General features: G+C 37.7%; 78 protein-coding genes, 1 other RNA gene, 8 pseudogenes and 2 riboswitches. Of the genes and pseudogenes, 24 read left to right on the plus strand and 63 right to left on the minus strand.

The genetic code is table 11. The annotated features are described in order from the left end of the window. Positions 1–126 precede the first annotated feature (126 nt). Positions 127–684 (minus strand): annotated as a pseudogene (locus tag EDD72_RS06990) (hypothetical protein); the annotation flags it as partial. Positions 685–868: 184 nt separating this feature from the next. On the opposite strand from EDD72_RS06990, the gene EDD72_RS06995 reads away from it, so the two are divergent. Both EDD72_RS06995 and EDD72_RS07000 read left to right on the plus strand, forming a co-directional pair. After that, entirely contained in the window at positions 869–1,210 is a 342-nt protein-coding gene (locus EDD72_RS06995; protein WP_132768712.1) for a hypothetical protein, read from the plus strand. 15 nt (positions 1,211–1,225) lie between these two features. Next, positions 1,226–2,368 carry a S8 family peptidase gene (locus EDD72_RS07000; RefSeq protein ID WP_132768715.1) on the plus strand — a complete coding sequence of 381 codons (1,143 nt, stop codon included), beginning with the start codon at positions 1,226–1,228 and terminating at the stop codon, positions 2,366–2,368. A 111-nt stretch (positions 2,369–2,479) separates the two neighbouring features. Here the strand turns inward: EDD72_RS07000 and EDD72_RS07005 are convergent, their stop codons facing one another. After that, entirely contained in the window at positions 2,480–3,661 is a 1,182-nt protein-coding gene (locus tag EDD72_RS07005) for an MFS transporter (RefSeq protein WP_132768718.1), read from the minus strand. Positions 3,662–3,947: 286 nt separating this feature from the next. Between EDD72_RS07005 and EDD72_RS12525 the strand changes: the two genes are divergently transcribed. Next, the gene (locus tag EDD72_RS12525) at positions 3,948–4,118 is read left to right on the plus strand and encodes a hypothetical protein (RefSeq protein WP_165895000.1); all 171 of its coding nucleotides are present in this window, start codon (positions 3,948–3,950) and stop codon (positions 4,116–4,118) included. An 87-nt stretch (positions 4,119–4,205) separates the two neighbouring features. Here the strand turns inward: EDD72_RS12525 and EDD72_RS07010 are convergent, their stop codons facing one another. From EDD72_RS07010 to EDD72_RS07055, 10 genes are all read right to left on the minus strand, one after another. Then, complete coding sequence (locus EDD72_RS07010) at positions 4,206–4,970, minus strand: SDR family NAD(P)-dependent oxidoreductase (protein ID WP_132768720.1); 765 nt, start codon at positions 4,968–4,970, stop codon at positions 4,206–4,208. Between the two features lie 134 nt (positions 4,971–5,104). Further along, positions 5,105–5,899 (minus strand): ABC transporter ATP-binding protein, encoded by a 795-nt coding sequence (locus EDD72_RS07015; protein WP_132768723.1) that lies wholly within the window; start codon positions 5,897–5,899, stop codon positions 5,105–5,107. A gap of 22 nt (positions 5,900–5,921) precedes the next feature. Then, positions 5,922–6,896: an ABC transporter permease gene (locus tag EDD72_RS07020; RefSeq protein ID WP_132768726.1), complete on the minus strand. Its 975-nt coding sequence runs from the start codon at positions 6,894–6,896 to the stop codon at positions 5,922–5,924. 30 nt (positions 6,897–6,926) lie between these two features. Further along, the gene (locus EDD72_RS07025) at positions 6,927–7,937 is read right to left on the minus strand and encodes an ABC transporter substrate-binding protein (RefSeq protein WP_132768728.1); all 1,011 of its coding nucleotides are present in this window, start codon (positions 7,935–7,937) and stop codon (positions 6,927–6,929) included. 251 nt (positions 7,938–8,188) lie between these two features. After that, positions 8,189–8,395, minus strand: a complete 207-nt coding sequence (locus EDD72_RS07030) for a YqgQ family protein (RefSeq protein WP_132768730.1) — start codon at positions 8,393–8,395, stop codon at positions 8,189–8,191. Continuing rightward, positions 8,395–8,571 (minus strand): twin-arginine translocase TatA/TatE family subunit, encoded by a 177-nt coding sequence (locus EDD72_RS07035; protein WP_132768732.1) that lies wholly within the window; start codon positions 8,569–8,571, stop codon positions 8,395–8,397. Before EDD72_RS07035 ends, EDD72_RS07030 begins: the two co-directional genes overlap by 1 nt. 186 nt (positions 8,572–8,757) lie before the next feature. Further along, on the minus strand, positions 8,758–10,125 hold the full coding sequence (locus tag EDD72_RS07040) for a sigma-54-dependent transcriptional regulator (RefSeq protein ID WP_132768734.1): 1,368 nt from the start codon (positions 10,123–10,125) through the stop codon (positions 8,758–8,760). A 21-nt stretch (positions 10,126–10,146) separates the two neighbouring features. Further along, positions 10,147–12,342 (minus strand): ATP-binding protein, encoded by a 2,196-nt coding sequence (locus EDD72_RS07045; RefSeq protein ID WP_132768736.1) that lies wholly within the window; start codon positions 12,340–12,342, stop codon positions 10,147–10,149. Then, entirely contained in the window at positions 12,342–13,349 is a 1,008-nt protein-coding gene (locus tag EDD72_RS07050) for an ABC transporter substrate-binding protein (RefSeq protein WP_132768739.1), read from the minus strand. Before EDD72_RS07050 ends, EDD72_RS07045 begins: the two co-directional genes overlap by 1 nt. A 221-nt stretch (positions 13,350–13,570) precedes the next feature. Next, on the minus strand, positions 13,571–14,893 hold the full coding sequence (locus EDD72_RS07055; protein ID WP_132768858.1) for an alkaline phosphatase: 1,323 nt from the start codon (positions 14,891–14,893) through the stop codon (positions 13,571–13,573). A 429-nt stretch (positions 14,894–15,322) separates the two neighbouring features. On the opposite strand from EDD72_RS07055, the gene EDD72_RS07060 reads away from it, so the two are divergent. Further along, positions 15,323–15,865: a ferritin-like domain-containing protein gene (locus EDD72_RS07060; RefSeq protein WP_132768741.1), complete on the plus strand. Its 543-nt coding sequence runs from the start codon at positions 15,323–15,325 to the stop codon at positions 15,863–15,865. An 80-nt stretch (positions 15,866–15,945) separates the two neighbouring features. Here EDD72_RS07060 and EDD72_RS07065 read toward each other — a convergent pair whose 3' ends face one another. The 6 genes from EDD72_RS07065 to EDD72_RS07090 form a co-directional block, all read right to left on the minus strand. Continuing rightward, positions 15,946–17,646, minus strand: coding sequence for a methyl-accepting chemotaxis protein (locus tag EDD72_RS07065; protein WP_132768744.1), 1,701 nt, complete (start codon positions 17,644–17,646; stop codon positions 15,946–15,948). A 203-nt stretch (positions 17,647–17,849) separates the two neighbouring features. Beyond that, a complete protein-coding gene (locus EDD72_RS07070; protein ID WP_132768746.1) occupies positions 17,850–18,824 on the minus strand; it encodes a 4Fe-4S binding protein in 975 nt (324 codons plus the stop codon). A 74-nt stretch (positions 18,825–18,898) separates the two neighbouring features. After that, on the minus strand, positions 18,899–20,119 hold the full coding sequence (nrfD, locus tag EDD72_RS07075) for an NrfD/PsrC family molybdoenzyme membrane anchor subunit (RefSeq protein WP_132768748.1): 1,221 nt from the start codon (positions 20,117–20,119) through the stop codon (positions 18,899–18,901). A 1-nt stretch (position 20,120) separates the two neighbouring features. Further along, positions 20,121–20,741 (minus strand): sulfate reduction electron transfer complex DsrMKJOP subunit DsrO, encoded by a 621-nt coding sequence (dsrO, locus tag EDD72_RS07080; RefSeq protein WP_132768750.1) that lies wholly within the window; start codon positions 20,739–20,741, stop codon positions 20,121–20,123. After that, entirely contained in the window at positions 20,731–21,396 is a 666-nt protein-coding gene (locus EDD72_RS07085; RefSeq protein ID WP_165895001.1) for a TorD/DmsD family molecular chaperone, read from the minus strand. The genes dsrO and EDD72_RS07085 overlap by 11 nt, the downstream gene beginning before the upstream one ends. A gap of 18 nt (positions 21,397–21,414) precedes the next feature. Continuing rightward, a complete protein-coding gene (locus tag EDD72_RS07090; protein ID WP_207893662.1) occupies positions 21,415–24,480 on the minus strand; it encodes a molybdopterin dinucleotide binding domain-containing protein in 3,066 nt (1,021 codons plus the stop codon). A gap of 333 nt (positions 24,481–24,813) precedes the next feature. Between EDD72_RS07090 and EDD72_RS07095 the strand changes: the two genes are divergently transcribed. The 6 genes and pseudogenes from EDD72_RS07095 to EDD72_RS13095 form a co-directional block, all read left to right on the plus strand. Further along, positions 24,814–25,974, plus strand: coding sequence for an HlyD family secretion protein (locus EDD72_RS07095; protein ID WP_132768754.1), 1,161 nt, complete (start codon positions 24,814–24,816; stop codon positions 25,972–25,974). Then, positions 25,971–26,741, plus strand: coding sequence for an ABC transporter ATP-binding protein (locus tag EDD72_RS07100; RefSeq protein ID WP_132768756.1), 771 nt, complete (start codon positions 25,971–25,973; stop codon positions 26,739–26,741). Before EDD72_RS07095 ends, EDD72_RS07100 begins: the two co-directional genes overlap by 4 nt. After that, positions 26,716–27,867, plus strand: coding sequence for an ABC transporter permease (locus EDD72_RS07105; RefSeq protein WP_132768758.1), 1,152 nt, complete (start codon positions 26,716–26,718; stop codon positions 27,865–27,867). The genes EDD72_RS07100 and EDD72_RS07105 overlap by 26 nt, the downstream gene beginning before the upstream one ends. A gap of 16 nt (positions 27,868–27,883) precedes the next feature. Next, complete coding sequence (locus EDD72_RS07110; RefSeq protein WP_165895002.1) at positions 27,884–28,540, plus strand: TetR/AcrR family transcriptional regulator; 657 nt, start codon at positions 27,884–27,886, stop codon at positions 28,538–28,540. Positions 28,541–28,650: 110 nt separating this feature from the next. Further along, complete coding sequence (locus EDD72_RS07115; protein ID WP_132768763.1) at positions 28,651–28,788, plus strand: transposase; 138 nt, start codon at positions 28,651–28,653, stop codon at positions 28,786–28,788. A 138-nt stretch (positions 28,789–28,926) separates the two neighbouring features. Beyond that, a pseudogene (locus EDD72_RS13095) lies at positions 28,927–29,560 on the plus strand (helix-turn-helix domain-containing protein); the annotation flags it as partial. Positions 29,561–29,736: 176 nt separating this feature from the next. Here EDD72_RS13095 and EDD72_RS07130 read toward each other — a convergent pair. The 7 genes and pseudogenes from EDD72_RS07130 to EDD72_RS12850 form a co-directional block, all read right to left on the minus strand. Continuing rightward, positions 29,737–30,297 carry an imm11 family protein gene (locus tag EDD72_RS07130; RefSeq protein WP_132768768.1) on the minus strand — a complete coding sequence of 187 codons (561 nt, stop codon included), beginning with the start codon at positions 30,295–30,297 and terminating at the stop codon, positions 29,737–29,739. Then, complete coding sequence (locus tag EDD72_RS07135) at positions 30,297–30,758, minus strand: AHH domain-containing protein (protein WP_243643795.1); 462 nt, start codon at positions 30,756–30,758, stop codon at positions 30,297–30,299. The genes EDD72_RS07130 and EDD72_RS07135 overlap by 1 nt, the downstream gene beginning before the upstream one ends. After that, a pseudogene (locus EDD72_RS13100) lies at positions 30,759–30,866 on the minus strand (pre-toxin TG domain-containing protein); the annotation flags it as partial. Positions 30,867–30,875: 9 nt separating this feature from the next. Next, on the minus strand, positions 30,876–31,406 hold the full coding sequence (locus EDD72_RS07140) for a peptidoglycan-binding domain-containing protein (protein ID WP_279388095.1): 531 nt from the start codon (positions 31,404–31,406) through the stop codon (positions 30,876–30,878). Continuing rightward, positions 31,404–31,547 (minus strand): annotated as a pseudogene (locus EDD72_RS12955) (RHS repeat-associated core domain-containing protein); the annotation flags it as partial. The gene EDD72_RS07140 and the pseudogene EDD72_RS12955, both read right to left, overlap by 3 nt. Positions 31,548–31,858: 311 nt before the next feature. Continuing rightward, a complete protein-coding gene (locus tag EDD72_RS07145; protein WP_132768772.1) occupies positions 31,859–32,479 on the minus strand; it encodes a hypothetical protein in 621 nt (206 codons plus the stop codon). A 10-nt stretch (positions 32,480–32,489) separates the two neighbouring features. After that, positions 32,490–33,572, minus strand: coding sequence for a peptidoglycan-binding protein (locus tag EDD72_RS12850; protein WP_279388096.1), 1,083 nt, complete (start codon positions 33,570–33,572; stop codon positions 32,490–32,492). Between EDD72_RS12850 and tnpC the strand changes: the two are divergent. Both tnpC and EDD72_RS13105 read left to right on the plus strand, forming a co-directional pair. Next, positions 33,543–34,368: pseudogene (tnpC, locus tag EDD72_RS07165) on the plus strand (IS66 family transposase); the annotation flags it as partial. The gene EDD72_RS12850 and the pseudogene tnpC overlap by 30 nt on opposite strands. Before the next feature lie 15 nt (positions 34,369–34,383). Next, a pseudogene (locus EDD72_RS13105) lies at positions 34,384–34,537 on the plus strand (IS3 family transposase); the annotation flags it as partial. Positions 34,538–34,801: 264 nt separating this feature from the next. On the opposite strand, the gene EDD72_RS07170 reads toward EDD72_RS13105, so the two are convergent. Both EDD72_RS07170 and EDD72_RS07175 read right to left on the minus strand, forming a co-directional pair. Continuing rightward, positions 34,802–35,164, minus strand: coding sequence for a hypothetical protein (locus EDD72_RS07170; protein WP_132768774.1), 363 nt, complete (start codon positions 35,162–35,164; stop codon positions 34,802–34,804). Positions 35,165–35,183: 19 nt separating this feature from the next. Further along, positions 35,184–42,239, minus strand: coding sequence for an RHS repeat-associated core domain-containing protein (locus tag EDD72_RS07175; protein WP_207893664.1), 7,056 nt, complete (start codon positions 42,237–42,239; stop codon positions 35,184–35,186). A gap of 128 nt (positions 42,240–42,367) precedes the next feature. Then, positions 42,368–42,454, minus strand: a riboswitch (cyclic di-GMP riboswitch). Positions 42,455–42,677: 223 nt separating this feature from the next. After that, positions 42,678–42,829: riboswitch (cyclic di-AMP (ydaO/yuaA leader) on the plus strand. 92 nt (positions 42,830–42,921) lie between these two features. Here EDD72_RS07175 and EDD72_RS07180 point away from each other — a divergent pair. Then, complete coding sequence (locus tag EDD72_RS07180) at positions 42,922–44,193, plus strand: dicarboxylate/amino acid:cation symporter (RefSeq protein ID WP_132768778.1); 1,272 nt, start codon at positions 42,922–42,924, stop codon at positions 44,191–44,193. Positions 44,194–44,255: 62 nt separating this feature from the next. Here the strand turns inward: EDD72_RS07180 and EDD72_RS07185 are convergent, their stop codons facing one another. The 10 genes from EDD72_RS07185 to EDD72_RS07225 form a co-directional block, all read right to left on the minus strand. Further along, on the minus strand, positions 44,256–44,444 hold the full coding sequence (locus EDD72_RS07185) for a FeoB-associated Cys-rich membrane protein (RefSeq protein WP_132768780.1): 189 nt from the start codon (positions 44,442–44,444) through the stop codon (positions 44,256–44,258). Then, positions 44,441–44,584 carry a hypothetical protein gene (locus EDD72_RS12535; RefSeq protein WP_165895003.1) on the minus strand — a complete coding sequence of 48 codons (144 nt, stop codon included), beginning with the start codon at positions 44,582–44,584 and terminating at the stop codon, positions 44,441–44,443. The genes EDD72_RS07185 and EDD72_RS12535 overlap by 4 nt, the downstream gene beginning before the upstream one ends. Before the next feature lie 14 nt (positions 44,585–44,598). Beyond that, positions 44,599–46,596, minus strand: a complete 1,998-nt coding sequence (feoB, locus tag EDD72_RS07190) for a ferrous iron transport protein B (RefSeq protein WP_132768782.1) — start codon at positions 46,594–46,596, stop codon at positions 44,599–44,601. 15 nt (positions 46,597–46,611) lie between these two features. Continuing rightward, on the minus strand, positions 46,612–46,845 hold the full coding sequence (locus EDD72_RS07195) for a FeoA family protein (RefSeq protein ID WP_132768784.1): 234 nt from the start codon (positions 46,843–46,845) through the stop codon (positions 46,612–46,614). Between the two features lie 350 nt (positions 46,846–47,195). Continuing rightward, complete coding sequence (locus EDD72_RS07200) at positions 47,196–48,347, minus strand: iron-containing alcohol dehydrogenase (RefSeq protein ID WP_132768786.1); 1,152 nt, start codon at positions 48,345–48,347, stop codon at positions 47,196–47,198. 270 nt (positions 48,348–48,617) lie between these two features. Beyond that, positions 48,618–50,000 (minus strand): ATP-binding protein, encoded by a 1,383-nt coding sequence (locus tag EDD72_RS07205; RefSeq protein ID WP_132768788.1) that lies wholly within the window; start codon positions 49,998–50,000, stop codon positions 48,618–48,620. Further along, a complete protein-coding gene (locus EDD72_RS07210) occupies positions 49,997–50,692 on the minus strand; it encodes a response regulator transcription factor (RefSeq protein ID WP_132768790.1) in 696 nt (231 codons plus the stop codon). The genes EDD72_RS07205 and EDD72_RS07210 overlap by 4 nt, the downstream gene beginning before the upstream one ends. Positions 50,693–50,850: 158 nt before the next feature. Then, complete coding sequence (locus EDD72_RS07215; RefSeq protein ID WP_132768792.1) at positions 50,851–51,399, minus strand: hypothetical protein; 549 nt, start codon at positions 51,397–51,399, stop codon at positions 50,851–50,853. A 122-nt stretch (positions 51,400–51,521) separates the two neighbouring features. Next, positions 51,522–52,295: an enoyl-ACP reductase FabI gene (gene fabI, locus EDD72_RS07220; RefSeq protein ID WP_132768794.1), complete on the minus strand. Its 774-nt coding sequence runs from the start codon at positions 52,293–52,295 to the stop codon at positions 51,522–51,524. Positions 52,296–52,406: 111 nt separating this feature from the next. Then, complete coding sequence (locus EDD72_RS07225) at positions 52,407–52,556, minus strand: Spo0E family sporulation regulatory protein-aspartic acid phosphatase (protein WP_132768796.1); 150 nt, start codon at positions 52,554–52,556, stop codon at positions 52,407–52,409. 140 nt (positions 52,557–52,696) lie between these two features. On the opposite strand from EDD72_RS07225, the gene EDD72_RS07230 reads away from it, so the two are divergent. Beyond that, the gene (locus tag EDD72_RS07230; protein WP_132768798.1) at positions 52,697–53,086 is read left to right on the plus strand and encodes a helix-turn-helix domain-containing protein; all 390 of its coding nucleotides are present in this window, start codon (positions 52,697–52,699) and stop codon (positions 53,084–53,086) included. Between the two features lie 68 nt (positions 53,087–53,154). On the opposite strand, the pseudogene EDD72_RS07235 reads toward EDD72_RS07230, so the two are convergent. Beyond that, positions 53,155–53,297: pseudogene (locus tag EDD72_RS07235) on the minus strand (isocitrate/isopropylmalate family dehydrogenase); the annotation flags it as partial. 71 nt (positions 53,298–53,368) lie between these two features. After that, a complete protein-coding gene (locus EDD72_RS07240; protein WP_132768800.1) occupies positions 53,369–53,995 on the minus strand; it encodes an FMN-dependent NADH-azoreductase in 627 nt (208 codons plus the stop codon). A gap of 188 nt (positions 53,996–54,183) precedes the next feature. On the opposite strand from EDD72_RS07240, the gene EDD72_RS07245 reads away from it, so the two are divergent. Beyond that, entirely contained in the window at positions 54,184–54,582 is a 399-nt protein-coding gene (locus EDD72_RS07245) for a thioesterase family protein (protein WP_132768802.1), read from the plus strand. 105 nt (positions 54,583–54,687) lie between these two features. Here EDD72_RS07245 and EDD72_RS07250 read toward each other — a convergent pair whose 3' ends face one another. The 5 genes from EDD72_RS07250 to EDD72_RS07270 all read right to left on the minus strand — a co-directional run bounded on the left by EDD72_RS07250 (position 54,688) and on the right by EDD72_RS07270 (position 58,737). Continuing rightward, positions 54,688–55,440, minus strand: a complete 753-nt coding sequence (locus EDD72_RS07250) for an ABC transporter permease (protein ID WP_132768804.1) — start codon at positions 55,438–55,440, stop codon at positions 54,688–54,690. After that, complete coding sequence (locus tag EDD72_RS07255) at positions 55,437–56,180, minus strand: ABC transporter ATP-binding protein (RefSeq protein ID WP_165895004.1); 744 nt, start codon at positions 56,178–56,180, stop codon at positions 55,437–55,439. The genes EDD72_RS07250 and EDD72_RS07255 overlap by 4 nt, the downstream gene beginning before the upstream one ends. Positions 56,181–56,221: 41 nt before the next feature. After that, entirely contained in the window at positions 56,222–56,692 is a 471-nt protein-coding gene (locus EDD72_RS07260; protein ID WP_132768808.1) for an HAD family hydrolase, read from the minus strand. A 134-nt stretch (positions 56,693–56,826) separates the two neighbouring features. Further along, positions 56,827–58,176, minus strand: coding sequence for a CoA-disulfide reductase (locus EDD72_RS07265; protein WP_279388094.1), 1,350 nt, complete (start codon positions 58,174–58,176; stop codon positions 56,827–56,829). Positions 58,177–58,344: 168 nt separating this feature from the next. Beyond that, entirely contained in the window at positions 58,345–58,737 is a 393-nt protein-coding gene (locus tag EDD72_RS07270) for a phosphate-starvation-inducible PsiE family protein (protein ID WP_132768810.1), read from the minus strand. A gap of 289 nt (positions 58,738–59,026) precedes the next feature. Between EDD72_RS07270 and EDD72_RS07275 the strand changes: the two genes are divergently transcribed. Both EDD72_RS07275 and EDD72_RS07280 read left to right on the plus strand, forming a co-directional pair. Then, positions 59,027–59,701, plus strand: coding sequence for a Crp/Fnr family transcriptional regulator (locus tag EDD72_RS07275; RefSeq protein WP_165895005.1), 675 nt, complete (start codon positions 59,027–59,029; stop codon positions 59,699–59,701). Between the two features lie 69 nt (positions 59,702–59,770). Beyond that, the gene (locus tag EDD72_RS07280) at positions 59,771–59,953 is read left to right on the plus strand and encodes a YgaP family membrane protein (RefSeq protein WP_132768814.1); all 183 of its coding nucleotides are present in this window, start codon (positions 59,771–59,773) and stop codon (positions 59,951–59,953) included. Positions 59,954–60,027: 74 nt separating this feature from the next. Here EDD72_RS07280 and EDD72_RS07285 read toward each other — a convergent pair whose 3' ends face one another. Continuing rightward, the gene (locus EDD72_RS07285) at positions 60,028–61,224 is read right to left on the minus strand and encodes an MFS transporter (protein WP_165895006.1); all 1,197 of its coding nucleotides are present in this window, start codon (positions 61,222–61,224) and stop codon (positions 60,028–60,030) included. A 173-nt stretch (positions 61,225–61,397) separates the two neighbouring features. Here EDD72_RS07285 and EDD72_RS07290 point away from each other — a divergent pair, with 173 nt between their 5' ends. Further along, positions 61,398–62,525, plus strand: coding sequence for an FG-GAP-like repeat-containing protein (locus EDD72_RS07290; RefSeq protein ID WP_132768818.1), 1,128 nt, complete (start codon positions 61,398–61,400; stop codon positions 62,523–62,525). Positions 62,526–62,664: 139 nt separating this feature from the next. Then, positions 62,665–63,435, plus strand: a complete 771-nt coding sequence (locus EDD72_RS07295; RefSeq protein WP_132768820.1) for an SDR family oxidoreductase — start codon at positions 62,665–62,667, stop codon at positions 63,433–63,435. Here the strand turns inward: EDD72_RS07295 and EDD72_RS07300 are convergent, their stop codons facing one another. Both EDD72_RS07300 and EDD72_RS07305 read right to left on the minus strand, forming a co-directional pair. After that, positions 63,436–63,921: a hemerythrin domain-containing protein gene (locus EDD72_RS07300; protein WP_132768822.1), complete on the minus strand. Its 486-nt coding sequence runs from the start codon at positions 63,919–63,921 to the stop codon at positions 63,436–63,438. 73 nt (positions 63,922–63,994) lie between these two features. Beyond that, complete coding sequence (locus EDD72_RS07305) at positions 63,995–64,948, minus strand: 4-hydroxy-3-methylbut-2-enyl diphosphate reductase (RefSeq protein ID WP_132768824.1); 954 nt, start codon at positions 64,946–64,948, stop codon at positions 63,995–63,997. A gap of 293 nt (positions 64,949–65,241) precedes the next feature. Between EDD72_RS07305 and pckA the strand changes: the two genes are divergently transcribed. Continuing rightward, a complete protein-coding gene (gene pckA, locus EDD72_RS07310; protein ID WP_132768826.1) occupies positions 65,242–66,816 on the plus strand; it encodes a phosphoenolpyruvate carboxykinase (ATP) in 1,575 nt (524 codons plus the stop codon). A 428-nt stretch (positions 66,817–67,244) separates the two neighbouring features. Next, complete coding sequence (locus tag EDD72_RS07315) at positions 67,245–68,447, plus strand: MFS transporter (RefSeq protein ID WP_132768828.1); 1,203 nt, start codon at positions 67,245–67,247, stop codon at positions 68,445–68,447. A gap of 214 nt (positions 68,448–68,661) precedes the next feature. Here the strand turns inward: EDD72_RS07315 and EDD72_RS07320 are convergent, their stop codons facing one another. The 16 genes and pseudogenes from EDD72_RS07320 to acnA form a co-directional block, all read right to left on the minus strand. Further along, positions 68,662–69,567, minus strand: a complete 906-nt coding sequence (locus EDD72_RS07320; RefSeq protein WP_132768830.1) for a DMT family transporter — start codon at positions 69,565–69,567, stop codon at positions 68,662–68,664. 119 nt (positions 69,568–69,686) lie between these two features. Then, the gene (locus tag EDD72_RS07325; protein WP_132768832.1) at positions 69,687–70,034 is read right to left on the minus strand and encodes a hypothetical protein; all 348 of its coding nucleotides are present in this window, start codon (positions 70,032–70,034) and stop codon (positions 69,687–69,689) included. 203 nt (positions 70,035–70,237) lie between these two features. Continuing rightward, complete coding sequence (locus EDD72_RS07330) at positions 70,238–71,350, minus strand: RNA-guided endonuclease TnpB family protein (RefSeq protein ID WP_132768834.1); 1,113 nt, start codon at positions 71,348–71,350, stop codon at positions 70,238–70,240. 106 nt (positions 71,351–71,456) lie between these two features. After that, entirely contained in the window at positions 71,457–72,476 is a 1,020-nt protein-coding gene (locus EDD72_RS07335) for a phosphotransferase (RefSeq protein ID WP_132768836.1), read from the minus strand. Positions 72,477–72,659: 183 nt separating this feature from the next. After that, positions 72,660–72,773, minus strand: a pseudogene (locus EDD72_RS07340) (zinc ribbon domain-containing protein); the annotation flags it as partial. 111 nt (positions 72,774–72,884) lie between these two features. Continuing rightward, positions 72,885–73,247: a transfer-messenger RNA gene (gene ssrA, locus EDD72_RS07345) on the minus strand. Positions 73,248–73,358: 111 nt separating this feature from the next. Beyond that, a complete protein-coding gene (gene smpB, locus EDD72_RS07350; RefSeq protein ID WP_132768838.1) occupies positions 73,359–73,826 on the minus strand; it encodes an SsrA-binding protein SmpB in 468 nt (155 codons plus the stop codon). A gap of 133 nt (positions 73,827–73,959) precedes the next feature. Beyond that, entirely contained in the window at positions 73,960–76,245 is a 2,286-nt protein-coding gene (rnr, locus tag EDD72_RS07355) for a ribonuclease R (RefSeq protein ID WP_132768840.1), read from the minus strand. Positions 76,246–76,260: 15 nt separating this feature from the next. Continuing rightward, positions 76,261–77,025, minus strand: a complete 765-nt coding sequence (locus EDD72_RS07360) for an alpha/beta hydrolase (RefSeq protein WP_243643797.1) — start codon at positions 77,023–77,025, stop codon at positions 76,261–76,263. Between the two features lie 11 nt (positions 77,026–77,036). After that, positions 77,037–77,174 (minus strand): hypothetical protein, encoded by a 138-nt coding sequence (locus EDD72_RS12695; protein ID WP_207893665.1) that lies wholly within the window; start codon positions 77,172–77,174, stop codon positions 77,037–77,039. Positions 77,175–77,419: 245 nt separating this feature from the next. Then, on the minus strand, positions 77,420–77,656 hold the full coding sequence (secG, locus tag EDD72_RS07365) for a preprotein translocase subunit SecG (RefSeq protein ID WP_132768844.1): 237 nt from the start codon (positions 77,654–77,656) through the stop codon (positions 77,420–77,422). A 52-nt stretch (positions 77,657–77,708) separates the two neighbouring features. Next, positions 77,709–78,797: a YkvI family membrane protein gene (locus EDD72_RS07370; protein WP_132768846.1), complete on the minus strand. Its 1,089-nt coding sequence runs from the start codon at positions 78,795–78,797 to the stop codon at positions 77,709–77,711. Positions 78,798–78,882: 85 nt separating this feature from the next. After that, positions 78,883–79,992, minus strand: coding sequence for an o-succinylbenzoate synthase (gene menC / locus EDD72_RS07375; protein WP_132768848.1), 1,110 nt, complete (start codon positions 79,990–79,992; stop codon positions 78,883–78,885). Then, positions 79,982–80,848 carry a GNAT family N-acetyltransferase gene (locus EDD72_RS07380; RefSeq protein ID WP_243643798.1) on the minus strand — a complete coding sequence of 289 codons (867 nt, stop codon included), beginning with the start codon at positions 80,846–80,848 and terminating at the stop codon, positions 79,982–79,984. Before EDD72_RS07380 ends, menC begins: the two co-directional genes overlap by 11 nt. Further along, positions 80,841–81,992, minus strand: coding sequence for a M20 peptidase aminoacylase family protein (locus tag EDD72_RS07385; protein ID WP_132768868.1), 1,152 nt, complete (start codon positions 81,990–81,992; stop codon positions 80,841–80,843). The genes EDD72_RS07380 and EDD72_RS07385 overlap by 8 nt, the downstream gene beginning before the upstream one ends. A 345-nt stretch (positions 81,993–82,337) precedes the next feature. Next, on the minus strand, positions 82,338–85,043 hold the full coding sequence (gene acnA / locus EDD72_RS07390) for an aconitate hydratase AcnA (protein WP_132768852.1): 2,706 nt from the start codon (positions 85,041–85,043) through the stop codon (positions 82,338–82,340). Positions 85,044–85,265: 222 nt separating this feature from the next. Between acnA and EDD72_RS07395 the strand changes: the two genes are divergently transcribed. The 3 genes from EDD72_RS07395 (at position 85,266) to tlp (ending at position 86,583) form a co-directional block, all read left to right on the plus strand. Further along, positions 85,266–86,024 carry an IclR family transcriptional regulator gene (locus EDD72_RS07395; RefSeq protein WP_132768854.1) on the plus strand — a complete coding sequence of 253 codons (759 nt, stop codon included), beginning with the start codon at positions 85,266–85,268 and terminating at the stop codon, positions 86,022–86,024. Positions 86,025–86,139: 115 nt separating this feature from the next. Beyond that, positions 86,140–86,313, plus strand: a complete 174-nt coding sequence (locus tag EDD72_RS12540; protein ID WP_165894997.1) for a hypothetical protein — start codon at positions 86,140–86,142, stop codon at positions 86,311–86,313. Positions 86,314–86,361: 48 nt separating this feature from the next. Continuing rightward, the gene (tlp, locus tag EDD72_RS07400; RefSeq protein ID WP_132768856.1) at positions 86,362–86,583 is read left to right on the plus strand and encodes a small acid-soluble spore protein Tlp; all 222 of its coding nucleotides are present in this window, start codon (positions 86,362–86,364) and stop codon (positions 86,581–86,583) included. Positions 86,584–86,710: the final 127 nt, after the last annotated feature.

The following is an 86,710-nucleotide window of genomic DNA, read 5'->3' on the forward strand; positions in this document are numbered from 1 at the left end:
CCTAAATTTCCCCCGTTAACCAAGAATTCTATCCCTATTATACAAAAAAACCTGTAGATTTGGCCACTAGTTAGGGACTTTGTCTACAAGCTGAGAAAGCCAGAATTGTCTGGCTTTCTTTTCTTTTTATTTCTTTTTATTGTTTAGGAACAATTTAGATACTATCTCCTTAAATGCAGGATTATTCATAATCTCGAAGATATTAATGTTTTCTTGAGGAGAACCTTTTTCTTCCTTTAACTGATCAACTTTTTCTTCTTCATATTCATCGTTTCTTTGAAAGAATGATAAAGGTGGAGGAGGTAGAGCCCTCTTTCTTGATTTTGGTTCTTCGACTCCCTGTTCACCATTTGTGCCAATTGATGCTAATGATTTAACAACTTCTCTTAGTACCCCATTGTCTTTAAATGCCATTGCTACAGTATAAGCAACTCCCATCCACATCTCTAATTGCCTGGCCATAATCGATAATTCCTTTGTTAAACTTCTCATATCATCAATTTTCCCAACTAAGTCAAAATTTTTGAAGCTAAATGATTCAGGTATAATCGCTGGAAATTGTCTTTCTTCTTGTTCTTCTACAACAAAAGAACGTGGCGTCCGTTTCTTTTGGGTACTTTTGCTATTCACATAAACTGAGGATGATTTTCTTTTATGGGAACCCACGCTATGAATCCCTCCTTCAAGCTTCCCTGATTTGCCATTTCAATATATGCTATGACCTAAAAATCCTGGCGTTCGCCCATTTCTATTCCCTTCTTATATTTTTTTGCTGCCCAATTTTCAATTTTTTGTGATTTCTAGGCATTATCCCATCACAGATTTTTCCCTTTCCTAGTAATTTATATTGTAAAAGGAGGAATGTTTTGTGACTGACCAAAAACCGACTAAAAAGGATTTTGTAGACTTGATCAATTCTGTAATGGGCCGAGAAGTGATGAATGAAGATCAACTTTCTCGCTTTTTAGAAGAGGCAAAGAAAGTCAAAGATACAAAAGGCACAGAAGGATTACTTGAATATGTGCAAAGAGTTACGAACGCACCTACGAGTAAAGACCAACTTCGAAGAATGGCAGACCATATCCAAAAAACAGGAAGTGTTGGATCTGCGTTAGATTTTCTAAAAAATGAAAAATTACTATCTGATTCTCAAGCCCAACAATTGCAAAATGCTATTCAAAAAACAGCAAAAAAGAAGAGAAAAAAATAGAAAGGAGTTTTTTCAATGACTCCTTATCCTTGGCAAAAACCGCCTTTTTACCCTTTACCTTTCTTTCGACACAAACCTATAAGAAACACACAATATGTCAAAAAAATTGTTTTTCTTAGGCCTGATGTTTCTCCACAGGAATCTTACTATGATTTAAAAATGTGTGGTACGAGAGGGTTAAAATATTTAAAGGGGCTTCACGCCTTTATCGGAAATTTCCCTGTTAACTCGAGAACAGACTTCCGAACGCATCCTGATATTTTTTACGTTGAGGAAGACATTGAAGTCAAAATTCATGTTCCGTTCAAAGGGAAAATCCTAACAAAACCTCAAGTTATTCCTTGGGGAATTAAACGAATACATGCCGATCAAGCTTGGCCTGTTACACAAGGAAAAGGAGTTCGTGTTGCCATTCTTGATACGGGTATCGCCTTTGATCATCCGGACCTAAGACCGAATGTAAAAGGTGGAGTTAATTTACTTAGCCGTTTTCTACCACCTTATGATCACAACGGCCATGGTACACATGTAGCCGGGATTGTTGGTGCAGTCAATAACCGTATTGGCGTGGTTGGTGCAGCGCCACAAGTCGATCTTTATGCAGTAAAAGCCTTCAATAAAGATGGTACAGCAAAATTATCTGATATTATTAAAGGAATTGATTGGTGTATCAGTAACAAAATACAGATCATCAATATGAGTTTTGGCTTTAATGAACCAAGTTCTACCTTCCAAGAAACGATTCGAAGAGCACATGAAGCTGGTATTGTCATGATCGCTGCATCAGGAAATAAAGGAACTCGAGGACGTTTAGAATATCCAGCTCAATTTGCTGAAACCATCGCTGTTACATCGATCAATCAGGAGGATCAAATCTCTAAATTTAGTACGATCGGACCTAGAGTTGATTTAGCTGCTCCCGGTGAGAAAATTATTTCCACTTGGACGAATAACTCCTATCGCGAACTGAGTGGGACATCGATGGCTGTAGCCCATGTGACGGGAGTTGCAGCATTAATGTTAAGTAAATATCGCTTATCATCCGAAGAATTAAGACAGTTTTTACGCCAATCTGCCGTTCCGATCCAAGCATCTTCTTATGCCCAGGGTGCTGGTGTTGTGAATGCTTCGGTATTAGCAAGAGCAGCTGTTGAGTAATTTCAACAGCTGCTTTTTTAAAAGTATATGATGAAGCAATGGCTTTCCTTTCTAACATGAAATGGCTTGTACATAGGTTTGTATATTCCAACGCATGGAATATATAAACTCCTATTTTCTTTTATTCTTAATTAATCGCCCAATACATGCAAATATAGCAAAAGAAATCACAACAAACGCAATTAAATAGAATAGACTATCAGCAGAAATATTTGATAGAACGGCTCCACCAAGATAAGGTCCGATAATACTACCTATTCCGAAGTGAATCGTCGCAATAATATTGGCTGTTGGTAATAAAGAAATTGGGATCAAATCGGATACATACGCAAGCCCTAAAGAATATAATGAGCCAACAAGTCCACCAGCAAGAATAAAAATGGAAAACAATCCATAATTCGAATTCGTAAAAGGGACAAGCCCAAATAGGATTCCCCCAATCAATGTCACAAGAGTAAGAACTTTTTTTCTACCAAACTTATCACTAACGATACCAAGTGGAAGCTGGAAAATCAGGCTGCCAATTACAAATGAAGATAATAAAGTGGACACAACTGTTTCTCGTATTCCAGTTCGGATTCCGTAGATTGGAAAACTAGAATTGAGTGTTGCTTCTAAGAAACCATAGATAAACATCGGCATTAAACCGATTCCAGCTAAGGAATAAACCTGCAAATATCGTTTTTCCGTATGGGTTTCTTGTGACTGTTCAGGCATTTCATTTTTTAAAAGAAGAATAGTCATGAATATAAGGATGAATAAGAATACAGCTACGATAAAAGGTACCCAATGTCCATATCGTAAAAGTATCAATCCAAGCGGTCCGATTCCAAAGCCGATTCCATAAGATAGACCATATAACGAAATCGTCCTTCCCCTTTTCTCAGGGAGGACGGTCGATGTAATCCATACCTGAGTCGCAAAATGAAGGGCATTATCCCCAATCCCGACAATGAACCGAAGAAAAATCCAGAAATAAAAGTTCATCCATAAAGGAAATAGGATCATCGATCCAACGACCAATCCCATTCCTGTAATGATCATCGGTTTAAAGCCAAATCTCCGCACAGGTTTCTCCATAAAAGGAGAGGCAAGTAACATCCCAATATATAAAGCAGCAGAACTTAATCCATTAAAGGTTGCAGAGATCCCTTGTTGTTCAAGTAATACGGATAACAAAGGAAGCAATAATCCTTGGCTAAATCCCGATACAACTATAGTAACCACTAAGATATAAAACCGTTTTTGGTCCCAACGGGTTGATTGGTTTAATACTAATGTTGCTTCATTCATGAGCAGAACTCCTTATATAATTTCTCAATCATATCAACGAAGGTTATATACTTTAAATGGATTATATGTTCTAACGCACTCCGACTCCTCGCGGTTTTCATTGAATAAATAGTAGGGAAGAAAACTCGCTCGTAAAAGTCGTGCTTATAGAACATATAATCACATCTTAATCGACTGAAAGAGAATTGACAATGATTTTCCCATCTTTCTATGTTAATATTAGAGTAAAACATGAATGACTAAGTTCTATAAGTATTTTAATAGTATTCGGAGAGGGGGCCATCCTTTGAATAAAGACGCGGCTTTTTTTTCAAGTATGGTTGTTGCTTTTCTCGCATTGATCTCTACATTTGAGGTATATAGATGGGTCGGTATTAAAGGAACAATTCTCACGATAGGGGCATCTATTGCATGGATTGCACTTGGATTCTATTTCAAAAAATCAAAGTCAGTCTAAAATTATAAGTTTCCTTTCTTATCCCATGAAAAAGGCATTCTCAGTTGCTTCTGAGCAATGCCTTTTTTCTAATATAATCGAGTTCATTTAAAATCCATAAATACTCATACCACCATCAACAAAAATCGTATGACCAGTCACATAACTAGAGGCATCTGATGCTAAGAACACGGCTGGACCTACTAATTCCTTGACATCTCCAACGCGACGTAAGGGCGTGCGACTGATTACCTCATCATAATACTCTTTGTTTGTTAATAATTTCTCTGTTAACGGCGTCTTAAAATACCAAGGGGCAATCGCATTGACGCGAACATTATATTTTCCCCATTCCAGTGCTAAGGTTTTCGTCATTTGGATAATACCTGCTTTTGTCGCAGCATAGGCCACCCCTGTTCTTAAAGCAACATGTCCAGCGACGGAACTAATATTAATAATCGAACCGTGTTTTTGTTCTACCATATGTTTTCCTACTGCTTGACTAGCGAGAAAAACAGATTTCATATTGGTTTGAATAATAAGTTCCCATTCTTCTTCAGAGACTTCTAGTGCAGGAGTACGAATATTCATCCCCGCGTTATTGATAAGAATATCGATTTTTCCAAAAGTATGCAGAGTTTGTTCGACCATTCTTTCAATTTCTTCTTTTTTCTTTACATCAGTAGATATGCCAATTGCTTTTCTCCCTTTTTGTTCAATCTCTAAAACGGTCTGGTCAATATCCGATTGAGTTCTGGCTACAACGACAACATCGGCACCAGCATCTGCTAATCCTAAGGCTATTGCCTTACCAATTCCTTTTCCCGATCCTGTGATCACTGCCACTTTTCCTTCTAGATTAAATAAGTCCATTTCATCCATCTCCTATTTCATCTTTACCTACCATTTTAGAAAAATATAGGATGTCCCTCAACAGAAAGTTTAAAGAACCCAATAAAAAAGACTTAAACAAGCAATCTGCTTAAGTCCTTTTAGATCATTTTCATTTATCCTAATGCAATTCGATCGTCTACGAACTTCTCACCTTTTAACTCTTCAAACGCATGAATTAAATCGGCTGGAGTCATTTTCGCTTTTTGCAACTCGTTTAGCTCGAGTACGATTTCCCCTTGGTGCATCATAATTAAACGATTTCCTAATTTTAAAGCCTGATCCATGTTATGAGTAATCATTAGTGTTGTAAGATGGTCTTGTTTCACAATCTTTTCCGTAAGATGAGTGATTAATCTTGCTCTTTTCGGATCAAGGGCGGCTGTATGTTCATCTAGCAGTAAAATTTTGGGCTGTGTAAAAGTTGCCATTAATAAGCTTAGTGCTTGACGTTCTCCCCCTGAGAGCAAGCCCACTTTCGTTTCCAAGCGATTTTCTAGGTTTAGTTCCAATGACTCAAGAGAAGTTCGGAAAAAATCGCGAAGATTCTTATTCAAAGCAAGTCGTAATCCTCTTTTCTTTCCCCTTTTATATGCCATCGCTAGATTTTCTTCAATTGTCATTGTAGGGGCTGTTCCCGCCATTGGGTCCTGAAATACACGACCAATGTATTTGGCTCGTTGACTTTCATTTAAGCGGGTAACATCTTCACCATCGATAGCAATGGATCCACGATCTACTTGATAAACGCCAGCAATCGCATTCATTAATGTGGACTTACCTGCGCCATTACTACCGATGACCGTAACAAAGTCACCCTTATATAAATGAAGGTCAATACTGATTAGCGCTTGTTTTTCATTTACGGTTCCTTGGTTGAATGTTTTCGATATCTGATTGACTCTTAACATCACTTGTTCCCCTCTCTTTGCTTCAACCTTCTTTTGTTACTTTTTTCAGCGAATAATCGATTGATTGAATCGGATTCCCTACCACAGCTTTTTTTTTATTCTTTAATGAAAAGCGAGGGAGTGTAAGAGATACGATGACAAGTAACGCTGTGATTAATTTCATGTCTGTAGGACTAAAACCAGGAAGGTACAAAGCTAAAGCAATAACCAGTCGATAGATAACGGCTCCACACACGACCGAGAATGTTGCTCTTCGGATCGAACGATTACCAAAGATCGCTTCACCGATAATAACCGATGCCAACCCAACTACAATCATTCCGACACCCATTTGAATATCGGCGTAACCTTGGTATTGGGCCATTATCCCTCCTGCTAAGCCTACTAATGCATTAGATAAAACCAATCCAATAATTGTGGAATAGTCGGTATTGACACCCACACTTCGAATCATCGAAGGATTATCACCTGTTGCTCGGATTGCTAAACCTAATTCCGTCTGCAAGAACCAATCGATCAACTTCTTTATTACGATAACAAAAATAAATAATACGATTGTAAATAACCAAGCATTGATCGATTGAGAGATCAATGAATCTCCTAAGGTTTGCTGTATCGTTTCTTTTAAATTCTCAAATGGTGTGAAAATCGTATCAAAACGAAAAAGTGAAAGATTAGCAGTCCCCATGATTTTCAAATTAATGGAATATAGGGCCGTCATGGTTAGGATCCCTGCTAAAAGTCCATTCACTTTTCCCTTAGTATGCAATATTCCTGTGATGAAACCTGCAATTCCACCTGCAAGTAATGCGAAAAATAAAGCAAAAAAAGGATTTAAACCTTTTGTGATCAATAAGGTAGAAAGGGCAGCTCCCATTGGGAAGCTACCATCTACCGTTAAATCAGGATAATCTAATATTCGAAAAGCTAAATAGACACCTATTGCCATTAAGGAATAGATCAATCCTTGTTCGAATGAACCAATCAGTACATTCATAATGCTCCTCCTCTAGTTGTAAAATCTCACTTACTCGATTACCTCATCCGCTTTCTTTAACAACTCCTCAGAAAGTTCAACTCCCATACTTTTCGCTGCTTTCTTATTAATGATCAGCTTCATATCTTTTTGTGTTTCAATTGGCATGTCTTGTGGTTTGGCTTCACCTTTTAGGATTTTCACAGCCATTTCCCCTGTTTGATAACCTAATTTATAGTAATCTAGGCCATAAGTGATTAAGCCGCCTTTTTTCACTGAATCTCCTTCACCAACGACTACAGGAATCTTTGTTTGTTCTGCTACTTTAAGAACAGAATCGAGAGCGGATACCACAGTATTATCTGTTGGAACATAAATCGCATCTACTTTAGCTGCAAGAGCATCTGCTGCTTGCTTTACTTCGGAACTATTGGTAATCCCTATTAACTCTAGATTAAGTCCTAACTCTGGTGCAACTTCTTTTGCAATCTTGATTTGAACTTCTGAATTGGCTTCCCCTGTATTGTAAATAATCCCTACTTTTTTGGCAGAAGGTTTTACTTCTTTTACTAAAGCTAATTGATCCTTCACCGGATTCATATCTGTGGTTCCTGTTACATTTGTACCTGGTTTATCCATCGACTTCACAACACCGGCAGTTACTGGATCCGTTACAGCTGTGATCAAAATTGGAATATCTTTCGTTTGTTGAGCTGCTGCTTGGGCAGAAGGAGTAGCAATCGCAAAGATCAAATCCACCTTATCATTAACGAATTTTTGCGAAATGGTAGTTAAGTTTTGTACTTGTCCTTGAGCATTTTGATAGTCCAATTTTATTTGTTTTCCGTCCTCATACCCGTTTGCTTTTAGCGCATCAATAAATCCTTGTCTCGAGGCATCTAAGGATGGATGTTCTACAATTTGGACGATTCCAATTGTTTTTTGCTTTTCAGTTGAAGTCTTTGAATCTTTCGTATCTGTACTTGATGTTGAACAAGCAACTAAAGATAAAATACTAATCATAAGTGCAAGAATCAAAGTTCCTCGAATCCACTTTTTCATATCATTCTCTCCCTACTTTTCGATATGTATTTCCATTCTACTTTATTACTTATATACTTAAACGTATATGCGCTTTAACGCGTATACGTAATAAAGTTTATTAAATTAATGATAACAAGTTTTCTGCATTTTTACAATTCATTTTTCATTTAACTGAAAATTCAGTCAAATAATAAACTCTTTAATCCAACTACAATGAAAACTTTGTAGTAATTTGACAATAACAAAAAAAGATGACACTCCTGTGCCATCTACTTTTGCTTCTCTAATTCTCTTTTTGCCTTAGAAAGAATCAATTTGGTTTTCATATAATCTTCGTCCGAGACCATCTTGTATTCATATAAATCTTGCAGTTCAAGCTCCATCAACACAAGATCATCTAATTGATTTCCTGTATAAATGAATGTACCAAACTGTTTTAAAAGATCTCGAACAAACATTACGTCATTCCCTGACATTAGCTTTCTTTCTTTTCGTTTTCGTTTTCATCTAAAATATCTTTCGTTGCATTTTTAAACTCTTTAATGGTTCGTCCAAACGCGCGTCCCACTTCAGGTAGTTTACTAGGTCCAAAAATGACCAATGCAATGACTAAAATCAGAATTAATCCAGGAATACCAATATTATTTAACATCGAAAACACCTCCATAAAATGATAAACCAGAAATGATAAAGAAAGGTTTCAATAATATTTATGCCTCTTTCTTTATTTTTATCTTAATGCAAAAAAAGTGCCAAATCACAAACCTCAACTTTATCCATTTTCCCAAAACAACTTACTTTGACAAACTGTCATAGTATGCGATATTGTCATTATGATTTACTTCGGTTCAAGCTGGTAGCTTTCAATTTTTCGATAAAGGTTTCGTAAACTAATCCCTAAAATTTGTGCGGCTTTCGTCTTATTCCAATCACACTCCTTTAAAACCCTCTCAATATGTTGCCGTTCTAATTCTTCTAATGAAATCATCGTGTGAGTGGCCACCTCCTCCTTTCTCTCTTTCTTTTCCTCGACTGAGTTTAGACTGTGTGGGAAAATATCAGAGGATTGAATCATCTTGCCCATTGACAAGAGGACACCTCGTTCAATTAAATGAGATAATTCTCGAATATTCCCCGGAAAATGATAATGGGATAAAGCTTGTAATGCTTCATTACTCAATTGTTTCTCCCCATAAAGACTCTGATACTTCGTTAGAAAATATTGTGCTAACAAGGGAATATCCGATTTTCGTTCTCGAAGTGGGGGGACAACCAGTTTCATTACGTTTAAACGGAAATATAGATCTTCGCGAAAATTCCCCATCTCGATCTCCTTTTCTAAATTGCGATTCGTTGCCGCTACAAGTCGAACATCTACTTTACGCAATTGATTATCTCCAACCCGACGAAATTCCCCACTTTCTAGAAAACGCAATAATTTCACTTGTAATGACAAAGGCATCTCGCCAATCTCATCCAGAAACAATGTCCCTTTATGGGCCATTTCTACCAAACCTTTTTTTTCAGTGACTGCACCTGTAAAAGCTCCTTTCGCATGACCAAATAGTTCACTTTCTAACAGGTTTTCCATTAGTGCACCTGAATTGATCGCGATAAACGGTTGGTTCGCCCGATCACTCCAAGCATGAAGTGCTCTAGCAATTAACTCTTTTCCAGTTCCACTTTCACCCTCGATTAATACTGGAACATGGCTTTTAGACACTCGTTTTGTCATTTCCAACAACATTTTCAGTTTCGGATGTTCGCCGACGATTTCAAATTGCGAACCTTCTGATTGCAAAACTTCTTTTAAACGCTGATTTTCTTCAAAAAGTTGTTTCTTTTCAATCGCTTTTTGAATGATGACATCCAGTTCTGAAAGATTATAGGGTTTGGTCAAATAGTCATAGGCACCTGATTTCATCGCTTCAATCGCTGTTTCAACCGTTCCATGGCCTGTAAGCATGATCACTTCAATATCAGGCACTAGTTTTTTTGCTACTTTTAACAGCTCAATACCATCCATTCCAGGCATCTTAATATCAAAAATTCCGACATCATAGGCTTTCTCTTTCATCATTTTTAATGATTTTTCTCCAGATAATGCCCCATCCACCTTATAACCTTTTCTCTTTAATCGTTGTACTAACAATTGCAAAAGATCCTCTTCATCATCCACTACAAGGATTTGGATCATATGTTCCATTTCGACCACCTCCTATTATGCTTATGCAGTGGGAAAGATGATTCGTACCACTGTCCCTTTTCCTTGTTGGCTTTCAATCTGTATATCCCCATTCATTTTCTTCATGATTTGATAAGAAATATAGAGTCCAAGACCTGTTCCTTTGCCAACAGGTTTTGTGGTATAGAAGGGGTCAAAGACTTTCTGTAATTGATCACTTGTCATCCCCTGTCCATTATCCTGAATTTGAATCTCAACCTGATTTAGTGATTTATGTGTCGATAACGTTAATTGCCCACCTTCATCCATCGCATCAATGGCATTTTGGATAATGTTAATCAATACCTGCTGAATTTGCAAGCTATCACCATGAACCAAAGGAAGATCCGTTTGAAATAGCTTATCAATTTGAATTTGTTTTTTCTTTAAAACATGTTGCATCAATATTAAGCTATCCTCAATCAATTTAGACAGATCAATATCTTGAGTAACAAATGAAGTCTTTCTCGTAAAATTAAGCAAACTTCCAGTAATCCCTTTACAACGATCGACATTATTCCGAATAATGTCCAGATAGCGATCGATTTCTCCCGCTTGTACTAATTCCTCAATCGGTTCCTCTTTTATTCTTTCTTTGAGATCCTCAGCATAAGCACTAATGGAAGCTAAGGGATTATTCACCTCATGTGCAAATCCAGAAGCAAGAATACCTAATGCGGAAAGTTTATCAGCCTGAATCACCATTTCTTCAAGTTGTCGTTGTTCTGTAACATCTTCCACAACGACTAAATATTTTGGATCACCTTCTCTCACTTTTTCAAGAGGATACATTCGGTGGCTATACATTTTTTTCTGACCATTATTTTGAACCGTAGTGACGATTTCATTTTGACATTGCATAGGGTCTTTTAACGTAATCGGACAATTTTGACAAGGTTCAGATAAACGTCCTAATAAAGAATAACAAGAAAATTGTTGGCGATCATCAGCCAACCATTGTCGTAACCGATCATTCATCCATTCGACTGAATAATCGTCATGAATTAAAGCAAAGCCTGACCCACTTCCATTCACAATCGTATCGAGGTGTTCTTTTTCCCTTGCCAAATGATCTGTTTTTAGCTGAAGTTCATCTGTCATATGGTTAAAAGCAGCAGCTAATTGACCAAATTCATCTTTGGATTGATAATTGATTTTTGCATCCAGTTTTCCTTTTGTCACCTTTTGTACTGCTTTTTCCATCAACTCAATCGGTTTGGTAAACCAAATGCCAAATACAACACTAAGCAGGACAACTATTCCACTCACAAGTCCCATCATGATCAATAAACGTTGAATCAGAAATTGAATGGACGCAAATGCTTGTGCAATTGGCTGTTCAATAATTACTCCCCAATTTGCCGAAGCAATCGGGGCATATGCACCAATGACCTTTTCTCCTGTATAACTGCGATACTGTGTTGGTTCTGACATCCTACCCTTATGGTCGATCATTTTTTGTAATTCAGGAGCTTGTATGACATTTTTGCCTAATATGACTTGACCAAAATCGGTATGAGCAATCAATCGGCTTTTGTCATCAATCAAATAAATGTAGCCATTTTTACCGGAATGAATCGCAGAGATATTTTGAAATGTACCTTTTAAATTCACATCAACAACGAAATGCCCTTGATAAGAATGATCTTCTGGTGAATAGACTGTTCGTACCATTCGAATCGATGGCGTACCATCTGCTTTAAACTGAACCGAACTCATCCAATCTTGTTTGTTTGTTGTATTTTGTAATACCAACTCATGGAGTGAATTAGCCATTTGTTGTAGCTTATCCTTACTCATCCATCGAGATACTCCAGTAATAACTTGTCCCTGTTGGTCAAGAAGAAATGCGTTCTCAATTTCCGGATCCTGCTTAAGAAATCCGTACAGACTCTGTTCCCATCGTTGTTTTGCTTGGGAATTGTTAGTAATTACATCATTGGCATCAATCGTGAGTTGCATCTTGCTATCAATCGTAGAGAGTAGGTGATCTACCTCTGTCGCGGCTCGTTGGACAATGTAAAGTTGTTTTTCTTTTACACCTTCCTCTAAGGTATTTTTAGAGGTTTGAATATTATAACCGCCAACAATTGCAATCGGTAAAATGGACATTGTAATACCAAAGAATAAAAGTTTAAATTTAATTCGATTCCAAAAAGAGAGTGAATAGCGTTTGTTCTTACCAAGATGTCGATTCATTATTCAATCTCCCTTTCCGTTACAGGAATCCGTTGGATAAACGCACTACCGCTTTTTGAAAAATGAATGTTCAATTTTTTTTCGGTTAACGAATTAGCCAATAACCGCACTGTATTTGGTTTTTCTACCGGAATATCTCTTGGAACTTGACCCTGTAGAATGCGGCTAACCATACTTGCACATTGGTAACCCTGATCATAATATGAAACACCGTAAGATAAAAGGAAACCATTTTTCACATCATTGATATTTACCCCAAAAATAGGGACTTTTTTCTGTAATCCGATTTGACTTAATTGTGGACTGATTTCTTCAAGATAGAAACTTGGAAGAACTAGTATTCCTTCATCTTTTTTTAGAGGGATTTTTTTAAACGTCTCTAATTGTTGTGTATCTGAGATTGAAAGTGGAGTGATCTGTATTCCTTCTTCTTTTGCTATCTTTTTTACTTGTTCTAAACTAAGCAGACTTGCATCAACTTGTCCATCATAAATCACAATGACATTTTGAATAGACGGAATGAGCATGGAAAACAATTCTAATCGTTTTGCGGATAGCTCAATATGGCCATTTTCAACTCCAGTCATTCTCCCCTCTGGTTTTTTATAGTTTTCAACTAAATGAAGTTGTCCAGCATTTGCTACTCCTAGAAAAATAACCGGTGTTTTTCCTCCCTTATTTTCTTTAAAAAATTTTGCCTCAATGGCACCACCAGCTACAATCACATCAAGATTCATTCGATCAAGTTCAGAAGCATAGCGTTCCATTAGCTTCACATTATTTTTTGCATCTTTGATGGTATAAGTGACGTTCATTCCTTCGATATAGCCTAAGTTTTGCAAACCATCTTTCAGTCCTTTCACTTTTTCCAATCGTTCAGGACCACTTAGTAGAATTCCTATTCGAAATTGTTCTTTTGCTTCACTTTGATTTTTCCACTGTTGAAAACCTAAAAAGGAGAAAAACAAAACGCTAACGATGACGGTCACCCAAGCGAATCTTTTCATGATGTCCTCCAATCTACAAATATCTATCTATATTTATTGTACCATAGGACTAAGCGGAAAGATTGTTACAAATTTATTTCCTACTGCCAATCCTGTAGCACCGCCAAGTTGTCGCCCTTACCGGGCGCAACACAAAAAATCCCTATTCGCAAAGGAATAGGGATATAAATAAATAATTAAGGGGGGGGGGAATTGTACATTACTTAACGTTTTTTAACGAATTAATGTTGTTCTTTGTTTCCACCTGATTTTAAAATGTTAAAGATGTTTTTTGCTATGTCGGTATTGTCAATTAACCCGGAAAACCTTTCTTTTGTAGGGCCATAAGCGTAGACTGGAACATCTTCTCCCGTATGACCACCTGTTGTCCATCCTGTAAAGGAACGCACATTAAAAATTGCTTCAATCGCATTATCAATTTTTGTTTGGTCTTTTGTAGCAGCGGCTTCTTTTACTGATTGAATTTCCTGTGAAGTTAATTGTAAATTAATATATTGTTTTAATGTATCTTCTACAATGGCGCCTTTTGCAATCAAATTGGAAATATAGTCTGGTGTCCGTTTTGCCGCTTGGATAGGAGCTGCATTAAAATTATAAATTCCGTTGGCTCCTATAGATAATCCACCGGTTGAATGGTCAGCCGTTGCCACGACTAAGGTATGTCCATCTTTCTTGGCAAAATCAATGGCTGCTTTAAACGCATCCTCGAAATCTTTCACTTCGCTCATAGCGGCGACAATATCATGGTCATGACCTGCCCAGTCAATTTGACTACCTTCCACCATTAAGAAGAAACCTTTTTTATTCTTACTTAAACGTTGAATGGCTGCTTGAGTCATCTCTTGTAAAGATGGAGTTTGATCGTCACGGTCAATCATTTTATCTAAACCGCCAGGTGCGAACAATCCAAGAATCTGCTTATTATTGTCTTCTATTAATTCTTCACGAGTTGTGACATAACTGTAACCGTCTTTTTTAAACTCGCTTACAAGGTTACGATCTTTACGAACGAAGTTCTTTAATCCTCCACCAAGCATGACATCTACTTTATGTTTTCCATTAATCATTTCATCATAATAATCGTCGGCAATCGCATCCATATTTTTACGACTAATTTCATGGGCACCAAAGGCGGCAGGAGTTGCATGAGTGATTTCGGATGTGGCCACTAATCCTGTTGACTTTCCTTCTTCTTTTGCTTGTTCTAGTAAAGTTTTTACATTGGTAAAGTCATTATCGACAGCAATTGCTGCATTATACGTTTTGACTCCTGCCGACAAAGCAGTGGCAGCAGCTGCTGAATCTGTGATATTCTCATGTTCATCTTCTGGATAGGTGGTTTGTAGTCCTACTAGGTATTTATCAAATTCAGTTTTCTCCATTTCCGGCGTGTTTGGATTATCCTTCATGTAACGATATGCCGTTGTATAAGATGTTCCCATTCCATCCCCGATTAACAAAATGACATTCTTAATCTTTGCTTCATCCTCTTTCTTTGCATCAACAAACGATGGGATGACACCAGACATTGTTGTAATGACCATCGATGATAGAAATGCAATAAGTAAAACTCTTTTACTAAATTTCTTTTTCAATTTCCTTCTCCTCCTTCAAGCTTTGTTTTTTCTCACATGAATAACTATAGCCTGTAAATGTTAGGAGAATATTTGTCAATTGTAAATCCTTATTAATGAATTGTTATAGTTATATTAACACCAAATTTGGATCTATTCGCTTAAGGGACAATTCCCTTAACGCATTCTATACAGATAGATTGAAAACAGAATAGACAGGGTCGAAAAAACTTGAAAACGATCACAGACAGAAATGATCAGCCTTATTTGATGAGTACAAACAAAATTCAGATAAAAATAAGCTTAATGTAATATGTACAGGTCTATAAATAAACTAAGTGTCATAGTTCAAGCTGGGCTACGCATATAAGTAGTAGTGAAATGAATGGGGGGACAAAAATGTGTCCAAAAGAGAATGACCATTTAAGCGGACGTTTCCGTAAATATGCAGCACCAGAGCCATACCCTGAAATAAATGTGCTAAAGCCAAACCGAGCCTACGCAGAAATTCTAATGGACGACTACGCAGGTGTAATAAGTGAATTTACTGCGATCAATCAATATCTATATCATCATTATTTTTTTGATATTATTGACAATCAATTAGCTGATTTATTAGAAGGTGTTGCTGTCATTGAAATGTACCATTTGGAAATCCTTGCTGAATTGATTATTTTGTTGGGAGGAGATCCACGAATACGAGGTGGCGAAAGTACAAAAGGAAAATATTGGAATAGTAGTTTTATTGGTTATGGTAAAACCTTGTGCGAACAGCTTGATTTGGATATTCGTGCAGAGGTTGAAGCAATTAAAAATTATGAGATCCACATTCAGCAAATTGCCGATCCCCATATACAAGCCATATTACGACGAATTATTAAAGACGAGGAGCATCATATTGTATTGTTTGAAGAACAAAAAAGACGATTTAAGTGTAGGTAGGTTTGATAAATGAAAAGAAAGCATTGCTTTCTTTAGGAGCATCGCTACTACTTTAAAAAGTAGTCAGCGATGCTCCTTTCTTAAAGTTTGAAAATTGAGACCACACTTTTCAATTCCTCAGCCATCTTTGCAAGTTCCTCTGATGAAGCGGCAATTTCCTCCATTGAAGCGGTTTGTTCTTCAGTCGATGCTGCAATAGTTTCCATATTTTTTGCTGAACCTTCAATGGTCTCGTTAATTCCTTTGATTAGACCTACCATTCCATTGATTCCAGATGTCACTTGTTGCACAGCTGCCGATACTTCCTGCATCTGATTGGATACCTGATCCACTGCGAGTTGAATATCAGAAAACGAAGTTTTGGCTTGATAGATCATGGTCATTCCTTCGTTCACTAAATCTTCTTCTCGATTCATTTCATGCACGGCTTCTGTAATTTCGTTTTGTATATCAAGGATGAGATCATTGACATCCTTTGCAGCGTTTCCTGATTGTTCGGCTAACTTACGAACTTCATCCGCAACTACGGCAAATCCCTTTCCATGTTCTCCAGCCCTTGCTGCTTCAATCGCTGCATTTAAGGCTAATAAATTGGTCTGTTCTGCGATTTCCGTAATCATCTGAACAATTTGTCCGATCTGGTTTGATTTACTATTCAGTCGGTGAACAACTTCTGCGAAATCTCCTACCTTTGTATGAATGAATTCCATTTGTTGAATCGCCTTTTCCATCACTTGGTTTCCATTCTCCGCTGTCTTTGATGCTTCAATGGATGCATTGGCTGTTGTCTTTGTATAAAGCCCTATTTGTTCCATGTTATTCGATATTTCCGTTACCGTTCGATCCGTTTGCTGTGTTTGGATCACGATATCTTCTGTTCCACTCGTAATCTCTTGAATCGAAACCGTAATCTGTTCGGTCGCTTTACTCGTTTGCTCAGAACTAGCGGTAAGTTCTTCAGAGAATGCCGCTAATTGTACCGATGTTTCCTCTACCTGTTTGAGAATCGTTGATAATTGATCGACCATCCGATTTGTCGAAAGAGCAAGTTGTCCCAGTTCGTCTTTCGATGTTTTTGATGTCAAAGGAATGCGCTTTGTAAAATCACCCTTGGCTAGTTGATCCATCGTATTGGCTACTTGTAAAATGGGTTTTGAAATTCGATCTCCCATAAACAGTCCTATTGCTCCGCCTATGATAATGGCAATGAGGCTAAACCATAACATAGACTTTTCCGTTTTTGTGCCATTACTTACAATGCTTTGTAAATGGTGTTGAATTTCTTTCTCTTTTTGCTTCGCTAGGTCTTGGCTTAAGAGTACTAATTTTGTTGACTGATCACCGACTAAAGGTTTTGCAATTTCTAATGCTCTTTGCTTCTCCCCTTTTTGCCATAAGGGAATGACCTGTTTTTCAATTGCATTTGTCCAATCTGTAAATCCTTGCTCGAATTCTAGCAGATTGAGTGGGACGTTTCCGGTTTTCTTTATCTTTTCAATACTATTTTCTAATTGAGTCGTAATGTCTTCATAATTTTTAATCATCTTTGCTTCATTAAACAATAAATAACCGCGAATGGCAGCATTTGCCCGTACCATGTTGAATCCCATATTCTCATAATTGAGTAATTCATTTTGTTTTGTTTCAATATCATTGACTCTTTTATTCACTTGTTGGATATTCACGACGGCTAGTATAGAAATACCTAGCAAAATTACGATAATGACTGAGATACCGAATAAAACTTTACTACGAATACCGGTTCCTTTTCTTACATTCATTATTCATTCCTCCTAAAATTTGAGATATTTTTCTATTTTATATTCATTTCGACATTTTTTCGTCTCCAATTCTACTCTTTTTACATAATTTCAGTCTGATTACCTATTATTCTTAGTTCTTTAGTACTAGATAAACTTTTGAAAAAGAAAGAGCATAGCCCTTTTGACTACGCTCATAGCAGTTATATTTTTTAAAAGAAGGGTTAAAGAAATGTAATTGCATTACGAAAACATACATCCTCGCATAGATTGCAGCTAATACATTGTTCTTGTTCAAAAAATAGCTGTTGATCTTCTTGTTGAATTTTAATAGCATTTGTTGGACACACTTTTTCGCAAATCCCACAAAGGGTACATTGGTCCTTATCAAACTGAAACGGCTTTTCCTGCAATGGATAAACGAGTTCCAGGTTCGGTTTAATCCACTTTTGGTGCACTTGTAAACGAATCGATTGTTGAGTAGTTAATTCACCATTTTTCCACGGGGAATTTTCCTTTTCCTTAAAGAGTGATTTTACAATGGTTTGTTTCGCTTCATTACCAAACACTTTAAAAAACTCTCGTCGATTGATTTGGCCCGAATCTTGAAGATTAACGTCCCTATTATTTCCCATTTTGACAAAAGCACGATAAGTTGCACGTGTCGTCGTAATCCATTCCATCTCAGGATAACGCTTCTTCCATTGATGAAGACGATTTTGAAACAGATTTTTACCTTTTGATAAAGTACATGGTTCACAAACATCTGTCAAAAACCAAAATTGATTGATACCATTTGCGATTGATAATTGAATCGTGATTTCATCAATCATCGCCAAACAGGGTAGTATCAATTGATTTTCTAATGGGGCGATTTCTTTGGCTTGATGACAATGAAAAAATATTTTTTCATTGCCTTCTGTCTTTTTCTTAACTTCTGTATAAAATTCTTTATTTGGTTTTTTCCTTAATTCTAATGCTTCAGTAGGGCAGATGGAGGTGCATAGGCCACACCCATTACATGACCAATCAATCGTTAAGCTAGGTTGTAAGTGAATAGATTGATTCGGGCAAATCTCTATACACGCATCGCAAGAGGATGATTTATGTCGAGTATGGGTGCATTTTTCAGGATGGACTTGAATTGGTTTTTGCCGTTCTGCCCATTCCATACCAAGCTTTAGTAAATTCCTAAGCACACCTACGACCTCCAATCTAAACCTCAAGTAAAGATTTTATGTTTCTATGAGCACGACTTTTGTTAAACGATTCCTTATTCTTGAATCGAAATGGTTTTCGTTGAACGTTTTACCTTTATATTGGCCTTCGATTCACTATCAACATAACGATCCTTTTCATCAGTAATTGGCAGAACATAGAATAATACCGCCAACAAGATGATTTCTAATGCAGCAAAAGTAAAAATAAAGGCTAGATGAGTTGGATTAGGAATATATTCATTCCATCCATTTCCATCCAATTGAAGTTGTTGGCCACCGACAACAAAGTTCATCCTCATTGCCATTACTCCAAAAAGTGTCATGAGTGATGCAACCGTAATTCCCGTGTAAGACTTACGTATCTTAGGAATGGCAAACATAATAAATGGAATCAGTAAGCCAATTGTGACTTCATAAAGCAAGAACGATACTTGATGTTCACCATGAAGCATCTGCCAAGCCGTTTCATAAGCATTGGTTCCCGCGTAGAATAGAACGATAAAATCAACAATTAATAAAACTGCATCAATTAAAATAAACCAAACCATCATTTTGGCAATATCAAAGATCAACTCTTTTCTTTCTTCCGTAATTCGTTTTTCACGACTTAAAAACCGCTCTGCAAGCATAGTTAAGATTAAAAGCAATCCTGTTCCAGATACGACTGCCGACATTAAGAAAATAAATGGCATTAACGCGGTATTCCAAATCCCTCTTGCCTGAACATTGGCTAAAATAAATCCTGTATAACCATGAACGAGCAGCGCTAATGGGACATTGATCATACCAAGTAACTTTACGCGTTGTTGATCTTTTTGAAAGGATTCTTCACTAGTATCTAACTTGCCAAAGGATAAAAAGCGGTATAATTTTCCTCTCCAGTTCGATAATTGTTTTGCACCGATTGCGAAATCCTTGCGAAACATAAACCAACCATAAATCGCTGTCATAATGGGATATGCGGTTAAGAGAAAAGAACCATAACTAATCGGCGATGTAGGATTAAAATAGACGAACAAATGCCAAAATCTTGCGGGTTGTTCTAGATCCACAATTAAATGTAATGGTGCAATAACCAGTAAAGAAAGAGCCATTACAGTTCCAATTTTGGCAATCGGTTTATATTTCTTAATCCCTAATACCGAACTTAAACTAGATAATAGGAATGATCCAGCACTAAGTCCTGTATAGAAAAAGTATACGGAGATCAAATAACCAAGTGGAATCTCATGATGTACATTGTATAAATAGTTGAGATTTACAAACTCTCCCATGTTATTTCTCCCCTTTCTTTAAGGCAGAATAATCAGAACTCATTAATGTACCGTCTGCATCAATATAGTATACTTGTGGCTTTGTTCCCATTTCCGGCTTTAATACTTGTGTATTCTTTGTTGCCACTAATTGATGAACCAAACTATCCGGATCATTCAAATCGCCAAACACCCTTGCTCCACCCACACAAGTTGCGACACAAGCCGGCTCTAAACCTTCTTCCACACGATGATAACAGAAAGTACATTTATCTACGGTATTGGTAATCGGATTCACATAACGGGCTTCATAAGGACACGCAGCCATACAATATTTACACCCAATACAACGGTCATAATCGATGAGGATTGTACCGTCTTCTGCTCTCCATGTCGCCTCAACAGGGCAAACCTTTTGGCAGGGGGCATCTTCACAGTGGTTACATAACCGTGGTAATTTTGCTCGTTTTACATCTGGGAAAGTTCCTACTTCGATCTCTTTTACCCAGGTACGGAAATTACCTTCGGGTACATTATTTTCAATCGTACAAGCTACTGTACAGGCATCACAGCCACTACACTTTCCGATATCAATCACCATGGCATAGCGTTTTGTTCTTTGTTGAACTTGTTCATTCGCCATAACAGTTCACCTCACTAGTTAGAATCATTTGACGATCAGTTTCTAGAAATTTTTCTAAAAGTTGAACGAATAATCCATAAAAGGTTCCTGAAGCAATGGGAATAAAAGTTTCCGCATATCGTTTGACGAAGGGGATCAGGTGATCTTCCAACATTTCAATCTCTTCCCCTTGAATTTGTTGTCTAATTTCCATCCTTGAATGCGTCTCCATATTACATAGGTAAGCCATATATCCAAGTTCATAGCCAAGATGGTCTGACATTCTCAATTGTCTGATTGATGGAAATATATCAAGTTGTTCAGGAATAAATTTCGTCTGTTCGTATCGTTTTGCTAACTCGACTTCCGTTTCTCCCCATAGTTTGTTATAAAGTACGATCGACTCAACAGCAGGAAGATATCGTCCTGAAGTGGGTACAAAAAATAAATCATAAAAATCCTGTTGTATCTCTTCAATCTTTAAACTTCCTTTAAGATAATGATCAATGAGTTGATCCCATTCTTGAAAAGAAATTTCGTCAGCAAACAATTCTTTTAAGTATGGGGTTATTACGATTAAGCCTTCAAGCCATTCCCTTGAAGGCTCTTTTAAAAACAAGGAGGCAAAAAATTGATAGAGTTGTTCCCTTGCCGTAATCTCGCTAATGGATAGCATCGAATTTTCTCCTCCCATTTATAATTTCATCAGTTTTGCTCGTGTATCATTTCGAGAAATCGCACCACTCACTGGATCATTAACCATGTTTCCGTTTTTCTCACGATGAGCAATGGGATTGAGAGCAACTCCGGCAGCAATTTTTTCATTTCCAGATACTTTTTTCCCACCAACTTGATAGGTTCTACTTCCGTATTCCCAATGTCCGTATCCAAAAGCGATCGCAATTGTTCCTGGCATTAATCCATCACGTATTTTTGCCTGACCAACAGCCTCGCCAGTAGAAGTTACAATCTTAACCTGATCCCCATCACGGATTCCAAGCTTAAGAGCAGCTTCTCGCGGAATCTGAATTTGGTTCGATTCTTTAATATTGCGCAATTTACTAATGTTGGCTAATGTCGATGTACTTCTAAACCTTGATTTATAGGAGATGAGATTAAATGGCCATTCCGATTCTGGATAAACTTCTTTGATCGCTTTCCCATCGCTAAATGCAGGTTCGATATAGGCAGCCGTTCCTTCGAAATACTCACCCGTTAATGAGTTTTTGCTAGAACCGACAAACTCGTTATAAATATTTAGTACTCTTGGGTATTTGTACTTAAGATCGTCACCTTCGTAAGCATTTTCTCTCGCTTCAAATCTGCCGCCACGTACAAGGACATAGAGGACTTTCTTCCATTCCTCGGGTTTGAGTATGTCTTCAAAACCTTTTAATGCTTCATCGATTTCCACAAGTTTCACTTCTTCCGGTTTCACATCTTTTACCGGCTTCTTTCCATCATAGGCAATATTGGCAATTGCTCTTAAATAGAAGTCTTCTTGACGGTGTAATGGATAAAGTTTGCCATCTGTACCTGGAATCGCCTGATCACCAAAGCCAGGTAAACCTAGCATTTTTGCAATATCAATGAGATAGGTTTCCATGTTGATATGACGGCCATCTGCTAGCTTTGGTGTCTTGGGAGTGACAACAGGTAGGCGGGTGGCGGATACCTTATTCACCATACCATTCCATACGCTTGGTAAACCCCAGCTTTCATAGAAGACCGTATCAGGGACGATATAATCGGCATAAGCCGTTGTTTCTCCCATCACGACATCAATCGAAATAATCAATGGAATATTTTTCGGGTCCTTTAACCCTTCAATGATATCCTTTTGATAAAGTCCAGGAACGGTATATAAAGGATTCATTTGATGGTTTAAAAGAATTTTTGGACGATATGGATATCCTTTAATTGCCGAAGGAATAATCTCTTGCATCATTTCTTGAGCAAATGGGTAGTATGGCTCTTTTGCAGGATAAGGATTTTCTCCTTTTGCTACTTTTTCTTTATATTCTGTCGTATTTTCATAAGCAAACTTCTCTCTAGAGAGTTTGACACCTTTTGGCTTTTGCGCACCAGGAATGTTCAGTAAATCATATTTTGGGCCTTCATCAAAGGTTTTGAATCCCCCTGCGCTTTTACTCATTCCACCTTTTTTGTTCACACTACCGACCAAAGCGTTAAGAAGAATAATTGCTAAGCTTGAATAAAAACCATTCGGATGCATCGATGGACCACCATGATGATCCGTTCCTACTTTTGCACCCCGTTTGGAAAATTCATCAGCCAACCAAGTGATTTTTTCTACAGGTACTCCAGATTGCTGACTATATTCTTTTAATGTATATTTCTCTGCATTTTCTTTTAGTGCCATTAAGGAAGTCTTCACTGGAATCTTGCTGCCATCTTTTCCTTGCACTTCCCCTTTGAAAAGAATCTGCCCAAACTTACTCTTCTTGTTCGTGGAAACTTGTAATGTATCTCGATCAATCACTACATATTCATCTTCTGCACCAATCCCTAAATCTGCCGCACGTAAAAATTTCCGGTAATTCGGATGTTTGGGATCATCAATGATGAGATAAGCCGCATTGGTCCAACTTGGATAGCCAATTTGTTTCGCTGATTCTTCATTTACAGCAGATAGATATTTCTCGTTATACCGACTGTTTTCCAAAATCCAGCGAATCATTCCCATGGCTAACGCACCATCTTGGCCAGGTTTAATCGGAATCCATTTTCCTTTGGTTCCTGTTAGATTAGGTAGGATTGGATCAATAACTACGAATTGTAGATTACCTTCTGAAGCTGCGTTCGCTGTTTTCCTTGCAATGGGTTGATATGGATTCCCTGCTTGTCCCGGAGCTGTACCAAAGAAGATGATGAAGTTTGATTCATCAAAATCGGGTTTCATATGTGGACTTTTTTTCCACTCATCAGTAAATGCCTGAAAAGCAACACGTCGCGCTCCTCCACAAATTCCTGTATGACCATAAGAGTTCACAGTGCCATATGCTTGTACAAATCTTTTCGTAAATTCTGTTCTTCCATCATATCGTCCACCAAGGAACACCATTTGGTTCACTTTTGCTCCTAATTCTTTACGATTTGGATCAATCAATGTTTTCAAATCGTGAACTTGTTTAAAACCTTCGATTTCACGATCTTCCCCAATTTCTTGAAACAATTTTCCACCATTCACTGTTTCGTTTAGTAATTCCTCATAAGAGATCGGTTTCCACTTCCCTGATCCCCTTTCTCCATTCCGCTTTAATGGAACCAAAATCCGCTGTGGATCATATGTCGTCTCGAACGCACTATTTCCCCTCGGACAAACGGTCGCTCGGTTGATAATCCCTTTTTCCTCATAACGACTAGCACTTAGGTATGCCTCAAGAAGTGGTGCATCATACTTTAATGGGTTTTGTGCTGAATTCGGATGATAAGGGTTACCGAAAACTTTCACGATTTGTCCTGTTTTCTTGTCAATCTTTAAGCGATTTCCGCAAACACTAAAACAACCTAAACAAACGCTATTCCTCATAACGTAATTAGGATTAAGCTCAACTTTCCCCGTTTTTAGATCGACTTTGATTTCCGGTTCTTGCCCTGTCTTGGTTGAGCTTTTTTTCCGACTAGAAGTTGGTCGAAAGTTCTCATCGGCTGCTACTTTTCCTAGACCAATTCCGAAAATGCTTAAAGATCCAATAAATGCGGAAGCTTTTAAAAAGTCTCTTCGGTTCAATTTCATATCAACATCACCTCAGTACTTGGAATCATCACTAATTTTGTCGAATATTGTTTTATGCAAAAGTAATGCCAAGATTGGAGGTAAAGGTGGTAAATGGGAAGTAGAAAAGGAAAAATGCTTTGAAATAAAGGGGCTTTTCGAAATCTAAAAACAGATTTTTTCTATGGGAATGTTGTTTGAACGCAATTGATACCTTTGAGTTTTAAGTCTTATACCATGAAATAATGTCGTCATTCTTTGACAAATTGGCATACTTAAATGTGGAAACGATTATTGTTAAATTCGTTTCACAACCTATACTAATAATCAAAGAAGAAAAATGGGAGGGAAATTATGAAACGAATCGTCATGATCTTTTTCTTACTATCCTTACTTTTGATTGGTTGTTCCAACCAAGAAGACCTTTACTCTGGTACTTTAGAAGGTGAAGAAATTCCCATTCTGTCAGAGGTGGGTGGAACCATCATCGATCTATCTGTCGAAGAAGGTTCACAGGTGAAGAAAGGAGATATTTTAGCCAAGGTCGATGATCGGATCTTACAAGCTCAATTAAACGAAGCAAAATCTGCCGCAGAAGTAGCAAAAGCCAATTTAGATGAAGCGAAGGCTGGAACGAGGAACCAAGAGATCAAAAAAACTTTATCCTCTTTAGAACAGATCAATGCTGAAAAAAACCAATTACTCGTCCAAGATAAGAAAGCTGATGAAAATATTTCATTGAGAAAAGCACAATATGATCAAATTGCGAGTTTACTCGCATCCGCCAGAAAAACTCTCGATTATCAAAAAGAAAAATTAAAAGAATTAGAAGATAGTAATGCTCCTGAATCTCAATTAAAGGCGCAGCAAGAAGCCATTAATCAAGCTGAAGGTCAAGTGAATTCCTTATCCGCCCAATTACGACAAATGGAAGTCCAATACCAAATGGCGAAACAGGACAAAGAATCGATTCAAGCACAAATTAATGAGGTAAATGCTCAAAAAAAAGCTCAAGAGGCACAATTAGACCTGTTAAAAGAAGGGGCAACTCCTTATACCATCTCTCGTCTTTATCATCAATGGGCACAAGCGTTAGCCCATCAAGAACAGGCAAAGATACAACTTGAAAAAGCAACGATTACTGCTCCAATTGACGGAATCGTTCTCAGAAAAAATATCTCCATCCATGAAACAGTAAAACCCAACTATCAACTATTCACCCTGCTCAATCCGAAGAAGTTAAATGTAAAAGTATACATTCCCGAGAATAAGCTGAATCAAGTTAAAATTGGTAATCCTGCGCTGCTACGAGTCGATGCCTATCCAAACAAAACATTTAAGGGAAAAATTACTTTTATTTCCGATCAAGCAGAATATACTCCCCAAAATGTACAGACACCCGATGAGCGTACAAAACTAGTGTTTGAAGTTGTGGTTGAACCAACTGATGGATGGAATGAATTAAAGCCAGGAATGCCAGTTGACCTCACTTTTGATGAGGGGGATCATCAATGAATGCCGCGATTTCCTGCAAAGATTTGACAAAAAAATTCGGTTCATTTACCGCAGTCAATCAGATTAGTATGGAGATTCCCAAAGGTTCTATTTACGGTTTTCTGGGGCCAAACGGCTCAGGCAAATCAACAACAATCCGAATGTTATGCGGACTTATTACACCCACTTCTGGAACAGGAACGGTTCTTGGTTATGATATTGTAAAGGATGCAGAAAAAATCAAACAGCGGATCGGCTATATGTCACAGAAGTTTAGTTTGTATGAAGAACTCACCGTAGACGAAAACCTAGATTTTTATGCGGGGATCTATGGACTGAAAGGAAATACAGCTAAAGAGCGAAAAAAAGAATTAATTGAAATGGCTGGTTTAACAGGAAGGGAAAAACAACGTGCAGGTACTCTTTCTGGAGGTTGGAAACAACGGTTAGCCTTAGCTTGTGCCTTGCTTCATCAACCTGAAGTCTTAATCTTAGATGAACCAACAGCAGGTGTTGATCCTGTTTCAAGAAGAATCTTTTGGAACGTGATCCGCGACTTAGCCAAACAAGGTATGACTGTTTTAGTGAGTACCCATTATATGGATGAAGCCGAAACATGTGATTTTGTCACCTTTATTTATAATGGGAAATTATTAGCCAAAGGGACACCAGAGGAATTAAAACAACAAGCTGAACAACAAAGTCTGGAAGACCTCTTTATTTTATACGTCAATGCTCAAAATGGGAAAGGGGAAACCAATAATGCAATTGACAAAACCGTCATTTAACTGGTTAAGATTTACTTCTATTATTAAAAAAGAGATCCTCCAGATACGTAGAGATCCCCCTAGTTTGGCGATTGCCCTCATTATGCCGATTTTCATGCTTCTTTTATTTGGATATGCTGTAAACTCAGATATCGAACACTTGTCTACAGGTGTTTGGGATCAAGATAAGAGTGCGGAAAGTCGAGAATTTATTCAAAATCTAGTGAATACAAAGTCGTTTCAAGTTCTCTATTATGCAAATAGTTATGACCAAATCCAAGAATTAATCGACCAAGGAAAAATTAAAATTGGGATTATTATACCACCTGATTATAGCCATCTTCTGGATAAAGGAGAGAGTGCTTCAGTACAAATGCTTGTGGATGGAACAGAACCCAATGCTGCAAAAACAGCTCTCACTCATGCCGAATTAACGGTTCAACATCAAGCATTGGATCGACAACAACAGCTTTTAGCAAAACAAGGTGTAGGTAGCTTTGAACCGTCAATCTCTATCGTACCAAGAATTCTCTATAACCCAAATATGAAAAGTTTAGTCTTTAATATTCCTGCATTGATTGGCTTAATCATGCAGAACGTAACGGCAATTCTTACGGCATTTGCTTTAGTTCGTGAAAAAGAAAGAGGAACAATGGAACAGTTGGTCGTCACTCCAGTTCGCCCAATCGAATTAATTCTTGGAAAATTGGTTCCCTATGTTGGAATTGGGCTCTTTTCTTTTAGTATTGTTCTCCTAACTGGGGTTTACTGGTTTGGCGTACCTGTAAAAGGAAGTATTCCATTACTCATGCTCTTAAGTTTATTATTTTTAATCACCACGTTAGCGATTGGGATCTTGATTTCAACAGTAGCCAAAACGCAGTTACAAGCCATGCAAATCTCGTTTGCTTTTATCTTACCTAGTGTGCTGCTATCTGGATTTATCTTTCCAAGAGAGACGATGCCAACCATCATTCAATGGTTTGGCGGATTGATTCCCCTCACCTATTTCTTAGAAATTCTTCGTGGTATCTTTTTAAAAGGAATAGGACTGGAATATCTTTGGCGGGAAACTTTGATTTTATCTGTTTTTGCACTTATCATTTGTACCATTGCAATCGTTAAATTTCATAAACGAATAGAATAAACAGGATGTGAAAATATTGGAATATCCAAAGGCAATCAAACAAACGGCGTGGAGATTATTTTCGGAAAATGGAATCAAAAACACTTCAATTGAAATGATTTGTAAGGAATTGCAAATCTCAAAAAAGACCTTCTATAAATACTTTGACAATAAAAAAGAATTAATTCGGTCGATCGTTCATGATAATTTTTCTGTCTTTCAAGACCTTTTTAATACTTCGATGATTGAACAGTTATCTCCTATTACTACCTTTTTACGTTTTATTCAACAATTACGTCGCATGACCCATGGGGAATATTCGTCTAATGAGCAAGACACGAAGTTCTTTTACCCGATGTATCCAAATATCATGATAGAATTGCCACTTCTTTATCCCCATATTTGGGAAGAAATTGATCAGTTTCGCCATTCTTTATTAGAGAGAATCGCTTATCTTTTAGAGAATGAGAAAGAGGATTTTATCAAGGAAACAATCCATGTGAAAGTAATCTCAAGAATTCTTTTTGCGATGATTGAGACGGTGATCCACCCACTATTTTTACAACAAAACAATATTTCTTTTGATCAAGCCTTTCATTCTGCAATGACCATTCTTTTCACAGGAATTATCAAAGAGGAAAAACAAACTGAGATCATGGAACGAATCTATACTTCAGGAGAAGCACAAGATTGACTTTTATGTAAACTATTGTTAAGATAAAGTCTAATTGAATAGTGATATGCTCCCCCTAAGGTAGACAGGTTAAAAAATAAAAATTTTGTTTATCTTAGGGGAAGTTTTTTATGGGGAAACAATCGTACTCAACTCCATTCAAGCAGGAAGTGGTGCTTGCTTATCATAGTGGAAATTACACCCTGAAAGAAATTTGTTCTGAATATCAAGTCACTAAATATTCCGTATTAGAATGGGTAAAAGTTTGAGTGATATGGAATAGAAGGATTAGAAAAATCAACATCATGGAAGTCTTATCCTAAAGAAATCAAAGAAGCAGCTGTGAGAGATTATTTGTCGGGTCAATATTCTCAATATGAGATTGTTAGAATGTATGACATCTCTAGTCGATCCTCCAACGGTGGGTGGAGCGTTATAATCGTCATAGGGAATTAAAGGATACGTCTGAAACATATAAAATTTCCTACCAACAAGTTTATCAATGGGTAAAGAAATATGAAGATGGTGGAGAAGAAGCACTGAGAGATAGACGAGGAAGGAAAAAAGAAGAACAAGAGCTCACACCAGAAGAAAAGATCAAATTAGAAATGAAGAAGCTTGAACGAGAGAATGAACGGTTACGAGCAGAAAACGCATTCTTAAAAAAGTTAGAGGAACTCGAAAGGAGGCGGGATTAAGCCAGGTACGATTTCCCGATACATATATAGCTATTCAAGAGTTACATGAGGAAGAAGGCTTTTCTATTACTCTACTTTGTGCAATCGCTGGGATCGCGCGGTCTACTTACTACAAATGGTTAAATCGAACCACCTCTAGAGAACAACCTTTCATTCATAGTGATCGTGGATTTCAATATACTTCGCTTGGATTTAAGAGGAGAATTGATGAGGCAAAGATGACTCATAGTATGTCACGTGTTGGTAGGTGTATTGATAATGCACCAATGGAATCTTTGATGAACGACTTCAAAAACGACTAAACGGCCTCAGCCCTATGGAATATAGGCCCCAAGCCGCTTAGCTGATTTTAATTCCACTGTCTACTTGACAGGGGGCAGTTCAAAACAAAGGTCAGTCCCCCTCCATAAAAAAATATATACGTAACTAAGTGAAATGTCTATATATTATATTTTTTGTTCGTTCGAGGGAGATAGACCCTTATGAGTCAGAGCCTTATTCCCGTAAAAATACCTATATTTAGATTACTTTAACTTCTAAAAAGTCACATCCTGTTATATTATTTTTCTCTATTAATTCTCTAAGTTCTTCTGATATGAATATTGGAATTTCATCACCCTTGAGTTTAATAATATGCTTTGATTGTATCGCCTCCTTACATAAAGCATATTTTTTTATACTATATATACTTTCACCATCAAGTTCAAACACACTATAATCTGAATTTTCTAAGTTTAATGCATCAACAACATTCAAAATGTTAGCTACCGAAAAACCTTTTAAAATTTTGTTTTCACCTTTATTCACTACATTTATAGGCAGATATTGTATACCATCATCTACTTCCTCTAAAATCGCTTTAAATCTTTCAGAAACTATAAACCACCCTAAATTGTTTGCTAAATAATCTGTTAATCTTTCTCCTTCTTTAGGGTCAAAGTAAAAGGTGATTTCGCTATTCCAATTATGAATATACTTACCTTCCGATAATTCATATTGTTCAAATCCCTTTGTATCTATACAGTATGCTACTACATCTCTATCATCACTATCATCCATTAGCAACTTATAAAATCTCATTATTTCTTCCTCCAATAATCTTTATAAAGCATCTCCGGGTTCTTTCTAATTTCCTGTTTTAATTGTTCGAATAATCTTAAAAATTTCCTTTTATCCCCCTTAGCTATTTTATCAAAAGTTCTAATATTGCTTAACACATACTCGTGATAAGCATTTGGATGTCTTCCCTGATGAGGTAGTAATTCTATATTCCAAACGTCATCCAAATCTAGTCCATATTTTTTCGTTATAGCCTCTATTTGTGGAGTATATTTTTTACTTTTATTTGTAGCATAATGATGTTTTTGTAAAGGTTTACCCGTACCCTTAGAAGCAAAGAACTGTAAGTCTAATTTTAATAGACCCGCATTACCCTTTCTACTAATCCCTAACTTTGGTGTCTTGGCAAATTTATATCCAAATTTTAATCCTTTTAAGGCTGTTTTTCCTGCTCCGCCGGTAAACATCCCTACTCCCGCCATCAACCGATCGGTGACGGATAGCTTCCGTCCTGTTACTAAATCTCGACCGGTGATGGCCTCTATTCCACTTTTAATATTGCCGACAACAGGGATGAAGTCAAGGGCCATGGAACCCGCTTATGCCATGAACTTCGAGGATGGCAGTCGGAACTTTTTCCATTTCGGCAGTTTCTTCAAAGAGTAGCCTGCTTTAAAGTCAAATCCATACCTTGATGGCGTTGATTGATGATAAACATACCGGCTTTGGACGGTTACGTTATTTTGAACATCATATGGCTGTCTTACACCGGCTACCGATCGAAAATAGCTGCTTCTCATGGCGATGATTTCTTCTTTTGTCGGAGGGGGTGGCGTCACTTCTTGACGACCACTTTCGCCTCCTGTACTTCCTCCAAGGCCCCCATATTTTACTAATGCCCTATAGGTTTGCGGTCCTGCGATGCCATCCACCGTGATATGGGCATATCTTTGAAAGTCGATGACTGCCCCTTCGGTTAACGGACCAAAGTTTCCGTCAATGGGGCCTGGAGAAAATCCAACGTTCTTCAACATGGTTTGTAGGTCCGAAACAAACGGTCCTTCATCACCACGTTTTAATATTTGTCCTGTCCAATTGCTTGATTCTGCTTGTCGGCCTGTCGGGTCAATGAATGCAAGTGGATTATTATTAACATACACATATCGGTTTAAGCTTTGCGGGTGATCTATCCATCCTGCCAATGTATCCTTTGATACAAAGCGCCCTTCATTCGGACTGTACCATCTTGCCGCAAAATCAATGAGTCCTGCTTTTGCGTCAAATGTTTATATTCTTTTCTCGCCACGAGAAAGCTTTCTCTCGTGTTTTAAAGTGTACTCGAAGGGTATTAATGGTGTTAATCGCTTTACCATGCGTTGCAGCCAAACTCATTGTAGGTGAACCATTATGAGCTCTGAATTAAAATGTTGGTAAAAAACATACTTAAATTCTCTAATTCTCTCGTAAACACACTTTATTATTTGATATAGCTGTTAGATTTAAAATAGAAAAACCTTGAAAGGCATATAGCCAATCAAGGTTCTCTTTGTTTTATTTTTGTGCTCGGGATAGGCATCTATACTTACTTAACGCCGTTAGAATAATTTAAGAAAAGAGTATTAGCAATTTCTTGTGGAAGTTGTTGATTTACAAAATTGAGCCCTACCCACGATAAAACTGTTTCATCAATAGAGCGCCAATTTTTTAAAATCGGCAATAAATCTGCACTATTGTTTACATCTTGAAGCCCTAAAACACAAACCCCATAACTTCTTTCTCCCCATATTGCCCATTTCATTGAAGGAGGTAGCCAAATAACGGTATAAGAATTGTACAGCACTGCATCCGCTGGACTTTCCTCAGGTCCTAATTCAAGAACATCTAAATATTCATCGGGTGATAAATTGACAGGGAGTTTCATCCAATTATAATAATTAAACTCTTTATAAAAATATTCTACTGGATTAGGATCTAACACTGCGGTAAGGACATAATCATCTTTTGTTTCTTTAGATAATTGCTGGATTATGCTCCAAAAATCTTTGTCCATTGCCCAGTCAAACTCTTCAAACAAAAAATAATTGAATTGTTCTCGGAATACCTGTTTAGGCAATCTATTTTCTATATAAAACGTATCACTAGCTATTCCTATTAATTTATTAAACTCTTTTTTTTCCCTAACAAATAAAGTTTCTAAATTCATTGGACTCCCCCTATTTTAACCTAATTTTTAAAGTCATTCTTTTGCTCCCTTTTGGATAAAAGTCTGCAGTTGAACCACCTGTGGATTTAGCACCGTCGCGAAGAACATATTTTGCACCATCTTTTGTCAGTATTATTGTTTTTCCGTCTTTAGATATTGATTTTTTCCATCCATCTCTAAGTAGATTTTTTTCGAACTGTGCTTTAGATACATCAGTCGCTCTGTTAGCATAACGACTACCAGATTTAGTCACATCTACATATTTAGAAGCTTTGCCTGTACCCTTAGTTCCACCTTTACCACTCGCAAAAAATTGTAAGTCTACTCTCAGTAGGTTCCCCGCATCTGCAGATTCATTCAGCCGGTTACTGTACCTGAGAGAGTTTGCCGCAAATCCAAAACCTTTTTGGGCTGCTTTTAAGAGTGCTTTTCCTCCACCGCCGGTAAAAATCCCTACTCCCGCCATCAGCCGATCGGTTACCGATAGCTTCCGTTCTGTTACTAAGTCCCGGCCAATAATCGCCTCTATTCCACTTTTAATATTGCCGACAACAGGGATGAAGTCAAGGGCCATCGATCCTGCTTGACGTTTAAAGGATGATGATGGCAATCGGAACTTTTTCCATTTCGGCAGTTTCTTCAATGAGTATCCTGCTTTAAAGTCAAATCCATACCTTGATGGCGTTGATTGATGATAAATATACCGACTTTGGACGGTTACGTTATTTTGAACATCATATGGCTGTCTTACACCGGCTACCGATCGAAAATAGCTGCTTCTCATGGCGATGATTTCTTCTTTTGTCGGAGGGGGTGGCGTCACTTCTTGACGACCACTTTCGCCTCCTGTACTCCCTCCAAGGCCCCCATATTTTACTAATGCCCTATAGGTTTGCGGTCCTGCGATGCCATCCACCGTGATATGGACATATCTTTGAAAGTCGATGACTGCCCCTTCGGTTAGCGGACCAAAGTTTCCGTCAATGGGGCCTGGAGAAAATCCAACGTTCTTCAACATGGTTTGTAGGTCCGAAACAAACGGTCCTTCATCACCACGTTTTAACCTGGGAGACCAGCTACTTCTACATCCTATTTATGGCAGTATCAGACAGGAATAGAAGGACCGCCTATCATCCTTTATGATTATCAGGAAACGAGAGCTGGGGAAAACCCGCAGAAATTCCTAAACGGTTTTCAAGGCTATTTGCAGGTGGATGGATACGCAGGATACCATAAAGTGCCAAACGTAACCTTGGTTGGTTGTTGGGCTCATGCGCGTAGAGGATTTACAGACGCCCTAAGATCCATGCCCGCCAATAGCGTGAAACCAGTGACAGCAACAGAAGGCCTGAATTTCTGTAATCAACTGTTTGCGGTGGAACGCAAATTAAAAAAATTAGATCCCAAAGATCGGTATGAAGAACGTCTAAAGCAAAGTAAACCCATCCTAGACGCTTTTTTGTCATGGCTTCAAAAGCAAGAACAGCAAGTGTTGCCAAAGAGCGCACTAGGAAAAGCCATTGCATACTGTCTGAACCAATGGGACAAAATTAATAGCCTTTTTAGAGGATGGGCGACTGGAGATCGATCATAATCGCAGCGAACGCTCCATCAAATCGGTGGTCATAGGAAGGAAAAATTGGCTTTTCGCCAATACACCACAAGGTGCACGAGCAAGTGCCATCATCTACAGCATTGTGGAGACAGCCAAAGAGAATCAATTAAATCCATATTACTACCTTCGCTATCTTTTTGAGCAGCTTCCCAATATGGATTTGTCAGACAAGAATGCATTGGATCAAATGCTTCCTTGGTCAACCACACTCCCTGTTACATGTATTGCTTTTAATCAGCTAACTAAAGCCTTCAAAAAGGTGGGGGCTATTTGACGTTTACCCAGAGAACAACCTTTCATTCATAGTGATCGTGGATTTCAATATACTTCACTTGGATTTAAGTGGAGAATTGATGAGGCAAAGATGACTCATAGTATGTCACGTGTTGGTAGGTGTATTGATAATGCACCAATGGAACTTTGATGAACGACTTCAAAAATGACTAAACGGCCTCAGCCCTATGGAATATAGGGCCCAAGCCGCTTAGCTGATTTTAATTCCACTGTCTACTTTACAGGGGGCAGTTCAGTCGTTTTACCGACCTTTTGGGACAGCCTCGCCTGTAACTTAAAGTTTAAATTAATTCTATTCTAGAGCCATCTAGTTCCTCTTCTGTTTCTTTAAATAGCTCTAGTAATCACTTAAATCTCTTAAAAATTCTTGTCTCATACTACAATCTCACCATTCAATTAATATAAGAAGTATATTATTTAACTTCCATATATATCCCATAGATTGTTAATTCTGTATTTTCATAGTCTACATCACATATTTCAGCTGGAAAAAAATCTTTGTGATTTATACAGGCGTTAAATCTAACGATACAAAAATCAATAATGTCTTTATCTAATTCAAGTGTTAATATTTCAGAATTGTAATACATCTCCGAAGGTTGACCGCAATTGGTAATCTTAATCTCTTTAACTTTTTTCATTGAATCTAATGAACTATTATGAACGCGAATGCAACTGTGGCCATTAATTAATGCTTCTTGAAACTTTGTTTTAAGTTCTATAGCACCGTCATGATCGAACTCCATGTGTAGTGCATATTCATCATCTCTAAACATTCGTATCATTTTATCACCTTCACCTTAACCTAATATGAACATTCTTTATAACTTCCATATTACCATTTAAAAATTCAAAGTGTACATGGGGACCAATATTTCCGTGCCTTCCGTGGATATCATTAGGTTTAGCTCTAAATTGCCGTGAACCATCTCGACTTCTCCACTTACCAGGAGACACTTCAATATAATCTTTACCGAGAAATTTCCTTTTTTCAACTTCTAAATTTGATTTCCTAATAACTCTACGATATTCAGTGATTTGTTTTGTATTGCTGGTAACCTTCTCTTTTTGGTAAAGCTTTCTATTAACTTTACCCTTACCCTTAGAAGCAAAGAACTGTAAGTCTAATTTTAATAGACCCGCATTACCCTTTCTACTAATCCCTAACTTTGGTGTCTTGGCAAATTTAAATCCAAATTTTAAACCTTTAAAGGCTGTTTTTCCTCCACCGCCGGTAAAAATCCCTACTCCCGCCATCAGCCGATCGGTGACGGATAGCTTCCGTCCTGTTACTAAGTCCCGGCCAATAATCGCCTCTATTCCACTTTTAATATTGCCGACTACAGGGATGAAGTCAAGGGCCATCGATCCTGCTTGCCGTTTAAAGGATGATGATGGCAGTCGGAACTTTTTCCATTTCGGCAGTTTTTTCAAAAAGTATCCTGCTTTAAGGTCAAATCCATACCTTGATGGCGTTGATTGATGATAAATATACCGGCTTTGGACGGTAACGTTATTTTGAACATCATATGGCTGTCTTACACCGGCTACCGATCGAAAATAGCTGCTTCTCATGGCGATGATTTCTTCTTTTGTCGGAGGGGGTGGCGTCACTTCTTGACGACCACTTTCGCCTCCTGTACTCCCTCCAAGGCCCCCATATTTTACTAATTCCCCATAGGTTTGAGGTCCTGCGATGCCATCCACCGTGATATGGACATATCTTTGAAAGTCGATGACTGCCCCTTCGGTTAGCGGACCAAAGTTTCCGTCAATGGGGCCTGGAGAAAATCCAACGTTCTTCAACATGGTTTGTAGGTCCGAAACAAACGGTCCTTCATCACCACGTTTTAATATTTGTCCTGTCCAATTGCTTGATTCTGCTTGTCGCCCTGTCGGGTCAATGAATGCAAGTGGATTATTATTAACATACACATATCGGTTTAAGCTTTGCGGGATATCCATCCAACCTGTAAATGTATCCTCTGATACAAAGCGCCCTTCATTTGGACTGTACCATCTTGCCGCAAAGTCAATGAGTCCTGCTTTTGCGTCATAGGATTTGCCTGTAAATCCAACTACATTGTATGGGGCTGCCATCTGTGTAAACAGGTTGCCGAAGGCATCATAGCGATATTTCATGATCGGTTCGCCAATGCGGTCGGTGACATCCATGATATTCCCTAACGCGTCTTCATGGTAATATAACAACCCACCCCGTGTACGTATGTTGCCTTCGTAGCCTTCTTGTTTGCGACCGTGGAATCCGAACATTTTCCGGGCGATCACTTGATCGGCCCCAATGTAATATTGGGCTAATGGCTGGCCGTTTTCGCCGTATTCTTTAAAGACATTGACACCATCGTATAAATATTGGGTCGTTTCTTGATAAAGGGCTTTGCCGAGCTTTTTCTTGAGACCGTTCTTTTCTCCTTTGCCGCGATTTATGGCATTTTCCAGTCCCTTTCCTCGGCCGTTGCCGATGAGGGAAGCATCATAATATTCTTGATCCCTTACGGCTTTTCTTCGTAAAGCATCATACTCGTATTCCACTTGGGAACCGTCTGGATAATATACTCCTTTTAGACGGTTATCTGTCGTATATTCATATTTGATAGTACCTTCTTTTGTTTCTTTTTCAATAAGGTTGCCATTCGCATCATAATAATAGTATTCGTCTCCTGCTTGAACAAGTTCATTCAGTTCATTATAGCGATATTTCGTTACTTTTCCGTCTTCTGACTGTTCAATCCGGTTGCCGACTTCGTCGTATTTGTATGTTACCGTGCGGACGGGCTTTTTGACGTAGTCTGGCGTTTCGTCGAAGGTGGTTGGGCCCTCTTCATAAAATTGATTCCAATCCTTTGGTCCTTTGCCAACTCCGTGATAACGCTCCGCTTGTTTTTCTTTCTTCTCTTTTTCGTTATTATTCGGTTTGTTCGACGTGTTCGCTTCTTGCTTCGTTGATTCCTCTTGATTCTGTCTTGCTTCGTCTGGTTTTCCGTTGTTACGGTTATGTTCATCTGAAACCTCTTTCGCTTCTGCGATGGTGTTAAAGAAGCTTACGATTTCTTTCCAAATTTCTTTAAAGAAATTGATCACCTTCGTAAGGACGGCTTTTGCTTTTTCTACGATTTTACCGAAGAACGTTTTTTCTTCTTCTTTTGATGTAGTTTTGTCTTCGCTCTTTGCTTTTCTCTCTTTTGGAACGTTAGTTTCTTGATCCGCTTCTTTTTCTTCTTGTCCTTTTATTGTTTCTGTCGCCTTTTGGCTATTTTCTCCAAAGATATAGCTGACAAAATTGGCGACAAATGAAGATTCTTCGGAGTCTTCCTCTTCACCGTCTTTTGATTGATCTTTCTTTGTCCCTTTTTTCTCGTTAGGCGGTGTATAAACGGTATTTCGAATTGCTTCGATTTTTTCTTTCGGGTAGGTTACTTCCGTTAAACGATTCAGCGCGTCATATTTGTATACGGTCTTCGCTCCGTCCTCTTCTACCTGAGTGAGACGGTTGCCAACTTTATCATACGTGTAATGAAACGATGTAAGGAATGTTTTTCCTTGATGTTTGACAGATGTTAGTTGACTGTTTTCGTCGTATTGATAGGTTGTCTTGATGCCATTGGCACGGGAGATGGTGGCGATTTGTCCCGCACCGTTATAAGTAAACGATGTCTCATTCTCGTCTGGATCAATGAGCTTGGTGATTTCATTGCGACCATTATATTCATATCGAATGATTCGATCTTCCGGATCTTGGATTTGTGTGCGGTTGCCAGCGGCATCATATGTAAATCTTGTTGTTTTATTCAACTTCGTATTCGTCAATGCGGTTAAGCGATTTAACGCATCATATTCATAGATTTCCGTCGTAGCCGGGCTTGATGCTTTGATCATATTCCCAGCCGCATCATATGAATAAGTTAGTTTCTCGTCGCCTAAATCGATACTGGTCAACTCTTGGCGCTTGTTGTATGCATATTGAATCGTCTGTCCTTTCGGATCGATTTCTTGCACGAGGTTTCCAACTTTGTCATACACGTATTGGTGCACTTCGCCAAGGGCATTGATTTCCTTAATGACTTGACCAATGGCATCATAAACCCATTCCGTTTGATTCCCTTTGGCATCGATCATTTTTGTCATTTGTCCAAGTTGGTCATATAAATAAGTGGTTTGATTTCCTAAAGCATCTTTGACTTTTGTCAAGTTCCCAACCGAATCATACTCATAGCTTGTAATACGGCCTTCCGCATCCTTAATGCTCTTAACATTCCCTACTTCGTCATACGTATAGGTAGTTGTATCCCCTTTTGGATTGATTTCTTGGATTAAACGGTTCATTTTGTCATAAACAAATGTTGACGTATGATTTTGTTGATTGGTCATTTTAATCATGTTTCCGGCTTTGTCATAGCCATAAGAAACGGTATATCCTAATGGATCCGTTACTTTTACCAATCTCCCCGCTTCATCATAGTGAAACTTTGTCACAAAGCCTCGTTCGTCCTTAAAAGAATCAACGTTTCCGACCTTGTTATAGGTAAAGCTGATCTTTTGTTGATGCGGATTGATTATCTCACGTAATTGGTTATTTAAATCATACTTGTAGTTCCATGTATGGCCGCGAGCATCCATCAGTGCCGTCATGTTGCCGACAGCGTCATAGGACATCTTTGTCACAAACCCCTCGGGGTCGATGATTTCACGAATATTTCCAACCTCATCGTACGAGATTTTAGTGATATGGCCAAGCGGATCCGTTATCTTCGTCAGCCTTTGCAGCGCATCATATTGATAGCTCGTTATCTCCCCAAGCGCATTTTTCACAGATTTCAATAAGCCATTTGCTGTGTAGGAATATTCCGTTTTCCCTTTTAGAGGATCAATTTCCTTTATTAACTCCCCTGCTAGGTTATATTGGAATTCTGTTTTAGCCCCGTTTGGCTCTATGATCGACGCAACATTTCCGGCGGCATCATAGCCATATTGGACTTTTTGTCCTTTCGGATCGACGATTTCAACCATCCGGTCAAGTGCATCATACGTATATTGTGTGATAAATCCTTCCGCATCCTTGACAGAAGTCATTCTTCCCAGCTCATCATAGGTCCAAGAGGTGATGTGTCCTTTTGGATCGATCGCCGACTCAAGTAAAAACCTTTCGTTAAATCGGTAAACAGAAGTTGCCCCACCAGGCTCTATCACCTTAACGCTTCGATCAGATAAGTTGTATTCATACTTGGTTTCATGTCCTTCTTCATTCACATACTTCGTCATCCGGCCTAAAGCATCGTAAGAAAATGTGGATGCATTTCCTAGCGCATCCGTCACTTTCAGGAGATTTCCCACTTCATCATAAGCAAATGAATAGGCGGCTTTTAACGGATTGACGATCGCCGTAACGAGTCCAAGTGAATTATACGTATAGGTGATTGAATGACCTTGTGGATCCGTTTCTTTAATAAGCTGGCCTATCTTATCGTATTGATAAGACGTTTCTTGACCAAGGGGATCGATTACCTTGGTCACTTGACCTAGCGCATCGTAAGAGAAAGTGGTCGTGTTACCTTCTGGATCTGTCATTTTTGTCAGTTGCTGTAGTTCGTTATACTCATAACGGGTTACTCTTCCAAGTGGGTCTTTTATTTCGATGACATTTCCAAAATCATCGTACTGATAGCTTGTTTCAGCCCCTTTCGGATCACGAATACTCAATAAGTGGCCCATCTTGTCGTAAGAATACGTATAGGTTTCTCCTTTAGCATTCGTAACGTTCTTCGGAAATCCATTGGCATCATACGTGTAAGCCGTATAAAGCTTTCCGTTTAAGAACCGTTTTTCAAGCTTGTCCTTGCTATTGTATTGATATGTCCATGTTCCAAATGGCGTCACATGTTTGACAAGACGATCCAATGCATCGTATTCAAATGTTTCATCGTTCATGAATGAGCCCGATTGACTTTTCAACCTTCCTAACGGATCATACGTATAGGAAACGGTTGCTCCCAACGGCCCTTGAATGTCTGTTAGTTGACCTTTGACATTGTAAGTGTAGGAGGTCGTTGCGCCATTCGGCTCCTTCTTGCGAATGACTTGCCCTTTCGAATTATATCGATACTCATAAACCGCTCCATTCGGCAGCTTGGCCTTTACCAGCCTGCCGTTTGCATCATATTCATAACGAATCGATTGGTTTTTGGCGTCTGTTATCGAAACAAGACGGTCACCGTTATCATACGTATAAGTCGTAACGGAGCCGTTTGGCATCGTCACACTTTTTAAGCGGCCGACTTGGTCATAGGTGTATGAAATCGTTTGGCCTAATGGGTTAGTGACCGTTTTGAGCTGTCCATATGCATCATACGAATAGCGTGTGATTTTGTTGTTCAAGTCTTTAGACTCCGTCACAAGTCCTCGCGAATCATATCTGAATTCTTCTTTTTGCCCTAACGGATATTCAACAGATATTAAATTTCCTTTCGCATCGTATGTCCGCTTCCATACCCGTCCTTCTCCGTCTTTAATGATCATAGGCAATTGAAGATTGGAGTCATAGGTAATATTCGATTCTTCTCCTAACGATGACTTTTCCACTGTAATATGATGAAACTCGTTATATTGAATGGATATCGTTTCAAGCGGTCCCGAAACATTGGTCAAGCGCTTTTGTTCGTCAAATGAATATGTGTATATGTTTCCAAGAGCATCTACTTTTTTCGTTATATTGTAGTCTTCGTTGTAAAAATAAGCCGTTGAATGTCCTAATCCGTCGTAAACCGTTACTTGATGATCTCCGTACTCATATCTGTATAGTAAATCGCCCTCATGTGTCACTTTGGACACGCGATCTCCTGTATAAGAAAACTGCTTAGTGCCAGTTTGAGAATCTGTCACTGACAGAAGGCGATGCTCGTTGTCATATGAATACGATTCCGTCGTTCCATCAGGATGCGTGACTTTTCGCAGTTCATTGTTTTCATAGGTATACGTTGTTACACGGCCAAGTGGATCGGTCATAGATGTGATGAGCTGACCGGCATATTCGAATGTAACGGTACGTCCATCGGGACTTTTTATTTCAACCAATCGGCCTTGGGAATCGTAGCTCAAGTTCACGCGATTTCCATTGCGGTCCTCAACGGCGATTAATTTTCCGGCTACAGGGTCTGCGTTGGTTCGCCAAGGTGCATAATACCCTTTAAAAACATAAGTGGTTCCATGGGGTTGTGTTACGCGATATTCATCTTTCGAAATTCGTTTTAGGGATGACTTGGTGGATCCTTCCGCAGTGTAATAGCCTTTATCAAGCGGATAATAAATCGCCGGATCGCCATCATACTCATCCACTAATAAACTTTCGTCTTCTTTGTGATACGTATAATTCACCTTTGTTCCATCTGATTTAAATTCCGTGATATGAAACTCATCAAACATTTGTATGTAGTGATTATAAGGAAATGTCCAGCCATAACCGAAAGGTGACAAGCGATTCTTTTGGCTCGAATGATATAATCGCTGGATTGTCACTGGAAACCCATAAGAAGGGAGTATAAAGTCATCTCTTTGAACAAATGCATTCCCTTTTGGAATCTCTACAGGTTCCTCCAATACAGGTGGTTCCGGTGATTGGGCAAAGTGACTGTCGTTTAATAAACTTGGGATAGCTGAGTTGCCATCTGTAGATTGGTTATTAAATAACGAAGCAAATCCTTGGGAATACCCCGGCGGCTGTCCAGGCTGCGGAAGCCATTCTTCTAGAAAAGGATTTAAAAATGCTTCAGGCGTAGCCGCTTCAGCTTTTTTGGTCATTCCAGGCAAAACAGAATTTGTGATGAGCAGAATAACCATGAAATAAATAATAGATTTGTAGAGAACTCGTTTCTTCAAAACAAAAACAACTCCTTTCCATCTACGATTTCCCATCAGTCTAAACACAAGGAACACCGTCGATGAAAAGAGTTTTAACGCAGGAACCGTTCGGTAACCCAGCCATCCTAGCATTCACTTGCCTTAGACCTGTGGCTTTGCGTCCCCGGCTTTCGCCGGGTTTGCCTTTATCGCTGTTCAATTGTTCAAGTGATTTAACCTATATCAATTTCTATATCGGATCATTTTATAAAAATTTTACATTTTAGATAAAATTTAATAACTTTATTTTGTTAAAGACGATGTTTTAAATAGTTGTTTAATAGTTAAACAAACAGAGATCATGGAACGAATCTATACTTCAGGAGAAGCGCAAGATTGACTTTTATGTAAACTATTGTTAAGATAAAGTTAAATTGAATAGTCCGCACGCTGAATCATTTTTATATATGAGCGGAGGAACCAAGATTGTGGCATTGCCACTTGGGGTGAATTCTTAATGTACATTAAGGTAGGGCGACTCTCACGTCCGAACCCGACAGCTAACTTCGTAAGCGTCTCGAGGGGTAGGATCTCGTTTATTACGAGTCTTATTTTGGCGTATTTTAAGCCATAGAAGACTTTGCCCTTCTATGGCTTTATTTTATCTTCAAGGAGGTATGCTATGAAATTAACAGGAAAAATTTTATTGGCATTAGGATTAGGTGCATTGTTTGGTTTAGGATTAAATCTTTTTGCACCACATGTATTCCCATCAGTTGATCAATATCTTCTTACCCCACTAGGCAAAATCTTTCTTAATCTCATTAATATGTTAGTGGTACCCATCGTCTTTTTCTCTATTACCCTTGGAACAGCTGGAATTGGTGATCCTAAAAAATTAGGAAGAATTGGAAGTAAAACATTAATTTACTTTATCTCCACAACAGCAATTGCGATCATCATTGGTTTAGCTTTAGCACTTACCATTCAACCTGGAGCAGGCTGGCAATTTTCTGCTGAACAAGCTAATTTTAAACCAAAAGAAGCCCCACCTATTATGGAAACGTTGCTCAATATCATCCCAAAAAACCCCATTCAATCCATGGCAAATGGAGATATGTTACCTTTAATTTTCTTCTCAGTTTTCATTGGTATCGGAATCGCAGCCCTAGGAAAAAAAGCGCGAACTTTCCACGCTTTTGTTGAACAAGGAAATGAAATTATGATGTATTTAGTTACTCTCATGATGAAGTTTGCCCCATATGGTACGTTTGGTTTAATTGCCTCGGCAATTGGTAAACAAGGGTTTACTGCGATCCGTGCAATGGGATTGTACATGTCGGTTGTGATTCTTGCTTTATTCATCCATACGATTGCAACCTATGGTTCCATGATCTTATTCATTGCAAAAAGAAATCCGATCGACTTTTTCAAAGGATTCTTTCCAGCAATGGCCGTTGCTTTTAGTACATCAAGTAGTGGTGCAACACTACCGGTATCAATGAAAACAGCACAAGAAAATTTAAAGGTACCTGAACCCATTAGCAGTTTCGTTCAACCACTGGGTGCCACCATTAACATGGATGGTACTGCAATTATGCAAGGTGTGGCTACTGTCTTTATCGCCCAAGTTTACGGTGTTGATTTAACCTTTAGTCAAATCATCACTGTTGTTTTAACGGCGACACTTGCAAGTATTGGAACAGCTTCCGTTCCAGGTGTAGGCTTGGTTATGTTAACGATGGTGTTAAAATCGGTTGGTTTACCTGTTGAAGGAATTGGCTTAATCCTAGGTGTTGATCGACTCCTTGATATGCTTCGTACAGCAGTGAATGCAACTGGTGATGCGGCTTGTGCTGTGGTAATCACAAAGACAGAAGAAAAATATCATCCTGAATGGAATCAAGAGGAAGAATCGGTACCATATAGAGAAACTGAAGAACTCATAGGATAAGAAAAAAAATATGGGCTATTCTCTCTAAAAAATAGCCCACCATTTATATTCAGACACTATGATCATGAGTTTTGATCCAATATTAACGCTGCTTGATTTGCCTTTAACTGTTGTACAGGGCATGCCCCTTTTAAAGAACATCCTGTACAGTTGTCGCAACTTTTCCCTGCTTTTAGGTTACGAAAGGATCGATACAATGTCCATCCACTGTAACTGACCATTAAACCTAAAATGAGATAGGAAAGAATCATGATCTCTCCTCTTCTCCCTTCTTCATTTCATTCGTTTGATGAAAGCAACATTCCCCTTTTAATCGTTTTCGCATCACTTTTATCAAGACAAAACCACTATAAATCACAATCACAGCCGCCAACAAATATGAGATCATCATGTCATCGCCCCCATTTATATTAGTAAATGTCCGATTTGATTGACAATGAAAGCCAACATCCAAGCGATCGTGAAACTATATCCGATTGAAAATAATGGCCATTTCCATGAACCCGTTTCTTTTTTCATCACCACTAACGTTGCCATACATGGTGTATATAAAAGAACGAATACCATAAAGGCATAAGCAGTAACTGGTGTAAAAATACTCTGAATCACTCCAGATAAATCGCTGATGGTTCCCCCTGTTCCATAAACGATTGACATGGTGGATACAACAATTTCTTTCGCCATAAAACCGCTAATTAATGCAACAGCAGATTGCCATGTTCCAAATCCTAAAGGAGCAAAAATCGGTGCTAGAACCTTACCAAACAACGCTAAAAAACTATCACTCATATTTTCAACCATTCCTTGGAAGGAAAAGTTTGCTAATAACCATAAAACGACAGCCATGCTAAAAATCACAGTTCCAGCTTTTTTAATGAAGTTTTTTCCTTTATCCCAAGTATTTAAAAGCAAGCTTCTAACCATTGGAACACGGTAAGGTGGTAATTCAAGCACAAATAAACTTTCTTCTTGTTTCAATAAAAATCGTTTAAAAATGAGTCCTAATAAGATCGCTAAAATAATTCCCAACACATATAAAGAGAAAACAACGATGCTTTGATACTGTCTAAAGAAGATCGAAGTAAATAATGCATAAACGGCTAACCGAGCAGAGCAAGACATAAATGGACTTAATAAGATCGTAATTAATCGTTCCTTTTCTTGTTCCATTGTCCTTGCGGCCATAATTCCTGGAACATTACAACCAAAACCAATGATCATCGGAATGAAAGCTTTCCCATTTAAGCCGATTTTCGCCATCGCTTTATCCATCACAAAAGCAGCTCTCGCCATATAACCCGAGTCTTCTAAGAAAGAAATAATGAAAAATAGGACAAAGATTTGCGGGACGAAAACTAATACTCCACCAACACCTGCAATAATTCCATCTACGATGAAACGAATTAACCACTCTTCCGCATGAATAGAGATGAGTAATTGTTTTACTGTATGGGAGAATGGCCCATTAATAAAACCATCCAATAGATCTTGTAGCGGTGTCCCGATCCAAGAAAACGTAGCCTGGAACGTTAAAAACATAAATAAGAAAAATAACGGAATGCCTAAATATTTATGGGTTACAACGGCATCAATTCTTTCTGTCCATGTAATCTGCTTATTCTCATCAATCGTCATCACATCTTGTAACATTTGGTTAATCCAAAGGAAACGCTTTTCCCGGATCACTTGGGCCACAGAAGTATTTAATTTTGCAGCAAGATTTTCACGAATTGCTAAAATATGATCCCATACCTTTTTATCTTCAATATATCCTTCTACTACAGAGTTTTCTTCAAGGAGTTGTAAGGCAATCCAACGAAGATTGTGATATCGAAATTGTGGTAAGTCGTGTATCAACTGTTCAATGGTATGAATTCCCCATTCAATCTCTGCTCCATAATCCAATTGAAAATTAGGCGGATCCTCTGCTTGATCAAATGCTTGAATTAATTCATCATAACCTTTTCCTTTTCTTGCCATCATGGGGACAACTGGGATTCCTAATCGTTCTTCTAGTAATTTCACATCGATTTGAATCCCATATGTTTTGGCCACATCAATCATGTTTAATGACATGACCATAGGTTTGCCTAGCTCTAATAGTTGCAAAGTAAAATAAAGATTCCGTTCTAAATTAGAAGCATCCACAATATTAATTAATTTATCGATGTCTTCTTCCATCAAAAATTGACTCGCTACTTTTTCTTCAATGGAAAAGGGAGAAATACTATAAATACCAGGTAAATCAACGATTTGAATCGATTCGTCGTATTTTGCTACACCTACTTTTTTTTCAACGGTAACTCCTGGCCAATTCCCAACATGCTGTCTTGTTCCTGTTAATAAATTAAACAGAGATGTCTTCCCTGCATTCGGGTTACCAACTAATGCATAAACCGCCATGATAACCTCCCCCTCCTATTTCACAAACTCAACGATAATCCCTTCTGCCTCTTGTTTACGAAAACTCATTTGGAATCCCCTTAATTTGACTGCTAGAGGATCACCAAAAGGAGCAAATCTGGTAATTTCTAATGTAGTTCCAGGTAATAATCCCATGTCCATCAATCGTTTTTGTTTGCGTTCACTCATTCTCAAAGATTTGACACGAACTTTTTCTCCAACTCGACATTGAGCAAGAGTAACCTTCATACCGATCACCCTTTATTTAATATTGAGAATCATTCTCATTAATATTATATAAAAAGGTTCCTAGAATGTACACTAGGACATTATGACGAAAATGTGAACATTTTGTGAACATTTTAGTTATTATCTTTCTATTATCACTATGTTTATATTATAATTCTTTTTTTATCATTTTACTGTGATATTTATCACAGTGAATATAGTTTACAAGGTAAACTTTATTCAGAGGTTAGATGTGGGAGGTTAGACTTGATGAATTGACGAGGTGGCAAATTCTATTGTGCAGTGCCGCTATACAAAAAAGTGGAGGTGAAACACCTCCATCCTATACTTATTTTCTTTCATTATATGAATTACATTGCATTTTTAAAGATTTGTACGATTTCCTCTAAGGTTGCTTTTCTTGGGTTGGTAAGGTGTGTAGCATCCTTTTGCGCATTGGCTGCCATAATCTCGAAATCTTCTTCTTTTACACCTAATTCTGCTAACCCTGATGGAATTCCAATCGATGCAGATAGTTTCTTAATTGCTTCAATCGCCTTTTGAGCTGCTTCATTGACAGAAAGTCCATCGATATTTTCGCCCATTGCCACGGCTATATCGCGGAAACGTTCAGGGGCTGCAATGAGGTTAAATTGCTCGACATGAGGGAGTAAAATCGCATTACATACACCATGAGGTAGATTATAAAATCCACCTAATTGATGAGCCATCGCATGAACATAGCCTAAGCTTGCATTATTAAATGCCATCCCTGCTAAGAATTGAGCATATGCCATTTTTTCACGGGCTTCCATATTGGAACCATTCGCAACTGCTTTTGGAAGATATTCTGAAATGAGTTCAATCGCCATTAACGCTGCAGAATCTGTTAATGGGTTCGCATCTGTAGATACATATGCCTCAATTGCATGAGTTAACGCATCCATTCCTGTTGCAGCTGTTAGTGATGGTGGCATTCCTACCATTAATTCCGGATCATTAATTGATACAGCAGGAGTAACTCTCCAATCCACAATCGCCATTTTTACTTTACGGCTTGTGTCAGTGATAATACAGAAACGTGTCATTTCAGATGCAGTACCAGCGGTCGTGTTCACTGCTACAAATGGTACAAATGGATTACTAGATTTATCTATTCCCTCATAATCGTGAATTCTTCCTCCATTTGCTGCGACAAGCCCAATGCCTTTCGCACAATCATGTGATGATCCACCACCTAATGATACAAGCGAGTCACATCCATTTTCTTGCCATACTTTAAGGCCATCTTCTACATTACGGTCGGTTGGATTAGGTTCTGCGCCATCAAAGATCACAGCTTCTAATCCTGCTTCTTCAATCAATCCTTTTACTTGATCAGCCATTCCGACTTTTGCTAAAAAAGCATCCGTAACGATTAAAACCTTTTTCCCCCCTAAGGTTTTAATCCGCTCCCCAACTTCTTTTACACTTCCTGCTCCAAATAAATTAACTGTTGGAATAAAATAACCGCTTACTCTCATTTTTCAGCACTCTCCATTTTTATATTTTGGTTCTTAAAAAGGAACCACTACTAATAAAAAATTGTAAATAACTTGTAAAAATATTGAATTACCTTTTATTTATTATAATCCTCCATACAAGAAAGTATAAGTAACATTTCCATAAATTCATCATTTAGACAAATGTGTTATAAAAGTATGAAAATTTTTATACAAATTCTTAAATAAAAATAGGTTTGTATATTCCAACGGCTCCGTTGTCCGTGTATTTCTTACTGGAGTAGGTTTCGTTCATAATGGAAGTTGAATAAGAAATGTAGTCCCTTCCCCTTTTTTGCTCTCAACATTTATTCTACCACCATGAGCTTCAACAAATCCTTTGGCAATGGATAGTCCTAATCCAGTTCCCCCTTGATCTCGCGACCTTGAAGAATCGGTTCGATAAAAGCGTTCAAAGATATAAGGGAGATATTCTTCATCAATTCCTGGACCAGAATCCTTCAGTGAAATCATCACTCGCTGAGGTTGTTCTTCTTTCTTTATCTCAATAGTCACTTTTCCATGATTGGGGGTGTGGCGCAACGCATTCCCTAATAAATTGACAATGACCTGTGTGAAGCGATCAGGATCAACTTCGATCATTATCTCTTCATCCCCGATTAATTGTAATTGGATCTCTTTCTCCTCAGCTAACCATTCAAAATGGAACATAATCTTTTGAATCATTTGCTTGATATTGACCCTCTTTTTATTTAAAACTAATTGGCCTGCCTCTGCTAAACTTAACTGTTGCAAATCATTCACGAGTCGTGTCAAACGCAAAACTTCATCATTCAGTTGCAAAATCACTTCTGGCGTCGGTTGAATGGCCCCTTCCTGAATAGATTCAAGTTGACCTCTAAGGATGGATAAAGGAGTTCGAAGTTCATGAGCGACATCAGCAACAAGTTGCTTTCGCACCTCTTCATTGTGTTCCAATTTTGCCGACATTTCATTAAATGCTTTCGATAATTGATGAAACTCATCCTTGGTATTCACCGTTACCCGATAGGAAGTATCACCTTTTGCTAAATGACGAATCCCAATCATTAAACTTTCTAATGGCTTTGTTAATTTGTTTGCAAAGACAATGCCAAATAACACAGCGACCACAACTGCAATCGCAGTTCCAAATAAAAGGGAATTATTCATCGAATTTAAAAATTGTTGTTCCAAGCTTAAAATTCCGATACTCTTATCCCTTTCAATGATCAGTTCACCGATTTTCTGCCCATTTAGGAGTAAATCTTCATGAATACCCGATATCTCTTTACTGTTATGCCCAATCCATTCTTCGTCCGAATCGCCAATGACTTTTCCGTTTTTATCTGCAACAATTAATTGAAGTTCAGCCATTCGCGGGATCGTCTGATTATTTTTCCACATTGGTCCTTTACGATTTTGAACTAAATTTTTATTATTGACTAAAACTTGTTGTATATCATCCCATTTGCCGTAAAATTGGTAATATTCCGTTAATATCTCTTTCCATGTCTCAATTCTTTCACTTTCATTTTGTCTGACATAATTTTCGAAAACATTTTGAATCCGGTTTTGAAAAAAAATAGATTGCAATAAAGCCATAATCACAACGATGCTGCTAAAAGCGATAATCAGCTTAGTTTGAAGTTTCATACTTCTCCTCCAAAACGGTAGCCAATTCCATATACAGTATGAATGTATTTTGGATTCGCTGGATCTTCCTCAACTTTTTTTCTCAGATTGCTGACATGAGTGTCAATAGAGCGTTCGTAATTGGCATAGGCTTCACCCATTGCAATATTCATTAACTGTAGACGACTGAATACCCTTCCTGGCTTTTGCGCTAAGGCAACCAATATTTTAAATTCAGTAGGCGTTAATCCTACTTTTCTCCCTGAAACATAAACTTCATATTTAGAAAGGTTTATTGAAATATCCCCTCTTATAATCATTTCTTCATCAAGTGTTTCACCATCTGAACTAGTACGTCTTAATACCGCCTTCATTCTAGCTAATAATTCTCGTAAACTAAAAGGTTTGGTAATATAATCATCTGCACCCATTTCAAGTCCTAGTAGTTTGTCTACCTCATCTGATTTTGCCGTTAATAAAATGACAGGTATTTTTTTGTTCATTTGTCGAACTTCACGCAAAGTTTGATAACCATCTATACCTGGCATCATAATATCAAGCAAAATTAGATCAATTTCATTTTGTTTTATTTGATCAATTACTTCATAGCCATTACTTGCCTCGATTGTTACGTATCCCTCATTGATTAAATAAGAACTGACCATATCCCGGATTTTCGATTCATCATCAACCACTAAAATCTTTTTTTTCATGCCCATACTCCCCCTAAATATATTACATTCATTATATCAAATAACTGGGAAATTTTAGAATAAAAATTGTTTTATAGACTTTGTTTAGAAATTAGAGATCAGTTCTTCATACTAGAACAAAAGACCCTGAAGGGAACTTCAGGGCCTCACTCAAATTATTAATTATTATTGTTGGAAGACCAACGAGGACCTCCACCAAATCCTTTACCATACCCTTGACCATAGGATCCACCCATTCTACCTCTACCTATTCCTTGATTTTTAATGGCTGCTTGGGTATTGGTCTCCATTCGCTCTAATATAAATTGTTTTTGTTCTTCTGTAATCTTCTTATCTTTCACTAATTGATCTAATTGAGCCTTTTTATTTTCAATTAACATTTTAGCAATTTCATCCGAACTTTTACCTTTTTCTTTGGCAATTTGTTCTAATGATTTACCTGCTAATCGTTGGTTATAAAGCTCTTCATCAGAAATTCCTAAATATTTGGCAATTTCATCATGCATGACACCTGCAAAATATTGCCCCATTCTTAATCCCATTCCACCCCAACCAGAATTCGTCGTGTTTTGTTGTTGAATTTGTACAGGTGGTTTTGGTGGAACAAGATCGGTAGTATTTGCTGAACTAATGGCTGGCCCAATCATTGCACCAATTCCCATTGCTCCAGCAATCGCTCCTGCAAACATGAAGTGTTTTAATTTCATCTGAATAACCCCTTTCAAAAATAATTGATTTTGCTTACAGCATTATCATAACCAAAGGGTTTTCAGAACTTATCTTGCAAATTTAAAGAAAATGTTAAGATTCATATTTTTGATGTATCTTTTTAAGCCATTCCTAGAATGTGATACCCACTGTCGACATGAATCACTTCACCAGTGATACCACGAGATAAATGACTCATTAAAAATAGAGCCGTATCTCCCACTTCCGAAGCATCGGTCGCCCGACGAAGAGGGGCCTTTTCTTGAATTTCATGGAGAATTGTATTGAAATCAGATACTCCTTTTGCCGCCAATGTCCGAATCGGACCAGCAGAGATGGCATTTACACGTATACCATTTGGTCCAAGATCATTAGCTAAATACTTGACACTAGATTCTAATGCGGCTTTTGCTACTCCCATCACATTATAGTTCTTAACAACTCTTTCTCCTCCAAGATAGGTCATCGTCACAATGCTTCCCCCTTCTGTCATTAAAGGTTCAGCTTCACGAGCTACGGCTACTAAGGAATAGACACTAATATTTTGAGCCATTAAATAACCATCTCTTGATGTATTCGCATATTTACCTGTTAATTCTTCTACTTTCGCATGAGCAATACTATGTACGACACCATGAAGTGTACCCACTTCTTCTTTTAAACGTTGAAATAAGTCTTTGATTTCCTCATCTTTTGTTACATCACAGGAATACATCAGTACTTCTCCCATATCTGCAGTTAATTCCTTTAAGTTTTTCCCGAATTTTTCTCCCTGATAGGTAAAAATCAAGCGAGCTCCTGCTTTATATAGAGACTCGGCAATTGCCCAAGCAATACTTCTTTTATTTGCCACACCCATAATTAGAATATTTTTTCCTTTTAAAAGGCTTTCCACGTCTAAAATCTCCTTCCTTATCCTATTTTTAGCACCTACTACTAATAGATACTATTAATTCTAAACCAAGAATCCCAAAATTTCAATGAAGGTATTCTTCTTTATCTAAAATCACCCTTTTTCCCCATCATTGCGTAAATATTCAATTATATATTTATCAATTTTTTGGCTTATTTTCAGGATAATTTCTTTGTTCATGTTCATATTTGCCGCATTATTAAGAATATTCCTTGCTATTTCTATTTTATCTTCTTTGTCCACTCCGTTCACTCCTTGTAAAAATTACCACTCAGATAATTTTACATTAAACATTAGCCTATTGCAAATACTTAATATATGCAAACAGCAAATTCTGATACGACTTAAAGTTGGCTAAAGTTAGAAGCAGGGAGTGAACGAAAGTGGAAAAAAATGTAGAAATAGATAACAAAGCCATCGGGCAGAGAATACGGGTAGAAAGGGAAAAGCTTGGACTTTCACGGGGAGAGTTTGCAGAAATCATAGAACTTTCGGACTACTACGTGGGGCAACTGGAACGTGGGGAGCGGCAGATGAGCCTCCCCGTTTTGGTTAAAATCGCCAGTTGTCTACATGTGTCTTTAGATTACCTTATTTGGGGAAAAAATACCTATGATGCTTATTATATCCGTGATGCATATAATATGTATGACGCCTTCGATAGTAACAAAGACGCAGAGCTAAATGAATTGATTAACAAGTGCTCGCCGAAAGAATTAGAGTTAGTCAAAAAACTTATCAAAACGGTCCTTCCTTATGTGGGCAAAAACTAAAACGACGAAGACTTACCCATTTTTATTTAACTCTACCCATAAAAAAGGAGTGATTAATTATCGTCCTACTTTCCGACGATATTAGGAGCAGATCCGTGAAGTGGTTCAAACATCGAAGGATATTTTCCATTCAAATTAATATTGGCTGCTGGTGCTACTTCAATGCTCCCATGATCGCTGCACCGATATCTGTGAGAATCACATCAAAAAGATAAAAAAAAAGGATCCCAGTAATCACTAGGCTTCCTTTCATCGTTTAATTATCTATTCAAATTCATACACTTAAAACATCTTTGCTACACTAATTACCTGATCCATTGCTTTTGACTTAAATTCTTCTGTACGACTTGGGTCATAGGCATGACCTTCCATATAAATCGATTGCACGTCTGTAACACCCATAAAGTTTAAGATAGCTCGAATATACCGATCTCCCATTTCTACTTCGGTACCAGGTCCTTCAGAATAAAAACCTCCACGAGCTTGGATGTGTACAGCTTTCTTTCCGTTTAACAAACCAATGGGACCTTGTTCTGTGTATTTAAATGTTTTCCCAGCTTGCATAATACAGTCGACATACGCACGCATCATAGGCGGAACGGAAAGATTCCATAAAGGAGTAACAAAAATATATTTGTCTGCAGCTACGAATTGATCGACCAGCTCATTCATCCGTGCTACTTTCTTTTGTTCACTTTCAGTTAAACTTTCCTGATTTCTAAGCTTACCCCATCCAGATAAGACTTCCTCATCGATCAAAGGGATATACTCTTTATATAAATCCAAAGTAACGATTTCATCGTTTGGATTTTCCTTTTTGTACACGTTAAGGAACTCTTGACCAAGGGTTAGACTGAATGATTCATTTACTTGTTTGGGATTTGCTGTAATATATAGAACTTTTGCCATGAATAAAACCTCCTTAATTTTGATACAAAATTAGTATGAGTTACTCACACTACTTTAAACCATATTTTTCTTCTAATAAAGAAAAAAAGTTTTTGTAAGTGTAATTTATTACTATGCTTTCTTAGATTTTAAAAAATATATGCCAATGTGATATTCTATAGGCAAAGAGTGAAACGGAGGTTATATAAATGGAATTCAGATTGTCCATCGGATTAAACGGAACAAAAGAAACGATCGTATCAGAACAGAATACGGCCAAAACCTATGGAAGTGGAGCTTTAGAGGTCTTTGCTACACCAGCGATGATTGGATTAATGGAAGGGGCAGCCATGAATGCTGTACAATCCCATCTTCCTGTTGGTTATGGTACGGTTGGTACGTGGGTAGATGTCAAGCATGCTGCAGCAACACCAATGGGAATGAAAGTCACTGCAAAAGCAGAATTAATCGAAGTGAATGGGAAACGGCTTTTGTTTCAAGTAGAAGCAAGGGATGATGTTGGGCTAATTGGTGAAGGGAAACATGAACGATATATCGTAGAAGAAGAAAAATTCTTAGCGAAAACGAACTCAAAAAGAGAAAGATAAAAATTGAAAAAGGATGGTATGGTTAAGGGAGTTATTACTCCAAAATCTTACATTTTCTTAGGTAAACGATGAAAACGACCAAATTGGCCGTTCTTTTAGTTAACGTTAATACCGTTCAATAAACTGATGTGCTTTATTAAACAATAGTCCATGGGTTAAGATCCCTAACACAATCGCAGTAATTGCTGCCGAAGAAGTGAAGGAATACATAATGAGAATCTGATAGCGAACAGCCTCAATGGGATTAGCCCCTGCTACAATCATGCCTGTCATCATCCCTGGAAGTTGAACCAATCCTACCGTTTTCATTCCATCAATGGTTGGTAACATCGCAGCCTTTACCGTACTTCTCATGACTGATGAAATGGCTTGTTTCGAAGTAGCTCCTAAAGCCAAATAAACTTTTATCTCTTCTCTTCTTGTGTCAATTTCCGATTTTAGCCGATTCAAAAATAATCCAGATACGACCATGGCATTACCAATAATCATTCCACTGATTGGAATCACATATTGTGGAGTGGATCCAATAATCTTTAAACCAATCAGCAATCCCATTGTCAAAATCTCTGTCAAAGTAATAGCAATTGCAATCCTCCGACCAATTCCTAGTAATCCTTTTCCCTTTTTTCTCGCATTCAATGTGGCCACAGTGATCATAACGGTTAACATCAATAGAATAAAAATCCAAGATCGAAGTCGAAAGATCGTATGTAAAACATAACCGACAGCAATCAATTGGATAGCTGCTCGAATGGTCCCGATCATAATATCCTTTTCCAGTCCTAATCGTTGCCATACTGACAAAAATATCGATACAGCCACAAATACTAAGGTCAAAATGAGTGCAAAAGTACTCATTGAATCTCTCCCTCCTGATCAAATGCGGTCACAATAAATTCTTTTGTTATTTCATGTTGAGGATTCTCAAAAACTTCCTCTGTTGGTCCTTGTTCCACAATTTTTCCATTCGCAATTACCCATGTATATTGGCCTACCCGTTTTGCTTGTTTCAAATTATGGGTAACCCATAAAATGGTTTTTCTTTGCTGTTCATGCAAAACTTGAACTAATCCTTCAATTTCAAGGGAACTTGTTGGATCAAGGGATGCAGTTACTTCGTCTAATAAGAGGATTTCTGGTTTGTTGGCTAATGTTCGAGCTAAGGATACTCTTTGTTTTTGCCCACCTGACAGAGTACGAGCATCTTGATCCTTAAGCGTTTTTGGAAGAGCGACTTGTTCTAATAGGTTGTCTATTTCCTCTTCAGATAACGTTTGCCGAAATAACTTTGGACCGATTAATAGATTCTCTCTCACAGTACCAGAAAGCATCGTAGGTACTTGAAAAACCATCCCGATTTTCCTACGTAGTTCTAAGACATTCATCTCAAGATAATTTTTCCCTTTAAAACGAATAATTCCTGAATCTGGATCCGTCATTCGATTTAGTAGGGAAAGAAAGGTACTTTTTCCTGAACCAGAGGGCCCAATAATAGTAATCAGTTCCCCGTCCATCACTTTCGCAGAAATTCCCTTTAAAATCGCGTTACCTTTATCATCGTTTTTCACAACATTTTCAATTGTAATCAATTCTTCCATCATTATCCTTCTTTCTTTTCTTTAACCTGTTATTAGTTCTCTTACTTTCTTAATGTTGCAATGAATCGATTCTCTTTTAATAATAAATCGAAGGCATCGAGGATATTTACTACGACAATATTACTTTTTAACAGGGACGATGTCGCACACCCTTCTTTACCGATGACGGCAATAGCGATATCGGAAACTTCAAACATCCACTCATCATTAACACCGTTGCCAATGGAGATGACTCCTCGAGAATTTAAGCTTTGAATAAAGCGTTTTTTCTCTCCTAATTGATCTTCTTTTCCGATGACGTGAACGGTAACAGGTAAACCCTCACATTCCCGATGAACACTCCCATTGGTATCGGCTGTCACGACGTAAATAGTGAAAGCTTTCCCCAATTGGATCAACTTTTCCTTTATCCCCTCGATTAATTTCCCATCTTCAGCAATCGTTCCGTTAAAATCTAAAACAAGATGCTCAATTTCTAGTAATCCTCTTCCTGGAATTTGATAAGTTTTCATTGATTGACCCTCCTGAAACTTTCTTTAGTAACTATTATTGCTAATACCAATCCATGTCAGTCAAACCATTGGAAAAGCCGATAAGAACCAGTCCTTATCGGCTAAAGAGTAAAGTTTTAACAATACAAGAATCTTTACTTCACTTTTTCTGCTACCCTTGAAGCTTGTTGAACTGGATCCCATACCCCATTAAATGGTGGAGCATAAGAGAGATCTAAGTCTTGTAACTCATCGATCTTCATTCCAAACGTAATCGCCATTGCCAATACATCGATCCGCTTATCGACACCAGCATAACCAACCACTTGTCCGCCAAGTAATGTTCGGTCATCCTTTTTAAAGATGAGCTTAATAAATAGACGTTCTGCATTCGGATAATAGGTCGCATGGTGACGGGATTTGATGGTTACAGTCTCATAATCAATATTTAATGCTTTTGCTTCTTTTTCATTTAGACCCGTTCTTGCCATTTCCAAATCGAGAACCTTCATCACCGCGGTACCGACAATTCCTTTAAACTCTGCATTTCTCCCACCAAGGTTAGTTCCCGCTATTCTCCCTTGTTTATTCGCTGTTGTTCCAAGTGGGATATAATCATCCTGTTGTTTTACGAGATGATAATGAGTCGCACAGTCTCCTGCTGCGTAGATATTTTCGATATTGGTTTGCATTCTAGAATTGACACGAATGGCATTTCGAGGACCTAGTTCAATACCTGCTTGTTTCGCAATTTCACTATTTGGTCGGATTCCAATAGAGATAACGACCAAATCTGCAGAGTATTCCCCTTTATCCGTGACGACGGATTGAACTCGTCCTTCTCCTTTTATTTCTTTTACTTCTTCTTGCAAGCTAACTTTGATTCCCTGTTTCTCTAACTCTGTTTTTGCGTGTTCAGCCATTTCTGGATCAAATGATGCATTCAACTGATCGGCAATATCAATAATTTGCACTTCTTTTCCTCTTATATGGAAGGCTTCTGCCATTTCTAGACCAATATAGCCGCCACCAATAATCACGACCTTCTGAATCTCTTTCCGTTCATCTAACCACTTGAGAATTCGGTTGGCATCTGGAATGGTTTTAAGAACTGTTACCCCATCTAAGTCTGTTCCCTTCCAAGGTGGTACAATCGCTTCACCACCTGTTGCAATCAGAAGATAATCATAGTTCGTAACCACTTCTTCTTGATTATCCAATGCTAATGCCGTAACATGATTAGAAACAGGATCAATAAAGGTTACCTCGTGCTTCAGATGAATCGTGATTTTGTACTTTTCCTCAAACTGTTCCTTTGTTCTGGCAATGAGATCCTCAGCGGTTGGTACTAATCCTGCAATATAATAAGGGAGTCCACACTGGGCATAGGAAAGGATTTCTCCTTTTTCAAAGACTACGATTTCCGCATCAGGTTGTAATCGACGAATTTGAGTAGCTGCACTCATTCCTGCTGCATCCCCGCCAATAATCACATATTTGCTCAAGACCTACTCCTCCTTTTTTCATCATGGACTAATCATATTTTTTCCAATTTTATCATACGTATGAAAGGGATACCATACCAGAGTATCTTTCTATATTCATACAGGTTCTTCTTGTGATTTTAACCATCCTCAAGAAATGAAGTAGAAAGTCGAAAAGGTTCTATTCTATTAGAGCCTTTTTCTCTCTTCTTGCTTTGTTACCACTTTTCGGACTATGAATAATAAAGTTAAAGTGATTGCGGCAATGAAATATTCTGTCGCACTTTTATATTCCAGAACGATTTTTCTCGCTAACGCAATCATTACGATATCAATAATGGCAAATGGATTTTTACGAATCAACATAATGGCAAACTCTAAACTCACAACCAAAACAAGAAAATCACCCAATACAGTCTTCGATTGATCAATGATATTATGACTTCTTACCAGATGTAACAAATCAATGACAATATACCCACCTTCAGCAATAACCGTTAAAACCAGTATAATTGCTAAAACAATCTCAATCCATTTAATAATCCCCTCGATTTTTTCGTCAATTATTGGTAATATCCTCATAAAACTCCCCTCTCCCTATTTACCTCTACTATTCTACCGTTTGTTTGCTTTAATTATAGATAATTTTTGTTAATTTTTGGTCAATAAAGTGTAAATATTCGGAATTAAAGTCAATTTAAAAAAAACCGGTGATTTGATTACCGACTCCTTACATTAAGGATTGCGCATTTTTATCGTGTTACACTAAAACAAAAGAAAGTCTACAGGCCTGTGATAAATTTCTTACTCACGAACACTTTTCCTGTTTATAATAAAGGCAACAAAGGTATAGATAAGGTTGGTGTCTATTTTGATCGATACTCAAATGGTTCAACAGGCAAAAGAAAAGTTTCCCTATTTTCAAAAACTTTTTGACGATCCAAATCGTCTTGCCCAATGTACATTTCAAAATATCCCTTCAGGCACATACGCATTCTTTGAAGGGGAATATTATCCTTTTGTTTCGCTCGTGCTAAGCGGTACCTTACGAGTATCTAAGATTGGAGAAAATGGAAGAGAAATCGTTCTATATCGAGTTCATCAAGGGGAGAGTTGTGTTCTTTTAATTAGCAGTGCATTATCTGGAGAAGCCTATCAAGCCAATGCATATGTGGAGGAAGACGCTGCGGTGATTCATATCCCCATATCCATTTATAAAGAAGAAATGTTACAAGTAGAGCTTGTCCAGAAATTTACTTACCAATTGTATAATCAGAGACTTGCGAATATGATGAGTATCGTTGAAGAAATTACTTTTAATCGAATGGATAAACGGCTGATTGATTTCATTTTAAATCATACGTCTGAACAAAAGCCAATACTAGAAATCACACACGAAAAGTTAGCCCTTGAGCTTGGAACAGCTAGAGAAGTCATCAGTCGTCTGCTCAAGGATTTAGAGAAAAAAGGATATCTTCAATTAAAACGTGGGAAGATTACAATTACAAATCGAGATCAACTTGCACTTTTCCTCCAATCTATGTGACTTCATCACAGAACTTTTTTGAATGATGATTTATTTTTTAATTATAATCATTCAAGGGAGTGTTGTAATATGAAACAAAACGTAGGAACCATTGATCGAATCATTCGAGTCATTTTAGGAGTTATACTCCTTGCACTACTATTTACCGACATCTCTTTTCGTAATTTTGGTTGGATAGGAGTAATTCCTTTGCTAACTGGTGCAATTGGTTATTGTCCTCTCTATTCCATATTCAAAATAAAAACCAATTAAGACATGAAAAACTCCCTTCGCATTATGAAGGGAGTTTTGTTATCGTCAGCCTCTATGTTGATCTTTCCAAAGAACTAGCCCCTAATCATTTTGGAATTCGGATGTCCTTCCCTTTCGATAACCCAAATTACTAGAAAAATAAGAATGGCTAAGAACGATGCAATTGCCATATATAGATAGGTATTCAAAATGCCAAAATGTTCGTATATCCAACCACCAATCATACTACTTACAAAGCTTCCAAGACCAAGTCCAAACGATCCATATAAAGACATTGCCGTTACTTGAACATCTGCCTCAGCTTTAGTTTTGACGAATTGTACGGCTGTTGCAAGGAACAGTCCGATGGAAAGCCCTTGTACAAACGTTGTGACAATCACCCAAAAAACGGACGGTCCAAGCGAATAGAAAAACCATCTAATTACTGTCACAACTGCTGAAAAAATCATCACAGGCAAAAGTCCAAACTTCGTTATCAATTTCCCACTCCATCGCATAAAGGGAACTTCACTACCAGCCGCTAATAAGAACGCTAAACCGATTCCTGTTTTCGTTCCACCTATTGATTGATAAAAGATACCAAAATAGGTATTATTCGCATTCATTGTCCCAAATAATAAAAAAGTTCCTAACAAAAACAAAGAAAATGACGGAACTGTTAAAAGTTTCTTCATTTCTTTGAAAACATTGACCGAAAACTGACTATTCTCATCCTCCGACATCCTTTTTGTTAACGTGGCAGCAATGAATAAAGACACAGTATAGAGGTAGAAAATAATATCCGAGTGAAAATGATCAGACAGTAATCCTGCTACCCAAACAGCTACTGCAAATCCTATAGATCCCCAAAGTCGAATATCTCCATATTGGCCCCCATAGCGCTGAACAAAGTTCATCGATATATTGTCAGTAATTGGAACAACCGCACTTTGAAAGACATTCATTAGACCTATTAGCATTAAAAAGATTAGAAATGACTGAGATATTGGAAAAAACAATGAAATGACTCCTGCGGAGATAAGTGTGATGAAAAGAACCTTTTTCTCAATTCTATATCGATCACATAGCATTCCCCAAATCGGTTGAGTGATGATCGATACAATTGGACCAACCGACATGATCAATCCCAATTGACTTCCTGTTAAACCTTTATCCTTAAAATAAACAGAGAGTAAAGGATATAGAGCGCCCATTCCAAAAAAATAAATATAATAAAACCCACTTAATCGTGCATATATATTCCTTCGCCCATCTAGTGCAAAATCTGTCATTATGAATCGTTTTCCCCTTATCCCCGCTTTTTTTAGACGATAATATTGTATCATGTTTTAAATCATTCTGAGAAAAAACTAATTCATTTCTCTTTTGATAAAATGAACCATGAACCATTTCTAGGCATCTATCATACTCTAATACAAAGCCCAATTAGGGGGTGTGATTAGAGTTGAAAATAAGAAAAATTCAAGGTGAAAAGAATCATGATGCCTTTGGTTATTCAACAGCAATCGGAGATGTAAATGGGGATGGACAAAATGAAATCATTGTTGTGACAACCAACCAACCAGTTGGGGGATCTCTTAAAATTTACAATCATAAACTAAAACATTTAAAGTCGCTTCCACTTAGCAAGAAAAAAGTAAACACGATTCGAATCATCACAAAAGATATCAATCGGGACCAAATCGATGAAATTATTGTTGGGATCACCTACCAAGATTTATCTGGTGAAGTAAAAGTTTTTTCTTACAAAATGAATAAAATCTTGCTCCATCTAAAAAGTGTCGAAGAATTTGATGCCTTTGGTTTTACCATTGCTTCAGGCGATGTAGACGGTGATGGTATCCCCGATATCATCGTTGGTGCTCCCCAACCTATACAAGATGGCAGGGGAAAAGTTTACGTATATAGTGGCAAAGACGGTTCGCTAATCCGCAAATTTTCTTCCCGTGTCCCGAGAGGAAATAGTGATTTTGGAACCTCTTTAGCAGCGGCAGATTTTAATGGTGACGGGGAAGATGAGATCATTATTGGCTCTCCTGGTAATCCAGAAGGAGAAGTATATATTTATTCTGGTAATCACGGATGGTTAATGTATAAGTTAACTGGCGATCCTGGTTTTGGGATCAATGTTCATGTTGACCAACTGGAAGAAAATGGTCTACCTATTTTATTTGTAACAACTAAGGATTTAGAAGGAAATCGAATTTCTGCTTATCAGTCACCTTACTTCTATCCCCTATTTGAATTTGACAATGATGAGGTTGATATTGGTTTTGGCGAAACAATGGCAACAGGTGATTTAGATGGAGATGGAAAAAAAGAAATTATTGTTGGTGCATTTGATTCCCCTCACAAACGAAAAAAATATGCGGGACAAGTGAATATCTATTCTAGTGAAGATGGATCTCTTCTTCATCGTTGGTATGGTATTGAAGAAAAGGATCAGTTTGGATTTTCCTTAGCTGTTGGTAAGTTAAGCGCGAATCAGAAGGATAATCTATTAATTGGTGCCCCAAGGGAAATTTTAAAGAAAAAAGGTATCGTTTATATCGTATCTTTGGATCAAAAATAGGACTTCGTTTGAAGTTCTATTTTTTTAACCATGTACTTGACTTGAATTTTTTTGGTAAAAATATGAAAATGGTAGTAGATATGCTTACAAAAGGAGTAACATTGAAAAATAATCAGAAGTGAAACAAGGGGGGTTATTGGTGAAATATAAGGATCAAGTGGTGATTGTCACAGGCGGAGGGCAAGGAATTGGACGAGCAATTGCTCAAACATTTGCTAGAGAAGGAGCAAAAGTCGTAATCGCTGATATTGATGAAGAAGCAGGGAGTGAAAATGTTCAATTGATAAAACAACATGGTGGGTATGCCTTGTTTATAAAAACAGACGTTACATCTGAACAACAGATTCAACATCTAATCAATGAGACGATTCAACAATTTGGGCAGATTGATATTCTTATTAACAATGCAGGGATTGGCCATACGGAATCCATCTATACGATCGATGTGAAAGATTTTGATCGAGTAATCGCCACAAATCTTCGCTCTGTTTTTCTATGTAGTAAATATGCAGCGCTTGATATGCGAAAAAGAAAAAATGGAGTGATTCTTAATATCGCCTCTACTAGGGCCTTCATGTCTGAACCCAATACCGAGGCCTATGCTGCTTCAAAGGGCGGAATCATTGCACTTACCCATGCCCTAGCCATGAGTTTGGGGCCTGATGGGATTCGTGTCAATGCCATTAGTCCTGGTTGGATTGAAGTGAGAGATTGGCAGAAAAAAACGAAGGCTACCCAACCACACCATACAATGGAAGACAAAAAGCAACATCCTGTGGGACGAGTTGGACAGCCTTATGATATTGCTGAAGCTTGTCTATATCTTGCTTCAGAACAAGCTGGCTTCATAACTGGGCAAAATTTAACGATAGATGGGGGAATGACCAAAAAAATGATCTATGTGGAATAGTTAGGCCAATTTCTGGCCTAATGCGATTTCTCCAGCGATTTTTTCAGCTTGTTTCCATTCCTCTTCTGTTAGAACTCGTTCAGACAATGGGAAGAGAACCTGATTTTCTTTAGCAATATGCTCTCTTAATACGGAAAGAATACGACCACCGTGTTCAAGAATCGCTTCTTTGTCTAATTCTTCTTTCGTTAATAATGCTTTTAACGCTTTTTGCGATTCGCGAAGATCACCATGTTCCATCTCCATGACCATTACAGGACCGTTTGGGCCAATTTTTTGTACCAAAAGCGGGAAAAGTGCTTCTTCTTCTTGAACGAAATGGATATCTAACGCAATTTCTAAGAATTTACTAAAACTGATCAATTGAATCCGAACTTTTTCAGCTTCTCCATTCTTTTTGATATATTCCAAATATTTTTCTAACTGATTTAATTGTGCTAAAGCGTGTTCGTGATCATCATAAAAAACTTCAAGTAACCCGTTCATTGTTACACCTCCAATTATTGTATGATTCCAATATACTGGAGGTTTTTATTTTTTGCAGTGCAATTTATCACATCTATTTGTCTTCTTTTCTCTCCCGCACTTTTGGGAGAATTTTCTTAATATCAATCGTTCTTTTCTTTTCCCAAGTAGAGGGATCGTTTTCGTCAAACTGCTCTAAAAAGTCAATAACTTCTTTCGTTAAAGGAGTTGGTGTAGAAGCCCCCGCTGTTACGGCAACGGTTTTTTTTCCTTTTAACCATTCAATATCCAATTCGGATAGATCCGCAATTCGATATGCTGGAACTTTCGCGATCTCTTCTCCTACCTGTGCGAGTCGATTGGAATTATTACTTCGCGGATCACCAACAACAATCAAAAGATCGCTTCCCTTCGCTTGTTCAGCTACTGCTTCTTGTCTAGTTTGGGTAGCCATACAGATCTCATTATGGACCTCTGCATGGGGATATTTCTCTAATACTTTATTCATAATATGAGCAATATCCCATTGGCTCATCGTGGTTTGATTCGTAACCAAAATTCGCTCAGAGTGAAGGTCAAGTTGCTCAATATCCTCTATTTTTTCAATCAGATGGACATGGTCAGGAGCAACACCAATGGCTCCTTCCGGTTCAGGATGGCCTTTTTTCCCTATATAGATGACTTCATATCCTTGTTTGGTCTTTTCTTCAATCAAAATATGTGTTTTCGTCACATCTGGACAGGTCGCATCGATCACAACCAATCCTTTTTCTTTAGCCTTTTCTCTTACTTTCGGTGAAATTCCATGTGCTGTAAAGATCACGGTTCCATGATCCACCTGATCCAATAATGCTAGACGATTATCCCCATCTAATGTAATAATTCCTTCCTCTTTAAACGCTTCAACGACATGTTGATTATGCACAATCATACCCAATATATAAATCGGCCGAGGTAAAGATTTATCCGCCGCCGCATTTTTCGCCAACACCATTGCATCGACAACACCATAACAATATCCTCTTGGAGATATTTTAATTACCTTCATCTCGTCTACCTCCTATTCTTTGCTACCCCTAATTGTAGCACCGATCATATAAAACACAACTCTGTTCTTTTCTTTAAAAAAGAAGTTATTCCTATTAGCATAAAAAATGCTCATCTTTCATAAAAAAAGAAGGCGAACATTTTTTTAAAAATTTTGCCATTTCATATTGTCAAATTAAGCTATACGGAATATAATAATTCTTAATTAATATGTCTTTATTAGTTAATTAGTATAGCATATTTTCGAACTTTTTATTTAAATAATATCATTAATGATTTAGGGGAGGAATTTTCATGGGATTAAAAATGGCTGATTTAAATTCGATCTTAGAAGGAACCACCGTTTATTACAACTTATCTGTACCAGAAATTGTTGAACACTCCATTAAACGTGGAGAAAGCATGTTGACAAAAACAGGAGCCATTCGTACAACGACAGGAAAATACACAGGACGTTCACCAAAGGACCGTTTCATTGTTGATGAACCAGAGTATAGCGCGAAAATCTCTTGGGGAAAAGTAAACCAACCTATTTCACCAGAGATTTTTAGAAATCTATACAATAAAGTTTTAAACTACTTAAGTAATAAAGAACTGTTTGTTTTTGATGGCTTTGCAGGGGCAGATAAGAACTACCAACTTCCTATCCGCGTTGTGAACGAATATGCATGGCAAAATCTTTTTGTCCATCAACTCTTTATTCGTCCAACCGAAGAAGAGTTAAAAACTCATCAGCCTGAATTTACTGTGGTTGCTGCACCTGGTTTCAAAGCCGATCCAAGCGTTGATGGTACCAATTCTGAAGCATTTGTAATCATTAATCTGAAAGAAAAAGTGGTACTTATTGGTGGAACTGAATATGCAGGGGAAATAAAGAAATCAATCTTTAGTGTAATGAACTACTTATTACCACAAAGAAATGTTCTTTCCATGCATTGCTCTGCAAATGTAGGCAAAGATGGCGATGTTGCTTTATTCTTTGGCTTATCTGGAACAGGAAAAACTACTCTTTCTGCTGATCCCAATCGTTTCCTTATTGGGGATGATGAGCATGGTTGGTCAGAAGATGGTGTCTTTAACATTGAAGGGGGATGCTATGCAAAATGTATCCGTCTATCTGAAGAAAATGAGCCACAAATATGGAATGCCATCAAATTTGGTGCTGTATTAGAAAATGTAGATATCGATGAAAATCGCAATTTAGATTTTGATAGTGACCGGTTAACTGAAAATACCCGTGCTGCATATCCATTACATTACATACCTGGTGCCGTTATTCCAAGCACTGCTGGACATCCAAATGTGGTTATTTTCTTGACGGCTGATGCATTTGGCGTATTGCCACCAATCGCTAAACTTTCAAAAGAACAAGCAATGTACCATTTCTTATCTGGTTATACAAGTAAGTTAGCTGGTACTGAACGTGGTGTAACGGAGCCTGAAGCAACCTTCTCCACTTGCTTTGGTGAACCATTCTTACCTTTATCACCAACGGTTTATGCTGAGATGTTAGGAGAAAAAATTACGAAACATAATGCGAGAGTTTATCTTGTAAATACGGGCTGGTCTGGTGGACCATATGGTGTGGGACAACGAATGAAAATAGCGTATACACGTGCAATGGTTACAGCAGCTATTAATGGATCGATTGAAACTTCAGATTTTGTTACTGATCCAATCTTTGGATTACAAATCCCAACCCAAATTGAGGGTGTTCCATCAGAAGTATTAAATCCAAGAAATACATGGGCGGATAAAGAAGCATATGATCGACAAGCAGAAGATCTTGCAAGACGTTTTAATGAAAACTTTAAAAAGTTCTCTCATGTCTCTGATGAAATTAAATCGGCAGCACCCCTAGTAAAATAATCTTGGTTAAATAAATAATCCAGACACGAGAAAAGAACCACCCCAAGGTTCTTTTCTCATTTTTTTATTCGATTTTATTTTTACGGATCTGAGTTTCTCAACGAAATCAAAACATGTTTCCTATTTATAATACCGGGAGCTTATGGAGATAGTAAGAAGGGCAAGGGTTTTCCCCCTCTACTTAAATGAATCCCATGAGTTACAATATTGACAATACCAGAGTGGGCCACTCATTACATCCCACCCTTTTCTTTTTAATAAATACTTTATTCTTGAGATTAATTGAATTTCCTCTTTTATCAAAATCTTTTACTAGCACAATGGGTTTTATATTTTTTTGCAAATTCTACTATACTTCTATTTCATTCTAATTTAATATATAGTTGTCAGATGTAAAGACAATTATATACACATGAGGTGGGTAAACGATGAATCTAAGTAAAGAGTTTAAAAAATTAATAGGAATAGCTGGTATAGGTTGGGCATTTGATGCGATGGATGTCGGCTTATTGTCATTTATCATGGTTGCATTGGCAAAGGAATGGGGATTAAACTCCTATCAAACAGGGTGGCTTGGATCAATTAATTTAATCGGAATGGCAATCGGGGCAACGATTGGTGGCATACTAGCAGATCGTATAGGAAGAAAACCTGTTTTTCTTTATACCTTATTATTATTCGGTATTGCAACAGCAGGTAGTGCATTTGCCACTGGTTTTACGTTCATGTTTATCTTCCGTTTCTTGATTGGTCTTGGTATTGGCGCTGAATTACCAGTCGCTTCTACCCTCGTAAATGAACATGCTCCTAAACAAATCCGAGGCCGTGCTGTGGTTATCTTAGAAAGTTTCTGGGCCGTTGGTTGGTTATTAGCCGCTCTTATCGCTTATTTTGTGATACCTAACTTTTCTTATGGTTGGAGATTAGCTTTAATCATTGGTGGAATACCGGCGATTTATGCGTCATTGGTTCGTAAGCAAGTGCCAGAATCACCGGTTTACCTTGAAGCTCAGAAAAAAGCCTATCAAAATAAACAGAACAGAAAAACGAATCTCTTTAAACATTATAAAAAGGAAACCATTACATTATGGACCGTATGGTTTGTCATCGCTTTTTCTTACTATGGAATGTTTCTCTGGTTGCCCTCTGTCCTTGTTGGCAAAGGATTTACGATGATTAAATCATTTGAATATGTTTTTATCATGACCATTGCTCAATTACCAGGTTATTTTCTTTCTGCCTATCTCGTAGAAAAATGGGGACGAAAACCTGTACTCGCTACTTTCTTACTTGGTACAGCTATTAGTGCATGGTTATTTGGTGGAAGTGGGCAACAAGCACAACTTCTGATCTTTGGATCACTACTTTCTTTCTTTAATCTTGGTGCATGGGGAGCATTATACGCCTACACACCTGAAAATTATCCAGTGGAAATTCGCGGAACAGGTTCAGGTTCTGCCGCTGGATTTGGCCGAATCGGAAGTATTATAGCACCCTTATTAGTCGGGATCCTGATTGCAAATAAAGTGACTTATCAATCCATTTTCTTAATCTTCACAACTACCATCGTTGTTGGCGTCATTGTATTATTGTCAATTGGAAAAGAAACAAAAGAGGCTTATTTAAACTGAAATCAAGCAGCTGAAGATGTTATAGATGCCTGTCTACTTGACAGAGGTCACTTCAATTGAAACCATAATCCAAAATAAAAGAAGGTTTGTGATTTGTATTAGCAAATAGCCTCGCACAATCACAAACCTACTTTTTTTCACAATCGTAAATAGAAATCGATAATCTCTGGAATATCCGTCTCATCTGCTAGCTTTAAAAATACTCGATTCCCTTCTATATATGGCAGGTTGCGTTGATTTGACAAGGTGTATCCTTACTCCTTTCTTGTACAATGATGACGGCAAGGATCACAAGAGCGATCCCAATCGATTGTAAAAGTGTAAGGCGTTCCCCATATTGAAAAATCCCTAACAACGTGGCTACCACAGGCTCAATGGTCGATACAATTGAGGCTCTACTTGATTCAAGACTTTCAAGTCCTTTTGTGTAAAGGATATACGCCAATACGGTGGGGAACAAGCCTAATCCAAGCAGATAAAGCCATGTTTTCGTTGATGAGAACAATTCCGCATTAGACCAAAGATGTGTCGCCGGAATCATTGAAATACTTGCAAATACGAACGTATATAACGTAATAGTCAATGTGTCATACTTCCTTAAGGCCGCTTTTCCAAAAATACTATATAATGCATACCCTATTCCCGAATTTAATCCCGCAATCAGTCCCTTTAAAGAAATGGTTGTAGATTGTTCGAATAAACCGATTACGAATACGATTCCGACCAAAGTTATAATTAATGAAGAAATTTTCCGTTTTGTTAATCTTTCCTTAAAGATCATCCGTGAAAGTATAGTTACAAAAGCAGGTGCTGTATAGAGTAATACCGCCGCAATCGATAAAGAGACCTCTTGCATAGCAGTAAAATAACTCCAATTAAAAAAGACAATGCTAAAAATCCCTGTACCCACAAAATAATAACTATCCTTCCAGTTAATTTTTAAGAGGGATCGATCTTTATAAAGGACATAAACAAATAATAAAAGTGCCGCAACAATCACACGAACCGCCACCACTTCAATCGCTTGAAAACCCACTTGATACAACCCTTGAACAAAAAAACCGATTAACCCCCATAACGTTGCACTAATTAAGATGAGCAAGTACGATTTTGTTTTCACATATTCCCCCCCTTATCCTACCTCTTAACCATTATATACCATGGGAATACAAATTTTGTTTGAAAAGAGGAAAAAAGCAAGGAATATATAATTCCCTGCTTTTCAAAATTCTTTTCCTATTAAGGATGGGTAATCGATTGTAACGCTTGGGCACATTCATGAATGTGACGTGTATAATCTTCTACAAGTTGACGTGCAATCACACCATGTGCATCATCAACCAATCCATCGGTCCCAATATTAACGACATTCACTTTTACTTCTCTTGGATCTAAATAGGTCACACGAAAGTCAAAATGATATCCTTGTCTTCCTTTTGTATCAATATGAACCAATAAAGAATTTGGTGGATCTTCCAAAACTTTAACCTCTGCAGAATCGGAGGGATTCAAATAATCAGGAAGGGTATCATTCCATGCAGAGACGAGTGTTTTTTGATCGACGTTCAATTGATTTTGGTTGCTCATTTACAACACCTCCACTTTTTAGGGTGTTGCAAGTAAAAGGCTTTTATGCAATTCACAGTTATAATGACAGACCACAAAATGATCCTGTGACATACTCCCACCACCTACGCTAACGCTTAGAGGTGGGGGCTTCTCGGGTAATCCCTTCTTGTGAAGGGAAGTTGACCGAGCGATCCCCGTGTGCCCCACGGTTCGAGGAGAAGTTAGGCAATACCTAACTGTTTCATCCCTTCCTTTTTGATATTGATGGCGGCATTGACGTCCCGATCACTCGCAAAACCACATTCACAGCGAAAGGTACGTTCAGAAAGGGATAGGGACGCTTTGGCTTGACCGCAACATGAACAAGTTTTGGATGATGGAAACCACTTATCTATTTTGATAAGCTTCTTTCCTTGCTCCTCTAACTTATATTGGAGAAATGTAGTAAACATGCCCCATGCATTGTCAGCAACGCTTTTGCCGAAATTGAGTGCTTGGGACATTCCCTTCATGTTGAGGTCTTCAATAACCACGCAATCATACCGTTTCGCTAATTTGTGCGATTCCTTATGTAGAAAGTCTTTTCGTTGGTTTGCGATTTTCTCATGGAGTTTCGCTACTTTTAGTCGCTGTTTGTGCCAACGATTAGAGTCTTTCTTTCTGCGTGATAAAATACGCTGTTCCTTTGCTAATTTTTCCAAGGCTTGATGATAGAAACGAGGGTAATTGGCTGTCTTACCTTCTTCGCTATCGACAAATAAGCCGTTCATGGAAAAATCCAAACCAACAACAGCTTGTACTTCTTTTTGTGTAGGTTGATGTTCATATTCAGTGAGAATAGAAACATAGTATTTTCCTGTTTTTGTTCGAGAAACTGTACAAGACTTGATGATATGATGTGACGGAATTTCTCGATGTTGTTTCATCTTTACAAGTTTCAGTTTAGGTAATTTAATATAGCCGTCCAAAAGCATAATGTTTCCGTTGACCATGTTTGTTGTGTAGGACTGTCTCGCCTTACGGCTTTTGAACTTAGGAAATTCAGCACGACCAGAGAAAAAGTTTTGGTATGCCTTTTGCAAATTCAGTTGAGCGTTTGCCAACGCAAGACTATCAACTTCTTTGAGCCATGCAAATTCCTTTTTGTACTTGGCAGGAGTCGGGAATTTTTGCTTTTTCAAGGCTTCTTGGTCTTCCTTGAATTTCTCATATATTTCTTTTCGTTCAGCCAACATTTTGTTGTAGACGAAACGAACACAACCGAAGGTTTTTGCAAGAAGTTGCTCTTGTTCTTGCGTTGGGTACAGACGAAATTTATATGCTTTGTTTGCCATATCGAATCACCCATCCCAATCACGAACATTTGTTTGGTTTTATTCTATCATAATTGCGATATTTAGGCTACGCCTAACCGAAATTCATCTCCCACTTTCACTTCGTTTAGAAGTGGGAGACTTTTTTCGGAGGGAGGTTAAAAAGCAAAAATAACGGTTCTTTTTCTGTCTCAGAGTCAATGATTTCTTTCAATTTTAAATATTTTTCTGGATTAGAGTTATTAGTAAGGTAACGAATAGATCGACGATAGAATCGTGTGGGGAAAGCTAAATAGGAGAAAAAAATCCTCCATTCCATATCATTGATTGGGGTAGATAATTTTGATTGGTAGCCATGAAGGAATGTAAAGACCATGTTGGAATCCCAATCGTAGGGTTTTGCATGATGTTCAAGAAAATGTGCAAGGTCCTTTACCCGTTCTGCATAAGATAATGTCTCAAAATCGATAAACCAAACCTCTCCTTTATGATCCAACATGATATTTCGGTGTTGCAATCCCCCGTGGCATAAAGCGGCTGACTCAGGATGAGAGGATAAAAGTTTGTTATAATCAACATTTTTGATATATTGATAAGCTAGGCTACAACGTTCAAGTAAAAAATCTAAAATTTTCACTTCTAATGAATGGGAAGATTGGTATAAAAATTTCTCTTTCATTTTCGTAAGTTTTTGATAAGCTCTAAAGAGAAATGATGGACGTTTTCCCCATTCATATCTTGGACTATCTTGCTCTGGTCTAATTCCTACCGTAGCTTGATGAAAATCAGCTAAGGCTTCCCCTATTAGTTGTACATATGGATAGCTATGATTAGGAAGCTCTTGTAGTTCAAGCCACTCCTCCATAAAATAATCCTTGTCTTCAAAGTGAATTAAATATTTTCCTTCTTTCGAACGTAAGAGTTTAGGAATTTTAATAAATCCTTTTTCTCTAATCTTCTTCAAATACTCTGCAATAAGAGGAAGGTCTGGCAACTCTTCAGCTCCTTTAAACCCAAAAGAGCCATGGGATGTATTCACTTTGTAGACTGCTCGAATCTTTTTCATTGAATAAACGTCTATACCGTAATGCTCCTCAATGAGTGTTTTTACAATATTTTCTGAAAGGTCCACATTCGCTGAAAGCATCAAAAAACATCCTTTTACTTCAATTTTTCAGTTATTTTTTCAGTTATTCTTCATAATCTAACAAAAAGTTGTTATAACTTCCATTTATTCTATGTGTGTTTATCCATTTTTGTCACTGCCAATATATCCATGATTCGATAAATAGTCTATGATTATACTGGCAGATACAAGCATTAGGCAAACCAGTAGACTCTCTTTTATCTTTCCGCATTTACTGCAAGTTTTGGAACTTGGAATCCTTTTGTCTATTTTTACAAGCTGTTTTCCTTGCTCTTTTAGCTTGTAGCTTAGAAATGATACAAGATCTAACTAGAGAAGAAGCAATAGAGTGGATAAAACAATAAGAGGGGAGAAACCCCCTCTTAATGGTTATGTTTTTATGTTCTTTGCTCATTAAGGATTTATGTATGGTGGAGGCGAGGGGAATCGAACCCCTGTCCGAAAGCATCGCCACATCAGCTTCTCCGAGTGCAGTTACTTGAGAAGGTTTCACTTATTCGACTGCCAAGTAACAAGCGTTCGAATAAGCTAGCCTGATTGATCTCTTCGGCCACCTACAGGCGGAAGGTGAACCGCGTATCCCACTATGAGTGAGCCCTAGTCATTCCACATGGGCGATGGAATGGTAGAGCCGCAAGCTGAATTAAGCAGCTAATGCGAAGTTGTTGTTAGATTTGCCAGTTATTATTGGCGTTCGCGTTTTAACGAGGCCGCTGCCCCTCGACTCGCTACTGATGCTCGAACTACCCCCGTCGAATCCAAAACGCCCCCAAATTAGAAGTAAGAGGTGGGATGTTGGAAGTTGGGTTAAACATCAACCACCATGTTACATCTCGTAGTATATCACAAATGATATACTTTTTGAAGTTATACCTTTTACCATTAGTATTTCTGCTTTTCGCGAAGTGCTCTAGCCACTTCACGATTCGCATCCCGTTTGGCGATTGCTTGCCGTTTATCATATTGCTTTTTCCCTTTCGCTAAAGCCAAATCTAGCTTTGCGAATCCATTCCGCAAGTAGAGCTTTAAAGGAACTAAGGAATATCCTTTTTCCTTCGTTTTTCCAATCAATTTGCGAATTTCTTCTTTATGAAGGAGTAACTTCCTTGTTCTTGTTGGTTCATGATTAAATCGATTGCCTTGTTCATAAGGGCTAATATGCATGTTATGCAAGAAAACTTCTCCATTGGAAATTCGTGCAAAGCTATCTTTCAAATTCGCTTTGCCCGCACGAATGGATTTAATTTCTGTTCCAGTAAGCACGATTCCAGCTTCATAAGTATCCTCAATAAAATAATCATGTGTTGCTTTTTTATTTTGGGCTACAACTTTTACATCTTTTTTCCCCATCTCGTGCTCACCTTCCTCTTAATATGATACAAATCCGTATCAAGTATTTTATCATGAAAGGAATTGGGTTTCAATTCACTTTCCAATCAAAAACAAAATCTCCCATGAAATTTGAAGGGAGATTTTATAAAGTTTATTTTCGTTTTGATTTTCTTTTATCTTTTTTCATCTTTTTCTTTTCTTTTATGAGAAATACCTGATCTTTCATTTTCGGCCGTTTTTTCTTTTTGGCTTTCTTTCCTTTTTCAACCTCAATTACTTTTTGGTGTTTATTTTTAGACTCAGATTTCGGTTTCATATCTACCAATTCAAAATCAATGGTGTGGTCATTCATATTCACATTCACGACTCGCACTTTGACCATATCACCAATTCGGTAGATTTTCCCTGTTCGTTCACCAATCAGCGCGTACTGTTTTTCGTGATAATAGTAGTAATCATCGGTTAGGTAACTGACATGAATCATACCTTCCACCAAATTATCCAATTCAACAAACATACCAAACGAAGTAACTGAGCTAATAATCCCTTCAAACTCTTCACCAATTTTGTCTAACATAAACTCGGCCTTTTTCAATTGTTCTGTATCCCGCTCTGCATCGACTGCTGTTCTCTCTCGTTCTGAGGAATGTTCAGCAACAATTGGCATCAAGCCATGAAGATATGCATGCCTTTCTGGCGAAAGTGTTCCATTTTCTAAGACCTCGCGTATAATCCGATGAATCTGTAAGTCAGGATAACGTCGGATCGGTGAAGTAAAATGAGAATAATAATCCACAGATAAACCAAAGTGACCTAAAGGCTCAGCATCATATCTAGCTTGCTTCATCGATCGCAACAAAACCGTACTAATGACCGTTTCCTCTGGTGTATCTTTAATCTCTTCTAATAAGCTTTGCAACACTCTAGGGTGAATTTGATTACCAACGCCTTTTACAACATAACCAAAATTGGTAATAAACTCTGTAAAAGCAAACAGTTTATCAGGATCTGGATCTTCATGGACACGATACAAAAAAGGCACACGTAACCAATAAAAATGCTCAGCTACCGTTTCATTAGCAACAAGCATGAACTCTTCAATGATTTGTTCTGCAATAGAGCGTTCTCGTTTTTTGATTTCGATCGGTTTCCCATTTTCATCGACATTAATTTTCGCTTCATCGAAATTAAAGTCGATAGCACCTCTTGCCATTCGTTTCTTTCTTAAGATCATGGCTAGATCGCGCATCATCCGAAAATCTTCAATCAGCTCCTGATATCGTTCCATTAATTCTGGAGGTTCTTCTTCCAAAATGCGGTGAACATTGGTATATGTCATACGTTCATTCGTACGTATGACGCTTGGAAAGATATCGTGTTTAACAACCTGCCCTGATGGAGTAATCTCCATTTCGCAAGTCATCGCTAATCGATTCACTTTGGGGTTTAAAGAACAGATGCCGTTCGATAGACGATGAGGAAGCATAGGAATCACACGATCCACTAAATAGACACTGGTTCCTCGATTATAGGCTTCTTTATCTAAATGTGATCCTTCTTTTACATAATAGGACACATCGGCAATATGTACGCCGAGTAAATAGTTGCCGTTTTCTAAGCGTTCGACCGATACTGCATCATCTAAGTCTTTTGCATCTTCACCATCAATTGTTACCATTTTCTTGTCCCGCAAGTCACGGCGATTTTTCATCTCTTCTTCTGTTGGCTCATCAGGAATTTGTTCCGCTTCTTTTAATACTTCTTCAGGAAAGGCTTCAGGTAATCCATATTTGCGAATAATTGAGAGGATATCGACACCAGGATCATTTTTATGTCCTAAGATTTCGATGACTTCCCCTTCTGGACTCATCCTTCCTTCAGGATATTTGGTAATTTTCACTACTACCTTATGCCCTTCAACTGCTCCATTTATCTTTGACTTAGGGATAAAAATATCTTGAAAGATGCGTTTATCATCGGGGATGACAAAACCATAAAATTCCCCTTCGGTAAAAGTACCGACGATTTGATCATTCCCTCTTTTTAGAATGCGGACAATTTCCCCTTCCATCCGTGGTCCAGATGTTTTTTTACTTACCCGTGCTAATACAAGGTCGCCATTCATCGCACCATTCATATCGGTTGCATGAATATAGATATCCGGTTCTCCTTTTGCCTCTTGAATCACAAACCCATACCCTTTTGGATGAGCTTGAAGTTTTCCTTTAATCAAGTTCATTTTCTCTGGAAGGCCATAGCGATTTGCTCTTGTTCTGATGATATCCCCATTTTCCTCTAATTGATTCATGAGTTTTACAAATTCTTTAAAACTAGCCGCATCAGAAACCTCAAAAACTTCCTCTAATTCTTTAATGGTCATTGGTTTATAAAGGGTTTCTCTCATAAATTCCAGTATATTTTCTCTTTTTATTTCCATCGTTCTTTCCTCATTTCATCCAAGAGAATTCTTATTCATTATCCTTTCCAAAAAATCGTAAATATCTGCAAAAATTTGTTCCTTTTCGTGATCTAAAGTCATAATATGGGATGAATTTTCATACCAATTTAACTTTTTAAAATCGGAAGCAACATGATCAAAAATGTATTGTGCACTTCTAGGTTCTACCGTTTCATCTCGTTTTCCTTGCATCACTTGAATAGGAATTCTCACTTGTTCTAATCGTTGCTTCACTTCCTGAATCAACTGGTGAAGACTTTCCACTGCAGCAATGGGTGTACGATCATAACTAGCTAAATGTTCTTCTATATGTGGAGGTTTTTCCCCTGACTTTGCTTTAAAAGCTTTGACATATTTTAGCCATCTGGCCCAAGCCATTCGTTTATCACGAACATAGATTGGTGCTGCAAGAGAAATGACTGCTGCAAGAGGTCTTTCCGCTGCTAATTTTAATGAAAGAATTCCACCCATGGAAAGTCCAATCGCAACAATATGCGGATACCCTTTTTCTTTTAAATCATCATATGCTTGTAATACACTTTTAAACCAATCTTCTTTATTCGTTTTTGCCATCTCTTCCGGTGTGGTTCCATGCCCAGCTAAAAGTGGTGCAGAAACGGTATATCCTTGTTGATATAAATACTCGCCTAATAATCTCATCTCAGCTGGAGAACCAGTAAAACCATGGATTAATAAAATACCGACTGAACGATACCCTTCATGGAAAAAAGGATTGGACTTTTTATACGTGATTTTCATTTTCATTCCACCTATCTCTCAGGAAAGAAAAATTCATCAACAAGCTGAACCACTTTTTCTTTTCCTACATCTAAGCAAATTAGATGTTTGGAATCAGATAAAAAGGAAGGTATTTTTCCTTTGATTGAATGGACTTTCTGTAAATTCATGGATCAATACACAACCTCTTTTTCTCATGAATGTCCTCACCAAACTATTCGCATGGATAAATTACCGCTTTATTGTAAAATAGGTTTGTATGTTCTATAAGCTGATTCTTTAGAGTGAGCTTTCCTACCGACCATATTTACGGAAAGCCGTAAGGTTAGGAGCAGCGTTAAAAACATACAAGCCATTTAAAGAAAAAACAGCAAGTGGTTGCTTGCTGTTACCTTGTTATTATGTCCAAATTTTCTTATCCCTTAACAATATAAGCAACGATTAATGATAAGAGAATAAACCCTACAGCTAAAACAATCGTAGCTTTTTCCAAGATGGCATCCATTCCCCGAGCTTTTTGTTTTCCAAACAAGTGTTCTGCTCCACCTGTAATGGCCCCAGATAAACCTGCATTTTTACCTGATTGCAATAAGACAGCGATAATAAGACCTAATGAAAAGATCACTAAAAGGATTTTAAAAAATAGGACCACCCCTTGCACCTCCTTTAGGTGTTTAACAAAATTAAAAATATCATATCATCACCTAATATTCAAGTTTTTCGTTAGAAAAAGAGGTTAATCTCGATTTTTTCCTTAACCATGCAAATATGGTAGCTCCCATCAAAAGAAAACCTAAATACCCCATAATTGGATAAACTGTACCAACCAATTTGGAAAAGCCAAATAAACTTGATACATAAGCTAATATTCCTGATGCAATCAAAGCATACTTAAATTTTGGGCTTTCGGATGAAACCATTCGAGAAGTAAACGTATAAAGCATCCCAACAGCAGTATTAAAAATCATTCCTAAAATGATGATAGAAAGAATTGGCGCTAACCAAGGAAATTGTTGATTGGCCAAATATAAAGTAGGTAAATCAATTCCAGTCAATTGATCAAGATGGGATAACATTCCTAAATGAATGATGAGAACAAGGAGACCTAGGGTTAATCCTCCCATCATTCCTCCCATTCCTAAGGTTCTCTTATCGTAAGAAATTTTTCCACCCATTGTAATCAAAATTGGGGCTGTAGCCGCTAGATTATATGAAACATACAAAAAAGCACCAAAAATCCAACTACTTGTTGCAGCCTTATCAGGTTTGGCAAACGAAGCTAAAGTTGCAAAATCCTTATCCATCGTAAAATATGCACCAATTGTAATGATTAAAACGGCGATTAATAAAAAAGGTGTAAAAATACTAATCACCGATACCATTTTCTCCATGTTTAAGAGAAGAGTAAGAATTGTTAGAACTAAGATAATAATACTACCGATGGTAACAGGTACTCCAAATTGTTGATTTAAGACTGCTCCACCACCAGCTAACATAATTCCTGCAACACCAAACAAAAAGAAAGTAATAATGATATCCAATAACCAACCTAGATATTTACCGCTTATCAGATGAATGGCTTGTTTATGTGAGCTAGCATTCATTCCTGAACCAAGTTGGAGTAATTGATAACCAAACCAAGCAAATAAAAGCCCAGCAACGATTCCACCTAAGGTTCCCCACCAACCAAAATATGTAAAAAATTGTAAAATTTCTTGCCCCGACGCAAAACCAGCACCTACCACTACTCCAACATATGCTCCTGCAATATTAAACATTTGCTTAACGTTCATCAAGTATCCCTCTCTTCGTTATTTTTATAATTTTCTGATAATTTACGGAAAATTGAATGGCTTTATGGCCATTCTTTTTTAGTCTTTAAGGGCGAAAAATTTTACTGTATAAAGTGTATTCTTCAATTTGTTCGAGATTCGGCTCAAAGCCAATTCCCGGACCATCGGGAACGAGAATTTCCCCGTTATTCACTTCAACCTCAGGATGAATGATATCTTGCTCCCAATAGCGAGATGAAGCAGCTGTATCCCCTGGAAGAATAAAATTAGGTAAGGTTGTTAAAGCAATGTTATGGGCTCTTCCAATTCCCGATTCGAGCATTCCTCCACACCATAGAGGTATGCCTTTTTCTTTACAAAGATCATGAATTTTCTTCGCTTCTGTCAAACCGCCTACTCGGCCAATTTTAATATTGATAATTTTGCAACTGCCTAATTGAATCGCCTTTCTTGCATCTTCAACCGAATGAATGCTTTCATCTAAGCATATGGGAGTTTTTAATCTTGCTTGCAAAGCCGCATGATCAATGATATCATCATGGGCCAAAGGCTGTTCGATCATCATAAGATTAAAATCATCTAGTTTTGCTAAATGGTCCATATCATCTAAGGTATAAGCAGAATTGGCATCAGCCATCAACTGAATAGAAGGGAATTTTTCCCGGATTTGTTGAATGACCTGAACATCCCATCCTGGCTTGATTTTCACTTTAATCCGTTTATAACCTTCAGTTACATATTGATCTATGATCTTCAATAGATCATCTATTGATTTTTGAATACCTATGCTAATACCAACTTCAATTTTCTCTTTTTCACCTCCTAAAGCTTTTGCTAATGAGATGCCCTGTTCCTTGGCATAAAGATCCCAAACGGCACCTTCTAATGCCGATTTCGCCATGTAATTTCCTTTAATATGAGCAAAACGTTGGGAAACTTCATCAGGATGGTTAATGGGTTCTTTAAAAAGTAAAGGAATTAAAAAGTCCTCCATGATATGCCAATTGGTTTTTACCGTTTCCTCTTTATACAAGGGTTCAGTAAAAGCTACAGACTCACCCCACCCAGAAATTCCATCCTTATTCTTAATTTCTACAAGAATAAACTCTTTATCTTGTTGAGTCCCAAAACTCGTTGTAAACGGATGCTTTAGTCGCATTTTTAAATGTCGTAAAGTAATGTGTTTAAATTCCACGATTTTCCCCTCTTTTCGTTAGAACATAAAAATTAACCCCTTTTTGATCGTCACTTGATAGCTTAAAGAAATCTGTAACTGCCCAACCTTTTTCAAAATAATAGGTAAATACTTCTCTCGTTTTCATTCGCCAATCTGTTGCCAATTGAAGATCTAAGTGTTTTAATTGTTGAAATTTGCTAGGGATTGGTACAAAAAGATAACCATGATGTTGGTCCAAGGATAAATGAATTGACGTGGCAATAGGTAACCCAATATCATTCACTTTCCATTCAATCAAAACATACTTAGAATTAAAATTCCGCTCATCAAACCTTATACCCTTACTTTTTTGTGAAACATGGATATCGTTTAACCACCATTCTACAAAAAAACGATCAGAAGGAAGGCCTTGATTCAATGAATCATTCATTTCCCCATAAGCATTAAGAATATAAGTAGAAGTGATTGCCCCTAGTTTCCCAATATTTAAATAAGCGTTTACACTCTCTAAAGGATCATATGTCCATGTGATCAGTTGATAACCTAACTTTAATGCTTCTTCTCTTTGGGCTCGTTTTAATTTTTCTCCTATTCCTAAATGGCGAAATTCAGGATGAATGGCCAACATATGGGAACAAAGATAAACTTCTTTGCCATTAAAGCCAGCAAAACTATATTGAAAACCCACTAACTTTTCATCATAATAGGCCCCTAATACTAATCCTCCATTTTTAACTGCCGTTAATGTCTGATGGGTTGGTACGACTTCAGACATTCCCCATACGATTTTTTCAAGCTCTTGTATTTTTTCTAATTCATCAATTTGCTTTAAAGTGCGTATTTCTAAAGATGTCTCTACTAAATGTTCAGTCACCATTTTTCCCCCTTTTAAAGGTATGAATAATTGCCCTAGCTAGAATTTCCGCGCCTGAAACTAATGCCGTATGATTAAAGCTCATCTTAGGATGATGCAAACCAGGTTGAAGATCACTGCCAAGCCCCAGCATCGTCGCTTTAATTGACGGTCTTTGTAATGTATAAAAGTGAAAATCTTCTCCACCTGGAGTAACAATGCCCGGCACCAAATTTTCTTCGTTTAACGTTTCTTTTATTGCTTTTTCCATGATCTGTTTCGCTTCTTGATTCACCTCTGCAGCAGGAATCTTATTTGAAGGAACGATTTCAATTCTTGCCCCATATAAGTCCCCAATCCCTTTTAATCGGAATTTGACTTTTTCGTAAAGTTCATCTAATAGTTGATTGGTTTGGGCCCTTATATCTAAAGAAAATTCCGCAAAATCGGGAATAATATTTGCATTTTCTCCTCCAGCTTTTAACTGAGTCATTTTAACTGAAGCAGGAATCATTGGATCAGTATAAATGGAGTGGAGAGCTTGAATTAAATGAGCAGCAACGTCAATAACATTAACTCCTAAATGAGGTCTTGCTCCATGTGCTGCTGTTCCGTAAATTTTGCCTTTAATCAAAAGTGCTGCCCCATTAAAAATAGCTGAACTTGCTTTTCCGAAAGGTAATTCCTGAATAGGGCGCAGATGGACACCATATAGATAGTCAATGTCATCGACCATTCCCTTTTCAACCATTTTTAAAGCTCCGGTTCCATTTTCTTCTGCAGGTTGAAAAATAATTTTTAATGTACCATTCGGTTCAAATCCAATTACTTTTAATAATTCTACAGTTCCTAACACGATCGCCATATGTCCGTCATGTCCACAAGAATGATTAGCTTGCCACTTACCATCTAGTTCTTGCCACAATGCATCAATATCTGAACGTAAAGCGACTGTTAAGCCTTTTTTATGTTGTTTTTGCTGATCCCAAATACCTACAACTCCTGTCATATCATTAAAAGTCATCGTTTTCAAACCTAATGACTCTAGGCGTTCTTTTAAATACATGGTTGTTTTAAACTCTTGCCAGCTGATTTCTGGATTCTGATGAAGGTAGTAAAAATCGTTCATGATTTTAGGCTTAATCATTTCAATACCACTTTTAATTTCCATAATTTTCTTCCTTGCTATCTAGAATTCGACTGAATTTCTAAAAATTTTTATTAGATTAAATTGATAAAATTTAAAGTTATCTTATTTATGAAAACGCTAACAAGTCAATGTATTTGTAAAACTTTTTTTCGACTTTTTTTACAATAGAATCAATTTTATGAATCATAAAATAAACGTGTGAGATAAGCCCCTCATTTACATCATAAAGCCCTTGGAATTGCCTAGTGATTCCAAGGGCTTAAAAGTCTTATAAAAGATTTTTTGAAACTCATAAACTTCCTATACGAGCCGGTACATGTGATGGTGTGAGGAAACCCCTTCTATTTTTCATATGGAATGTTACTGCATTTGACGCAATACCGTCTGTAAGATACCACCGTTACGATAGTATTCAATATCGACTACACTATCAAGACGGCATATGACATCAAATTCAAACTGTGAACCATCTTGACGGGTAGCAACGACTTTTAATCTTTGACCTGGTTTCACATCATTATCTAGACCAAGAATATCAAATGTCTCAGTACCATCAATATTGAGAGACTTCCAGCTTACTCCTTCTGCAAATTGTAATGGAAGTACGCCCATTCCAACTAAGTTACTACGGTGAATTCGTTCAAAGCTTTCCGCAATAACGGCTTTTACTCCAAGTAGGAATGTACCTTTGGCTGCCCAGTCACGGGAACTACCCGTACCATACTCCTTACCAGCAATGACAACAAGTGGAGTACCATCTGCTTGATACTTCATTGCTGCATCATATATTGGCATGACTTCACCTGTAGGAATATATTTGGTTACGCCACCTTCTGTGCCAGGAGCCACTTGGTTACGGATGCGGATATTCGCAAATGTACCTCTCATCATCACTTCATGGTTACCGCGACGTGAACCATAAGAGTTGAAGTCTTTACGTTCTACTCCATGATTAATGAGGTATTTACCAGCAGGGCTATCCACTTTGATATTTCCTGCAGGGGAAATATGGTCAGTCGTTACAGAGTCACCAAGCAATGCAAGAACTCTAGCACCTTTTATTTCTTGTATATCATCTACTTCAGGCGTTAAACCTTGGAAGAATGGTGGGTTTTGAATATAGGTTGAACTCTCATCCCACTCATATAATTTTCCTTTTGGCACATCAATTTGATTCCATTTTTCATTAGCAGTAAATACAGAACTATACTGTTTGCGGAATGCTTCAGCATTGATCGATGAGTTGATTGCATCTTGAATCTCTTGATTTGTTGGCCAAATATCTTTTAAGTAAACGGGTTGGTTATTTTGATCATAGCCGATTGGATCTTTCGCTAGATCAATATCCACGGTACCAGCTAAGGCATATACCACAACTAATGGTGGTGATGCAAGATAATTGGCTTTGACTTGTGCATGTACACGACCTTCAAAGTTACGGTTACCAGAAAGTACAGATGTCACAGTAAGATCATTGTCTTCGATTGCCTTACTTACTTCATCTGGTAATGGACCGCTGTTTCCAATACATGTTGTACATCCATAACCAACAACGTTAAATCCTAATTTTTCAAGCGGCTCTAATAAACCAGCATTGACTAAGTAATCCGTAACCACTCTTGAGCCTGGAGCTAATGAACTTTTTACATAAGCAGGTTTCTTTAATCCACGTTCTACAGCTTTCTTTGCCACTAGTCCGGCACCAAGCATTACACTTGGGTTGGAAGTATTGGTACAGCTTGTAATTGCAGCGATCACAACAGAACCTGTTTTTAGAGTTGTTTTTTCTCCATTTGGGTGTTCTACCTCTACACGTTTCTCAATTTCTTCTTCAGATAATCCAAGTCCACCTTTATCGATTGGTTTACGAATAACCTCATTCCAAGCATCTTTCATTTCCGTTAAAAGTACACGGTCTTGAGGACGCTTTGGACCAGCAAGACTTGGAACAACTGTAGAAAGATCTAATTCAATGGTATCTGTAAATACTGGTGGTTCCATTCCATCTTCGCGGAATAAACCTTGTGCTTTATAATAAGCCTCTACAAGCTGAATTAAATGTTCATCACGGCCAGTGAGTCTTAGATAATTTAATGTTTCTTGGTCAACTGGGAAGTAACCCATTGTTGCACCATATTCAGGAGCCATATTTGCTACAGTCGCACGGTCGGCAAGACTAATATTGCTTAAACCATCACCGTAGAATTCAACGAACTTACCAACTACACCTTTCTTACGTAACATCTCAACAACGGTTAATGCCAAATCTGTTGCAGTTGCACCCTCAGATAATTGTCCTGTTAGTTTAAAACCAATAACGTCTGGGGTTACAAAGTAAAGAGGCTGTCCTAACATTCCTGCTTCTGCTTCAATACCACCTACACCCCAACCTACAACACCAAGACCATCAATCATGGTTGTATGGGAATCAGTACCGACTAAGCTATCTGGAAATACTTCAACTTCACCATCTACTTCTTTTGTCCATGCAACTTTTGCTAAGTATTCTAAGTTAACTTGATGAATAATTCCTGTTGCTGGTGGCACAGCACGGAAATTATCAAATGCATCTTGTGCCCAACGAAGCAATTTATAACGTTCCATGTTACGTTCAAATTCAACAGTCATATTATAATCTAATGCATCATCTGTACCGAACTTATCAACCATTACGGAGTGGTCGATTACGAGGTCTACCGGTACTAATGGATTGATTTTTTCAGGGTCTCCACCTGCTTCTGCCACTGCGCTACGCATTGATGCTAAATCAACAACTGCTGGTACCCCAGTGAAGTCTTGAAGGACAATACGAGCTGGTTTGAAAGGCACTTCTTTATCTTTCCCTGCACCTTCAACCCAATTTGCTAATTGCTTTACGTGTTCTTCTGTAATCGCTTTACCATCCAGTTGACGTACAGCTGCCTCAAGTAATACCTTGATAGAAAATGGAAGTTTTGAAATATTTCCAATTCCCTTTTCTTCTAAGGCTTTGAGAGAGTAATACTTATACGTTTTATCTCCTACTTGAAGGCTGGAGCGAACAGAAAATACGTCATTGTTTGCCATACTTTCCCCTCCCTTAAATATTGAAAAGAACCGTTTCATCTAGTGAAACAGAGTTCCTTTCTTTCTCTCATCGTTTTTATTATACATGTTTTTTCTTAATTCGGATATATCTTTTTTTTCTTATTTTTTTAACTTTTCTATCTTTACGATCTTTATTTCATTCAATATAATTTATTAGATAAAATGATGTTTTATTTTACGAAACGGAATGGAGTCGTTATCATGAAAAAGGACAACGAGGAAAAAAGAGCAATGGTTCGAACCGCAGAACGTTCATTGGACATCTTACTATCTTTCCTTGAGGCAAAAGAATTAAGCCTTACAGAAATTGCAAAACATGTATCCCTACATAAAAGCACGGTATATCGTTTAGTTCAAACACTAGAAAATAAAGGCTTCCTTATTAAATCAATGGAGACAGAAAAATATCGTCTTGGCTATAAATGTTTAGAATTAGCTGCCAATATGGAAGGGAAAAATGATCCAGCAGTTTTGTTTCTTCCCGAAATGCAATCCCTTCGAGACAATATAGGTGAAACAGTAAGCCTGTATATCATTGATGGTTATGAACGGTTACGAATTCAATCGGTTGAAAGTCAATTACCCATTCGTCGAGTCGCACCGATTGGAGCTAGAATGCCTCTATCTGTTGGTGCTTCAAGTAAAGTACTTGTTGCTTATTCCAATCAGCATGAACAAGAAATGATTTTCCAACATCTAAAGACCAAGGAACAAATTGATCTTGTACAATACAAAAAACAATTAACCAAAGTAAAAACGAATGGATATGCAACAAGCTTCGAGGAGAGAGAGCCGGGAACATCAGCATTATCTGTTCCCATCCAAAATCGTTCTGGTGAAATTTTAGCTGCTTTAACGATCTCTGGCCCCATCAATCGATTAACATACCGAAGAATTAAGGAGATTCTTCCGATCCTTCAAGAAAGCCAAAAACGTTTAAATCGTTTAATACTGCTTTAATCTAAAAAATTAAAAGAACTCAACCTTTTTTCTCAAAGGGTAATACTAAAAAAGAACAAGGATACACCTTGTTCTTTTTAAATGAGTGTACCAGTGATGATAGGAGGTCCTTTCATTGACAAAGAAAAATCCTAAAGCAAAAGATTCCCTATATGAAGGCAGAGAGAAGATGTTTATGGATATTGATCGAATGACAAATGAAGGATTGGGTGGGGGCTATATTACCACAAAAAATGTCAATGGTTTCATTGAGGAATCGACTGTGGACACGATGAATATTCCAGAGTAAATCGAAAGAAAAAGACCAAACGAATCTTTAGAAAAGGGGGTGCAATCCGTGACAAGACCAAAACCAGATGACCGTTCTGATAACGTAGAAAAACTTCAACAAATGATCCAAAACACCCAAGAAAATTTCCGTGAAGCAAAAGATTATTACAATGCTCATAAAGACGAAATGTCTGAAAAAGAAAAACAGCAAATTATCGCAAAAAATGAACGTCGCTTAGAATCCATTAAAGGATTCCGTTCAGAAATTGAAGATGAAGTTCATGAGTAAAGAAAAAAAAGTAGCACTTTAAGAAGTGCTACTTTCAGACTGTCGACAAACCCCAACTCAAATGCTTCATTTGAGTTGGGATTTGTCTTTTTTTGCTCATCATTTTCTAAGATTCTTATCTTATTTA

The sequence above is a fragment of the Tepidibacillus fermentans genome (genome assembly GCF_004342885.1).
In the GTDB taxonomy this organism is placed as follows: domain Bacteria; phylum Bacillota; class Bacilli; order Tepidibacillales; family Tepidibacillaceae; genus Tepidibacillus; species Tepidibacillus fermentans.

Bases quoted from the DNA above. Each gene is read 5' to 3' on its own strand.
- EDD72_RS07000 (WP_132768715.1), top strand. From the start codon at position 1,226: ATGACTCCTTATCCTTGGCAAAAACCGCCTTTTTACCCTTTACCTTTC.
- EDD72_RS07005 (WP_132768718.1), bottom strand. From the start codon at position 3,661: ATGAATGAAGCAACATTAGTATTAAACCAATCAACCCGTTGGGACCAA.
- EDD72_RS07010 (WP_132768720.1), bottom strand. From the start codon at position 4,970: ATGGACTTATTTAATCTAGAAGGAAAAGTGGCAGTGATCACAGGATCG.
- EDD72_RS07015 (WP_132768723.1), bottom strand. From the start codon at position 5,899: ATGTTAAGAGTCAATCAGATATCGAAAACATTCAACCAAGGAACCGTA.
- EDD72_RS07020 (WP_132768726.1), bottom strand. From the start codon at position 6,896: ATGAATGTACTGATTGGTTCATTCGAACAAGGATTGATCTATTCCTTA.
- EDD72_RS07025 (WP_132768728.1), bottom strand. From the start codon at position 7,937: ATGAAAAAGTGGATTCGAGGAACTTTGATTCTTGCACTTATGATTAGT.
- EDD72_RS07030 (WP_132768730.1), bottom strand. From the start codon at position 8,395: ATGTCAGGGAATGACGTAATGTTTGTTCGAGATCTTTTAAAACAGTTT.
- EDD72_RS07035 (WP_132768732.1), bottom strand. From the start codon at position 8,571: ATGTTAAATAATATTGGTATTCCTGGATTAATTCTGATTTTAGTCATT.
- EDD72_RS07040 (WP_132768734.1), bottom strand. From the start codon at position 10,125: ATGGAACATATGATCCAAATCCTTGTAGTGGATGATGAAGAGGATCTT.
- EDD72_RS07045 (WP_132768736.1), bottom strand. From the start codon at position 12,342: ATGAATCGACATCTTGGTAAGAACAAACGCTATTCACTCTCTTTTTGG.
- EDD72_RS07050 (WP_132768739.1), bottom strand. From the start codon at position 13,349: ATGAAAAGATTCGCTTGGGTGACCGTCATCGTTAGCGTTTTGTTTTTC.
- EDD72_RS07055 (WP_132768858.1), bottom strand. From the start codon at position 14,893: ATGGTCATTACAACAATGTCTGGTGTCATCCCATCGTTTGTTGATGCA.
- EDD72_RS07060 (WP_132768741.1), top strand. From the start codon at position 15,323: ATGTGTCCAAAAGAGAATGACCATTTAAGCGGACGTTTCCGTAAATAT.
- EDD72_RS07065 (WP_132768744.1), bottom strand. From the start codon at position 17,646: ATGAATGTAAGAAAAGGAACCGGTATTCGTAGTAAAGTTTTATTCGGT.
- nrfD (WP_132768748.1), bottom strand. From the start codon at position 20,119: ATGGGAGAGTTTGTAAATCTCAACTATTTATACAATGTACATCATGAG.
- dsrO (WP_132768750.1), bottom strand. From the start codon at position 20,741: ATGGCGAATGAACAAGTTCAACAAAGAACAAAACGCTATGCCATGGTG.
- EDD72_RS07085 (WP_165895001.1), bottom strand. From the start codon at position 21,396: ATGCTATCCATTAGCGAGATTACGGCAAGGGAACAACTCTATCAATTT.
- EDD72_RS07090 (WP_207893662.1), bottom strand. From the start codon at position 24,480: ATGAAATTGAACCGAAGAGACTTTTTAAAAGCTTCCGCATTTATTGGA.
- EDD72_RS07095 (WP_132768754.1), top strand. From the start codon at position 24,814: ATGAAACGAATCGTCATGATCTTTTTCTTACTATCCTTACTTTTGATT.
- EDD72_RS07100 (WP_132768756.1), top strand. From the start codon at position 25,971: ATGAATGCCGCGATTTCCTGCAAAGATTTGACAAAAAAATTCGGTTCA.
- EDD72_RS07105 (WP_132768758.1), top strand. From the start codon at position 26,716: ATGCAATTGACAAAACCGTCATTTAACTGGTTAAGATTTACTTCTATT.
- EDD72_RS07115 (WP_132768763.1), top strand. From the start codon at position 28,651: ATGGGGAAACAATCGTACTCAACTCCATTCAAGCAGGAAGTGGTGCTT.
- EDD72_RS07130 (WP_132768768.1), bottom strand. From the start codon at position 30,297: ATGAGATTTTATAAGTTGCTAATGGATGATAGTGATGATAGAGATGTA.
- EDD72_RS07135 (WP_243643795.1), bottom strand. From the start codon at position 30,758: ATGGCGGGAGTAGGGATGTTTACCGGCGGAGCAGGAAAAACAGCCTTA.
- EDD72_RS07145 (WP_132768772.1), bottom strand. From the start codon at position 32,479: ATGAATTTAGAAACTTTATTTGTTAGGGAAAAAAAAGAGTTTAATAAA.
- EDD72_RS07170 (WP_132768774.1), bottom strand. From the start codon at position 35,164: ATGTTTAGAGATGATGAATATGCACTACACATGGAGTTCGATCATGAC.
- EDD72_RS07175 (WP_207893664.1), bottom strand. From the start codon at position 42,239: ATGGTTATTCTGCTCATCACAAATTCTGTTTTGCCTGGAATGACCAAA.
- EDD72_RS07180 (WP_132768778.1), top strand. From the start codon at position 42,922: ATGAAATTAACAGGAAAAATTTTATTGGCATTAGGATTAGGTGCATTG.
- EDD72_RS07185 (WP_132768780.1), bottom strand. From the start codon at position 44,444: ATGATTCTTTCCTATCTCATTTTAGGTTTAATGGTCAGTTACAGTGGA.
- EDD72_RS12535 (WP_165895003.1), bottom strand. From the start codon at position 44,584: ATGATGATCTCATATTTGTTGGCGGCTGTGATTGTGATTTATAGTGGT.
- feoB (WP_132768782.1), bottom strand. From the start codon at position 46,596: ATGGCGGTTTATGCATTAGTTGGTAACCCGAATGCAGGGAAGACATCT.
- EDD72_RS07195 (WP_132768784.1), bottom strand. From the start codon at position 46,845: ATGAAGGTTACTCTTGCTCAATGTCGAGTTGGAGAAAAAGTTCGTGTC.
- EDD72_RS07200 (WP_132768786.1), bottom strand. From the start codon at position 48,347: ATGAGAGTAAGCGGTTATTTTATTCCAACAGTTAATTTATTTGGAGCA.
- EDD72_RS07205 (WP_132768788.1), bottom strand. From the start codon at position 50,000: ATGAAACTTCAAACTAAGCTGATTATCGCTTTTAGCAGCATCGTTGTG.
- EDD72_RS07210 (WP_132768790.1), bottom strand. From the start codon at position 50,692: ATGAAAAAAAAGATTTTAGTGGTTGATGATGAATCGAAAATCCGGGAT.
- EDD72_RS07215 (WP_132768792.1), bottom strand. From the start codon at position 51,399: ATGAAATTAAAACACTTCATGTTTGCAGGAGCGATTGCTGGAGCAATG.
- EDD72_RS07240 (WP_132768800.1), bottom strand. From the start codon at position 53,995: ATGGCAAAAGTTCTATATATTACAGCAAATCCCAAACAAGTAAATGAA.
- EDD72_RS07245 (WP_132768802.1), top strand. From the start codon at position 54,184: ATGGAATTCAGATTGTCCATCGGATTAAACGGAACAAAAGAAACGATC.
- EDD72_RS07250 (WP_132768804.1), bottom strand. From the start codon at position 55,440: ATGAGTACTTTTGCACTCATTTTGACCTTAGTATTTGTGGCTGTATCG.
- EDD72_RS07255 (WP_165895004.1), bottom strand. From the start codon at position 56,180: ATGGAAGAATTGATTACAATTGAAAATGTTGTGAAAAACGATGATAAA.
- EDD72_RS07260 (WP_132768808.1), bottom strand. From the start codon at position 56,692: ATGAAAACTTATCAAATTCCAGGAAGAGGATTACTAGAAATTGAGCAT.
- EDD72_RS07270 (WP_132768810.1), bottom strand. From the start codon at position 58,737: ATGAGGATATTACCAATAATTGACGAAAAAATCGAGGGGATTATTAAA.
- EDD72_RS07280 (WP_132768814.1), top strand. From the start codon at position 59,771: ATGAAACAAAACGTAGGAACCATTGATCGAATCATTCGAGTCATTTTA.
- EDD72_RS07285 (WP_165895006.1), bottom strand. From the start codon at position 61,224: ATGACAGATTTTGCACTAGATGGGCGAAGGAATATATATGCACGATTA.
- EDD72_RS07300 (WP_132768822.1), bottom strand. From the start codon at position 63,921: ATGAACGGGTTACTTGAAGTTTTTTATGATGATCACGAACACGCTTTA.
- EDD72_RS07305 (WP_132768824.1), bottom strand. From the start codon at position 64,948: ATGAAGGTAATTAAAATATCTCCAAGAGGATATTGTTATGGTGTTGTC.
- pckA (WP_132768826.1), top strand. From the start codon at position 65,242: ATGGGATTAAAAATGGCTGATTTAAATTCGATCTTAGAAGGAACCACC.
- EDD72_RS07315 (WP_132768828.1), top strand. From the start codon at position 67,245: ATGAATCTAAGTAAAGAGTTTAAAAAATTAATAGGAATAGCTGGTATA.
- EDD72_RS07325 (WP_132768832.1), bottom strand. From the start codon at position 70,034: ATGAGCAACCAAAATCAATTGAACGTCGATCAAAAAACACTCGTCTCT.
- EDD72_RS07330 (WP_132768834.1), bottom strand. From the start codon at position 71,350: ATGGCAAACAAAGCATATAAATTTCGTCTGTACCCAACGCAAGAACAA.
- EDD72_RS07335 (WP_132768836.1), bottom strand. From the start codon at position 72,476: ATGCTTTCAGCGAATGTGGACCTTTCAGAAAATATTGTAAAAACACTC.
- smpB (WP_132768838.1), bottom strand. From the start codon at position 73,826: ATGGGGAAAAAAGATGTAAAAGTTGTAGCCCAAAATAAAAAAGCAACA.
- rnr (WP_132768840.1), bottom strand. From the start codon at position 76,245: ATGGAAATAAAAAGAGAAAATATACTGGAATTTATGAGAGAAACCCTT.
- EDD72_RS07360 (WP_243643797.1), bottom strand. From the start codon at position 77,025: ATGAAAATCACGTATAAAAAGTCCAATCCTTTTTTCCATGAAGGGTAT.
- EDD72_RS12695 (WP_207893665.1), bottom strand. From the start codon at position 77,174: ATGAATTTACAGAAAGTCCATTCAATCAAAGGAAAAATACCTTCCTTT.
- EDD72_RS07370 (WP_132768846.1), bottom strand. From the start codon at position 78,797: ATGAACGTTAAGCAAATGTTTAATATTGCAGGAGCATATGTTGGAGTA.
- acnA (WP_132768852.1), bottom strand. From the start codon at position 85,043: ATGGCAAACAATGACGTATTTTCTGTTCGCTCCAGCCTTCAAGTAGGA.
- EDD72_RS07395 (WP_132768854.1), top strand. From the start codon at position 85,266: ATGAAAAAGGACAACGAGGAAAAAAGAGCAATGGTTCGAACCGCAGAA.